Here is a 115,343-nt window from a genome sequence, read left to right as displayed (position 1 = left end):
ACAACTGCGATACCGTCGCGAGCAACAACTACTTCTTTTAATGCTGGCTCTTTTTCAGAATCTTTCAGGTTACGAGAAGACATGCCCAGGTCTGCACTGCCGTTCTTCGCCGCTTTAACGCCAGCAGAAGAACCAGGACCTTGAACTTCAATGAAGACGTTTCCGTTCGTTTTCATGTAAGTTTCAGAGAAGACTTCCATCAGTGGAGTAACGCTGCTAGAACCAACAGCAGAGATAGTTTCTTTAGCTAGAACTGGGTTTACTGTTAGTGTGCCTAGTAGAGCCAATGCACCGATTACTGTTTTTTTCATCACAATTTCCTTAAGTGGCATTCATCGCCGTTGTGTTTCACTTGAACGCTGCTCACTTTAGGAAGAATATGTGACAGTTGTGTTTCACTAGTTTGAACCCTACATGACAAAGTGTAATATTTGAGAATAACGACATTGTTAGCTTCTGATGAAACAAGAGATTTGTGACTTAACCTACTGATTTAAATATTAATTAACCCTTTAACTTACTAATTAAGTTATTGCATCAATACCTTTTATATCCATATATAGCCAAGTAACCCAAAGGAGCTTGGTTCAATGACCTATTTACAAAAAAGAGAGAAATTGGCTTTCAGGCAAGACATCGATTTGAAGATCCAGTAGTTCTAAATCGCCTTTGAATTTTTCATTGTTTAAACGAACACTGTATGTAAAAAAGAAAAACTGAAGGGGCTAGTCAACCTTTATTTTAATTACAATCCGTTTGAATAGGATAATAATTCATCAATATTATTCAGGAAAATATATTTTAGATTAGTCTAAATAAGTTATTTCCAAATAATCACGATGAGCTAATCTGGAATCATTTTTAGAATGGGAATCACAAACTGCATTCAGTAATAAAGATATAATTCTAACCCTCGTCCAAATAGTGACAAATATTGTTCTCCACATAATTCATCAGTTTATTCAATCTTAAGTGACTCAATAAAAATAGACTTAATATACTCAAACCACCTCAAGATGCAGGATTCAGAGCGTTATCTCCTGTTTCAGTTCAAGGAAAAGAACGCAGTGGAATGACGAGTCCTTTCCAAGTTCTTTGACGATGAAATGAGGCAGGAGATACGCTCCCAAGGGCGAGTTTGCTTGGCTTCCATACTGCGTTATCGATTCTAGATTTAGAGCCACTAGATCTTCAAATCGATGTCTTGTCTGAAAACCAAGCAACTCTCGCTGAAACTAGCACCTTGAGGCGGTTTGAGTATAACTACGTGTTTCGTTAAGTTGGTAAAATGGATAGATTTTTAAAAATTAAGGCATTCGTTACCGTTGTCAATGCCAACAGTTTCTCCCTCGCTGCTGAGCAACTTTCAGTATCGATATCAACGGTGAGTAAACGCGTACAGTATCTTGAAAAGGAAGTGGGATACCAACTGCTCAATCGAAAAGGAAATAAAATTTCGCTCACCAATAAGGGCGTCGACTTCTACCAGAAAGCCAGAGATCTTCTCCATGGTTATCATGAATTGATGACCCCCAGCCAGGACAGCGTAATGAAAGGCAATGTCCGTTTAGGCTTGCCGCGTCGCTTTGGTGAAGACGTTGTGTTCCCGGTATTGCTGAAATTTATTAACTTGTACCCCGACATTCAGTTGGACGTCAGTTTAAACGACACACGCGAGTCCATTTCTCGTATGGGCTACGACTTAGTACTGCGTATTGGAAAAGTCACCGAGCAGGACGTGGTGTCTGTGAAACTTGGCAGCATACCAAGAATGCTGGTTGCGCCCAGTACTTTGGTTCCGGAAGAACAAAAAAACAACCTCGATTACATCAGTAAAATACCGATCGTTTTAAACGTTGCGTCTAAATTTTCTCTATATAAAAACTTCATGGAAAATAACGTCTGTTCAGATCAGGTGATATTAAAAGTGAACTCCGACAGGTGCGCAATTAACGCCATATCTTCATTGAATGCTATGACAATTCTTCCTTATTTTAATATTCGTGAGAAAGTAAACAACGGCGAATTAACCGTATTATTGCCGCATAAAAAATTACCCTCACTGGATGTCAGTTTAATATTTCCCAGCAGACAGTTACTCACTACACCGACCCGAACCATTATTGATTTTTTAAAAAGTCACGTAGAAGAAATATTTCCAAAACAAGAAACAGGCGATAAACCAATTGCTGATAAGCTTGTGACAGAAGACATGTAGATAGAAGCAAAAATGACCTGAGGTGAAGTCACTTCAGGTCATTTGGGATTCAAATTATTTCAATTTTACATAGTCAAAGGCGCTGCCAGCGACATGGTAATATTTGAAACCGTGTTATCGTCGGAATGCTTATCGATAGACTCGACTTTCAGCCCCAACTGAGAACCAGCAGTACGCAATCGAGCCATACGGCTATTCACCGGCTGACTGCAATTCGCAAGTGTAGCAATCTCTTCTGGAGTCAAACGAATAGAAGCTCCGGCAGTTATGTTGTACTGGCTGCCATCCACGGTCGTAAACTTGCCCGACATCGGCGCGCCATATTTACGTTTTGCCACGTTACCAATTGCCCAGTTCAAGTTCGACTGACCAAATTCATCTCGCATCCAGTGCCAGTCCCAACCACTGTAGCCTCCAATGTAAGAGAACTTATACTCATCTGCGATTTGTTGTGGACCGTTAAGACCATTGGTGTGACCAAACGTGTGAGTAATATACGGGCGATCGGTTGGGTGATCAGATCGTGCATTACCGCCCCAGCGAAGGAAACCTTCGTAGTCAATGTTATAGCTGAGATAAGCAAATGAGTTATATGGAATGTCTGCTTTCTGCTTAAACAGGGTCAGAGTAATGTAGCGCTTACTCATTTCAGGAACCTGAGCTCGGTACTGCGCTTTTTGGTCAATGGAAGTCGAATCGCCATTGGTTTCATTCCACCCCTGGCTAGCATTAAACTCCACTTTTACCTCTGATGATGCTCCACCAATCAATGGCACGCCTACTTCATACTTGTTGGTCACACTTAAAGACTGACCAAAAGAGAAGTTGTCGGTTTTTGACCAACTGGTCGTTTCACTGTAACCAATATCGACAGGGGCGGTATCTTCGGTGTTCCCGCAGTTATAGACCATCGCATTGACCGTGGCGAGCGCTTCCCTGTCGTACACTTCTGGCTCACCCAGAATCAGATCTGCAGGGTTTGTAACCAGTTTGACGTCTTTCACTTTCATTTTTAAGCGTTTATGCGCCCAGTATCCATCGGCGTGCGGGTCATTGCTGTTGTAGCGAGCGTTAATGGAATACGTTTTCGAATCAATTCGCTTCACTTCCATATCTTCGCCAATGAAACCAGAATTGGTGCCGCCAGCCCATCCAAATCCCATGTAGTGCCCAAGATAGGCAAGAGGTTTGTAAAAATCTGGGTCATTAAAGACTTGGTACTGAAGCGCTTCCGCGTTTCCGCCATCCGCGTATTCTTTGTTGGTGTAGTTAGGCAGGCTTGGTAGCTGGCTATTATTGGCAGTCGTGGTGACGCTGTTCGCTGCTGCGTCTGCAGACGCTCCCGCTACCGCAAGAGTTGGCACCAGAACGATTGCGATGCTTGCAGCCAAGGTACGTAGAGCAAAAGGTGTTTTTTCCATTGTTATCTCCTTCATGTTTGCAAATTCATTCTTATGCATCACATCAGGGGATTGAATATCTATGGAATAAAACCGGGTTTTCGTAAATAGAAATTGCCTTTTGATATTAAAATCAATATCAGACCAAAACGTAACCTATTGTTTATCCGACTCTCCTTTCCCAAAGTTCAGATATTCGATACACAAATCATGAAAACCCTTGGCCTGCGGTGAAATCGTGCGTTCAGACAGCCGGAAAATACCAATCTCACGCTGCAAAGGAGGGTCTATAAGAGGGATCCACACCAGCCGCGTTTCATTGGTAGGAAATGCAAGCTTTGGAAGCGTTGTCACGCCAATGCCTAACTCTAAGACGGAAAACAGAGACGTGATGTTTTCTACTGAATACAGCGCTTTTTGGCTGAGCACCCTTGCTGGGGTCGATTCAAGCAAAGTACAGGTGCCATTACGGATAAAGGGTTGCTGCAACAAAGTTTCCCAGGCAATACCATCCATATTGGAGGCAATTGGATTGTCTTTCAGACACACCACGCCAATAGGGTCTGAAATCAGAGGGGTGAAATCCATAGATTCATCATCCAGATGCATGCAGTTACCCAGCGCCAGATCCACTTCTCCTGACATCAGTCTGGCTTCCACTCCAGTCGCGTTATCGTCGATTAAGCTGACTTCCACATCGGGAAAACGTTCGCAGAACGCTGCTAGCACACTCGGGATCAATTTGGCGGCTACCGACGGCACACTGGCGATACGAACCCGACCTTGCTGCCCAGCCGCTGCGGCACGCAAGTCATTGTCCAATGCGTGGTAAACGTTGAGAAATTGCGTGATCTTTGGAACACAAATTTCACCAAACGGGGTCAGTGTCGACTTGTTCCCGCTTTCAAACAAAGGTTGACCAAGTGTTCGCTCCAGTTCTTTGATTGACGTGGACAGTGCAGCCTGAGATCGGTTGGCACGCTGAGAAGCAGCCCTGAAACCACCCTCTTCCACCACGTACGAAAAATGCATCAATTGTTGCAGTTTAATGTTCATCTTTGCCCTCTAACGCCTTTCCCTGTCTGGTTTTTTCTCTATTGATAAATTTTATTTATCAAATGTAAAAAATTTACCGTTAGATTTATCACTTGTCAAAGTGCAATATTTAACCAAAGAGAAACATTTCTATTACATCTTGGATTCGAAACGTGAATACACAAACTGCAAAACACCCAGTAAAAACCGAGCTATTTGCTTCTAAAGCCCCATTGGAATGGGCAGTTGTCGGCAACGGCACTTTATACACAGCTCAGATCCCCATCGACAACACAGGTACTGTGGTTGAAGGAGGCATAGAGGCACAGACTCGCCAAACCTTCGCCAACCTTGCACACACACTCGAATGCGCTGGGGAATCACTCGATTCGGTATTTCAGGTACTGATTTACGTGACTGACAGGGACTATTTACCAACGGTCAACCGCGTGTATGCCGAACAGTTCAATGCCCCATTTCCAAATCGAGCGGCGATGGTGGTTGCCGGACTGGCTCGTGAAGAAATGCTGGTGGAATTTGTGGTGTACGCGTCTGCCACCCACGGTCAATAACTCGAATGACAACAAGGATTCAACATGACAACTTCATTGCCCTACGAAAAAGCCCTGTACATTGGTGGAGAATGGCAATCGGGTGAAAGTACCATTGCCAACATCAACCCATCGGACATCAGCGAAACCATCGGAACATTCGCACAAGCCAGTGAGCAACAAACTCAACAATCGATTGCCGCTGCCAAGACTGCCCAGAAAGAGTGGGAAAAAACACCCATGGAGCGCAAGCAATCGGTGCTGCAAGCCATTGGTGATGAACTTATCGCTCGCTGCGACGAACTGGGTACGTTGCTCTCTCGTGAAGAAGGAAAGCCGTTTGCAGAAGGTCGAGGAGAAATTTACCGCGCTGGTCAGTTTTTCCAGTATTTCGCGGCAGAAGTGCTGCGTCAGATGGGCGACACAGCCGATTCAGTGCGCCCAGGGGTTTCGGTTGAAGTTACACGTGAAGCCGTGGGTGTGGTTGCCATTATCTCCCCATGGAACTTCCCTACCGCAACGGCAGCCTGGAAAATCGCGCCTGCACTGGCGTTCGGGAATAGCGTCATCTGGAAACCGGCCAACCTTACTCCTGCCAGTGCCGTTGCCCTAACCGAAATCATTCACCGTCAGGGTTTGCCAGCGGGAACCTTCAACTTAGTCCTAGGCAGCGGTTCAAAGGTGGGGAACACCCTAATTAATTCGAAAGAAATTAATGCGGTCAGCTTTACTGGTTCAGTGGAAACCGGTCGCAAAGTTGCTGCGGCTACAGCACCTAATTTTGTGCGATGCCAGTTAGAAATGGGCAGCAAAAATGCGCTGGTCATTGCTGACGATGCCGATATTCAGACAGCCGTTGACGCGACTATTGCGGGTTCGTTCTCGGGAGCGGGTCAAAAGTGCACCGCATCCTCTCGCTTGGTGGTGATGGACAGCATTCACGATCAGTATGTTGAAGCATTGATTAAACGCATGAGCGAATTAAAAGTCGGTCATGCCCTTGATGACGGGATCTTCATGGGTCCGGTGGTCGATGGAAACCAGCTTGAAGCCAACTTCGCATGGTTAGAAAAAGCGCGTGCAAGCGGTGCGGAACTCGCTTTTGGTGGCGAGCGTTTAAGCCTGAAACACGAAGGCTACTACATGTCCCCAACTCTATTCTTAGACACAAAAAACCAGTGGGAAGTGAACCAGGAAGAAGTATTCGCACCGATGGCTAGCGTGATTCGAGCATCGGGCTTGGATGAAGCCATAGCCATCACCAACGATACTCGCTTTGGTCTGACTGGCGGCATCATTACCCAAAGCCTTCGCACCAGCGCGCTGTTCAAACAACAGGCGCAAACGGGTTGCGTGATGGTGAACTTGCCAACAGCAGGAACCGATTACCACGTGCCGTTTGGCGGACGTAAAGAGTCCAGCTTTGGTCCTCGTGAGCAGGGTCAGTACGCCAAAGAGTTTTATACCGTCGTTAAGACGGCTTACCAGCGTGCTTACTGATTCTCGCACGCGCAGCCAAATAGGAAACCACGGTATGTATCAGGAAAGGATAGTGATTGACGGCTTGCAGTACTGCAACTGGGACAGAGAGTATTTTCAGACTCTCAAAGCCAGCGGCATCACCGCCGTCCACGCCACTTTGGTGTACCACGAGAATACGCGTGAGACCCTCACACGATTTGCGGAATGGAATCGATTGTTCGAGCTTAACGCCGATCTCATCATGCCCGTTCACACTATGGCAGATGTCGAAAAAGCCAAATCCTCCGGGAAAGTGGGGGTGCTTTTCGGCGCTCAGAATTGCTCGCCGATTGAAGACGAAATCGGCTTAATCGAAGTGATGAAGCGTCAGGGTTTGCTGATCATGCAGCTCACCTATAACAATCAAAGCCTGCTCGCCACAGGGTGCTATGAACAGCACGACCCGGGGATTACCCGATTTGGCAAGCAAGCCATCAAAGAAATGAACCGTGTAGGGATGATCATTGATATGTCGCACAGTGCCGAGCGTTCAACGCTGGAAGCCATCGACCTGTCTGAACGCCCTATCTGCATCAGCCACGCCAACCCAAGCTTTGCGCACAAAGCACTGCGTAATAAATCCGATCACGTGATTCAGTCGCTGACTGAACGTGGTGGATTGCTGGGTTTCAGCCTGTACCCATTCCACTTACCCAATGGCAGTGACTGCACGCTGGACGATTTTTGCCAGATGATCGCCAAAACCGCTGACTTAGCAGGTGTTGATCACCTGGCTATCGGCTCAGATTTGTGCCTTAACCAGCCTCAATCGGTACTGGAGTGGATGCGAAACGGACGTTGGTCAAAAGCCATGGATTATGGCGAAGGCTCGGCGAGTAATGCAGGCTGGCCAGATGCACTGCCCTGGTTTGCGGGCAGTGAAGGTATGGAAAACATTTATAACGGATTAATGCGCCACGGGTTCACAGAACCCGAGGCAGGGAAAATACTCGGAGACAACTGGTTTCAGTTTCTGAAAGAAGGGCTAGAGCCAATGACGTAACCGGCTTCGTGTCAGCCAGTGTCTATCTAACAAGGAACAGCCTGCCTAATAACAATAATCATAATGGCAGGTGTTAAATACACCTTTGCTGCGGCAAAGAAAACTTCTGGAGTCAGCATCATGTCTGATCTAACCAATAGCTTGAAAAACTCTGGGGCGGCTACCGCACCTAAAGCTTCCAACCAAACCAGCCAAAACGCAACGGACGCGTTAGGTTTAAGCAATCCGGCACTCTGGTACAGCGGTGGTTTCATCGCACTTTTCGTTACGCTTGCGCTTTTCGATGGCGAGCTCTTGTCTTCGGTGGTCAACGCTGGATTTGCCTGGTCGGTGAAAGTGTTCGGTCCCTACTGGCAGCTCCTGCTCTTACTCACCTTTTTGATTGGTCTTGGCTTAGCAGCGGGTCGAACGGGCAAAGTGATTCTGGGTAACATCGCGAAGCCTGAAATGAACAGTTTCCGCTGGATGGCCATCATCTTCTGTACCCTGCTTGCCGGAGGCGGCGTATTTTGGGCAGCAGCAGAACCGATCGCGCACTTTGTCAGCCCTCCACCACTTTATGGTGCGCAGGAGAGCGTTCAGCAGACTGCGATTAACGCATTATCTCAATCCTTTATGCACTGGGGCTTCTTGGCTTGGGCAATTGTCGGTAGCCTGACGTCCATTGTGGTGATGCATCTGCATTACGACAAAGGTCTGCCGCTGAAGCCTCGCATTCTCCTCTACCCTGTGCTTGGGGAGCGGGCACTCAAGGGGCAAACTGGCGCTTTGATTGATGCTTGCTGCATCGTCGCTGTAGCAGCGGGCACCATTGGCCCTATCGGCTTTCTGGGATTGCAGGTCAGCTATGCCCTTAACGTTTTGTTCGAAATTCCTGATGGTTTCACAACCCAGTTGATCATCGTAATGTTTGCCATTGCACTGTATACCCTGTCTGCTATCAGTGGCTTGAATCGCGGCATGCAGATGCTCAGCCGTTTCAACGTGATCCTTGCTTGTGCCTTGATGGTTTACATCCTGCTGTTTGGTCCCACCAACTTTATTTTTAACGGTTACATTCAAGGCGTTGGCACCATGCTGGACAACTTCATTCCGATGGCAACTTACCGCGGTGATGAGGGCTGGCTAAGCTGGTGGACGGTATTCTTCTGGGGCTGGTTCCTGGGGTACGGTCCGATGATGGCGATATTCATTGCACGCATTTCTCGTGGCAGAAGCATTCGCCAGATCATTTCCACTATCAGCATCGTAGCGCCACTGGTCACCTTCTTCTGGTTCACCATCGTCGGTGGTTCAGGACTGGCTTTTGAAATTGCTAATCCCGACAGTGTCAGTAAAGCATTTGAAGGGTTCAACTTGCCTGGAGCATTGCTCGCGGTAACACAGCAGTTGCCTTTGCCACTGTTTATATCAATTCTGTTTTTGGTTTTAACCACCATTTTCATCGTCACTACTGGCGACTCGATGACTTATACCATTAGCGTGGTGATCAGCGGTGAAACGGAACCAAATGCCATTATTCGCAGCTTTTGGGGAATCATGATGGGGGTGACGGCTTTAATCCTCATTTCACTGGGGTCTGGTGGGATATCCGCTTTGCAATCCTTCATTGTGATCACTGCGGTGCCTGTGTCCTTGATCTTGCTGCCTTCCTTATGGAATGCCCCTCATATCGCGATGAAGCTCGCGAAAGAGCAAGGTCTGAATTAATCCAATAACTGGTGGGCTTCGCGCCCACCCAAATACTCTTATAACAATATGGTGGTGAGCAAAATGGATGCACATCGTTCTACACACCTTTCTGCCCTATATCGTAATCCGGATGTCGTCATGGCGCCTGACCGTTTAGGTGCCATGCATCAAACGCGGATCAGTTTTGCCAGGACATTGATCCGAAAAATGGCAAAACAGAAATGGCGCATAAAGAGGCACTTATGGGAGCTTTGCCCACAAGGTTTTGGTCACGTCGTTTACCAGCTCAGGACGCCAGAAAATGTCTATCATTTAGTGGTTTTCTGTACCGAAATTAAAAACGACGAGCGCAACGACCGGGTGATCGCCGAGAAATGGGATGTCACTTTTGCTTTAGTGCATGGAGACGTTTCACAAGTACTGTTAAAAAGGCTTAGGGAAAACGTACCTTTGCAGGAAGCAGGTCGTAACCCTAACAACGTGTTGGTCTTAGCACGCGCCAATAAAAGCATGCGAGTGTTCGAACACGTTGTTTCACAGCTGGCAAATGGCTTGCAGCCAGAGCTAACTGAGTTGGCAGAAGTTGGCTACATTTTACGAACCACCGCGGTTTACGGGAACGGAAAATTCGGCATTGCTGATTTCAAACGGCTCGAAAATAACCCGGATTTTAAGCAGTCTTTCAGCGCTCAGATGTGTGCGGTTTACATGTTGCGAGAATTCAGCATCGACTGGGTACACTATCTGGCTAAATTGCAGGGTGGAGATAAGTTCGTAGAGCTTGAGCGCTCTCTTCAACGCTACCTCGGGGTTGGAAATGCAACAGGTCTGGGCATGGCTCCATACCTGATTAACCACCCATGTATTGTCGACCAATGGCTAACCGCGCGAGAATCGGCGCTGGCGGAAGTATTGTGTCAGACACCTGATTCTAAAAGTAAGAAACAGCTTATTCGGTTACTGAACAAAGCCATTTGCCACTTAGAGCAAGTTGTCACGATTGATGTGCTTCAGCACGACATGAACACCACAGCAGCTCAGGAACTCAGAAAGCTTATCTTCAGTATCGATTCCCCCTCTGTCAGCAATCAAAGCTGGGGACAATTTCTTGAAGACAGCAGTCATCTGAGTCTGGAAGCTCAAGAGTGCTTAATTAGCTGCCTGATGGAGGTTTACCCAGAAAAAGTCGATGTATTTCAAGACCAAATGAATTGCGATGAGTCTTTGAATCTGGAGGGAGGAAAAACCGTTCAGCAGTTTATTGACCTTCTGAAAACACGCTATCGATGGGCGATTGCCCCTGATTACTCGCAACGCAATAACAATTACTGGTTTTGGTATCGGTCGCAAGACAAGGAAGAGCCGAGGCTCGGTATTCGAGGTGAAGAACCAGGTCAGGAAAAAGAACTGCCGCTTGATATAGGACGGCAAGTAAACAAACTCTACTACGCCTTAGGGTCGGAAAACCCAACCATCTCGATGGCGGAGTTTTCACTTAAGCACCCCGAGCACCGCATGATTGCCCGCCGAGTTTGCACGTTAGGGAAAAAAGTGATGGGTGACATTCAAATGAATGTGTTGCACAAGGACGCATTACCGATGCACTTACTTCGCTGTAAATTGGCCATATTTGGCGCTACCAAGTTTGACCCGAGGTCTGATCGCTGGGTAAGAGTCACTTTTTTTCAAGGCGCACCACTTACTGATGAAATTAGCGAAGATGAATGGATTTTCCCGACTTTGCCGTCGCTAAGCTTAAGTACTGGAGGCGAAGACTTATGATCGTTTCTCATAATGAGCTGTCTACGACCGTCACCAAAGCATTTCTGGGAATGCGGAAAAACTGTGGCGAAGCCGATATCATTGCCAACATGGTCGTGGATCTGCAAATGGCTGGGTTGAATGGTATTAAGCATTTCAACAACGGCAGCCGATTCATGCACAAAGAGAAAGACAGCCCTGTTGATGTATGTGAGGCTGGCAACAATAACCTTAGTTTTGATCTTCACGGTTCAAGCCTTGCCTGTCACTTACCTGCGGTGCTGGATTTTGCACTACAGAAAATGGTCAAACATCGACAAATTACGCTGAGGTTAACCCGATGCCACAATCGCTGGCTCGCCTACAGCGAGTTGGTCAAGCTGTCTTCCAAAGGCATTGCATGCAAAGCGTATTGGGAAAATGGCTCTGACCCCAAAAAGGTGTTGCTGATTTTGAATAAAGGACGAATTTCGCCGGAACTGTTTTTCTCTAAGCAGGTGTCAGCGGATTCGAGTCTGATTCATGATATGACTGTTGTGCTCTCTATTGATGACTTCGACTTTTCGGATATAGCTGAAGAGTACGATATTCATATCTCAGCAAGGCAACTGTCTCGCTCACAAAAAACGGCTTGGGAACAAGGCATAGAAGTTGACGAGCAAGAGTGGCAAATGCTGAAACAATCGGCGAAAGAGATTTTGGTCGAAAATAGTGAACAGTCGAAGCTCGGCGCTGGAGAACCCGTCACTTAGCTCTGCAATACCATCTATGCATCAAGGTCTAAGACCAGCAATCTGGCTGGTCTTTATTGATAGAAATCACAAAAAACCGCCCAATTCCACTTTTGATGAAAAGTGATGTGACTCACTCTCCACCTTCTTCATAATTGCGCCAGACCTAAATAATTACTTTATTTTTTCAAACAGTTACCAAAATTTTTCATATCTATAATCGCGCATCAATTAGATTGTGATCGACTTCTAATCCCAGTATCTAACTATGATCGAGATCTTACGAAACATAAATAAAACACCATTTCTATTTTAAAATAACAGCGTTTTTATATCATATCCCTGTGACTCATTCACAAAAAAATCAATAACTGATGGATATGGTTATGAACACACAGAACAAAACTCCCCTTTCCCTACTCAGTGCCTCTATTTTGGTTGCAATGGCGGCATTCCCTGTACACGCAGACGATAACGATCCTAACGACGTCCTTAATCAAAGTGCCGCGGCACTCGATCTGGCAGACGAAGCGAAGCAGGCTTTCTATGAAGAGTCGACATCCAAACTTCATTCTTTCCTGTACATTCGAGATCGTCAGCAAAAAAATGCCTCTGATGAATACGTCCCTAATATTGAAAACCAGACGCTACAACTAGCGTGGGATTACCGCTCTGGTTACTTCAAAGACACCATTGGTTTTGATATTTGGGCAAACACCAACTTGCAAGTTGGCGACACAACTGGCATGTCCGAGATTCTGTACTATGACCACACCTGTGAAGGCAATCCGTCGTATGACGGAAAAGCGTGCGAAAAATCTTATGTCGCAGTGCCCGTTGCTTCACTAAAAGCAAAATTTGGTGATGACGAAACCGGTGTCGCGTTGCGTGGTGGTTACACCCGAATCAACATTGGTACCATTCGTTCTAGCTGGGGGCTTAACCCTCATGCCTACCGTGGTGTCGAAGCCAAAGCGCATTTTGGTGATTTTGTCGTAGGCTATGCCATTGCCGATAAATTCAAAAATGACTGGCGTAAAAACTTTCACGACATGACAACCACCTGGCACCAGAATCAAGACCCGACTGGCAAGCAAGGTAAGATCATCGACTACATTCATACCGTTGGTGGTATCTACAAGTTTGATGGCGGTCAGATCGACTTAGGCTACGGTGAAGGTAAAGATTACCGCACCAACTGGCAGGTTCTGGGTAAATACGGCTTTGATTTGGGCAACGCTAAAGTCAACCTGACCGGTTTCTACCACGGCAGTATCCGCGCCGAAACTGAGCTGACAGGTCTTAAAGATCAGGAAGCACAAAGCTACGTCGGTGTTGGCGCTAATATTAAAAGCGGCAACTTCACCTGGATCGCAGGCTTAAGTGCAACGGATACAAAAGGTCAGGAAGGCACTTATAACTTCCGTCTGACACCTTGGGCGAACTCCGACAACCGTAATTTCCAGCAGACCACTTCTCAGCTTGAAGACTACAACGTAGATGGCACACGAGCAGTGAAGCTTGCGATGAACTATAACTTCGCAGACTTTGGTGTACCGGGGCTAACCGCTGGTGTAGGCGCTAACTACGGTACGAATGTCATGTCTGATTTCGCTAAGAAAGAATACGACGCGACGATGAAATCACTGGACTGGAACATTGGCTACAAGTTCCTGGAAGGTGGGCTTAAGGGCTTGAACGTTCGTATGTTCCACGGTTACTACGATCACGGAGACTCCATTTCTCGTGGTCCGAAAAACAATGACCGCACAGACGTGAAACTGCTTATCTCGTACAGTGTGAACCTGAAATAATATCTATAGCTGCCTTTTATGCCCTGCATGGTTTCCCGCATGCAGGGTATTTTTGGTTTCTTATTGTTGCTCTATTCGTTCTTTTCCAACAGCTCCTTCAGTTCTGTCATCAACCAGGTTCTTACTTCACTGTCTGGGCTGTCGGTGCGTTTAACCAACCCAATTTCTACCATCACTTCAGAGAAAGAATCTCTGCACTCCAGCACTTTAACCTGACCTGTAAACCAAGATGTATCCGCAATGTGTTTAGGAACAATTGCCCACCCCTGATTGTGTGCGACCAAATCGCAAATCAGGTAATAGCTGTCGATATACCAATGGTTTGGCGTTAACGCTTTATCTCCCCCTTCGCCCGCCCGATCACAGATAACAAGCTGGCGATCTCCGTGAAGTTCCGCCAATGACACTTCTTTTCGATTGGCGAGCGGGTGCGCTTCTCCAACAACCAGCACTTTTTCAAAGTACCCAATGGATTGAAAATCGACACCTCTGGGCAGCTCGGCATGTCGGAACATGAGCCCGATATCGGCTTTCTCTTCGGCAATAGCCGCTGAAATATCGTCTCGAGAACCATTGGTAATCGTGAGTTTGAGATCCGGAAAGCGTTCGCCAAGTGTTGTAAATATGGAATGCGCAGCATCCAGCGGAATGGCTTCGTCTACTGACAATTTGAGCGAAATCGGTTCCCCTGATGAGGCGGTTAATGCCCGGCTGTTCAGCCTGTGGCACTGGTGCAGCAAAGCTTCGGCATCCACCAACATCTGCTTACCAAGTGGCGTAATCACAGGAAATCGGGAAGAACGATCAAATAAATCGAACCCAAGATCCGCTTCCAGGTTTGCTATCGCACTGCTAATACGCGACTGAGCTTTTCCTAACTTTCTTGCAGCAGCGGAAAATGACCCGCTTTGCGCCGACACTACAAAAGCTTCAATTTGATCCAGAGTCCAGTTCATTGCATTTATCCATCCGAAAAACGGATAGATAATAACTTTTATCTATCCAATCAAACAATACAATGGTCAGAATAAATTGAATAATCGAGCACGTGATCATGTCTGAAGTCACCATTTCCAACACCAGCCAATCGGTAAGCAAAACCTTCTGGCGCTATGCTATTCCATCTATTCTGGCCATGGTGGTGAACGGTCTTTACCTGGTCATTGACGGCATCTTTGTCGGTCACTACGTGGGATCAGATGGGCTCGCCGGCATCAATATGGTGATTCCAGTGGTTGCCATTATCACCGGTATTGGGGTGCTTATCGGCATGGGAGGCGGGAGTATAGTTTCGCAATTTCGGGGAGAAGGTAAGCTCGCCGATGCGGATCATACTCTAAAGACTGGTTTATGGATGATTCTGGTGACAGGAACACTGGGCTCATTATTTCTTTATTCTGTTTCTGGATGGGCACTGGAGATTCAGGGCGCTTATGGGGACCCCAAACAGTTCGCAATTGAATGCCTGAATATATTTACAATCGGAGCATCGCTCACTATCGCTTCCAGCGCGCTTCCAATGTTAGTCCGAAACGACGACAGCCCGAACATTTCCACGGCGTTTATTTTAATCGGAGCACTCACGAATATCGCGCTGGACTACCTGTTTCTGGCGCATCTTGGTCTGGGGCTGAAAGGGGCCGCCATTGCCACATTAATAGCTCAGGCTGTCACAACACTATTAAGCCTTGGGTACTTTCTGAGTAAGTATTCTGAAGCCAATGTATTTGGTGGTCAGTTTAAGTGGAAGTTGGTCTGGCGCACCACCGAGCTTGGCGCATCAACCTTAGTCATGTTCGTTTACTTTGGTTTTGTCATGGCTCTGCATAACAAGTTGTTCATGTACTATGGCGATTCAACCCACGTTGCTGCTTTTGCCATCGTCGGGTACATCGCCAGTATTTACTATTACTTTACTGAAGGCATTGCCAACGGCATGCAGCCCCCAGTGAGTTTTTACTTTGGCGCGAAGCAGTTTAGTAAAATTAAAGATACCGTTAAGCTTGCACTCTCGGTTTCGGTTGGTTTGGGTATTGTCGTCACTATCCTGCTGAACATCTTCCCCGAAGCTGCGATTTCGCTATTCACTACTGAAAACCCAGCATTGACCTCTGCCACCAAGCAAGGTGTGCAATTGCATTTATTGGGGATATGTCTGGATGGTTTCCTATTTGCCGCTTCTGTTTACTTTATGGCAATAGGTATGGGAGGAAAGGCACTATTCGTCTCAGCGGGAAATATGATTGTACAGCTCCCGTTTCTGCTGGTTTTGCCCCAGCACTTTGGAGTAGAAGGAATATGGCTTTCTGTGCCATTGTCCAATTTAACTCTCACACTCGTAGTGTTGCCCATGGTCATCAGCAGTTTGCGCAAACTCCGAAGTGCTGAAATCGAAGGAGCTGATTCATTTCAGACCGTCTAAACAGAGCGGCGTTTGCCGCTCTGTTTTATTCGATGGGTAAGTAAACGTCTGTAACTAGTTCATGTTCATCCACTTCAGGAAAGAAATTCTGATAATGGAAAAAGCACGGGAAACCTCGCAGTGTTTCACCGCTTTCAGGTAGCCAAGTTCCGTAAAGGTAGATAACCTTTTTATCGAGCTCATCATGAGAACCAATATGGCGAACAACAGCTACTCTTCCTTCCGGAATTTCTTTGTTCACAACACCATGAGAATTTGCAGGAACGGCTTGATGAACTTCGCCACAAATATCAAATCGAAACTTACTCGGCTCGGTTTCTGCAGGGTCATCGTAAATCAAACCAAAAGTCCGGCGACTGCTTACTGGCGATAAACCTGTCGACTTCCGCCAATCGATAAATTTCATAGCTGAGTGATTAACTTGTGGAGCGGGACCGCGATGCTCAAATACCGCAATTAAGGTTCTCTCAAATTTTTGAATGTCTACTTTCATTTTCTCCTCCTGTCGCCTTGTTGGCTTCAAGAATGTCTGGTGCAACTTCTGCCAATCCGGTTGTTTGCGAAAATCACGAGGGGATTGACCGAATTCCTTTTTGAAAGCACGAGAAAACGACTCAGAAAATTCAAACTGTGCGTCTAAGGCAATGTCTGTCACACTCTTTTCGGGATGAAAGCCAAGCTGATACGCCGCTCTTTTTAGTCTGAGCTGCGTGATGTAACGTGCGACATTGACTCCAACATAAGCCCGAAACTGACGATGAAAATGAAATTCAGAAAAATGCGCTACCTGACTAAGTTCAGAAACCGTTAGTATCTGATCCAGATGTTGATGTATGTAATCGCATGTCGCCTGCATTCGCGCATCGTATTGTGTGCTCAAAGTGTTCTCCTGTCCTTTCTCCGAAGAGTTTCACCGTTTTTTCAGAGCGATACCTGACCAATCTTGCTAAATAATAGCTAAACAACTTAACGTTTAATTGGTCAGATGGTAAAGAAAAGAACAAAAGATATTCAGAATGGATTACAGTCCCAAAACATACTCAATTTTTTTAATTTTGCCTTTTTCATCCGTTACTACCTTGTAACCAGATAAGTCATCAAAGAACTCACCCGTAATCAGCTTCCAGCTATCTTTGTCCTTGATTGCCTTCTTTTCTACGCCTTGATCAAAATGGCTGCCTGACGCAAATAAAGTGTCCAAAGCCTCAAGTAGGTATTCGGCATCCTCTTGGGTATTCAGGCGAAAATCAGATTTCAGGCACCCAGAAACATCTGGCATAACCTGAGTTGAAGTTGGAGTAATCAGCTCTTCTAGCTGTCCGTTGAGAGAGAAGAATTTATGATCACCGAACGAAGATTCTCCATCTCGGTGCTTTAGTACTGGGGTAGCAGAATAGAAAGAGCAGGAAAACACGTGACGAACGGCAATACCCTTCACTGTTTTCACTTCTACATGCATCCAATCCATCACTTTTTTCTCGATAATGTTTTTTTCATTATCTGCCGCAAATGTAGAAAAACTGCCTATTGTAAAAATCAGTGGAAGTAATGAGAATTTCAGTTTCATCGCTGGAATTTCCTTGTGTAATGAGCGCAAACTGAAAGCATAGCTACCCGCAATACATGAATCACTAAAGATAAAGAATACGATATACATCTCTATCGATTTTGTAAGGACAAGTAACACCAATCCCATCGAAACGTAATTTATGTCATTTCGTAAATTTCACTAGAAAACACTGACAAGAAATCGATTGCATCTTTTTTACAGCATGAAATATAGTCAAATGTATAATTGGGTTCTTGAATGTAAGACAGTGTAAGAGATTTCGAGTTTACAACGAGAAAAATATTTTCCTTCTCACTATTGCGATACAATTCACATTCTATATACTTGCCCCGGAATGCATAACAACGCCATATCAAGATGCCAAATTGTAGAATTTTATTGGTTGAAGATGATAAGGAAATATCTCGCCTGACTAAGATGTACCTTGAAGCTGAAGGCTACGAGGTTGACGCTATCTGCGACGGTTCGGACGCTGTCGACGCGGTAAAAAATACTCATCCCGATCTTGTTATTCTAGACCTGATGCTTCCTGGAAAAGATGGTGCCACCATTTGTCAGGAAGTCCGAGAGTTTTATGATGGAATGATCGTTGTTCTCACCGCTTCTGAAGATGAGCTCACCGAAGTAAGTCTATTTAAGTTTGGAGCAGACGACTATTTAACCAAACCCGTCCGGGGTCATATTCTGGTTGCTCGAATCGAGGCGCTGCTTCGTCGTTATAAGAAATCGCAACCTACCACTGATCCTCTGTCTCTTTCTAAATATGGCATTACCCTTTGCCTTACTCGAAAAATCGCCTGTTACCACGAAAATAAACTCAATCTTACGGCATCAGAGTTCGATATCCTGCACCTGTTGATGGAAAACTCAGACAAGCCAGTTTCCCGAGAAATATTTTGCCAGTCTGCACGTGGCATCGAGTACAACTTTAATGACCGCTCCATCGACATGCGGGTGTCAGGGCTCAGGAAAAAGTTCTCTCAGGCGAATGTTTCGTCAGCATTTATCAAAACCGTACGAAATCAAGGCTATATGCTGACTCATGTTTAAGGTTCTCAATTCGATGTTTACCCGGCTTTATTTAGGCATCATTGCCGGGCTGGGTTTAACAATTATGGTCTTCATGCATCTGGGTGAAGGGTATATGCATCGAACGGATGTAGAGATATTTCTCAACGATGCTAATTTCTTTCTCAATCAGTACATCGAAGAAAAAGGCGACCCAAACTCGCTGTATAAAGAGCTGGAACGCACGGGAGAACAACGTTTTTACATCTTTGACTTAGCCTTAATCAAAGACTGGGATGAAAGTGCTCCCTGCGCTGAATGTGAATTCATGTTCTACATGAAAGGACTCCCCGTTTACCTCATCAATGGCTGTCACTTTGCCGTTGTCATGCCTATTCCCAATTCAAATTACAGTTTCTTCTTTGGCGAGCATGGTGAGTTCTTCGAACCCCAATTTGAATGGTATGAGGATTCGGAAATCCATTTTGTTCTGGCTTTATTGGCAACGCTAGTCGTGAGTTTAGCTGCTCTGATTTACGTGCCAGTGAGAAAGATTCAGATACAAATCAACCAACTACTGGCTGACCAGAGAAAGTTTGGACAAGGCAGCCTTTCCACCAGAACAACTGCCCATTATTCTCAGCCTATTCGCGAGCTGGCGAATGGTTTTAACGGTATGGCGGAAGACATTGAAAGCCGGGTGAAACAAAGCCAGATCTTCACTCAGGCAATCCCACATGAAATTCGAACACCTCTGAGCCGAATTCAGATGGCGTCAGACCTCGCAAGAATCCAGACTCCGGTTCAGGATCGGGCAATATTCAACAACATTGATCACTACGTCGAAGACATCAAAGATCTGTCGACACACATCGTTCAGTTATCCAAGCTGAATGTTTCCGGCTATGCCGAAATACAGCAGAAATCTTCCAGCATCTACATTTCTGATTTTTGTCAGGAACGTCTGAACAAAATCACCCAGCGCAATGGGGAGTTTGTCGTTAACTGTATTTCAGAAAACACCATCTTGCATGCCGATGAAACACTCTGCCAACTGGTAATCGACAACTTCATTACCAATGCAAATCGTTATGGCAACGGAAAAGTAAGGCTTAGCCTAACTTGCTTTAAAACCCATTGGGCAATTGATGTGGAAGACAATGGACCCGGAATTCCAGAAGACAAGCGCAAAGAGATATTCATGGCGTTTGCCCGACTGGATAAAAGCCGCAATTCTGCCAGTGGCGGTTTCGGCTTAGGTCTGGCGATTGCAGCCAGCGCTGCGAAATCACTTAAATGGACAATTTCTGTTGATGATAGTGAATTGGGTGGTGCCAGATTCACTGTACTGATTCCCGTTTCCCCCGAGAAGCCATTGCCCAAAGAAATTGAAACCTATCAATTTGACACAGAAACAATCTGATTTTACGAATTGAAAAGAAAGCGTACCGCACCGGTACGCTTTTTTTATGCAAGTTTCACCAACCACTTGTGCTGACGAATTCTAAACATCGCTGGGAACAGTTTGGCAAACTCTTCCATCTGCACAAACAAATAGACCCAGTGCACTGGTAAAGCCAACCACAATCCTAAAGCAACAGCGGTTGGAATTGCGATGATCCACTGACAAACAAAATCGAGCTTCACTACAAATTTGGTTTCTCCACCACTCACGAGAATACCTGCCATCTGAACACTATTAATGGCTTTCAGCATCACAGTGATCGCGGTTAGCGGATACATGATCGACAGCATACCGACCACAGACTCACTCAGATGTTCATAGTATTGAATGACCCAGAATGAAGAACCAACAATGATGAAAGCTGCCAGTCCGCCAGACATAACCCCAAATGTCAGACCCAATTTGGCGACGTGCTTGGCGCGTTCAAACCTCTGTGCACCTAACTCTTTACCTACGAGAATACTGGTTGCCTGACCTACGCCAGAAACAAACGACAATGCGAGGAGTTCAAACGGAGTGATAATGGACATAACCACCAAAACGTCGGTACCCATATTGGCGTATATCACTTGAAACGCAAATACACCACCTACCCAAGCAAGCGATCCCAGCACCACGGGCCAGCATAAGCTGTAGATCTTCTTATAAGCTTCAAGGTTAAAGGAGGAATAAACTTCCCTAAGCCCTACTTTTAGCCTTGGCTCGAACCCGTACATTGCCAACAGAAGCAGCAGAAAACGTAGCCCCCTAGCGATGATCGAGCCAATGGCGGCACCTTCTATTCCTAATTTAGGTGCACCGTAAGCCCCAAATATCAGCAGATAGTTCAAGAGAATATTCAGTGCCACTTCAAAGCAGTAGCTGTAGAGAACTAGATTCACTCTTCCTAAAGAACGAAAGGCAAAATCTTGAATGGTGGTCAGACCCGTCAGGATGATGACAACTGCCATCAGGGAAATGTAACCACTCGATAGTTCCAATATGCTTTCGTCCTTGGAAAACAACCTCGCCAGCATCTCAGGTATGGTAAAGAAAAGGCAGGCAAAGCTTAAAGCACAACCAAGAATGATCAGCGACCCTCGAACAATGTTACGACGATACTCAGTATCGGCTCGCTCAGACTGCTGATTCCAAATAATGGCAACACCAGTCGATGAAGCCGACACAAAGAAAGCACTGAACCACAGCCACCTGGCTCCGATTCCCGCAGCTGCTGCTTCTGTTTCACCAAGCTGACTGATCATAAATGAATCGACAAAGCCCAATGATGACATAACAACGTTGTACAGCGAGATCGGTATCGCGCACATTAAAAACGTTTTTTTACTAAATTGAGTCATGTAAATAAACTGGATTACAAACCAAATATTAAATTTTCTGAATGGAGAGAAATAAATGGAATATCAACATCTATACCAAACGTTACTCTCGGTTCTTTCATTTTAATCTGACTTTCCAAATTAATAAGGCAAACCGGTGTATCAGCCAAACTAATAACACAGTGCTCTGACTTGTCATGTTCTTTAATTAACTTAGAAATAGCAGGGATATGGCTTACAAAAAGATCTTCATGACCAAAGTAAACAATTTCACTGCATAGTTTGTCTTCCAACTTCACTTTTCTAGTTATTAAGAAGCAAACCTCTTCTTCGGACTTAATTAGAAACTGATTACACTCAAGATCCTCATGTGAAAAGTAGAGCGACTTTTCATAGTCACTGAGATGGCTTAAATCAAACTCATCAACATGCGCTTCAACTTGGGAAACGTCGTCTAAAACACCATCGACAATTTGAAACCCACCGGACTGCTCTCTTGCTTTGCACACTTTGCGGTATATAACATCGGCGACATCACTGGCAGACAAAGCCGTGAAAAGGACGTCGTCAAACTTGTTTAACTGTCTGAACAGCTTTAGTCCATATCCTCGATAGTCTGGGTGAGATACAGCGCAGGTGAGATTCACAGTCTGTACGGTATTACCTTCGCGTGTCACCCTCTCCTGAGGAATAAACCCCATGCATCCTACCAGCTTGCCGCCTGCACGGAGAGCCAGACCAGTGACCACGTCAGGTCCTTCCGGTTTGAACACCTTTTTCAAAAACTTTTCATCCACGTACCCCAAGTGAGGTGGACTGATCAATGGATATAATTCCTCGTAATCAGAAGAACGCAGATCATTAATTACAACTTCTTCAGAAACCAACTGAGTGTTTTCAGATTTCATAAAGCTTTCCCTATTTTAAAAGTAAACGAATCCCTTCAAAGCTCTTTATAAGCTTCAAACAAAAAATAAAAACAATAAGTTAATAAAAAGTTAATTCAGACTAATTTCAATATATTGGTTATTTACAGAATGAACATTGAAAATAAAAGAGCAGTGATAATAAACACAGGATTTGAAACAATGAACGGGTTTTAAATTATATATACTTTAAAGGGTTACCAAATGTGAGTGTTGTCACTCATACACTTTATAGAAATGAAATTGATATTTTTATTTTATTGACTGTTATGCAACTTTATAAATGACAATTGCATCAAAATAATATGTTTAAAAATAACAAGTTAGAAACACTTTAGGGACATAGGATAAATATTGGAAAAGAAAACAAAAAAAGTGGCTGTAAAAACAGCCACTTCTCTATGCTTGATTAAGTGAGAAATTTTAGGTTCTTTTTAAAAAGAAGTTTCCGCACTGAATGCAAGTTGGTTCTTTAGTGTTTCAAAATCACCAACAGGTTGCCCGTTTACACGAAATTGTGGGTAGCTTCTTGCCATTGGAAACAGTTCAAACAAGGTTTCTCTGTCGAAGTCGATGTCTAATTTAAGCTGACTCAGTTTTAACCCTTGCTGTGCAACCCAGCTGGCTGCAGTCACACATTGCGGGCAGTTGTCCTTGCTAAACATTTCAATTTGCATGTTCCACTCCTGTTAGAAATCGGCATCGAAAGCCAGTTGACGATCTTGCGGACGCTTGTATTCCGTCACGCGTTTTTCGAAGAAGTTTGTTTTGCCTTCCATGTCCAGAAGACGCATGTAATCAAATGGGTTCTCAGAGCCGAACACTTTGTCGAAACCAAACAGGCCAGCGATAACGTCTGCTGTGTGTTCGATGTACTGACACATCAGGTCAGCGTTCATTCCAATCAGGTCTACTGGCAGAGCTTCGGTTACGAACTCTTTCTCAATAGATACCGCTTCGCGACAGATTTCTTCAAATTCTGCTTGAGTCACTTTGCCCTGGCCTAGTGTTTTGAACAGCAAAGCAGAGAAGCTAAAGTGCAAACCTTCATCACGAGCAATCAAGTCATTACTTGCTGCCAGACCCGCCAGCAGACCACGTTTACGGAAGTAGTAAATCGCACAGAAGCTGCCCGCGAAGAACAACCCTTCTACCAGACCAAAAGCAATTAAACGCATTGGTAGCGGTTTGTCTGAAGAGATCCACTTCATCACCCACTGTGCTTTGCGTTTTACTGTAGGCACGTTGTCAATCGCATTGAACAGACGCTCACGTTCTTCCACATCAGGGATGTAGGTTTCAAGCTGAAGTGCATAAGTTTCTGCATGAATCACTTCGTTGAACGCTTGCAGTGCAAGGAAGCAGCGAGCTTCTGCAATTTCAATTTCACCGTAGAAACGCGTCAGCAGGTTTTCGTTGATCATGCCTTCACTCTGAGCAAAGAAAGCCAGAACGTGGCGAATGAAGTGTTGCTCACCTTCAGTCAGCTTTTGCAGATCAGGCAAATCTTGCGCAAAGTCGAGCTCTTCGGTTGTCCAGAATGCCGCTTCGTGGGTTTTGTATGCTTGCCAAATCTCTTCGTACTGAATTGGGAACAGGCTGAATTTGTTTTTTACGATCATGGGGTTGTCCTAATTTGCAGGCGGAGCATCGTCTCCGCCTAAATATCAATGTGCTGGAGCGTCAGTTATGCGCCGCAGCCTACGCACTCTTCATCTTCGTTGTTGCCAACGGTTACTTTCACCGCATTAGCAGAAGGCTTGGTACGCAAGTAGTACATGCCCGTCTTCAAACCGCGCTTCCAGGCATAGAAGTGCATGGCGTTGATTTGAGCAAAGGTAGGCGATGCCAGCCACAGGTTGAGGCTTTGTGACTGACAAACGTAAGGACCACGGTCAGCGGACATATCGATAATGACTTTCTGAGAAAGCTCCCAGATGGTGCGGTATACCGATTTCACATCTTCTGGAATCGCTTCAATCTCTTGCAGAGAACCGTTGTTCAAGATAATGGAATCACGAATTGCTGGCGTCCATAGCCCGCGCTCTTCCAACGCTGCTACTAGATGGCGATTCACAATGATGAACTCACCCGACAAAGTCTGACGCTTGTAGATGTTGCTGGTTTGCGCTTCGAACGCTTCGGTATTGCCCAGAATCTGAGCCGTGGAAGCCGTTGGCATTTGAGCAATCAATAGGGAGTTACGCAGACCGTGCTGTGAGACTTGCTCGCGAAGCGCGTTCCAGTCCCAGCGATCGCTTGGCTGCACATCCCAAAGGTCAAACTGGAAAGTCCCCTGACTTGCTGGCGAACCATCGTAGCTGCTGTAAGCACCAAGATCTCTTGCCAGCTCGCTAGAAGCTTCAAGGGACGCATGGTACATGGTTTCTGCGATTGCACGGTTAAGCTCGCGAGCTTCTTCGCTGTCGTAAGCAAGGTGCAGTTTGAAGAACACGTCTGCCAAGCCCTGAATACCCAATCCGACTGGACGGTGAGCGTGGTTAGAGACTTCAATCTTATCGGTTGGATGGTAGTTCACGTCGATAACACGATCTAAGTTCTTAATCGCGATCTTAGTAATCTCGTGCAGCTTATCGAAATCAAACTGACCATCGATAACACACTTAGGCAATGCCAGAGAAGCCAGGTTACACGCTGCAGTTTCTTCAGGAGTGGATACCTCCATGATTTCCGCACACAGGTTACTCGACTTAATCGTACCCAAGTTCTTCTGGTTCGATTTAATATTGCACGAATCTTTGTACAGCATGTACGGAGTACCCGTCTCTGCCTGAGATTCGATAATCTGAGTCATCAGGTTACGTGCTTTGATGGTCTTAATGCCCAGACCTTCGCGCTCGTACTTCTCGTACAGTGCAACGAAGTCATCACCGTATACATCAGACAATCCTTTCGCATTGTGCTCACTGAACAGCGTCCATTCGCCGTCCTGCTCTACACGCTCCATAAACAGATCAGGAACCCACAGTGACAGGAAGAGATCACGTGCACGGAATTCTTCTTTACCGTGGTTCTTACGCAGATCCAGGAAAGATTCAATGTCGGCATGCCAAGGTTCCAGATAGATGGCGAAAGAACCTTTACGTTTACCGCCACCCTGGTCAACGTAACGTGCGGTTTCGTTGAACACTTTCAGCATTGGAATGATGCCGTTAGAAATACCGTTGGTGCCGATGATAGGTGCGCCTGACGCGCGAATATTGTGAATGTGAAGACCGATACCACCAGCGGATTTAGAAATCAGTGCACAGTCTTTCAGCGTGTCGTAGATGCCGGAAATGGAGTCATCTTGCATCGCCAGTAGGAAACAAGAAGAAAGTTGCTGCATCTTACAACCCGCGTTAAACAGGGTTGGAGTCGCGTGGGTGTAGTAACCCAGGCTGAGCATGTCATACAGTTCTTTGATTTGTGCGACGTCTTCACCTGCAACAGCAATCGCTACACGCATGTACATGTCTTGCGGACGTTCTACGATGTTGCCATCAACTTTAAGCAGGTATGAACGTTCAAGAGTTTTGTAACCGAAGTAATCAAATTGGTAGTCACGACGATAGTCAATAAGTTCCGCGATTTCAGGACCTTGTCGGCGCACTTGTGCAACGTAGTCCTCGGAAAGAATGCCAATTTCAGAAAGCTGCTCTGTCGCCCATTGGAAGCCCTGTGTCTCCTTTTGCAAAGAACTGACCAAAACACGTGCTGCCAGCTTGGCGTAGTCAGGGTGCTCGGCGGCTAAACTTGCGGAGGTTTCCGCTAGGAAGACATCAATTTCTGTTACTTTGATGCCATCATACAAACCACTTACGACTTTCTGAGCCACTGCGATTGGCTCAACTTTTAGCCCGTCTGCCAGTGCTTCTGCTCTACGAGTCACTTTATCTAGGCTGGTCTTCTCTCTTCGACCGTCGCGTTTTATTACGTCCATAAACTCTATCTTGTACTCGGTTAAAAACTATATCTTGTATGCAGTTCAAAAAATAACCACTACATCTTGGCATATAGTTCTAGTTGATAACGATTATCAATTCAAGTTGTGTTACATAATTTTCTCCCCCAAAAGAAAAATTTTTAAAGGGTTTATTGACAGCGCGCGAGGCTAGATCAGAGCAAGGAATCTTGCTTTGAAGCACGTAAAATTACGCATTTTTTCAATTCATCAGCAACTGAACTATCTTGATGAAATGTTTAAACTTTTTGTGAAATTGGTGCAGAAATGAAGTTTCGTGACGTACCGCTTAATTTTTAAAACAAAAATTGGGAGTAGATTTATCAATTGATAATGATTATCATTTAAAAAATATTTCACTCATTTGGGATGTTACTGAAATGGATTCTCTTCACAACCTCATCTTCCGCAATATCGACGACTACCGCCTGAAGGCACAAGATATGAAAACAGAAATGTATCTGTGTGAAGCGGTATTGAGCAAAAGCAATGGTTGTGAACGTGCTCTGCATGCCTACAACGATGCATGCCAGAAGCTAGTGAGGAGTTCTCAGGAAATTGGCGATGATTATTGTGCAATTCGCGTTCTGAAAAAGCTTCATTATGCATTGGTGAATGAGATGAATAACCCGGAACGCGGTCAGGCATTTCGCCACAAAAGCTATCTTCTAGCCTGCGACACGCTTGTGGAAATGTGCCGCCTGTATCGACTGTACGAAAACGAACCTCGCGCCCAAATGTGTCAAGAAGAGTTTTCTCGCTCCATCACGTGTAATCACCCACCAAAATCACACTAAAATTCGAGAATCTCATATTAACTTCGCCTATCTTGATCGTATCTAGCTCAGTTTCAACAAGCTGGGCTTTTCTCTTTTTTTCTTCTCATCTTACCGTTCTCTAAAGAAGCATCCGGAATAAGTAGATTCACTTTTTTTCAAAAAAAGCATAAAAACGTGAAATGAACTCACCAGAAGCTGGGTCTTTTAAAACAGATTCCAAAAACGGGTTATCCTCACATGCATTAACCTGTTTTTATTTACTAGTTTCACTACACTTATATCCAGACCGCAATTTTGAGATAAGTGGTTGATAATTTTGCCAACAACCTAATGAAGGACATGTGATGAGCAAAAAAAAGATATTTCTTGCACTCGGGATAATCGGGTTCATCGTTTTATGGTTTAGCCTCGACTTGGGGCGCTTCCTGACTCTGGAAACCGCGAAGCAACAGCAAGAGCAGTTGTCTTCACTAATTCAAGACAACCCGCTGCTATCTAGCGTGAGTTACTTCGTTATCTACGTCATCGTAACGGCGCTGTCATTACCAGGCGCTGCCATTATGACGTTATTGGGCGGTGCACTGTTTGGCTTTGGCTGGGGTTTGTTACTGGTGTCATTCGCCAGCTCCGTTGGTGCGACACTCGCTTTCCTGTTCAGCCGATTCTTATTGCGTGACTGGGTACAGAGTAAATTTGGCGATCGTCTTTCTGCCATTAATGAAGGCGTTGAGAAACAGGGTAAGTTTTACCTGTTCACCCTTCGCTTAATTCCGGTTTTCCCTTTCTTTGTTGTCAACCTGTTGATGGGTCTGACGCCAATCAAAGCGCGCGATTTCTACTGGGTGAGCCAGTTAGGTATGCTTGCAGGCACAGCCGTTTATGTGAATGCTGGTACTCAGCTTGCTGAAATTGATTCGCTAGCAGGCATCATCTCTCCTCCAATTCTGCTTTCGTTTGTACTGCTGGGCTTGTTCCCTCTAATTGCGAAGAAACTAGTAGATATCATCGCTGCGCGTAAAGTTTACGAAGGCTATAAAAAACCATCAAAATTCGACACTAACATGGTTGTGATTGGTGCAGGTTCTGGTGGTTTGGTATCGGCTTACATTGCCGCAGCAGTGAAAGCTAAAGTGACACTGATTGAGCGTCACAAGATGGGGGGTGACTGTTTGAACACAGGTTGTGTACCTTCCAAAGCTTTAATTCGTGCTGCTCACACCATGAAAGAGATTTCTCAGGCTAAGCGCTTCGGTATCGAAGCCGGTGAAGCCAAAGCGGACTTTTCTGCTGTAATGGAGCGCGTGCAAGATGTGATTGCAGGTATCGAACCTCACGATTCTGTTGAGCGTTACACATCATTGGGTGTGGATTGCGTCACTGGTGAAGCCAAAGTCCTTTCACCATGGGAAGTAGAAGTTAACGGTGAGCGCATCACCACCAAAAATATCGTTATCGCCACTGGCGCTCGCCCGCTCGTACCGGGTATTCCTGGGCTTGACGAAGTGGAATACCTGACATCCGACAACGTATGGGAATTACGTGAACAGCCTGAAAAGTTGCTTGTATTAGGTGGTGGACCAATCGGCTGTGAATTGGCACAAAGCTTTAGCCTTCTGGGATCAGATGTAACTCTGGTTGAAATGGCAGAGCAAATCCTGATTCGTGAAGACAGAGAAGCTTCTGAGCTCGTTGCTAGCCACCTGACAGAGGATGGAGTGAACCTGCTCACGGGTCACAAAGCGGCGCAGTTTGGTCGTGATGACCAAGGTCAGTTTGCTGAGCTTGAGCATAATGGCGAAACCAAACGCGTTTACTTCGATAAAGTGCTGCTTGCTCTTGGTCGTGTTGCCAACGTGAAAGGCTTCGGTCTGGAAGATTTGGGAATTGAAGTCACTAACCGTGGTACGGTTGAAGTGAACGACTTCCTACAAACCAAGTATCCGAATATCTTTGCTGTGGGTGATGTATGTGGTCCATTCCAGCTGACACACGCCGCTGCTCATCAGGCATGGTATGCCGCTGTGAACGGCTTGTTTGGTCAGTTTAAGAAGTTCAAAGCAGATTACCGCGTAATGCCTGCTGCGACTTACACTACACCAGAAGTCGCACGAGTGGGGATTAACGAGAGCGAAGCCAAACAAAAAGGCATCGATTACGAAGTGGCGACTTATGGCATCGACGATCTGGACCGCGCTATCACGGATGGTGCAGACATCGGTTTTATCAAGGTCATTACGCCTAAAGGCAAAGATACGATACTGGGCGTTACCATTGTCGGACATGGTGCTGGAGAGTTGCTGGCTGAATTTACGCTCGCGATGAAATACAACCTTGGTCTGAACAAGATTCTGGGTACGGTTCACCCTTACCCAACCATGAGTGAAGCGGCTAAATACACCGCTGGGGTTTGGAAGAAAGCCAATGCCCCAGAGAAATTGCTGGAGTGGGTTCAGAAATTCCACGGCTGGCAACGCGGTAAGTAAGCCAGAGCAGTTAGAGTCTAATAACAAAATGCCTCGTTTAACGAGGCATTTTTAGTTGGTAAGCGCCAAAACCAATCCAGCAACAATACAAATGACACCAACACCACGCGTATAGAGCCATTTCTCTTTCAAGAAAACGATGCCAAGCAACAAACCAAAAATAATGCTGGTCTGGCGCAGTGCCACGACCAAGCTCACGTTCTCAGTCAGAGTCATGGCATAAAGAACGAGCGTATACGTCACACCCATCATAATGCCCGCGACCGTTGCTGACTTCTTCATCGCCCAGCCTGCTGCAAACACATCCCATTTTTTCCTGACAGCAAACACAAGGCTCAGGGTCATCGCCATAAAACCAAACTGAATACCGAGATAAAAAATCGCCACCTGCTGAGCGTTGTGAATGCCCGCGACGCTGTGAGAAACAATGTCTATCGCAACTTTATCCAGAATCGAATACCCAGTGGTGCCTATTGCTGCGACCAACGCCCAAGCAACACCGGCATTCATGTAATCTGCCAGCTTAAATTGACGAAATGAGACTAATGGGACACACAAGCACCCCAAAGTAATCAGACCAAACCCTATCCATTGAGGCAGGGAAAGTACCTGCCCCAGAACGGCGGTTCCTACACCCACCATTAGCACCGGCAATGCTCGCGCAATGGGATATATCACCCCAACATCGGCACGTTGGTAAGCATACGCTAACCCCAGAATATAAAGCGCTTGGAAAACTGCACTGATCATCACCCACAACCAGAATTCAACTGGCAGTGATACCTCTGGGTAGGTTAGAAACCACAAAGTAAAAGGCAACAACAAAAGGGTCGGAGCAAAAGATGAGGCCAGAAAAAATGCGCCTCCTGACCCCTGTTTCGACTTACCAATGATGTTCCAGCTTGCATGCAGCAATGCGGAAAAAATCACCAGCACTATGGCAAATGTCGACATCGATTTAGGTTTTCAACTCCACGGTAGATTCAATGCTGATGGCGTCATGGCGCCAGTATTCCACCCTGCAATCAATGATGGCACCCGTTGCATCCATACAGGTTCTTTCTATCACCATCGCCGGTGCTCCGGGTGTAGCCCGCAATGCCTGAGCGATTTCTCCAAGCAGGGAAGTGGTCCTCAGCCTGATCTGCGTTGAGGCGGGATGAACACCAAATTCAGACGAACAAATACCACTTAAGGACTGAGTCAGATCGTGGTCAAGCAGCGTTGGTGCAAAGTCTGGCTGCACGTAATGTGTCACATAAACCACGGGTCTCTCGTCCAGAAAACGTAAGCGCTCAATTTGGTGTACGTCGGAAAAAGGCTGAAGATCGAGTATCTGCGACGCGTATTTGGTCGCCAGCACTGTCTTTGCCTTTAACACTTCAGTTCTTGGATTGCGCTCATTGGCCTTTGCAAGTGCGGTAAAGCTAAAGTCCTTACCCGGGTCATATCGCATAGCAGAAGGGGAAATAAACCATCCCCGGCGATCTTCTCTGAATATTTTGCCTTCAGTTTCCAGAAGCGACAGCGCCTCTCGCAGTGTTACCCGCGTCGTATTAAATGACTCTGCAAGTTTCCGCTCCGGCGGTAGTTTTTGCCCTGCGGGTAACAAACCCGACTCTATCTGTTCTTCAATAACGGTTTTTATATCGACGTATTGCACTGATCAGTCACCATTTCCAGCCAGAAATTCATCTTCTTCCTCTTCTATTTTGGCTAATGCATTGGCTGCGCGCTGCAAAGCCGGAAGAAAATGCAAAGCCTGTTCTGGTTTTAGACGAATAATAGGCGCCTGAATAGCGATACCAAGGTTAGAGCGACCACGTTTTGAAGGCACCAGTACCGCCACGCAGAACAGACCGGGAAGAAACTCTTCGTTATCGATGGCATAACCGTTGTTTTTCACGATATCCAGTTCTTCTTCAAGCTCTTCGATGCTGGTTTTGGTGTGTTGAGTATAGCGTTCAAGCTCTGTGGTGGTCAGCACTCGACGGCGCTGTTTCGCATTCATGTTGGCGAGGAACAATTTACCAGTGGCGCTACAATGAACCGGAACTCGCGAACCAGGGTGCAGGTAGAATCTCAGCGGTGCTTCTGTCTCTACCCTGTCCACATAAACAATCTCGCCTCCCGAGAGGGCCGTTAAATTACAGCTTTCTCCGACTTCTTTTTGCAGTTGCAACAATACCGCATGCCTTGCGCTGTGGATTGTGCTGTTCAGCAAAAGCTTTTCTGCAAACCGACGAAGCCGAATTCCAGTGCTGTAATGCCTGTCATCATGGTCACGCTGGACAATACCTGCGCTCTCCAGTTGCTGAAGCATCCGGTGCAGGGTTGGTTTCGGCAAACCGGTTTCTTCAACCAAACTCTGTAAAGAAAAAAATTCGTCCTTTTCGGCAATCACTTCTAACAACGCAAAAAGACGCAAAGTGGGCGTGTCTCCTTCCACTTTGGGAAGATGAGGGGATGACTGGCTATCCATAACTCTCCGGGCTTTATTTGAAACAAGGTCTTCTGACGCCATCACTTATAGCAAGAAAGCAAAATGATTTATACCACATAGCGGATTTTACATTGATCTATGGGGTGTCAGTCGTTAGCATCACTATAATAAATCATTTTACGGAACAAAATGTATCAATAAATGGAATTTAAACATGAAAGCAATAGAACGCATCATTCTTAGTGCCAAGGAAAACCCAAAAACCATTGCTCTTTGTGAAGGTCAGGATCCGCGGGTCATCAAAGCCGCTCTGCGAGCCCAAAATGAAAATATTGCCAAAGTCATTTTAGTAGGCAGTAATCGGGATCTCGAAACTCAGGCAAAAGCACAAGGGTTAGATCTGCATGAACTGACGCTGGTCGAAACCCATAATTCAGAATGGAAGCCAGATCTGGCTCAGGCAATGTATGAAGCAAGGAAGCATAAGGGAATGACTCTGGAAGATGCCAATCAGCTCATCGATCAGCCGCTGGTTTTCGCTAACATGCTGGTCAGGCAGGGTTATGCCGATGGTCTCGTCGCAGGCGCAGTTCACACCACGGCAGAAGTGGTTCGGCATGCCATTCAACTCATTGGTACTAATCGCGACTTTCCGCTGGTATCGAGCTTTTTCATCATGATGCTTTGCGAGCCTTTTCACCAGCACAAAGGTTCGCTTATCTTTACGGATTGTGGATTGGTCGTAGACCCAAATGAAGAGCAACTGGCAAACATAGCTATCACCGCCTCTAAAAGCGCCACACAACTTCTTAATGTGGAGCCAAGGATTGCCATGCTCTCGTTCTCAACAAACGGTAGCGCACAACACTCTGCTGTTGATAAAGTAATAAACGCAGCCAAGCTGGTAAAAAATAAGCACCCCGATCTTACAATTGATGAGGATGTTCAGTTTGATGCCGCTATTGTTAAAGAGATAGCTTCAAAAAAATCCCCTAACTCTGCGGTGCAGGGGGATGCGAATATTCTGGTTTTTCCCAACCTGGAAGCGGGCAACATAGGCTATAAACTGGCTGAAAGGCTGAGTGGAGCAAAAGCCATTGGTCCTCTTCTACAAGGATTAGCCAAACCCGCAAATGATTTATCCAGAGGATGCAGTGAAGACGATATCTTTCACGTTATCGCGACAACTGTTGTTCAAGCACAACATACCTGAGGTAGCCAATCACGAATGGAACTGACCCTGTTGCTCGTCATTATTGCCTTTGGCACCTATTTCCAGACCGTAACGGGGTTTGGGCTTGCCATCATCATTGTTGGGCTCACCAGTGCTTTTAAGCTGTATAGTTTGCCAGTTGTCGCTGCAATCATCAGTTTGATCACGGTCGCCAACTGCGTAACCGCGTTAAAAGCAGTGGGAAGGCGCACACCCTGGCGTAAGTGGGCATTCACTGTTGTTGGTTCAATTCCCGGTGTGTATATCGGCGTTTGGGGTCTCAACCACCTGAGTGGCGATGCTTTGAGCGTATTGGAATTCTTGCTGGGCGGGATGATTCTGTACAGTGCCATTAGCCTGTTCCGACGCACCGCAGCAAAACAAGAACTGTCGAGTTTTGCCAGTTTCTCTGTTGCAGGTTTCGCATCAGGGCTGAGCGGTGGTTTGTTTGGTTTGGGTGGTCCCCCACTGATTTATCACTTTTACCGTCAACCAATGGCAATCGAACATATTCGCGCATTGCTACTTTCGACCTTTCTGTGCAGTTCTCTGTCCCGAACCATCATTTTGGCTTGGGAAAACCAACTCACTCCAGAGATCCTGACCATATCTGCCATTGCCATTCCTTTAGTTATGGTGGTTACATATCTCACCCAGAAATACCCAAGCAATATCGAACCTAATACCATGAGAAAAGGTATCGCACTGGTTTTATTCCTGATAGCCATAAGACTTATGGCACCTTTCTTTATAGATTTAATTGTCTAGTTAACTCTGCAAAGAATCAGCTTATCGAAAATCCATCATCTATCCTTACTTTTGATTTAGACAGAAGAGTATACTCTACGCATATCCTGCTGAATCGAGTCGAATTTTGAATATCCTGATCATTGAAGATGAGCCTGCTATCGCTGAAAACCTTATCCACGTTCTGGAAATGGATGGCTACCAGGTGGACTGGTTTTCTACTGCCGGAGAGGGGCTGGCGCATTTGAAGTCCCACCATCCCGATCTGCTGGTTCTGGATGTCGGGTTACCCGACGGCAATGGATTTGAACTCTGCAAAACCATTCGGGACTTTTCTGCCATTCCGATTATTTTCCTAACCGCACGTAACGATGAAATTGATCGGGTGGTCGGTCTGGAAATCGGTGCAGACGACTATGTCACCAAACCCTTTAGCCCACGTGAAATGCTTGCCCGTATTAAGCTACGTATCAAATCCCGCCCGGTCAGCCCGACTTCAGAACCAGAAATACAAACAAGATCTTCATCAGATTTGTATGCAGAAAACTTCGACTACAGTGTCAATGGGGAGCACCTTGGTCTCACCGCCGTAGAATTCAAAATTCTTCATAAGCTGATTGAGGTTTCTGCCAACGTATTAAGCCGGGAGCAACTCATGGTTGCAGCGGACATGACACCTGATGCCGTTTACGAACGTAACATTGATTCCCATATCAAAGCCATTCGCAACAAACTGAAGCCTTATGGGATGGTGGATCGCATCTGCACCAAACGAGGCTTCGGCTACTACTATCTGAAGGAGCAGGAATGACCGGGAAAACATCACACTGGCCCAGAATTCCACTCGGAATCCGCCTGTTCTTTCTCTATTTCGTACTGGTTGGGATGACGGCTTACATCGTGAGCCAGACTGTGATTCAGGAACTCAAACCAACGGTGCGTCAGGCGACAGAAGAAACCTTGGTGGATATGGCGAACCTATTGGCTGTGCTAGCAGAGGAAGACGTCGCCAATGGAGAGATGACGGAAAGCCGCTTTGCCCGTCTTTTGGCGGCGTATGGCAAGCGGGAACCTGAAGCCAGAATCTGGGAAATTGGTAAGAAGGTCATCAACCACCGAATTTACATCACTGACAAAAACGGCATCGTCATCGCAGACTCGTGGCAGCAAGATGTGGGCGCAGATTACTCCCAGTGGAACGACGTTTACCTTACTTTGCGCGGTCAATATGGTGCCAGAAGCACGATTGAGGACCCGAAAGATCCGCTCTCTACCGTGATGCACGTTGCGGCTCCCATTTATCATCAGGGCGAAATCATAGGCAGCGTCACCGTAGCAAAAGCCAACCGCAGTGTTCAGCCGTTCATCGACCTGTCCAAGCGTAATGTGCTGTTCTGGATGATGTGGATGACGGGATTAGTTCTGCTGGCGGGGGCGTTGATAGCCTGGCGTATCCATTCCGCTTTACACAAATTGGAAAACTACGCCGACAAAATGGGTCGGGGAGAGAAAGTCACCAAGCCCAAATTCCGGATCTTTTACGAATACAGCACCCTGAGCGATGCACTTGAGAAAATGCGTAACCAGCTTGATGGCAAGCAATACGTCGAAGATTACGTTCAGACACTGACTCATGAGCTGAAAAGCCCGCTTTCTGCCATTAAAGGAGCCAGCGAAATTTTACAGATGCCGTTACCGGAAGAAAAAATCACCCGGTTTGCGGGCAATATTGAGCGGGAAAGCGACCGAATGCAGTCGCTGGTCGATAAACTGCTTGATCTGACCCGGCTAGAAAAAATGCCGGAACTGGAAAAGACCGAACGCCTTAACCCTAAATCCATGCTGGAAGAGATCATACAAGCATCCGATTCACGTTTGAGCAGAAAGCAACTCACATGCGAATTGAACACGGACTCACCAATCGAGTTAGTGGGAGATGGGTTCCTACTAAAACAAGCCTTGTTTAACTTAATGGATAACGCCTTAGACTTCGCCTTTGAGCATGGTGAAATTCACTGGCGAGCAACCAAATTGGATGAACATGTGGCGTTGGTGATTGAAAATCAGGGACCAGCCATTCCTGAGTATGCACTTGAAAGAGTGACAGAACGCTTTTATTCCCTTCCCCGAGAAAACGGCGCCAAGAGCACAGGGCTGGGGTTGAACTTCGTTGAGCAGGTTGCAAAGTTGCACAACGGCAGTCTGATTGTCGAAAACATTGAAAAGGGTGTCAGGGTCACACTCGAGCTGCCTTCTCCATAAAAACTCCACATTGACTCCATTCACTCTCCAAGTTGCTGTTTTAGAGTGGACTTACCAGCAACTCAAGGAGAGTGATAATGAGAAAAATCTTAAATAATCAGTTAGGCATAAAGTTCGGCTTTGTGCTGTTTCTGTTTTTGCTACTGCAAGTCCCAGTTTCTATGATTGACGGGCTGATTTCAGAGCGATCTTACCGCCAAGACGAGGTAAGAGCCGACATTGCCAGAAGCAGTAGTGGTGAACAACGTGTTATTGGTCCTTTCATTAACATCAACTACACCGAAACCATCACTAATAACGAAAAAGAGTACACCATTGATCGTCAGGCATTCATCTTGCCCGAATCCTTTAACCTGACGTCTCATCTGGAAAGTTTCGAAAAATACAGAGGCATCTACAAAGCCAGACTTTATCAGGCACAAACCTCTGTCCATGGTCACTTTGATATGTCCTTAATAGACGAGCTCAGTGACTATGACATTGACAGCGTTAGTTTGGTGGTTGGTATTCGCGACAGCCGTGGACTTATCAATCTCGGCGATTTGTCGCTCAACGGTCAGGCAATTGAAGTGGTTCCGGGGACTGGGATGAACCAGATGGCTCAGGGTTTTCACAACAAGCTGGATATCCGTACTCTCGATACGTCAGAACCATTAAACTTCGATTTGAACTTCTTATTGCAGGGGATGGGTACACTGCAAATTTCGCCAATTGGAAAGAACACTCAAGTGGCTTTATCGTCCAGTTGGCCACATCCGAGCTTTATTGGCGATTACCTGCCGACTTCTTCCGACATCAATGAATCCGGATTCGAAGCCAAATGGTCCACCAACAACTTTTCTACCAACATTACCCAACTGTTTGATCAATGCCTGTCGGACAACACCCAATGCTACGAACTGGAAAGCCGACAAATGGGCGTGGACCTAATCGACCCGGTAGATCACTATCTAAAATCTCACCGGGCGGTCAATTACTCGCTATTGGTCATTACCCTGATCTTCGCTAGCTTCTTCTTATTGGAACTGTTCCAGGCAAGACCAATCCACCCGATCCAATATGGTTTCGTCGGGCTTGCGTTAGCGGTATTTTACTTGTTGTTGATTTCGCTGAGTGAGCACACCGGCTTTAACTGGGCATACCTTTTTTCGGCTGTCGCTTCAACGGGATTACTCGGAGTGTACGTTGCAGGCATGTTATCCAATACCAAACACGGTGCCATTTTTGGAGCCAGTTTACTTATCCTTTATGGATTGCTGTTCGGTCTTCTACAAGCAGAAAGCTACGCATTGCTGATGGGCACATTACTCTGCTTTGTCGTTCTGAGCTTTGTTATGGTACTGACACGTAATGTGAACTGGTATGAACGCAGCGCCAAAGCCGCCAGTCAGAATGAAGACGTCTATGACATTGATTCTGATGACGTCCCAGAACCTGAAACCAAAAGCAAAGACCCCTCATAAACCAGAACAGAGCCGCGAAAGCGGCTCTGTTCATTTCTCTACCACAGGTATTGCCTTCAAGGGTTGCTGCTCCTCAAGCTGAAGTAGGTCTTTGGCATCTGAGGGTGAGGCAAACAGCCAACGGCTAACGTCAGAACGCGGAATCAGCAACGGCATTCTATGATGGTATTGGGCATAACCCTGATCTGGCTTAGTGGTGAGCGTGACAACCTTATTCATCGACTCCAGTGCGATTGCTGCCATATAAAGTGGTTCATCCGATGGTGACTGAAAAAGGTATTTCTGCTTTCCATTGTCCTGAGGGGTCCATTCATACCAGCCACCGCATGGGACGACGACTCTTGAAGTTTCAAAGGCATGTTTAAAGGTGGGTTTGGATGCAACTGTTTCTGCCTGAGCATTAATAATGACTCGCTTAGCCCAATGAGGTTTGATCCCCCACCGCAAATCAAACTGCTGCATTCCCATGGCTCCAGCGCCTACAGTCGCCAACGTTTCTGTGGGTCTGAGGTCTGGGTTAGATTTTGCGGAAAACTGAATCCCTAATTGTTCGCACACTTGCTGGACAAATGGGTCGTCCATTATGTTTAATCTGCCGCAGATAACGATTCTCCACTCGCTACAACTGTGAGTAGAAAAAGTATAGTGTCTTATTTTTAAGATTCCCAATTCCCCAAAAAAGAGTCATTGAAAATCGTCATAAGTGCTGAAAATCAGGGAATAAAAAAAGCAGGTCTTTCGACCTGCTAAGTAGGTGATCTTTAAAATCTGCGCGGTTTTTATTAAGAAGCGCGATTGCCTATGATCATTTGATAGTCAGCATCCAACCTGCGCTTTTCCTCTTCAGGAAGCACTGTCCAATGTTGACCTGTCCTCGCTCCTTCAATTTCATAAAGAAGCTTTGGAGAGACATCAAGATCAAGCCCCAGATTGACGATTTTGCTGACAATATTGGCGGTTGTATCTTGTTGAAGATCGGTCATCGAGCCGATTCCGATCCGACGAAATAGTTTCAAATGCAATCGCCGCACGTTAGGTAACAACCTAAGCGGCTGATTGGCTCGATGATCGTGATTCGCTGCTTCAATAGAAAGATCCACCGCTTTCACAAAACTGTTTTCGTCCAGTTCTGAGTGCAGTGAAAAGTAGTGAGCAGCAATTTTGAAATCGCCTTTCATCTGAGCTTCGGGCTGGCATTCACCACACCCTAAATCGACGAGCTGGTCTTTAAGTTTGTCTCCAGCTCTTAAGAAAACATGCTCATCGCGAGCAACCGCAAAGATTATGTCGTCACAGAAAATACCTGTGCCACCAAACATTGCGCGAGAGCTTACGCGTCCAAATCGCTGCGCGATGAGTATGGTTGAATCTACATTTACATTCATACCCTTTCCCCCCTATGGTACATCCTTGGCTTTGTGCTTCAGGAATGCCAGCACCCTCATACTGGCAACACACATTTATTGCGTTCCTTCCGCCAAACTGCTTTAGAGTTTGGATATCAGTGCCATCGTTTCAGTTACGAACATATGATGGTCACTGTCGACAATCAGTTTGACTGTCATGAGTAACGTAACGGTGATAAATACAGGACGAACCACTTTATCGCCGTTGTGAATTACGATCTTACTTCCTAGTACCGAACCTAAAATCTGTCCGGCACCCATTACTAAACCCAGTTTGTAATCAACGGTTCCTAGCCCGATAAAGAACAATAAAGAGACTAAGTTACCAATCAGGTTCAATGGTTTCGTGGCGATAGTGGCTTGCTTGATCGTAAAACCTAGCAGAATTACGAAAGCCACCATCCAAATTGAACCTGTACCCGGACCGAAAAAGCCGTTGTAAAAACCGATGGCTAAACCACACATCATCATGAAGCGTCGGTTAGACATCTTGGCTTCGGTCGCCACGTTATTTTTAATTCTTTTCGATAAAATTGAATAAAAGGTGATACACACCATTAAGATGGGTAGCAAAAGCTGCAACACATCTTTTGGAAACAGACTGACGGAATAGGAACCCAACACAGCCCCTATTCCTGTCATAAAAATCCCAAATGCAAATCCTTTCAGTTTTATTTCATTGTTTAGCCAGTAGGTGATCAATGCCGTAGTTTCACCTATTACTGCCTGCAACCTATTTGTACCCAGTACTACGAGAGGTGGTACACCTGCTAGCATCATGCTTGGCACGGTGATCAGCCCGCCGCCACCAGCAATCGCGTCGACGATGCCAGCGATTAACGCCGCGCAAAACAACCAAATCAAAACACTTTCAGAAACTTCAAAAAGCGACAGCTCCATTTGTCAAACTCCGTACAGGGCAAAAAAAGCCGAGCCTTGTACCATTGACCAAGGCTCGGTAAAACATGGATTTAGGACGTTCTGCGGTTCACAATTACACGATGCATTACTCGTAATGAACCGTGATAATCGTTTACCGCGTGGTGTTGCACCGACCGGTTGTCCCACATAACAACCGTGCCATTTTCCCACTTAATGCGGGTGGTGAACTCGGGCTTGGCAACATGATCAAAGAGGTACTCCAAAATTGGCGTACTTTCCTCTAAGGTCAGGTTGGCAAATCTCTCTGTATGCTCCTTATTGACGTAGATGGCATGATGCCCCGTCTCTTCGTGAGTCATAATTGACGGATGAATCGCTTCAAACGTCGCGTTTGCTGTTGCAATTTGACTAAAGTTAGTCAGATGCGGAATTTTTTGCTTAGCCGACTGATGCTTATTTGAAATGTAAACCGCGTCGTTATTCAGCAAGAATTCTTTCATTCCCGAAGACAGCTTTTGAAAAGCCTTTTGGCTGTCTGAGAAAATTGTGTCGCCACCCACTGTAGGGGTAGCCCTTGCCGTTAACATTGTAAAATCAGGTGGATTATCTAAATACGTGGAATCCACATGCCACATACCACTGAAGTTTTCTGCCTGATCGGGTTCTTTGCGTATTTCCACAATATTCGGGAAACCCTCTATTCCGCTAGAAAACGGATATTTTTGAACCACGCCAAGTTTTTCAGCAAAGTCCATTAATTCCTGAGAACTCATATCCTGTTTACGGAATACAAGTAGTTTGTTTTCAATGAGTAGCTTATAAAGCTCCTTAAAGCCTGAGCTGTCTATTTCCGACAGTTTTAAACCCTTTATTTCCAACCCCATACTGCGTGCAATGGGTTGAGCCTCGATATCTATCTCAAAATGTGTAGAAGCAACCTTATCCATGAGTTAAGTCCGTTTTTTAAATTAATTATGCGACGCCGATATTAGTATCAATTTTCATCATGTAGTTAAATTAATCATATCTAACTCCAATATTAAGGCTGGACTTAATGCTGACTTCACAGGACCTCGAATTTTTCGACACTATTGCTAATAGCCAATCGCTGGCTGCAGCGGCCCGTACACTTAACGTAACACCCCCGAGTATCTCGCAGAGGCTGCAAGCATTAGAGAAGAAGCTGAATGTAAAATTAGTCGAACGCAGCGTCCGTTCAACGACCTTGACAGAGGAAGGTGAAAAGCTGGCCAAACGGGGGCGCAAGCTGCTTGTCGACATAGAGTCATTACAGAATGAGATACTTGCTGATAAGCAAGTAATTGAAGGTGAACTACGGGTACTATCCCCTTTAGGATTCGGCATCGACTACATCGCTCCTCTTGTCACAGAGTTTCAGGAACGCTACCCAAATATTGATATCGACCTGACTCTTTCCGACATACCACGCTGGACCGACAGACAACATCCAGATGTAATGGTTTACATTGGTGAATTAAAGAACTCTTCACTCAAATGCATACATCTTGCGGAAAATCGTCGTCTTTTGTTGGCATCTCCTCATTACTTGCGAAATTCAGCACCTTTGCTTTGTCCGCAGGATTTGCACAAGCACCAATGTATCGCTTTAAGGGAAAATGATGAAGATGTAACCATGTGGAAGTTTGAAGCTGCCGACAATCAGCCACCCACCGGTGTCAGGATCCATCCTAAATTGTCGAGTAATGTCGGGCAGGTCATCAAAGACTGGGCAATCGATGGTCGGGGAATCATTCAGCGCTCAGAGTGGGACGTGACCAAAGAGCTCAAGTCTGGCGAACTGGTCTCTTTGCTTACGGATTTCCCTTTACCCAGAGCAGATGTGGTAGCACTGGTTTCCGACGACAGGCAACAGAGACCATTAAAGGTCAACCTGTTTCTGGACTTCATCAAAGCACGTTTGGCAAACAGACCTTGGTTTAATAAGGCGTAATTTACTCCAGCAGGAAGACGATGTTTCCCATTGCCATAGTCAGCCAGACTGGGGCATAGGGAATGTCTTCCGCATCCATTTTGGTGATGTCTTCCCCAAGCACAACCAGATCCGCATATTTGCCGACTTCCAGTGTTCCGGTGATATGATCGATGCCCAGGCTTCGTGCGGGGTTAATGGTGTATGCGGCAATAGCCGTGTCTATGTCTGGTAACCCATATTTTCCAAGCCGCAGGCTATTGGCAATACTCGCCAGAGGGCTGATTGGGTTAACGTTCCAGTCGCTACTGAGTGTTACATTCGCACCCGACTGGTAGAGCAAATGCAGTGGCATCAAATCGTGGGAACGTTTCTTACCCAGAAACTTCTTTGCCCAGCTATGGTCACGTTGCGCGGCATATTCCGAGCCAACCTGCATGTCGGCACTGACGCCCAAGCGTGAAAACCTTAGTACGTCTTTCACATCCACCATTTCAACATGAGTCAGGGTGTATGGCACTTCTAGTGCGTCTTCATCCAGGCTTTCTATCGCATTCAACGACGCTCGAACCGCCTTATCTCCAATGGCATGAATGTGAGCACCGTACCCAATACCATTGAGCTGATGCAGCCACTCCTGCATTTTTCCCGGTGGGATGTAATAAAGCCCATCTTTGCTTTTGGGCATGTAAGTGAACAGATAAGGAGCCAGGGTTTTGGCCGTGCCGTTAATAAGGATACCGTCGCTGTACATTTTCACCTGATCAATGCGGAGCCAGCCAGAATCATCGTTGCGATAGATACGTTCAAAATATTTCAGCTGTTCCAGCATGTCATCTTGCGGGTAAACCCAAGGGCGGAGAGACACCCGCGCCGTCAGCGCATTGTTGATTTCAGCTTGTTGCCACACTTCCAACCAGCCGCGTTTCCAGTACATCCTGCCATCGCCAATGGTGGTAATACCGTGTTGTGAAGCCTCACTCAGACCATTGAGCAAACCTCTGTAGCTCGCTTCAAACAGGTTGTCAGTACTTTTCCACGCCAGCTCCATGACGATGTCACCCGCGTTGTCGAGCAGTATGCCGTTAAGCTTTCCTTTTTTATCTTTAAGGATACGACCACCAGCCGGGTGCGGTGTTTTGGCTGTTATACCCGCTTCTTTCAAAGCCGCGCTGTTGACCCACATAGAATGCGACGTCTGCTCCATCAAAATAACGGGCTTATCTGGAAATACGCTGTCTAATACTTGAAGAGGAGTACGCCTGTTCGATTTGTGGAGGATATGGTCAAGCTGAAAGCCGTAGCCAATAATCCATTTGTGGTCTTTTCCGTATTGTTTGCAATACCTTAGATAGGGAATTTGCTCTTCCAACGTCACATCAGGGTCAACATAACAATCGCCCCCGACTTCCGATGCGGCTTCAAATACATGATTATGGTTGTCGATAAATCCGGGCAATACCAAAGCACCATTTGCATTGACTACTTTAGTTTCAACATCGATATATTCTTCGACGCCATTCGCGTCACCTAAATATTCAATTTTTCCTTCCCGGATAGCCATTGAAGAAACACGGTAGCCTTTGCCAACGTATATTTTTGCGTTGGTAATAACGGAGTCAGCCTTAATTACTGCGAAGGTAGGAGAAATAAAAAAAGCCAGCGCGCACCCAAGTAACAGACGCTTCATAGTGTGACTCCGTAGATAAACCCGAGATGGATTATTGAGAATGAATTTAAAATGACCAATAGAGGAAGACAGACAATTTCATTTAGAAACAAAAAGTTCAATCGGATATCTGAATCTAACTCTTTGAATAATGATAGGTCATATTTTTCGTGAATGTAACAGACCGCTCAGTAATTTAAATCCTGTCTCGAATATTAGAGTTTATTTATTTTATAGCTCAAAATTAAATCGAAGCGCGGGTTTTATGAGCTACTGATCATAGAAATATGTAAATATGAATTTTTATTTTGAATTCCTCGTATTTATTGTGCTTATATGTGCCCCTCAAAAGGCTCAGATGGAATAGATATCACATGAATTCATCACTTTCAAAATCAGCTCAAGAAGTTTTGGTCGGAGAAAATGAACAACTGGTTTCCACTACCGATCTTAAGGGCGTGATTACCTATTGTAATCCTGCTTTCTGTCGAGTAGCTGGCTTCGAAGAACAAGAGTTGCTCGGTCAGAATCATAATATTGTCCGACACGCTGACATGCCTAAAGCGGCATTTGGCGACATGTGGTCTCATTTGAAGAAAGGCAATGCGTGGCGTGGAATCGTAAAGAACCGCACCAAAAATGGAGGGTTCTATTGGGTAGACGCCTACGTTACCCCCATTTACGAACACGGCAGCATTGTGGGTTATCAGTCTGTTCGCGTTAAACCGAAATCCAATTGGGTAGACGTGGCATCCACAGCATACAAAAAACTGCTTGCCGCAGAAAAAAGTGGCCGCAGCGCGGCATTTGCCCTGCCAGCAGCGTTTAAATACACCGCGCTCGCTGCGGCATGTGCCGTTCCTGTTATTGGAAGCCTGATCGAATCTGGCGTGTCCTGGCAGTTCATGATGAGTGCCCTTCCTGCGGCAACACTGGCCGTGTTCTTCAGGCAGGAATTGATCAACACACCTCAGTACATGAAAAAACTGCAGTCGGAATACGACAGCGTCAGTCGCCTTGTGTATTCGGGGAATCAGTTGGTGTCTGCGGCAGATTTCCACATCAAATTGCTGCAAGCCCGTATTCGTACGGTTCTCGGTCGAATGACCGATTCTGCTGCGCCACTACACCAACTTTCGGACGATTTAAGCGATACAGCCATTCGCGCAATGAGTGCAATTCGCCAGCAGAACACAGACATTCACCATGTCGCCAGTGCCGTAAACGATATGGCGGACTCTGCGGGTCAGGTCTTTGAGCACGCTTCACAAACTCAGTTACTGATCAACGACACTCAAGACCAGTGTAAGGTGACTCGCTCTAAAATTGATGCGACAGAAAATCAGTTAAATGAACTGGCGTCTCAGGCTGAGCAGGCGACACAAACCACGTACCAGCTGAGCGAGCAGGCACAAAAAGTCAGTTCCGTAATGTCAGAAATCAGTGGCATTGCAGAACAGACCAACCTGCTGGCACTGAACGCCGCGATAGAAGCGGCGCGTGCGGGAGAGCAGGGACGTGGGTTTGCCGTGGTAGCGGATGAAGTACGCGCACTTTCTTCACGTACTCAGAATGCAACGGAAACCATTCAGGCGAGTTTAAGTCAGATGCTCAGCACCATTACAACATGGCAGAAAGACATCGAAAGCAGCCGCGATCAGACGGGAGACTGTGTCACCATCGCTCAGGAAGGCGCGCAGTGTTTGCAACAGATAGAGCAAATGATGACCGATATACACGGTCTGATTGATCAGGTTTCTAATTCTGCCAACGAGCAGACCCAGCTTTCTCAGCAAGTAAGTAATCGAATACACTCCATCGCCCAGACATCTGAAAATAACTTAGCTGAAACCGATCTGGTAGAACGCAATAGTCAGGTGCTAAAGCAAGGGGTAGATAAACTTTATCAACTGGCTAAACAATTCGAGCAAAAGTAAAAGAAAAACGGTGGGGTACGGGCGTACCCCACCAAAAAGACTTGCCAAATCAGTCCGTTCCACTGCCTCTGTAATTGGAACATCCTGAGTCCTAAACGTCAGGAATGGCAAGCCAGGCTGGAAGTCATTATTCTTATCTGCTCCTTATCTTATCGCTATTCATTTACCGCACTCTGCAGCCAAACCTCTTGCCCTTTCAGTTCTACCGACCAGGTTTTTAAGCACTGCTCCGGCTCCTCAAGGCACTCGCCTGTTTCCAGGCTGAAGTGTTGTTTGTACATGGGGGAAGCAACGCACACGGTATCCCCTTGGGTGCCAACAATCCCGCGGCTCATCACATAAGCTTTGCTAATCGGGTCCCAGTTACCCACAGCGAACACTCTGGCTTCTTTACCGGGAACCAGAAATAGCGCCACCTGTTGCTCGTCAAAAACGCACCCCACGCCTTGATAAGGCGCAAGCTGGTCGATGTCACAGACTTTCTTCCACATCACTTCATCTCCTGAACATCACTGACAAAGGTGCTGGGGATCCGCTGCCCGCGAACACGTTGATATGGCAATGGCACACTGTCGCCTTCCTGATTGATAAAAGGTCGGAATCGTGCGCGTTTCTCTTTCGAATCAACGGTCGATTTCCACTCGCACTGGTAGGTGTCCACGATGTGTTGCATCTGAGATTCGAGCTGCTCGTTAAGCCCCAGAGAGTCGTCCAGAACCACGCTTTTCAGGTAATCCAACCCGCCTTCAAGGTTCTCCATCCAGACTGAAGTACGCTGGAGTTTGTCGGCGGTTCGGACGTAAAACATCAGCACTCGGTCGATCAAAGTGATCAACGCATCTTTGGAAAGATCGGACGCAAACAGGTCGGCATGTCGAGGTCGCATTCCACCATTTCCACACACGTACAAGTTCCAGCCATTTTCGGTAGCGATAACGCCAATATCTTTGCTTTGCGCTTCAGCACATTCACGGGTGCAGCCAGATACCGCCATTTTCAGTTTGTGTGGAGACCGTAGTCCCTTGTAGCGATTCTCTAGCTCTATCGCCAGCCCGACTGAATCATCGACTCCGTATCGGCACCAGGTAGAACCCACACATGACTTAACGGTTCGCAGCGATTTGCCATACGCATGACCGGTTTCAAACCCTGCCTGAATCAGTTGTTCCCATATGTCCGGAAGCTGTTCCATTTTGGCTCCAAACAAATCGACTCTCTGACCACCGGTGATCTTGGTGTACAGATCGTACTGCTTGGCGACTTCGCCTAAGCGAATCAGTTTGTCTGGGGTAATCTCTCCACCGGGCACCCGCGGAACCACGGAATAGGAACCGTCTTTTTGCAGATTCGCCATAAAGGCATCGTTGGAATCTTGAAGTGGCTGATGTTTGAGTTCAAGAATGTGCTCATTCCACAAGGAAGCAAAAATCGATGCAGCGGTCGGTTTGCACAAATCACACCCCATACCTTTGCCGTGCTTAGCGAGCAATTCATCGAAGTCGCGAATATTTTCGACCTGACACAGGTGGAATAACTCCTGCCGTGAATACGCGAAGTGCTCACAGATGTGATTGTTCACTTCCATACCCATAGCCGCAAGCTCGGCGTCCAGCACGGTTTTCACCATATTGGTACACCCCCCACATCCGGTACCCGCCTTGGTTTCGGCTTTCAGGGTATTTAAATCGTGCGCCCCAGCCTGAATCGCGACCACCAAATCACTTTTTGTCACGTTATGACAAGAGCAGATTAAGGTGTTATCTCCAATTTCCCCAGAAAGAGGCGACGCATCAAAAAGAAGCTCGGCGGGGTATTCTGGCAACGGGGTTTGATTGAGATAGCATTGAAGCAGAACATCGTAGTCGGTGTTGTCTCCCACCAAAATTGCCCCAAGTAACTGTGTGCCAGACGCGTCGGTGATGAGCTTTTTGTAGATCCCGGTATTGGCATCCTGAAGCACCATTTCCTGAGCCCCTTCGGTTTGCATTTGTGCATCCCCAATAGAGGCAACATCCACACCCAGCAGCTTCAGTTTGGTGCTCATGTCTGCACCAGTGAAATTACTGTCTGTGCCTGTAAGCTGGTCAGCTACCGCACGGGCCATTTGGTAACCCGGCGCGACCAGCCCAAAGATTTTGTTTTGCCACAGGGCGCATTCGCCAATCGCAAATATATTGGGATCGCTGGTGCGACATGCGTCATCGATCACAATCCCGCCTCGTTCACCAATATCCAGTCCCGCTTGCCTTGCTAAGGCATCCTGCGGTCGAATACCAGCAGAGAAAACTATCACATCCACTTCCAGTGGCGCTTGATCTTTCAGTACCATTCGGTGATAAGCGTTTTCCCCATCAATGATGTTTTCGGTGGCGGTAGATGTGTGAACTTTTAAGCCCAAGGCTTCAATTTTCTTTTGCAGAACATTGCCTGCCCCAGCGTCGAGCTGAACTGGCATTAACCGCGGCGCAAATTCGATAACATGGGTTTCTAAACCCAGTAATCGCAAAGCATTCGCCGCTTCCAAGCCCAGCAGTCCACCACCAATCACCGCACCCGTTTTCGCCCCTTCACACGCAGTGCGAATTTCAGATAAATCATCCAGAGTCCGATAGACAAAGCTATTGGGTCGATCGTGCCCCGGAATAGGTGGCACAAAAGGGTATGAGCCAGTCGCCAGCACCAGTTGGTCGTATCCTAAGACCACCTCGTCATCCATGGTGATGCGTCTTTGTTCGGTTTGAATTGACGTGACCTGACTGCCTAATATCAGTTCAATCCCGTGTTTTTGATACCACTCTTCACTACCCAGCATCAGATCTTCATGAGATCGCCCTGAAAACAACGAAGAAAGCTGAACCCTGTCGTACGCAATGAAACGTTCTTCACCAATCACAGTAATCCGGTAATTCAGGTGTGCATGCTTTTCCACCAGAGAGACCACCAGTTGGTGCCCCACCATGCCATTTCCGACAATGACCAAATGTTCCATAGTGCTTCCTCCCTAGGCGCTTTTGGTCGCTTGAACGAGCGACTCTTCAATAGGTGTGGCGGATGTTTTAACGGTCTGAGGTTTGGCTTGTTTCTCATAGAGGAAACGCAGCACCGACTGACGGTATTTCTGATAACGCGTATCGTCGGCTAATTCGACTCGGTTCCTTGGTCTGTCTAGTTCCACGCTCAATACTTCTCCGATGGTCGCTGCCGGACCGTTGGTCATCATTACGATTCGATCCGACAGCAACACAGCCTCGTCCACATCGTGCGTAATCATGATCACCGTGGTATTCAAATCTGCATGAATCGCCATCAGCGCATCCTGAAGGTGTGCCCTAGTCAAGGCATCCAAAGCGCCAAAGGGTTCATCCATCAGCAGCACTTTGGGTTTGAGTGCCAACGCACGTGCTATACCGACACGTTGCTTCATGCCACCAGATATCTCACTCGGTTTTTTATCGCTGGCGTGGGTCATCTGCACCAAATCGAGATAGTGCGATACCTGTTCTCTCACCCAGGTTTTGCTTTTTCCGGCTGCTATCTGTTTGATCGCCAGTTCGACGTTCTGATAGACCGACAGCCAGGGCAGCAAAGAGTGGTTTTGAAACACCACTGCCCGCTCTGGTCCCGGTCCATCCACTTCGCGTCCATCCAATATCACGCCGCCATCTGTAGGGTCGTATAACCCAGCGACCAAATTCAATACGGTGGATTTACCGCAGCCAGAATGCCCAATCAGAGAAATAAACTCCCCTTCCTTAATGGTTAAATCGACGTTTTTTAACGCCACGAACTCACCCTTGGGTGTTGGAAATCGCATGCCTAACTGCGTCAGGTTTAAAAAAGTTTTCGTCATAAGGTTTTCTTCCTATCGCAGTGTCTGGTTTTTATCCCAAGAGACCCACTTCTGCAGTGCGAGCATGCCTCGGTCGAGCAGTAATCCAATGAATCCGATGGTGATCACCGCCACCATAATGCGCCCCAGAGAGGCAGAGCTGCCATTCTGGAATTCATCCCAGACGAATTTCCCTAAGCCGGGGTTTTGCGCCAGCATCTCTGCCGCGATCAGCACCATCCATGCAATACCCAGCGACAACCGAAGACCAGTAAAAATCATCGGAATGGAAGAAGGGAGCACAATGGTCCAGATGTGTCGCCACCAAGAAAGTCGCAATACTCGGCTGACGTTCACCAGATCTTTATCGACGCTGGTCACTCCGACAGCGGTGTTGATCAACGTGGGCCAAAGGCTACACAGCGCAACGGTCAGCAAAGAGTTAACAAATGATTTCGCCACCAGCGGATCCGTACTCACATAGGTCGCGCTTACCACCATGGTGACAATTGGCAGCCAAGCCAGAGGAGAGACGGGCTTGAGCAATTGGATCACCGGATTGAACGCCTGATACAAGCCATGATTCAGCCCCAAAACAATCCCGGCAGGAATAGCGATTAATGACGCCAGCAAAAAACCACACGCCACGGTAAACAAGCTGGTCAGGATCTGATCAAAGAAGGTTGGCTTACCTGTGTAAGGTCGAATTTTTACTTTGGCGTTCGGATCTTTAGCCAGCTTGGCTGCGTTGCGTTTTTCCTGACGCTCAATAAACGCCACTTCTTTATCTCGCTCTTCAAAGTGTTCAGAAACCAGATTTCCGAACTGCTGAGCGGTTTGAACGGGACCCGGCAACACACCCAAAGAGGTCTGAACCTGACGCGCTGACAGGTGCCACATCATCAGGAACAGCAGAATCCCCAGCAAGGGCAGCACAAGTGCCCTGCTGTGGTTGGCGACTTTTGCCCTATCAGGAAAAAGGGCAAAGACATTATTTCTCGCCAATTTGGTGTCCATATCAGATCTCCTCTGATCCTTTCAGACCAATGCTGAATTTTTTCAGATATGCGTTGGGCTGCTTGCCGTCATACACCACGTCGTCGATAAAGTGTGTCTGCGGATCGCGATACCCATCTTCCGTGTTGAAATCTGGAAAATCGCTGGCTTTGAGTATCCCGTCTTCAATTAAGGATTCTGCCGCCTGCTGATAGATATCAGGTCGATAGACTTTTTTGGCAATATTGGCGTACCAGTCGTCCGGTTTTTCTGATGGAATCTGTCCCCAACGGCGCATCTGAGTCAGATACCAGATGGCATCGCTGTAGTAGGGGTAGGTGGCGTTATAACGGAAGAATACGTTGAAATCGGGCACAGAACGTTTGTCTCCTTTTTCGTATTCAAACGTGCCCGTCATGCTATTGGCAATCACGTCCGCATCCGCACCTACGTAGTGGCTTTTCGCCAGTATTTTCACGGCTTCCATACGGTTGGCGTTTTGTTTTTCATCCAGCCAGTGCGCAGCGCGAATCATGGCTTTCACCACACGGATATGGGTGTTCGGGTATTTCTTTGCCCAGGCAGCCGACACACCGAAAACTTTTTCTGGGTTGTTTTTCCATATCTCGTAATCGGTCACCACCGGCACCCCAATTCCTTTGAATACGGCTTGCTGGTTCCACGGTTCACCAACGCAGTACCCTTTGATGGTTCCGGCTTCCATAGTGGCGGGCATTTGCGGTGGAGGGGTTACGCTGAGCAACACATCCGCCTCCACCTGCCCACTGTTATCACCGGTTTTCGGCGCGTAATAGCCAGGATGAATGCCTCCCGCCGCTAACCAGTAACGTAGTTCGTAGTTGTGTGTCGAAACCGGGAATACCATGCCCATGTTGAAAGGCTTGCCTTTGTCGAGATAACTTTCGACCACAGGTTTGAGTGCGTCTGCCTTGATTGGATGAACAGGTTTTCCGTCGGCTTGTTTTTCCAGATTGGGCTTCATCTGCGCCCAGATGTCGTTGGATACCGTGATGGCGTTACCGTTGAGGTCCATGCTGAATGCAGTGATTACGTCCGCTTGTGTTCCAATCCCTATGGTGGCACCCAGTGGTTGACCTGCCAGCATGTGTGCGCCGTCTAATTCACCGTCAATCACCCGGTCGAGCAGAACCTTCCAGTTCGCTTGTGCCTCCAGCGTGACGTACAGCCCTTCATCCTCAAAAAAACCTTTTTCATAGGCGACCGCCAGCGGTGCCATATCGGTAAGTTTGATGAACCCAAATTTCAGGTCTTCAACTTCAGGCTCTCCAACTTCGGCTAATACCGAGTTCGACCCCAGCAGTACAAACAGCGCAAGGCTTTTGAGGGCGCGGCTTTTAAGAGAAAGGCTTGCCATGCGATTTCTCACGGCATTCCATTTTTCTCTTGTCTTATTGGCAATGGTTTTCCGACATTTCATTGAACACTCCTGTTCCATATCTTCCTAAGTTTCAAATTCCAAATTTCAAAAAAAAAGGCGCGGCTGCACAGAAAGTGCAGTCGCGCCGTTGCTTAGCAGAAACCACCGCCATTGATGGTTATTGGAGCTGAGCTCCTTTATCGTTGTTATTAATACTTCAAGTTGTGTGCCAGTTTTTCAGTTATTAAAAATCAATAAGTTATCTTTAATTGAATCCAACACTCTTAGCTGGATGCCGCCTTATTGTGCACAGTGCACCAATTCAATCCTTAGCTGATCGAATCGAAGGTGAGCATCAGGTTTTTGGCGACCTGCCCAATGGGCTGGCTGGATTTCATCGCGGAATTTCGCAGTGCCTTGTACGCCTCTTCTTCATCAATATGATGCATTTTCATCAGCGTACCTTTGGCTTTTTCGATCCACTTTCTGTCGTCGAGTTTCTGCGTCAACGCCTGTACTTCTTTCTCAATTGCCAACATGTTGTCGCGAAGTCTGGTGGCATGTTCCAGCCAGATGTTGAGATCGTAATCTCCCCGAAAAGGAAGAATCACGTACTGATTTGCGTGAGGAAAATCCTTGATGCTGCCTTTGTGAAGGTCACCGACCATAACCACCAGCGGGCATTTGCAGCCCACGGCAAAGTCGATCAGCAGCTTAAGCTCTGCCGTCGGTTGCGACCAGGAGACCACCATCACTGAAGATTGAGGATCCGTCAGCATGCCTTCCACCTGAATAAGCTGGCAGCCTATGATGTTGTCATAGTGCAACGCCAGTTGCCCACTCAGTTGAGCTTGCTGTTCCAGACTGTCGCTGCATACGATAACCATTTGATCCTTCATAGTTTCTCCTTTTCATCACTTCGGTATTCTTCCAACCGATGTGATTCTCTTATCCCAATTCAGGTTAAGTATTCTTTCCAGTAACGGATTGCGTTGGCTTCAGCCTGCTCTTTATTTCCTAGAATGGTGTATAACGCGGCCATCATAGTCCCCACCACACCGTAAGACATGGCTTCCAGATCGGCTTCTTGTGTACCGACCACACAAGACTTAGCGACAGGGATGTCGCATGAGGTCATTTCCTCCCAATACTGGGATTCCAGATTCTCATTTGCTTCCCAAACGGTTTGGCTCACTTTGGGATTGAACTCGGTTTCACCTGCCACGCCTTTAAAAGACAAAACTCTAAGCGAGTCCGCCGAGGCAATTTTCTCTATTCTGGCGTGCAGTTCGGAATAACTGGGATGGAAGCTGCCACGCAAACCATAGGGCAGTAACCCGGGGTTTAGCCCGCGTACCATGGTGTTGATTGGCGTTCTGACTCCGTATCGTTTACTCCAGCTCAGCAATTTCACAATTTCCGGGCAATGAGCTTCCAAAGGGAGGTAGGCGATGCCTTCAGCATCAATGACTTGTTGTGCCTGATCATAGCTGCTTACGCACTCGATACCGACGGCCGAAAGAAAGGTTTCAGCGTGGGTTTTGTTGGCAAGATGACGTTGGGCATGTCCATGCAGCAGTATCTTGTAGCCATTGCTGGCTAGAATTTTAGCTGCCACCAGATGCCAGGGTCTGTCGGTACTTTTATTCTCATAAATCCGCTTTCCTGCGTACAAAGGCCAGTCCAGATCAGCATTGATGCCACTAAACCGAGCCCTGAACGCGCGCACAAAACCCCCAACCTCTTCTGCGGTTTCATTGTTCACCCGCATTAGCACCAAAATCATCGCTAACTGATCGTCCCCGACGTTGCCAGCTAACCACTCTGTCATTAACTCGAACGCTTCATCCTCCGTAAGAGATCTTTTTCCACGTTCGCCTTTTCCAAGAGCCCTGATACATTGCACCGCGATAGACATAACTGCTTCCTTCGAATACGCCACTTGATGAATATCTCACTATACAGAAAACACAGCCGTCTGCGAGAGCAAGGCATGAATCTTCGACCTGATTGTCACCACTTCCCCTAAAATCATCAGTGCCGGGCTCATTCCTTTTAGCTCACTGGCTTTTTCCATCATGTCTTTAAGCTCAAATGTATGGATCTGTTCTTCATCGCTACAGCCTTTGATCACGATGGCAACGGGCGTGTTGCCACTTAGTCCGTTTTCCATCAGCCCTTGTTGGATGTCCTGTGCTTTTTCCAGTCCCATGTAAAACACCAGAGTCTGCCCGCTTTGAACCAGACCACTCCACGAAGGAAGCGCACCCGTGACCACATTCCCTGTGACCAGGGTGACACTTCGAGACACCCCACGGTGAGTGAGTGGGATAAGGGAACGGGATGCACAGCCGATGGCGGCGGTGATCCCAGGAATCACTTCGAAAGGAATTTGGTATTTTGCTAATTCAAGGGCTTCTTCACCACCCCGACCAAAAATAAACGGATCGCCCCCTTTTAATCTCACGACCTGTTTGCCTTCCCTGGCTAACCGGACGAGCAACCCGTTTATCGCTTCTTGCTTCATGCTTGGCTGACCACAACGTTTTCCAACGTAGATGGTTTCCACCTCGCTATCCGCAATGCTCAATATGTCTTGATTAATTAACCGGTCATACACCAGTACCTGCGCATCCCGAATGGCTTTAAACGCCTTGATGGTCAATAATTCTGGATCGTTGGGACCGCAGCCAATGAGTTTCACCTCACCTAAACTGCGCCCGCCTTCTGAATATCGGCGAGAGCCAGACTCCCCTTTGCGAACAAGGGTAATGGTGCCTTTGTTGCCTGCGCTGGAAGACGGGCTTCGAAAGTGTGTCGCGTTCTGTTTTGTCATCCTTGAATACTCTCTCGAATTACTTGATATAAATGATGTTCTGTTCAAGTGTTTTATTGAGTTCAGGAATACAGGAACCGCAGTTGGTTCCGCATTTCAGTAACGCTTGAAGCTGATTCAGGCTATGAATATCGTGCTGCTCGATCGCCTGTTTGATTTGAGTGTCGGTGACTCGAAAGCAACTGCAAATCAGGTTGCCCTGCTTCGTTCCTGACAGTGCCTGAGAGATTTTCCGAATATCGAGCGCTTCACCGAGCATGCTGCTCAGTTCGTTTGTGTCCAGTGACCACGGCTTGTCGCTCACCACCGTCAGAGTCCCCACCACAAACTGTTTTTCAGAGGCTTCAAATCCGCCGGATATTGCGCACCAGCCGTTAGGAAGATCTAAAATCAAATATCCCTGATGGGTGTCTGGTTCCGTTGGTTTAAGGCAAGGTGATGGAGTGCAATACCGCCATACCGTACTTTTGCTTAATCGCTGACAAGATGCATACAGCGGACGAATGCCCAAACTCGACAGTAAAGTAGGTTCGCGGCTACTGCGTTGAAGGTGGGTGACATAGCTGCCTACTTTGACCGGGCTTAGTTCAATAGGCTGCGATTTAAACGCAGGCTGACCCGAAAGCGGATCCACCACCGAATCCACCACTCGGTTTATCTGGCTTTGGCTGTCTTGTAGACCACTGTATTCACCCGCCCAGTGCATACTCATAAAGACCTGTTTATTGCTCAGCCCCTTATCCCATTTCGTTTTGGCATACACGGTAGCTGGCTGAGAGAGCGCAGGCTGCTGGATTTGAATGAGTTCCCCTTCGCTCATTCCCAGCATTTGCCCGCTTAATGGATTGAGATATAAAGTCGGTTCCGGATCTAACTCAGACAGGTGCTCAATGTGACCAGTACGGGTCATGGTGTGCCATTGATCGCGATGTCTGCCAGTATTCAGCCACCAGATGACTTCCTGCTCTTTGGCTGTTTTTTCCTTGGTAACCTTAACTTCGGTAACAAGGAAGTTCGCCCTGCCATCTGCCGTGCTAAAGCGACCATCTCGATAGGGTGCTTCACTTTCTCCTAACGGCCATCGGGCTGGCGCCCATGACTGATATTCTTCATCGGTCATGTCCATTAGCTCTGATAAGTTCAAAAGCAATGAAGTGTCTCGATTGATGCCAGTCATCCGAGCGTACTCACGAAACACATCGGCTTCGGTTTCAAAATCGAATCCGCTGTCTACGCCCATTTTCTCGCAAAGCGCTCTGCCAACAGCGGATACGGTTTCCCAATCTGGTTTGGCTTCACCCGGTGGCGAAATGAAACGTCTTTGCCTTGAAATGCAGCGCTCAGAATTGGTCACCATACCTTGCTTCTCACCCCAACCTGCTGCGGGCAGTAAGACATTGGCATAGTGGGCAATGTCGCTGTCGGCGGTAATGTCTGACACGATCACCATGTCGCATTGAGTGAGTGCCCGACGCACTTTGTCGGCATCTGGCATCGACACTACAGGGTTGGTCGCCATAATCCAGATGACTTTGACGTTCCCTTTTTCAACCGCATCGAACAAGTCGACCGCTTTCAATCCCGGTTTGGTTGCCATATTGGGCGCTTGCCAAAACGCTTCCACGGCGTTTACCGCGGCTTCATCGAACCCTCTGTGCACCGCCAGCATGTTTGCCAGACCTCCTACTTCTCTTCCCCCCATGGCATTTGGCTGACCCGTGATTGAAAACGGTCCACTGCCCGTTTTTCCGATTTTTCCCGTGAGCAAATGGGCGTTGATGATGCTGTTGGCTTTATCGACGCCTTGCTCTGACTGGTTGATGCCCTGACAAAACACCGTAATCGCAGTCGGTGACAAGGCAAACCATTGATAAAAAGTACGAAGCGGTCCGACATCCAGACACAGTGTCTGTGCGACATTTAGAAGCTCGTATTCTGGCTGCATCAGGTGTTCAGACAACCCATCAAACCCGTTGGTACTGGACTCGATAAACTCTGAGTCGATATGACCGTTGTCTAAACAGAATCGCATCAACCCGTTATACAGCGTGATGTCGCCATCGTTATCTAACGCTAAGTGAAGATCCGCTTGTTCTGCGGTCACGGTTTTTCTTGGATCGAGCACCACCAGCCTCAAGTGGGGGTTTTGCTCTCTGGCTTGCTGGATTTGACGAAAAATAACGGGGTGCGTCCAGGCGGTATTCGCTCCAGTTATCACGATTAAATCGGTTTTCAGCAAGTCGTCGTAATTGACGGGCACGACATCTTCCCCGAAAGCTCGAATGTGCGCCGCCACCGCTGAAGACATACAAAGTCTGGAGTTGGTATCTATGTTGGCGCTGCCCACGTACCCTTTCATGAGTTTGTTGGCAACGTAATAATCTTCTGTAAGTATCTGACCGGACACGTACATCGCAACCGAATCTGGTCCGTATTTATTTATGGTTTCAAATAGCTTTTGAGAAATGGAATCAACCGCCTCATGCCAGGAAACAGTTTCCCCGCCAACCCTCGGGTATAAAAGCCGTGAAGGCATATTCAGGCTTTCTTTCAGGGCTGCGCCTTTTACGCACAACGCCCCTTTATTTGCTAGGTGTGACTCGTCGCCTTTAATCTCGCTTTGAGTCACTTTGACACCACACCCAACCCCGCAATATGGGCAGGTAGACTGAATTTCACATTTCGACATGCTGCTTCCCTTGGTTACTTCTTTAGTTTCTTCTTATCTGGCAAAAAAATGCGCCCAACCAGCCGAAGCTGGAAAGGCGCCATTGCCTGTGACGTTGCGTAATATTTGAAACCCAAGTACCTCACATCGGGTCGCTTCCATACGGTGATGCGAGGCATACAGATAACAGCAAAGTTCAAGCCAACATTTAAATCTCTTATTATTTAATGAGTTAACAAATTGGCACTTGAAGCAGGTGCACTATCTCTGAGCAAATAACCCCAAATTAGTGCGCAATCCCCGTGTGCGGATACGGTTCACATTGCGATTCATAAGGTGGCGGAGAACATACCGAAACAAAACCCGTTTGATGCCAGTCAGGTTACTGCCGTATTCGGCATAGAAGGTATCAGGATGCGTATAAACCCCAAAGTCGTCCGCGATGCCCTCTTTCTGGATATAGGTGTTGTTGCCATTCCATTCGATTGCCGGATTTTTCAGACACGGCGTTGCTATTCCATAAGCGCTGAACTCATCGCACTGGTCTTTAAAGCGTATTTGCACCTGAGAGAGATAGGCTTGATCAATGATGTATCCCTCAACTTCCAGCCATTGATTATCAAACCAGACTTCGACCCAGCTATGTATGATTCGCTCAGGAGCAATGGGGAAAATGTAACTTGGGATCGCACCTTTTTGCAGTTGGTTGTAGATGGTAAATCCGTGAAACCGAGCATGGACGCCAACCCCTCTTAGTAACGCCATCAGTAGCGTTCCTTTGGTATTGCATTGTCCGTAACCGTCTTTAAGTACTTGGCTGGCGGGAAGAGTGTCGTCCAGGTTGTATCCAAAGGTGATATCGTCGCGCACAAAATTGTAGATAGACTTGATGGCGTTGAAGGGAGAAAGAGTTCGCCAGCCTTTTTCTTCAATCAGTTTTTGAATAGTAGGGTGGTTAAAATCCACCATGGTGGTGGGTTCAAGATATTGGGTGAAATCGTTATTCATATTGCCTCCTGCGATTTGATGGCTTCAGGTTACGAAATCATCGACAGAAGAAATTGAATAAACTGGCTATGACGGTTCTAAAAGTTTGATCGCTTCGCGAATGGTAAGCCCAAAATGCTGTTTGAACGTTCGGCTTAGATGAGCACTGTCGGCGAACCCCGACATATACGCCGATTCTGTGGCACTCTTACCTGATTTCAACATCCCAATGGCACAAAGCAGACGACGCCAGAGCAAATAAGGACGCCACGCTATGCCCATATTCTCTTTGAACAAATGAAGGAAGCGGCTTTCGGAAATCGTCAGGTCTTGTGCAATATCACTCGCTCGCCAGTGATCCGGCTTAACGCATACTTGCCCAAAACACTGATTCAGCCTCTCCAGTAACTTGAGTATTCGGTTATCAAGCTGAACATATTCTGCTTTCGTATTCAGGTGAGACATATCGAATGGCAATGATTGCCGCTCAAGCCAGTCGGATACCAAGACAAATTGTTGGTCTATGTTGGTATGGCAGGGCAAGTCACCGAGCGAAATGCAGGTTTCGCTATCAAGAAGGCGAAGTAAGACTTCCCCTAACGTGGACTCCGGTTCGATCAGCCAGACCCATCCGGCTTCCAGTTCTAATTGATGAGGAACATTAGGCGCTAATAAAGAAGCGCCACGGATAGTAGCACTTTCAGTGATAAGTTCAGCATCACCGTCTGGGATAGTGAGCTGAATTGCGTGGTGGCGATGGTTGTTTGCTTCTAACGCCTGACTGTAGCTCGCAAACAACCCTGGTTGCAGCCTTAAGTTAGCTGGCATTCGACGTGAGCATCAACTTAATACCAAAGTACCCAAATAAGGTGCCAGCGGCGCGTTTTGTCCAGCGAACAATGGTTTCACTCTGTTGAACCTTGGTGCTGACTTTGGCAGAAGTCCAGGATAAAAACAGCAGCCACAACATGCCATTGAAATTAAACACTACGCCTAGAATTAAGAATGCCAGAGCCTTGCTGTCACTTTCCGCCGAAATAAACTGAGGAACAAAAGCGAGGAAGAAAAGGGCAACTTTCGGGTTGAGTACGTTGGTGAGAAAACCTTGAAGAAAAATGCTTTTTAACGGTGCTTTTTTAAGTTCTACTTTTTCGCCAGATTCGGAAGAAGATGACTTGGAGAGCAGCATAGTGGCTGCCATGTAAAGCAAGTACAACCCACCAATAATTTTGACCACGGTAAACGCCATGGCAGAGGTTGCCAGCAGAGCCGAAAGCCCAAACGCCGCCGCAAATATGTGGAACAGCGTACCCGTCCCGATACCTGCGCCAGCTACCACCCCGGCTTTCATTCCTTGAGTAGCACTTCTGCCCATGACATATAACGAATCCGGACCGGGAATCAGGTTAAGCGCAATCCCTGAAACAACAAATAGCCAAAAGTTTTCGATGCCGAACATTCAAATTCCTTATTCTGAGTGGGTAAAGCGGGATTGTACTCCTGTGTGAATTAACTGAACATAAGAAAGAAGTCTAATTCACCTAGGGTCTGTTGACCTTTCGCGGTTAAATTTTGTTCGAGTTCTATGTATTTTAATCGCGGCGCAAGGTCTTTAGCTTAGTCGTTCTAAGCAAATACCTTGCAACAAAGAGTAAAGGGTATAGACCGGGGACGCCTAGTTGAACCCTTCGGGCAGCATTTGTGGCTCCTTTCTACTGTGTTACCGCTTATTGATGTAGAGCGACTACACCGAATAAGCGCTGCCTTGTATAAAGAACCCACAAATGGCTGCAAAAATCATCTCGAAAGGTCAACAGACCCTAATACATAGGATTTTTTTCAAGACTCTTTCGAAGATCTTCTTTGTATTCTTCGTCAGACTGGTATCCAAACATTCGCCAATTTTGCTCGCTTTTAATGTGATAGCCATACACAAGAAGACCCAACCAATCACGACGAGTTCTTGCTATCATATTTTTCAATTCTGCTCTGAAAGACGCCATAGTACTGCTCCTTATAAAACGCTCTTTCAGTATATTTTTCGAGCTTTTTCAAAAGAGTACTCATCTACCGACTAGCAATACTTTCTGCTCAGTTTCACTCGAAATTTACAAATTTCGAATCGGTTTTCATTAATATAAAACGTGACTACAGATGAACTTCATTGGATGCGGTATGAAAGGTCACCTTGAACGCGTACCTCAAAGAATAGGCTTGTCATGGCGATACAAGAAAATTGTCGAGCCTTGCAAAAGTTATGGCTGGCACCGACATGAGGAATATGAAATCGCCATCCATCGGCACTTTTCGGGTCAGTGTTTTGTGGATCACCACAACAGCGAGGTGTATCACAATCACATGATAATGCTGGCCCCTAACATTCCTCATGCTGTTTATTCTTCCGATGAGAGCGGAAATGATCGATGTGAAACTCATGCGATTTGGTTCAAGAAAGAGTGGGTAGATCACCTTATTGCCAATTGTCATGAGTTCATGCCCTTGAAGCACTTGCTTGCTGCCTCACAGAAGGGAATTGTGTTTTCACCAGATACGGCAGAACAAGCCACGCTTATATTGACTGAACTAGAAAGTAAGAAACCGATCAATCAGTTGATTGCGTTGATAAAAGTGTTTGAAGCTTTACTGGCAGATAAGAACATACAACTTTTATTGCCCACCCCAGAAAATGAACCCGATCAGGATGATAAATTTGCAGACAAGCTAAGAAAGACCGAATCTTACCTGCTGGCAAACTATCATCACCCCATTACGCTCAAGGCTCTCGCAGATCACCTCTACACCAGCGAAAGCAGCGTGAGGCGGCTGTTCCAGAAACATTACAATGAAAGCTTTTCTCAGCACCTGAAAAAGATTCGCTTAAATGTCGCCTGTGGATTATTGATGAATACTGACTTACCCATACGGATCGTGATGGAGAAAGTAGGCTATGAGAATCAAGCCAACTTCAATCGGCAATTTAAGCAGTACAAGCAAGTCACGCCACTTGAATACCGGAAGAAGGTGAAACCCTGGTCTAGGGGAGTGTAAGACTTTGACGCAAAGCATCTAATTCAATAAGTAAAGTTCAACATAACAGCAATGCTGCCGACCTTCACTTCCAATGTAACCTTTGAAAGGTGGCTAAAAATGTAATTTACAGTTGAATTACTTACATTTAAATGATGGCTATATTCAATTAGAAAGATGTGATTTTAGAAAAGAAAAGACACTTGGTGCATATCTAAACATAATTACTGGTTTCAAATTAGTACAGTTAGGATTGTCATGTCAAAATCTACTTTTGGAGGCAAGAATCCAATTGCCAAATTACCAAGCAGACCAAGTAACCCAACTCCTTTAGAGCTCGCCATTCACAGATTTCAGAAAGATGCTTTGAGAGTCAAAAATAAGCTAGATGCTAACCCAAATGCTAAAGGTAAAGACCTTGATCAGATTAAGGAAGATATCGCTCACTTAGACCGGGAAATGATTCGAATCTCCACCCAAAGCTCACTTCAATCTCAACTGGAGAAATACAGAACAGATAATAAGGATAAAAGTACTGTAGAACTATCCAAAGAAGCACATCACCCGACAGACAATCTTTCGAACTTTCTATATGCAGTAGGAGAACCAAAACCTAGCAATAATCACCACCCCCACCACATTATTATGGGTAACGGCAAATCTAGGATGATGCGTGTGAGATTACAAATGCATCGCTATGGGATAGGAATCAATGATCCAATTAATGGGGTCTGGCTTCCAAGGTCTAGTGCGTTCAAAGGTCATTTTACAACACCTAAAGCTCCGCCACACTCAAGGATTCACACTTACAATTATGAAACTTGGATTTCTGAAAATCTAGCGCATGTAAGAAGGAATGAAGCTGTTTTTATTGGTAAACTGAAAACCATAAAAAGAGAAATAAAATCAGGTAGTCACCCTGACAAGATACTTGAGAAAAAAGATAAAAACTGGAGTCCTAACGCATGAGTGTTTATCAGCTAAAAGCCGATCATGAAAACTACAATTTGTTCGAGTTGGATATGATGCAGCTTGCCAGTCAGCTTGGGGACGAGAACCTTGTTGATTTCCTTCTGGATCTGCCTGATACCCAAGAAAGCTTAAAGACTGTTTGGAAAAATGTGAGTTCTGAATTTGAGAGTGATCTATCGAAGCCTTTCCCCGATATCACGACCTGGGACATCAATTTCTTACTGCTGAACGAAAAAGCTTATGACGTCACAAAAGAGTTACTAGAAAATGTTGGCGAATTTCTCCCTATCCTAGTCAATGGCTCATCGCATTTTGTTTTTCATTGCCAAAGTTTTGGACTGGAAGACCCGAGTAAAACCGAAATGAAATATGAAGACGGCTATCCGTCAGGTCTTAAAACGCTGGAGTTTCATGAACCAGATGTTAGGTTCAAAGCAGTATTTAAGTCTAAATTGCAGGGTGCCAGTAAACTGTTTGCCAATGAGCACTTAAAACAGCTCTGTGATAACAATGAGTTGAAAGGTTTGCGATTTGATAGCGACCTTATCAACCCCTTCTGATAAACCCGGACGGGCGAGCGGATCAACGCCACTCGCCCTTAAACCATCAAGCTGCCGCAACAGCTTCAATTTCAAACATCAATGGCGGCAATGCCAAACGAGTCACTCCCAGTAAAGTCATTGGTGGCATGGCATTCGCGGGTCCCATTTTCGCGCCTAACACGTCAAAGTGCTTCATGGCTTCATCCACGTCCGTGGTGTAAATTCGCAATTGAGTAATGTTGGAAAGCTGCATATCAGCCGCATTCAGAATGGCTTCCAGATTGCTCAATGCCAGCGTGATCTGACCTCGCATATCCCCCACATGCTGAGGATTACCTTCACCGTCCACAGACGTTTGACCTGCACAGGTCAATTGCCTTGTCGCCCCTTCAATCACCTCTCCCTGGTTGTAGCCAAGTGGTAGCGACCATGTCCACGGGTTTACTTGTGTGCGTTTCATCTCTTATATTCCCTTTCCATTAAGTGAATAATGAGCATACCGACACCCTACTGACAACATGGTGTCAGCAGTCTTGAATTAAGATGCAATTATTGAGCAGAGCAAGGAAGTAAAAATGAGGCGAGCAGACCGATTAATCAAGATTGTGCACTTTTTACGTAGCCGGAGAAGAGCAGTCACAGCAAAACAGATTGCCGAGGAATTTCAGATTTGCACCCGTACTGTGTATCGGGACATACAGGATCTCGTCGATTCTGGTGCGCCGATATCAGGAGAAGCGGGCGTGGGCTATATCATCGATAAAAAATACTACCTTCCACCTGTCACCTTCGATTCCGAAGAATTAGAAGCGCTAGGCTTAGGCATAAGCATGGTCAGACAATGGACAGACGACCCTTTTGCGCTCAAAGCCATTAATGCACTAGAAAAAATTCAAGCAGTGCTGCCTGCTGACATGCAAGGCGAGTTTCAGCAAATCACCACCTACTCGATGCCAAGCGAAAACATGATTCCGTGGACAGTGAGCTTTTCTGATATTCGTGAATCCATTCGTGTACGACGTAAACTTGAAATCGAATACGTCGATGACAAGAAACAAGCTTCAACCCGAGCGATTCGTCCGTTAGCGCTAATATTCTTTAGCCCGGTCTGGCTACTCGCGAGCTGGTGCGAGAAACGTGAAGATTTTCGTCATTTTCGCCTCGATCGCATTCAAGAAATGACATTGACAGAGCATTTTTTCGAAGACGACAAAGACAAAAATCTGGATGCTTACCGAGCGCAGGATAAGCGTTGCTAACACTTTGAATATCCTAGGGGGAAACATGAATACTGCGGAGTTTTGCCAATCGAATATTCTGGTGATTCCCGATGCCTTAGCCGGCATGGAAGATATTCGCTGTATTTGTCGGTATCAAGACGCGCAGATTTTCTATAAACAACTGGCGGATGATCTGTTGAACGTTGAGTTTTACACCAACATCCCTTGCCTTATTTGTATTCAGAGTGGTCGTGAAACCCTAACCAACAGCGACAACAGAACGACAGATTTGCAGGCTGGCTCGGCTATTTTTCTGCCAAGAGGCATCAACCTGCATTCCGATTACGTCAAAGAAACGGAAGATTTGAAAGCGTATCTGGTGTTTTTCTCTGACACCATCATTCGCCAATTCTTGAGCCAATCAAAACCGAGCCAAGCTTCTTTACCATCGCAAGACTCTTTAATACTGCCGAATGTGCCTGAGCTAGAGACGTTCTTCACTTCCTTTCAGAAAGACATCGATAACCCTGCCTATATTCAGCTAAAGCTTCTGGAACTGTTGCACCTTATTGAGTGGAAAGACGGAAGTGGCTCATTAACGTCACTGCTGTCTGCGAGCAACACGGACTCGCCTAAACGTAATCTGCATCGGCTGCTCGACAATCAAGACGTTCTCAAACTGAAGGTTGCAGACTTAGCTAATCTCTCTGGCAGAAGCCTGTCTACTTTTAATCGCGATTTCAAGATGGCGTATGGCACGTCCCCTCAAAAATGGCTACGTGATAAAAGGCTCTCTCTCGCCAAAACCTTGCTGGAAACTCAACGCCTGAGTGTTACCGATGTGGCAGTGGATGTCGGGTATTTGAATGTGTCTAACTTTATCAAAGCCTTTAAAAATCGCTACGGGATCACACCCAAGCAAATAGATAGCGAGCAGTGACCGACTTTCGGTATTTTTGACAGTTTGTAAGTAGTGACCACCAGCGAAACCCATAAAATTTTTCTCAAGATACCAACCATGAGGAAAACACTATGAGTATTCGTGTCACTTTGAACTGCAAGGTAAAAGCCAATCAATTTGCGGAACTACGCCCATTTTTAGAAGCGAACTTACCCAATGTTCGTGGGTTTAAAGGCAACAGAAAAGTCACCGTGTTGTTCGATGACGCATCTGGCGAAATGCTGCTAGATGAAGAGTGGGCAAGTGTGGAACATCATCAATCCTACATCGCCTTTATTTCAGAGAATGGGGTGTTAGCTCAGCTTCAATCTTTTCTAGCCTGTGCACCAGACATTAAGTATTTCAAAACGCTAGATATTTGAGGGCGCCTTCCATAGCCACTCTGAAATGGAGTGGCTGACTTAGTTACAATCAACGCTATTCAATATCTCCATTGTTGACATATAGGTTACAAACGAAGGGAAAATCGCTCTAGAATTTGGAGTAGCCTTTTCTTTGAGACATTTTTAATGCCATACCGCTATTTGCTTTTCACTGCTGCGCTTTGCCTATCGGCTTCTTCGTGGGCTGAAGGTATTCAAGACAAATGGCAGAACTTCTATCAGCAAGCCTGGCAAAATGCGTCTTTGGTGGTGTCTCAGCAGTCTTTAAATCAGTATCCCAATGAATTGCTATTAGAAGCGGCGCAATATCCGGATTTTGATGCGTTTAGTTGGCAGGAATTGGCGCTGGTCTCGTCTGTACGTAAGCACTGCCAGCCTGCTGAGTCGGATAACCCTGTGATTGCCGATGCCATCGAATTTGAACTGGCATTGTGTCGGGAAACGATACTCGATGTTGAGTGGTTTCAGTCGCACACTCTTCTTCACCCGGCGGGTGGTAGTTTTGCCGATCGATATGCAGAGCTTTACCCGCAGTCCAAAACTGAGCTTACGCCTTTCTTTACCCTTGCCAATCCTGATCATCCGCTCTTTGACGTTTTGGCTCCTCTTTCGCAATCCGGTCGGGAAGCTTTGTTGTCTGGGTACCGCGCATGGCAGGAAGGCGATACATTGTGGCTCAATAGCGAACAAGGGTGGAAAGCGGTCTCACCTGTGGTTTGGCAGCCCATTGCCAGACAGCTAAAACTGACATTAGAGACAAAAGGCAATCAATGCGCGCTTCGTTACAGCAACCTTTGCATTAACGACAGCCCCTCGGTGTTTCAGTCTGCGATAAAAGTGGTCGCTATCGGTACGCTTATCATTCTGAGCCTATTGATGCTAAGAAGTGGCTATATCATTCGTCAGCAAAACCGAGAGAAACGCTTTGTGATGCAACTGCTGACCCACGAGCTTCGCACGCCTATCACCAGCCTTGGGCTCACGGTAGAAATGTTCCGAGACGACTACGACAACCTTTCCCAGCATGCGCAATCTGCGGTTTGGCGACTGATGTCTGATTTTCAGCGTTTGTCCCAGCTGACCGAAAATAGCCGCGCGTATCTCAGCCAGGAAACCGCCAGCTCGACACAATCCGCTTCAGTTGAAGAATGGCTAAGCCATATCTGCGAAAAGCACGACGTGCCGTTCCAACTTGAACAAGACACCGAGCTCACTTTGCCCTTTTATTGGCTATCCATCTGTTTAGATAACCTGATTAAAAATGCCAAACAACACGGCAAAGGAAAAGTTCAGGTGCTCGCCCAAATCAGGAGCACACTCATTATTGAAGTACGCGATGAGGGGACATTCCCTTTACTAATACAAAGCCTGTTCGCGAAATTCAAACATCGTAAAACCAAGGAAAACATGGGCATTGGTTTAAGCATTGTTGAACAATTAATGAAAAAGCACGGTGGAACACTCACCATTCTTCGCCGCCCTACTCGTTGTATTTTGGAAATACCTTATGAACACCCTACTGCTGATTGAAGACGACAAACTATTAGGGGAAGGGTTGGTCTCCTTTTTTCAATCCCATGGTTATCACTGCTTGTGGGCGCAAAACTCAGCCGAAGCGAAAAAACAGTGGTTTCAGGCGGTTCTGGTCATCCTTGATCGTCAGCTTAGCGATGGAGACAGCTTGCAGCACTTACCTCACTGGCTGATGCTCAAAGCCGTTCCTGTCATAGTTCTGACTGCGAAAATAGAGGTAGACCAAAAAATTGAAGGGCTAATGGCGGGCGCAAAAGACTACATGACCAAGCCATTTTCGAATGAAGAATTGCTGGCACGAGTGGTGACTCAACTGCGCCCAATTGGAGGCAGTGTTTTGACGTATTCAGGTGTTCGAATTCAACTTGCCGAACGACTCGCTTTCTTTAATGAGCAGGAAATCATCCTTAAGCCCAAAGAGTTCCAGTTACTTGTGCTGTTGGTGCAAAATCAGGGGAGAGTGTTTCACCGTGATGAACTGCTCAACAAAATCTGGGGGTATCAAGCCTTTCCAAGTACCCGCACTGTCGACAACCATATTTTGCGATTGAGGCAGAAACTGCCAGTGCTAAACGTCGAAACTCACCGAGGTGTCGGTTATCGGCTGATAAAGGAGGCAGAATGAAAGCCCATTTAATACTGCTGGCTGCATTAACGTCCTCTGCCTGCAACGCTGAGTGGTTTGCCAATACGCCTCTACAAGATACCTATCAGGCACTCATCGAAGGTCATCCCGAGCGGGCATGGCAAGAATTGCATCTGGCATTGGGTGATAAGGCGCTAGAAAGCCAGTATTGGCTGCCAGTCAAACAGGAAATCTTAAATCAGACCCGATGCGGCTTAGATCTTTCCGAAAGACCTGTCCTCGAACCGATTAAGATTCATTTTATTCGCCGACTGGGGCAGACCTCTGCAGGCTTCCAAATCAAAGTATCAGCAGAACAGATCAAGACAAGTATCCCTTTTTCTGTCATTTCTCCTAATGGAAAACGATTGATAGAGGGCAAACTGCTCACAAAGGAAGGGTATCAAGAACGGGAATCGCAAGAGATGCTCATCACGCCTCCGTCAGGTGTCTATCAGCTAGTGCTTGGGAGTGTGTCTTACCCCTTAATCATCTCATTGAGTAACGACAATCCATGGCTGGCATTGAGCAATAAAGCTAAGCCAAAGTTAGCGCTCACCATGCCTGAAACGCCGAGTAATTGCGCCAATGCTTTTGCCAGTTGGCAGTGGTTTGATAGCCAATACCAGCAGCTTGGTCGAGCCATCCCCATCAGTGATAAGATTGCTGACATTCCAAGTCCTCACCATGAAAGTGAAGGGGCTGAATATTTGAGTGCGTCGGTCAAAGTGCGTGAATACCAAAATGATATTGCGATCGATTATGTCCACCGAATGTCGATTCCATACACACCAGAACCTGCCAAGTGAAAATAGAGACAAATAGGTGACAATCGGAGCTTAGACGTTCGATGAAATAGAGGCTCATTCAATTTGGAGAGACCTTTATGTTCATCTCACTCCCTCGCCTTTTGGTTGTTTCGCCTTTGGCATTGCTTGCGTCCGCTGTTTTGGCAAACCCGATCACCCTTAAAGAACAGAGCAACCACATCACTATTCACCCAGAAAATCTGAACATTGACTGGAATGGGCTGGAGGTAAATTCGTCAGCGATTAAAGTTAACAAGCAACAGCAGACCGCTTCAGATGTTCAAGTGAATGTTAACCAAACCGCCAGTTGGGTATTGCAACCCAGCGGTATTAAAGTCACTGCTCAGCTCAACAATGGCGTGTTAACTTTCGCGTTTTCGGCATCGCACCTCAAGCCCATTAAGCGTAATCAACCCACTTCACTGGAATGGTTCAACCTGCCTGAAAAGCAAAGCGATACCTTGTTTCTGCCTTTCAGCGAAGGAATGAGAGTGCCTATTCAAAATAAGACTTGGGCAAAGTTTCTGACCAACAGCTATTCGGGCTCGAACACCACACAAGACCTCAAAATGCCATTTTGGACATTGCAGCAGGGCAGGCAATTTGTGAGCTATCAACTCGTCACGCCAACCAACAATCGGCTGGAGTTTTCCAATGCCACCCCACGTTTGGACATGAGTGCTTCGCACCAGTTTACCGTTCTCAGCCAGCCTGCCTCGTTCAAAATCCAAATCACTTTGGGCGACAATCCGTTGGATGGCGCTAAACAATACAGACAATGGCGCCTAGATAATGGCATGGCAGAGCCTTTAATTGAAAAGCAAAAGCGTAACCCAGACATCGCGAAATTGATTGGTGCAAGCCATGTCTATCTGTTTGGGACTGGATTATTGAGTGTGGGAGACGTAACCGACTGGTGGGGCTTGAAAAAGTGGTATTTAACGCAATCTGGGCTTGAGATTTCCAAAGATGATGTCAAAGCCCTGTCCTCGCTCAAGCAAGGTAAAGACTGGTTCAGCCAATACCACAAACAGTTACTTTTGGATGCCTTGGAATCGTCCTTAAAAAAGAGATTTGATACGCCTTTCCCGACACTGGCAGACAACACCATTGAGCGCCAATATCAGGCTGCTCAACAGAGGAAGGTTTGGCTGAAGACCAACGCTGCGCGTTACCTAATTTCACCTGAAAAATGGGGGCAAGCTTTGTCGGACGATATGCTGAAAACTTTCAGGAAAGCTGGGCTCAATAAACTTTGGTTAGGTTTTGATAACTGGATGCCTGCCTTTTATCAGTCACAGATTGTTGAGCAAGCCAAACACGCTGGCTATTTGGTCGGAACCTATGATTCCTACAACACGGCGATTCCTGCTGGGGTAAACGACGGCTGGCTAACCGCTTTGCTTCCTAATGAGATGAGAAAAGAATGCGCGATTGAACTGGCAAACGGTGACAAGAAAAAAGGCTTCCGAGACAACGGGTATTACCTAAACCCCAATTGCCATCTGGAGTATGTTCAAAAACGTATCGCCGACATCATCAAGTTTGGACGCTTCAATAGCCTGTTTCTGGATGTGGATGCCACCGCAATGGCGCGAGAAGACTACCGAGACAACACCAGCGAAACTCACATGCTAAGCAGCTTTAACCGGAGAATGGCTTGGATTTCTGACCAGAATATTGTGCTGGGTTCTGAGAGCGGCAACAGCTTAACCACTCAAGGTGTCGCCTTTGCTCATGGGTTGGAATCCATTGGTTTTGGCTGGCGCGACCAAGACATGCACAAAAACCGACAGTCTCCGTATTATCTGGGTCGATGGTATCCTGATCATAAGCCCGAGTTTTTCTTTAAAACTGCTAAGGTGAAAGCGCCGTTCAAATCGCTGTTGTTTGACCCTCAATATCGAGTGCCGCTCTACCAAACTGTGTTTCATGATGAAGTGATCAACAATCACCACTGGCACACGGGCAGCCTGAAATTTTCTGATGTGCAGGCGAATCGGGATCTGACTGCCATGCTCTATAACACGCCGCCGATGGTGCACCTGACCCGAGACGAAGCTTCATCGGTATCAGGCAAACGAATCCAAGCGCTAAAGCATTATCAAAGCGCCTTCCAACCGATTCACGAACAGGTTTGGGATCAACCCTTGGTGGATTTCACATGGCTAAATACCCAAGGGGACGTGCAAAAAACCACCTTTGGTGATGGCAGTACCATCATTGCAAACTTTTCCGGTCAACCATTTCAATCTGATGGAGCCACTGTTAAGCCGCGGTCGATTCTGGCAAAACTGAGTAATGGAAAGATCATTCACTGGCAATCCACTAAACCGTAGGTTGATTTGTAAGAGCCGCATACGCGGCTCTTAACCTATTCATTCAATTATGGTTTGTAGGATTTCTGCTGTACGGCTGTTGCTCAATCTACACCAAGCCGCACTTGTCTTGGCGTTTGCGGCTGTTCCACTTCATCAATGAGTGACTGATACAGCTCTGGTCGCCGTCCCTCAATCCATCTTTTTCCTGTACTGGTTTCTCGTTGTTCTGCTTTGAGGTCGGCAACAATCATGGCATCGTTAATGCTGTCTGTTTCCATAAGCACCTCACCGTAAGGGTCGAGGATCATAGCGTTACCTGTGCGCACTTCACCGGAATCCAGCCCGACTCCATTACTGAAAATCAAAAACATACCATTGTCGTGCGCTCGGGAAGGTAACCACCGCATAAGCCATTTTCGCCCTTTCTTTCCCTGCATTTCAGAGCGAAGTGCTTCCGGTTCTTGTTTTCGGTTGTGCCAGAGCGCAGGGTCAATCAACCCCATAGCTTCCGGGCTTCGCGAGTTGCATCCGCCAGTCTGATGAGGGGCAATAAGAATGTCCGCGCCTTTCAGTGCCGTGATACGAGCATTCTCAACCAGGTTATTGTCCCAGCAAATCAAAATCCCGACCCGACAGCCATGTGGCGTATCAAAAACCGTGTAGCGGTCGCCGCTACTCAAATATTGGCTGACAAAAGTATGCAGTTTTCGATGTTTCTTTATTCTTCCATCGGGCATGGCAAGCACATAAGAATTGTACAACTTGCCATCTTCTGCCAGCTCAATCAAACCCGCCCCAATACTCATATTGTATTTTTTCGCCTGTTTAATCAGGTGCTGACTTGACGCTCCATTTGGAACAGGCTCTGCCAGTGCTCTAATTTCTTCCTCCGACAGTTTAGACACATGCCAGTACCCGGTAATACACGTTTCAGGAAAAACAATAAGTTCGACACCCGCCTCTGCCGCTTTACACACAAATGAATCCATGACCGATAAATTGTAATGCTTGTCACTGGCTTGATGATGAAACTGAACCGACGCCACTCGAACATCTTTCATAGAAACCTCTTTCTCTGATTGGATTTTCACCAGTTTAGAAATTCTAATTCATTCCGTATAATGAAGAATAATCTCAGTTCAATGAGCGTTTGGAATGGATATCGATCTACTGCGCGCATTTTGTCAGCTCGCTAAAGACAGCAATTACACTCTGGCTGCCGAGCACCTTTTTATTACTCAGTCGGCTTTAACTAAAAAGATAAAGCGGCTGGAGAGCCAAATAGGGGTTGAGCTGTTTGAAAGAGGGCGAAACGGCGCACAACTTACCCAAGCAGGAAGCACGCTTCTGAGCGAGGCTCAGCAACTCACGGAAAGGTCCAGCGATTTTGAGCGATTGGCAAAGTGTGTGGCTGAAGGCGAACAGGGACATCTGAACATTGGTTTTGGTATTTCAACCTACCGCCAAGCACCCGACTGGATATCTCAATTTAAGCAAATGTACCCTAAGGTACACATCACATTAGACGATACGCCATCTTCAAAACAGATCGACGCTTTGCTAAGCGGAGAACTCCACCTGAGTTTCAATCGAATACAAAATCTACCTTCACCACTTAACGGTCTGAGGCTCTACTCTGATCAACTGGCCGTCGCGGTAAATACCAATCAGAAGATTGATAGAAAAGATATTTTAGGCTCTTTGTCAGGTGTAAATTACCTGCAACTGAGACCATCCCGAGGGCAGGGATTATTCAATCAGATCCAACGTTATTTGGTGGCTAGCAAGCACCCGTTAACAGTGACTCAAGAGGCTAGTGATATTCTCACTTTACTGGCTCTTATCTCCGCAAACCAAGGCTTTGCCATCATCCCATTAAGCGCTCAGACGATCTGCCCAGACAATGTTCAGTTGATTGAAATAAAACAGCAAGACACAAGCTGGGACGTAGGTTTAATTTGGAATGATGACAAAGAAGATCGAATACGCGACAGGTTTATCGACATGGTTAAGCAAAAACGCTGAATCAAGCCAAATTCGCGCACTGGTAACGCCAACTTGGCAACATTAAGTAAAACCGTCATTACAAATAGATCTGGGGTGCTAAATTTGTGGCTTCGCGTGTTGTGCAAACATCTGCTTGTATGACTGAGTTTGCAGTGCTGAGTCATCTAAACCAAATTTGCTGGCAAGCGCTTCCAGTTCAGCCTTATAAGATGAGAGCTTGGATTCATCATCGGTCATGATTGCAAATTCAGCAAAATCACCCAGCCCTTCCAACGAGTCAACTGTGATATGGAATTCACCAACAAAATAGATGCTGCGGATTTTTGTAGCCTTCAATACCACCTCATAACCCATAGTTTCCAACATGCTCCGAGCATTAGACGCATTGTTGATATCTGTGGCCTCACACCTATCTGGTTCTGGTCCTTTCACTATCCATAACTTGATGCCCGAAGGTTCCATGGTACGAATACAGACGCTCTTATTGTCGGCTTCTAACGCTCTGTCGGGGCTGTCAAAATACCAATCACGTTCAATATTATCCTGAAGCATAACTTCATGTGGAATGGAACCAAGAGTATTCAAAAAATCTGATTTTGAAGGTAGGCGGTACTTTAACTCGACTTCGTATTTTCCCTGAAAGTGCTGATTACTCATTTCTTACTTCTATGCAAAAGAGAGAATATTACCATGGTGTATCCACACAGAAATTGAGCAGAATCATAACGCTTTAATAAGTGGAGAACATGTAGCATCAGCTTTTATCAGACAGAGGGCACTCACTGTTATACAGCGAAACTAGATATTTTCTGGTGGCGCGCCTTTGTACTGAGGGACACCATCTGCGATTAGCTCCCACGAGGCTTTTGAATCCACATAAATATGGCGGCTGAGCTGGATTTGAGGATCGCCGTTAACGCAGCCCAATGTGACGCCATGGACTTGACCTTGAAAGACACCAACGAGGGTTGAGCCACATACAGAGCAAAATTGAAGCCCAAAACCGTGCTCCCCGACATATGAGGTCAATTTTTCCTGACCACACACCCACTCAAACTCTCCTTCTTTGACAAGAGCATAAGCTGAAGCCTGAGCGCTAAACGCTTTGCGGCATCGTGAACAATGACAGGATCGGGCATCATGAAGTCTGCCTTCTACTTTGTATTTAATCGCACCACAAAAGCACTCACCTGTTATTTTCATACGCCCCCCAGCGTAACTCTTTTATTTAGAATACGGGTTTGAAGCCAAAACTTCAGCTCATATTAGGCGATTGTTCCCACTTTGAGATTGTTACTCTCTAGCTTCGACCACTGCATTGAAATTGCGACTAACGGATAACACGGCTCAGTATAGAAGCCATAAACTGATCCTAAACAGCACAATCCATCGTATTGATAATTCGACTAAATGTATTTTTGCGCATTATCATATAGTGGTCACGCGCCCTGACTGAGAGTGTTCATGTCTTCGAGAGAAAGAAACCTACCTTCACACCGTATTTCCAGATTTGGCAAGTTTGCATCCCTGACCGCCCGTGTGGCGGGCAATGTGTTGGCGGAAGGCACTAAGCAGCTTGCCCAAGGAAATAAGCCCAAAGCCAAGGACTTGTTGTTAACGCCGCAAAATATTGGTCGCCTGACCGATCAGCTTGCGCACCTGCGTGGTGCGGCGATGAAGTTAGGTCAGATGCTTTCGATGGATGCCGGGGACTTGCTTGAACCGGAGTTGGCGAACATTTTGGCGCGGCTTCGCTCCAGTGCCGATCCTTTGCCTTCCAAACAACTCAATCAGGTATTGGAAAACAGCCTTGGAAAAGAGTGGAAAACCCAATTTCTGGCTTTCAACTTCAAACCGATTGCCAGTGCGTCCATCGGTCAGGTGCATCAAGTATACAGCGACGATGGCGACAAATTAGCGGTTAAAGTGCAGTACCCGGGCGTGCGCAAAAGCATAGACAGTGATGTCGATAACGTTGGCACACTGTTGAAGGTTGTTGGCTTGTTTCCTGAATCGGTGGATTACAAAGGGCTATTGGAAGAAGCCAAAAAGCAGCTTCACGATGAAGTGGATTACCAACGTGAAGCGGAATTCGCTACTCGCTATTATCAAGCTCTGCAAGAACATCCGTTTTTTGTGGTGCCAAAGATTTACCAAGAAATGTCTTCCGATTCTGTGCTCACAATGGCGTTTATTGAGGGTGTTTCCATCGATCAGATTGAAAGCTTTGATCAAGAGACACGCAATAAGGTTCTGCATAACCTCATCGATTTGATGTTTAGAGAACTCTTTGAACTGCGTATGGTTCAAACCGACCCTAACTTCGCAAACTACCTTTACCTTGAGCAGTCTGACCAAATCGGGTTGTTGGATTTCGGAGCCACGCGGGAATACAGCACTGAATTCAGCGAGGGATATCGTCAGGCATTTGTTTCTGTAACTAACAATGACGAGCAAGGATTAAATCAGGCATTGGAGCAAATCGGCTTTTTCAGCCAGACGATTTTGCCGCATCAACGTCAGGCAATTTTGGGGTTAGTGAAATTGGCGTGCGAACCCATGCTTGTCGATGAAGAATACGATTTCAAAGCCAGCGGATTGGCTCAGAGAATTCGGGAGGCGGGAACTGTGTTAAGCATGGAACAGGACTATTGGCATACTCCTCCTGCTGATGCGCTGTTTCTTCACAGAAAGATTGGTGGGATCTATATGCTGGCGTCCAGGCTTGGAGCAAAAGTCAACATTCACCAACTCATCAAGCCGTATCTGACTCCTTCTATGTCACTCACTTGAAAGCCAGTCCCTTGGCGATCAAGAAGCCGATTAAAACAGATCGAGGTGAAGCCTTTCTGCCTCGGTTAAAGTCTGGAGCCTGTTATCTGAAGATTGCTCACTCAAGCGATTCATCATAGGCTCAATTTCGGTCGCGAGATTTTGCTTTCGCCCGCAAACATACACATGAGCACCTTGGTCAATAAAATCATTCACCAGATCCTGATGCTCGTTTACGGAATCTTGCACGTACACTTTCGAGTCGTTATCTCGGGAAAACGCCACAAAACTGTTTTGTAATGTACCGGACTTGAGCCAACGACCAATCTCGTCTTTATAAGCAAAGTCTTTGTCCTGATACTTTTCACCAAAAAACAGAATGCACGGCGAATTTGGCTGGGTGCGTTCTCTGGCTTGAAGGTATCCGATAAAGGGGGCGATGCCTGCGCCGGTCGCGATAAGTACGCTCGGGACATTCATATCGAAATGGAAGCTTGGGTTAGATCTCACAAAAAGTGGCACCTGATCTCCCACTTCCAGTGAGTGAAGGTAAGCCGTAGCACAACCCGGCCTCGGCTCAGCATTTTCCGGATCGCTCCACACCTCTCGCACACAAATATCCAGAGTATTGGTATCTGCCAACTGGCTGGATGCAATGGAATAGGTCCTCGGTTCAATGCCAGAAAGACACAAAGACAACTCTTCGAGCGTTACAGCTTCTGGAGGGTAGAAATCTCGCAGGAGATCGATAATTTGATGACGTTTCAAATACTCTGTTAACGCCGCTTTATTGCGGTGTTTTAACAGTGCTTTCAAGTCGTTGTTCGGGTATTTCTGGGTCAGTTTTCGCAGCGTCGCTTTGCTGATTCTGGCGATTTCCTTACTTGCCAAAGCGGCTTGCACTTCTGAAAGAGGAACTGAGAAAAATTCAGCAAAGGGGGTGAGCAATGGTGCCTGATTGGTTGGAACCAGATGAACAATATCTCCTGGCTGATACTGGATCCCACTGCCTTCAATGTTCAATGTGAACCGATACAAACACGGAAATGTGGCTGTCAGTTGTGAAACCGAAAGCAAACGGGCTTGATAGGCAGAATCTTCCCCGTAAGACGTTACCGAAATATCCAATGACAGCCCGGCGTCGGTGTTGTTCTCAAGCAGAACGGATTTTAGCGTGCTTTTCCAGGTTTTAAATAGTGGGGGATAGTTGAGATCGGCATCGACCCGGTTGATTAATCGCTTAGCTCCCAAAGCAGTCAAGGCGTTATCTAACCCCTTACTGAATCCGCAGAAATTAGGGTAAGCCGTATCACCCAGCCCAAAGACACCAAATGAGAAAGTCAGTGGTGATGTGATTTCCTGAAATTTCTGCCAGAAAAGCTCGGCATTACCTGGTGGTTCTCCGTCACCAAAAGAACTGGTAATAAAAGCGACGAAGGTATTTTCATTGATGGAAGAAGGATCAAATTCATCCAGTTCTTTTAAGGTGATATCGAAGCGCTGCGCAAGTTCGCTGTCGGAAAAGAGCTGGCTCGCCAGCTCTTTGGCATTTCCGGAGACAGAACCATACACAACATACATGCTCTGAATGGCTGACTGCATAGGCTTACGCTCCCTCGTAGTACTCGTCGTACACTTCTTTGGAAAATTCAACGGCGTCGAAATCTGCCATTAGATCGTTAATCACACGTCTTACGCTGATGTACTCTGTGATCTCTCCTTCTTCGTTAAAAATTGGCTGTACAGAAGTATCTACGACGTAGATTCCGCCATTTTTCCCTTTGTTAGGCACAATGCCCGTCCAGATTTTTCCAGCTTTGATTGTGTCCCACATGTCTTTGTAAACCGCCTTCGGCACCTGCTCGACACGTACGATGTTGTGGGGTTGACCAACAAGTTCGTGCTCCTCATACCCCGTCAATTCGCAGAATAGAGAGTTCACGTAAGTGATGTTGCCTTCAAGATCGGTTTTAGAGATAACCATGGCGTTCTGAACCGCTGTCATGATCTGATCGTTTAGTGTTTGTTGAGTCATGTTTTATACCTTTTATGATAATGGTTATTATTCAGACTAATATAAGTTGCATTTGAAATGCAACTTATATTACACAAATAAGATCATCAAGATAATCTCATGATTTTATTAACAATAAATCAACATTTTCATGCGAAGCTCAGCAGGAGGATAACGGTAATGAGACGGTAAATTTTGCGAATATTAGACTGTTTAAGATCGTTTTTTCAGAGCTATTCGGCTCCAGATAACGTCGGTTTTATTCGGTATCTTGCTGGGCTGATTCCGCAAATGGAGAACCACTTGAAGGTCGAATTCTTCAGCGTATTGAAGCAACTCTTCATCTGAGGTTGGGAAGACATGTTTCCCCATTCCCGCAGGTCCATTTCTTAGTGAAATGGCACACACGCCTCCCTTGCTCAGGAGGTCGGAAAGTCTTTGGATACACGTTCTGCGTTCATCTCGATTCAGGTGATGCCAGACTCCATCCAACAGAATAAAATCAAAGGATTGATAGGCATTTTGCAACTCTTTAAGGCGAGGCAGGCTTCCTTCAATCCAGATTATGTTGTGTTCATTATGGGCGGCTTTAGCAATATTCAGAAATTCTTTTAATGGCTCAACAGCCACCACCTGATACCCTAATTTCGCTAAAGCCGCAGCGTTTTGCCCAACTCCGCAACCCGCATCTAACACGCAGCTACCTGCAGAGGGTAAAAAGTGCAGAAAATCACGGTTAATCACCTCAAACTCCAGATTCAGGCTCGCGTGAGTAAACAAGTCAACACCCGACTCATACCCTTTTGTTCCTTTTACTGCATTCATTCCATTCACCCCTTCAAATTCCGACAATTATTTTCCTCTTTTAGCGGTCAATGTTAAACAGATAAATAGAAAGCCAGTGATCGTCTTCTAAAGTGGGGATATAAACGATCACTCTGAACACATTCTGTGTTATTTCAGTATGAATATCAGTGTTTCTGACCCTGATCTTTCGCCTAAACGCATTCGGAGTACACCATGGAAAGCAAAATAATTGTTGATTCTAAAGGCAGGAAATCTGTTACTAACCGTTGTACCGGACCTTGCCCGATAGAAAGAGGGATGCGTTTACTCAGCGGGAAATGGAAGGCATCGATCATCTATCAGTTGAAAGATGAACCGGTACGTTTTAACGATCTGGCTCGACTGCTGAGCGGTGCCAGCAAAAAGATCATTGATCAGCGCCTGAAAGAACTGGAAAGCGAAGGAGTGATAGTTCGTAAAGTCATCAGTGAACGCCCCATTGCTGTGACCTATGAGCTTACAGAGTTTGGCAGAACCGCGCTCAGAATTCTTGAAGAGCTGAAGAACTGGGCTGAAAACCACCCTGTTCCTGTCACAGAGTGATCCTAAAAGAAAAGCGACTTATACCCAAGTGACCTCAAGGTGCAGGATTCAGAGCCTCATATTCTGTTTCAGTTCAAGGAAAAGAACGCAGCGGAATGACGAGTCCTTTCCAAGTTCTTTGACGATGAAATGGAACAGAATATGGGCTCCCAAGGGCGAGTTTAACGGGCTTTCATACTGCGTTACTGATTCTTGATTTAGAACCACTAGATCTTCAAATCAGTGCCTTGTCTGAAAGCCCGTTAATTCTCGCTGAACCAAGCATTTTGAGGTGACTTGGGTATATATGAGTCACATAAGTCGCCTTTGTTATTCAATGTTAGGTTAGTAATCCACTGTGCCGCGAATAGGGTAATTGTTTTCTGGGTTACGAATCCAGGCAAGTCCGCGAGTCAATGCTCCCAGTTCTGGTCGTACAAATGGGCTATTGGCAATATCGACCACCTGAAGCCCGCCATTCTCGTTAACAACAAACAAACCCGGCTCGGCAAAGTTATGGTCTGTTTCCTGCTCAGAACGTGGCTTAGAGATATACAAACCCAAAGCCTTCATCTGTTCTTCTGTTAACCCGTAAGCAATTGGGAAACTGACATCTAACTGCTCCAGATGCGCTTCTAACTGATGTCTGGCATCGCCTGACACAGCGAGAATATCAATGCCAAGTTCCTCAAACGCTTTTTTGTGGCTTTCAATTTCATTCAAATATTTGGTACAGAGTGGGCAATGCTTTCCACGATAAACAATTACCGCCTGCCAGGTTGCGTCTCCTTGTGGCTGACCAAGAACAACGTCTGATCCGTCTAGCAAAGTTGCAGAAATCTCGGGGAATTTATCCCCCGCTTTAAGTTTCACTGAGTGTCCCATATTTTCTCCTGGTTGAAGTCAAAGTTCGTACTGATTACGAAGTAACTTAGAGAAGAAATATCAATAAAACAACCAGTTAACTTTTAGTAACCTAGTTACTTATTTGCCACCATGTGCGTCTGAATCAAAGGGTTATCGTTTTGCCCCAAACACCTGAGTCCAGTAAAAACGGTAAGTCGCATCGCTGTTTTCAACCATGGCAGCACCGACGTCTTTGTATCCGGCTCCCATGATGTTTTCACAATGCCCTTTACTGGACATCCAACCCGCCATGACATCGTGAATATTGATTCTTCCAGCAGAAATATTCTCGCCAATAAAGCCACCTGGGTAACCCGCATCGTTCGCTCTGTTTTCAGGTTCTTTGCCATCCAGACCGGTGTGATCAAAGAAGTTGTAGTTCGCCATATTGGAGGAATGGATCTGAGCTGCCATTTCAAGCTCGCTGCTCCAGGTTAAAGGCTCAACTGCTGGCATTTTAATACCACCACAGGTTTGAGGAGAAGATCGGAAATGGTTAATCGCAACAAGCATTTCCTTAGCAAATTCAGTTTGGTCGACGGGAGGTAACGTCGGGTCCGTGGGCTTAGTAACTGGGGGAATTTGACCACCCGTCTGACTCGCACCATTCGTGCTTTCACCACCACATCCAGCCAAAAAAGCCATCGCCATTACTGTCAAGGTGCCAGATTTCAAAGTACTTAACATGAGTTTCCCTCGCTCAATTCAAATCGATGGCACCGACGCTAAAGATAATTTTATAAAAGTTAAACAGGCAAACTGAAATACTGATAAACAGTTTTCAGGGTACTGACATTGCCCTGTAATTTGAAACAAGAGAGAAATAAGCTGACTTGAGAATGGAAGTAATGCCTCAGACTAATTGTTCTGAGGCAAAAGAATTTACATTGTAAATTTTAAAGAGTTCGAAGCCTCACTTTGATATGTTCGGGTCAGGCAAATTTTTCACGCTATTACGAGTAATAAGCGAAGGTTCAAGCTGAACCACCTGATGCTCTGAGGTTTCTTTTTCCAGTTTCTTCAGCAGCGCATCCACTGCTGCTTTACCTAATTCATGTTTTGGCTGATGAATTGTCGTTAAAGAAGGGGTCATGAACTTTGCGATATGGACATCATCGTAGCCAATCAGAGAGACGTCTTCTGGAACGGAAATGTCCTTTTCGCTGGCGGCATTGATCACTCCCATTGCCATCATGTCGTTACAGACAAAAATTGCACTCGGCAGAGCTCCCCTCTCATACATAGTATTAAAGGCTTGGTAGCCACCATCACATTCAAAATCCGATTCTACAATCCATTTGGATGAAACCGTCAGCCCTGCTTCATTCATCGCACGTTTGTAGCCTTCGTAACGCATTTGTGCCTGATGTTTGCTAAGCGGTCCTGTAATGCAGCCAATATTGTGGTGACCTTGCTCAATCAGGTATTTCACTGCCAGATAACCACCGTGTAATGAGTTGTCCTGTATCTTATCGCTGGTAAACAGCATAGGTCCCCAATCCATAACTACCACAGGCACGTCTGGGTGTCGGTCGAACACTTCGATTCGTTCACCCTCGACCGTCGAGCACATCAAAATCAACCCATCGACTCGTTTTTGCAGCAGGGTGTCGATGGAGGTTTTCATTCGCTCGTTATCCCCTTCGGTATTGCAAAGAATGAGGTGATACCCATTTTGGTAGCAACTCTCCTCTACTCCTCGCACTATCTCGCTAAAAAACGGGTTCGTTGAGGTGGTCACCAACATGCCAATGGTTTGAGTGCGATTGAGCTTCAAACTGCGGGCAATGGCTGAAGGTGCGTAATAGTTAAGTTCTTTGGCGGCGTTATTTACCCGTTCCGAAATCTCTTCGCTAACGAATCGGGTCTTGTTGATCACGTGACTGACCGTGGAAGTAGAAACGCCAGCAAGTCTGGCAATGTCTTTCATTGTCGCCATGTTATGCATTCAACTGTTTTTCAAGAAAATCATCGACTTCTTTTCTTGTTGGAATGGAGGTTTGCGCGCCGAAACGAGTAACGGACAGGGCTGCCGCAGCGTTTGCGAATTGGATGGCCGATTCCAGTGGCTTGTTTTCCAGTAGCCCAGTCACCAACGCACCGTTAAAAGTATCCCCTGCTGCTGTGGTATCTACCGCTTCTACGCGATAACTGGATATTCCCTTTCCGACACCGTTTTGGCTAAGCCAGACGCCTTTTGCACCTAAAGTTATCAATACGGTTTCGATGCCTTTCTCATGCAGTGCATTTGATGCCTGCTGAGCAGACTCCTCATCCGTTACTTTAATGCCCGTTAACACTTCTGCTTCGGTCTCATTCGGGGTGATCACATCGACACAGCGCAATAGACTATCGGGCAAAGAGCAGGCAGGTGCGGGATTCAGTACCACGCAAGTTTTGCTTTCTTTTGCTGCAACGGCAGCGCTTTCTACCCCATCCAAAGGTGTTTCGAGTTGCATTAACAGGTAATTCGCAGTGCGAATCTTATCCAGTTCAGGTTGTATTGCTTCTGAAGACAACTTGGCGTTGGCTTCCGCCGATAAGCAAATCGTGTTCTCGCCATCATCAGATACCTGAATCATGGCGATACCTGTCGGGCAATCGGGCTGCACTTTTACACCGCGAATATCAATACCATCCCTCTGAAAGCTCTCTCGGATATTGAGCCCAAAAGCGTCGTCCCCGACACAGGCAATAAAGCCGATATCCGCGTTCAGGCGAGCGGCTGCGACTGCCTGATTGGCGCCTTTACCTCCCGGAATAACCTGATAGTTTCGCCCGTGTAATGTCTCGCCCGGGCGGGGGAAAGAGGGAACCTGCAACACATGATCTGCATTGACACTGCCTAACACCACTAACTTGCTCATACGATTATCCTTTGTTTTCTATCTAATGTGGCTAAAAAACGACACCAGCCTGAAAAATCACATTCGCATACGGAGTGCATTCACCCGTGCGAACCGCTGCTCTGCTTCGTTCTGTTCTGACTTTAAAGGCTTCATGAGACACGTAATTCACCGCAATACTCTTACCGGAACTGCCCTCTTCTTTTTTCAGTTCTGCCAGCAAGGCTTGGTGGTGTTCTGGGCTGACATCGGCAAACTCCTTGGCGATCACCACACCTTCAATCTGCAATTCCGACAACACTACCCGCACGGTTTCAAGAAACTCGGGAACGCCGTGAGTCAGCGCTAAATCGATTCGTCTGACCGAGGGAGGAATGGGCAATCCCGTATCACAAATAGTGATTTCATCGGTGTGACCAAGCATCGCCACCAGATGTGACAATTCTGAATGGATCAGGGTACCTTTCTTCATTTTCTCACCTCATTTGCCAAAGTTTTAAGAAACAGACTTCTAACGTTTCAAAACCATCGAAACGTTTCGATATACTCCTCCGCTCAGATTTTTTTGCACGACAAGAACGGCAGAGATGTGAGTTTGATCTTTGAAGATAAGGAATGAAAAAGAGAGAAAGTGAGAGTGATCACTAGATCATACAATGATTCTATTGTGACCACTCATACGTCAAAATTATCGAGTATTTCATCAAGTCAGTACCCGGTTAACTATTGCTAAGTTCAAAGGTTACAACGAATTGCGGTAAGCAAACGTACAGATCTTGCTCTATTATTCGAAAAAGGACGGGAATAGACCAGAAAATAAAAAAGATGCCTCTCATCTTGGATCTGAGGCATCCCAATTTGAATACGAATGAGGCTATTGAGGTGGGTTTAAGAAAATATCTGGACGTGAAGTGCGGTCATAAAGATCACTAATGTACCCCCAGTATACAACCTCCCCATTTGATTTGATCGCATAAAAAGCTCGGGTGGTGGGAATGATTTTAGAAACATCACTTCGCAGTTTGTCCGACACTTCGCTTGATTCTAGTTCTCCCCAAGAAAATGCACTGCCATCATTCTTAATTGCAGCAAATGAGTTTTTATTTGCAAATATATCTTTAATACCGTCATTTGGAATCGTATCGTAATATTTATTGTAGTAAGTTCCTACGTAGGTTCGCTCCCAGGATATTAAGGTTCCGTCTTCTTTTAACACCGCAAAACCAGCATCTGATGAGATAGCCTTTTTCACTTTACTCCCAGAGATGCTGATAGTTTCAACGGGCATATCACTAGCCCAAGAATAAACACTTCCGTCACCTTTGTAGGCAAGATATTGCACATTGTCATATATGACATTAGTTATACCACTTGGGAACACGACATTGTATTGTTCATCATCCCACTCCACGACTTTTCCAGAATTAGTAATGGCAACCATACTGTCATACCCACTAACAACCTTACTCACATCATTGTTTAGCTCGCCTTCAACTTCAGTATTGTTGGCGCCATTCGATACTCCCCACAAAACTATGGAACCGTCATTCTTTAATGCCAAGTTAGCATGAAAATTGGAGACAAAATCAACAACACCTGAAGCTAGCTGTGCTTCGACATTGCTATAATCCAACCAATCCCAAGTCACAAGCTCACCATTATCTTTTAAAGCGGCAATTGAAGAACTAATAAAAAGTACTTTTTCGATGCCTGACTGCAGCTTAGATAAAACTGATGAAGGATCCATGCCATGGCAACAATGGCTCCATGTGATCAATTCTCCTCCTTCTTTTATAATCGCTAACCCCTGCCCTCCAAAATGTAACTCTTTTACACCACTTGCAAACCTGCTTTCGTCTAGATTGTCGGCAACTAGCCTTCCCCAACGAACAACACTTCCGTCCTCTTTCAAAGCGGCAAAATCTTCTAGGCTGTTTCCTATAGTAACCACTCCTTGTGTCAGCTTTTCTTTTACGGACGAAATATCGCTACTAACGTCTTCTCCCCAAGTTATCACTGAGCCATCCTCTCGAAGAACAGCCCCTGCTGTTGTGGTATTTAAAATTTCTTTTACAGGGGAATAAGTTAAAGCGTGAGCTTCTCTGTGACCTTTGGTCGCTGCCTGCATCAGCCAGGCCTTGGAAGCCGTTTCGTTCGTTTGAGTACCCAGACCGTCTCTATACAACAAACCGATACGGTATTGTGCTTCAGCTTCATTTTTGTCTGCCGCTTCGGAGTAATAACGAAAGGCCTTATTGTAATCTTGAGCAACACCTAGACCGAATTCGTGTATTTTTCCAATTTCCGTCGTCGCTGAATCCACTCCTTGAAGCTGAGCTTTCTCAAACCAATAAAGGGAAAGTGCGTGATCGACATCAACACCAAATCCAGACTGATAAAGTTGCCCCATTTTGAACTGCGCCTCTGAGTCGCCAAACCGCGCCGCTTTTAAGTAATAATGAGAAGCACTCTCTGAATTTTGGACAACACCAATCCCATGGGTATACAAATACGCAATTTTCATCATTGCTTGAATATGATTTCGTTTAGCTGCTTTTTCGTACCAAAGTGCTGCTTCTTCATATAACTCTTTGTACTTGTAACTGTTTTCATCGTAAAAGCTAGCAACCGTTTCCGCTCTGTATCCCAATCCGTGATAAGCATCCACATTGCCAGCATTGGCTGCAAGCATGAGCCAATCTTTCCATTTATTTTCCTCGTTCATGAGATAGGTATAGTTAGAAATGTAATATAGAGCTTGAGGATCGTAGTCATACCTGAAGACAGCTGATGAATATAGCTGATATCTTCCACCGTCAGGTCCTGCTAAGATAGCCATATTAGTAAAGGCTGGGGCATAATCCTGCTCCATTGCCTTCTTGTAATATTCCTTAGCTAGAGTGACGTTTTCTTCTACTCCTAATCCATGCTGATACATATACCCCAAATAATTCTGGGCGCCAGCATCAGGAGAACCAGAATTGATTGCTTTATCAAACCACTCTTTAGCTAAGTCATAATTTTTCTCAAATGCAAAACCATCTAGATACAATTTTCCTAATTGGGTAAATGCTGGAGGATATGACACACTGGAAGCTTTCTGGAAGTAATGTAAAGCTTTGTCGTAATCTATTTCATCCAAAACGCCGCGTTCATGGAGCATCCCAATTCGAACATAAACTTCAGCACAGCTTTTTGAAATACTTGTGAGCTTCTCACAAAGTAGCTCGGCTTTTTGATACCACTGATATGCTTTATTGAAGTCATTAGTTCCAAGATGACCCAGTTCATAAAACTCAGCCAAATTAACTTGACCAGTTACGTAACCTTCTTCAGAAATTTCTTTTAGCAAATTGTAGGCAGAAACGTAATCAACGTCTCCTCCTTCTCCCATAGCTAACATCAAAGCAAGATTATTTTTCGCACCAATATGACCGTTTAAAGCAGCTTTTTCATACCATTGCCTGGCATAATCAAAGTATTGCCAGTGAGAAATTTCATCAAATAACTTTCCTGTATAGTAAGCTCTCGCAAGCGAGAACTGGGCTTGGCTATAACCCAACGAGGCAGACCGCTCGATGTAGTAGTTGATCGTGCTTTCATCCTCTCTTTGTTCTTTGAAATACATTAAACTCAGCTGGTAATAGGCACCACCGTGATTTCTGGATCCAGATAGTTCATACCACTTTTTAGCCTCTGAGAAACTTTTCTGGACATATATCCCGTACTGGTACATTCGTCCTAAATTGAACATTCCACTGGCATTATCCAAGTTAGCCGCTTTTTGATATAACTGGAAAGCTTGAATAAGATTTTTTGAAACCCCCTTACCTTCCTCATGAAGCATACCCAGAAGGTTTATCGCACCAGAATGATCCTTGGCACGGCTTGCCCAATTAAAAGCCTGAGAGTAGTTTTTTCCGATACCCCAGCCATAGAAATACGAACGTGCAAGATTATACTGACCATATTTGTTCCCTTGATTGGCTGATTTACTAAACCATTTCAAGGACTCTACTTCATTTTGCTCAGTACCTTCGCCGTAAAGGTACATCAAACCCAGGTTGTTTTGTGCACCACTGTGCCCTAACTCTGCCGATTTTTTGTATAGTGCGAATGCCGCACTTACATTTCCAACTTCTTCATGATTAAGCGCTTGTACAAATGCTTCTTCAGCTGCCTGACCTCCTCCTGAATCAGAGCCGCCGCCACAACCAACTAACAAACCAAGGCTAATAGCTGTAGCCAATACAATTTTTTTCATAACAACCTAGCTAAATTAATTGTTTTTCCTCTGACAGTTATATCCACAAATTCTTATAAATTGATTGGAATTCTAATTTAGAAATGGTTAACAAAATAGAGTTGAAGCTTTTCGAAATGTATTAATTGAGATATTTATCGTGCTTTTCATATAGATAGACATGAAAGACCCTAATACCTCATATTCTCAAGCCTTGTACGCATGGAATCTGAAAGCTCAGGATCATTCATTAGTTGCTCGGCGACATCGCGGTTGTTTGCCGTATCGTCTGACCCCGACATTAGGTATTCAAACAGCATTTCTTTTGTTGGTGTAGGAACGTCGCTATCGGTGATGCGATTGCGTAACTGGTTTTGGTAGCCAGTATCAAAATGTAAGGAGCTGGATTTAGCCAGGTGCGCGTCGACGATCTCTTTAACCACGTTAGGGTTGCTGTCGTTCAGTGCCAGATTGCGCAGTCTGCTTTCCATTTCCGGGTTTCTTGCCAGAACTTTCACCGCGACCACGCGCTCATCGAAGTATTCACTTTTCAGGTATTTCACTACATCGTTATCCAAATCGCGATTGTTAAGATTATCTATGGATACCAATGTCACGTAGGGTGAGTTTTCCGATTTTAGGGTATACGCCAGATAGTCCGACACCTCTCCTTTTAACGCTTCGGACTGATTACCCAAAATACCGATGTTGAGCAAGGCGGTTTCTGCGATTACCTGATTATCACTGCCTGAAACGGCTTCTAAAGTATGCAGTGCCTGAACTGAGTTGACCTCCCCCATCTTGGCTATCGACATTATGGCGCGCAGACGATTTTCCTCATCCAGAGTATTGTCTTCAATTAACTGCGAAAGAATGTATTCTCCTTCTGGGCTTTGGGAACGCTCCAGTGCAAAGATCATCAGGGATTGCTGATCGTCTGATAAGTTCTGATTTGTTAACCAGTCTTTGATGGTGCTGAAACCCTGATCCGCTAGATAGGCTCCGATAAGGTGCGCGCTGTCTAAATCGGGTGACTGAGTGTATTCCGCAAAGCGATCTTGAAAATTCTGATCATCCACCTTGCTCATATTTTTTGCCGTCGCGGAGTCCAACCCTTTCCATTTCTGATTAAACATTGCCACGAACTGATCCATCTTCCAGTCTAACTGAGCGAGCTTCCCAACAGGCTTAATTTCGGTTTGCTGTACCACCGTCAGCATTCTGCTTTCGTACTCTACTGTTCTGGTGTGTGTATGGTTCAGCGACTGAGGAAAACCTATGTCATTGTGAATCAAACGCCATTCGTCACTTTGCTCGGTCACCTGATATGTCTGGGCGTTCGAAGCTGCGCCTAGCCATTCGCGATCAATCTGCTCTGCATTTTCTCTGGCGTAAAAGAAACGATGTTTGCCATCCGCCAGCGTGAGAGTCTGGTTTCCGGAGAAGTAGGAAAACTGGGTGAGCGTGGTTTCGATAATCGTCAGTGGGTGTGACGGGTTTAGACCCAGCAGGTCGGTATTGGTAAAGGCGCCGTTATCAATTCGGGTTGTAAAGGTGAGCTTTGCCGGGCGATCTTCTCCTTGAGGATCCGTTGACCACTGGATGTTGTAAACCTGTCCCATAAGCTGCTCTGAACCTGCACTCACTGGCTTGAGCGCCATGTTAAATCGGTAATTCACTTCACCAAGAGACATGGTCTGATTACGCATTTTAGTCGAGATAGAAACGACAAATTGGTATTCATTCGGCAACGGCTTTTCTGAATATTCTGAAGGGGTTTGTTCAATGTTTGGTTGAGCGATTTTGCTTTCTAACTGATTGTTATGCCCGTCTAATGAAGCCTTGGTTATGACTTTCTCTTTCGATTCAAAGAAGAGTATCGAAGCCCCGGCAATCGTAGCCAGACATATGGTCAGAAGTAAGAGAGTCCGTTTCATTGTTGCTTTCAACCTTTATTGGGAGAGTTAGGCGGGCTGCTTAACCCGCCTATATTGGATCAGTGTTCTGGTGAGTTAAATATACGTTTTCTTATCGTAAATAGTGTGGTTGAACTCCCAGATTGGCGACCAGCTAATCAGAGACGTTTCAGCGTTCAGAATATTCCAGATTCCAAACAGCTTCACCTGACAATACAAACCGATGCTGCCGTTTCCGCCTGATGCACTGGCATCCCATTTCAGACGAGTGTAGTACTGAAAATCTGACGAACTCCCCTCTTTGTAAGTCACGCCAGCTTCAGCGTGAGCTTTGGTGCCTACGTTGATCAGGTTAATGTTGCCTTTGACTCCTTTTTCAACAGTTTTCACGCCCAGATTGAGCATGGCATAGCCTTTGGCAGTGGCATCTCCAGCGACAAAAGGACGCACAGAGGCATAAACAAAGTCTGGACGTCGCTGGCCATTAATCTCAATTGGGGTATTAGGCTTGTCGAAACCACCTATCTCTAAACCAGCGGCAAAGTCAGCGCCTGTTTTTAGCACCGCGCCAATTTTCACACCCAGTTTGAACACGCCAGCAGGGTCAATTGGGACTTCTGGAATAGGCACTTCAGGCGATGCAATGGTATGAGAAAACGTGCGCTTAATATCGGCTTTAAGTAATGCATTACACGTTGGGCTTATAGAAATTGGTGTACTGGCATTAACGGTTAAAGCCAGATGAAGCCCCCGAACACAATCAAGTTCCTGAGGATTAAAAGAGAGGTTTGTATTTCCGAGTACTGTTCCTATTTTGGTATTGTGAGGTCCCACATTCACTGTGAATTTATTATTCGTATTCCCCAGTATTTTCCCACCAGTGTAAGTTACATATCCGGATGAGTTTCGCGTTTGCTGAAAACGTCCAACCACATTATGAACGTTTGCAGAGTGTGTTTTATTTAACACCGTTCCGGCATTCACTGTTCCCGCATTTACGGAGGAAGAAATAATTCCTACCGCCATGACAGAACAAATGGAAAATACCATTTTAGAGATTTTATCCATAATCTTTTCCTAATTTAATATTCCTGTAAGCGATCGTTTGAATGTCCATTAAGGTGCGTAAAACTCCTCATTCACCACATACAAATTCAAACAGTTAAATACGCTATATAGATTTATAAATCAGTCAACAACATCATAAATAATTGTATTTACTAAAAAATAAATTTCACCATAAAATAAAAGAGGAAATTAAAGTTAATAAAATCAATAGTTAAATTAAATATAAGTTTTCACTTAATATACTGAGTGCTATTTTTTAAATGTGAGTAAAGTCAAATTTATTTTTCTTTATTTCACAAATAAATAACACATTGTTATTATTTAAATTAATTTAATCTTACATTAACTTTGAAGTGAACATCATATATCGCACAGCACTCCAATTAATTTAAACATCAATTACTAATTAAATGATGTTTAAATAATATTAAGCTAATTTCTTTTGTGATATTTATCTGAAAAATAAAGCAACATAATGATAATAATGGATCAATTATTTGAACCGTTATTCTGCAAGCTGCCGCAAACCTTGCCAAATTTGCTCACCCGCTTTGTGTAACCGTGCCTGATAGCGATACGCATAGAACGAAATAGGCAGAGCCAGTGATTCGGAATCGAGCACTGTTAGCTTGTTCTCTTTTATCTCTTGCTGAATGGCATAGTCTGGTAGCCAGGCGATTCCCGCTCCGTCCAGTACGTGAATTTTCAGTAGATCCGTCATGGAAGAAGTGAATACAACGTGTAAGTTGATGTTCGCACGAACCTTTTCCACTTGCCTTCCCATATAGGAATTGATGCTATAGGCAAGATAAGGCGTCGGTTCCTCATCAGAAAGACTGAATATCGGGTTGCCTTGTTCATCACAAGCTGAAACAGGCAATAGTTTGGTATCCCCTACTTTCAGCGACATGTAAGGTGGCAGTCGCAATCGCTCATCGTCAAACGCCAGCAATACATCACATTCTCCTTGCTGCAGCGCCTCAATTGCCCGGTCAACATCTATGGATTCTACACTGAGCACTGGCTTTGCATTTCTGCCACTCTCTAACCTATGAATTTGGGGAATTAAGCTGCTTGCGAGCGAATGCGCACCCGCAATTTTAACGACGTTACCCTCCAGTCGGGATATGCCTTTCAACTGGTCAACCGAGTCTGTCATCTGGCTAAGCAGGTTGCGGGCAGACGTACGGAAAACACTGCCACTTGGCGTGAGATCAATGGGGACTTTACTTCTGTCAATCAGTTGGACACCCAGAGCATCTTCTAACGACTGAATTCTTCTGCTGAACGCTGGTTGTGTCATGTTTCGCTGCTGCGCAGCCTTAGAAAAACTCCGGCATTCAGCCAGTGTCAGGAAGTCTTCCAGCCATTTACTTTCGATGTTCATAAGTCTCATCACATTATGCATTTCTTGCATGATGTTAAGGATATTAGCATTTATCAAACGCATTTCCATACCTTAAATTAACAACATGCTCACTGATGAAGTACACCCTAAATGGAAAAGATAATTGGAGTTCTGGGCGGTATGGGACCACTAGCCACCGCCGAGTTTATGAAAAAGGTGATTATGAAAACACCTGCCCAATTCGATCAGGAACACATACCTATGCTTATTAGGAATGTGCCACAAGTCCCTGATCGCACAAATTATCTGATGGGTTTAGGCTCCGATCCTTTTGCTGCGTTAAACCATGGTTTTGGAGAACTTCTTAAAGCAGGGGCGACTTGCATCGTGATTCCCTGTAATACCGCTCACCACTGGTATGAGAGGCTGACTCGCGGCAAGCGAGTTCACACCATCAGCATTATTGAAAGCGTTGTGGAACAGGCTGTCTCTCGCGAGTATCAGTGCGTTGGCATACTTGCCACAGACGCCACCATTCAAACCAACTTGTATCAGTCTGCATTAGAGCAACATGGCATCAAAGCGATCGTGCCGGGTCAATTGCAGCAAGCCTCTGTCATGGAGGGAATTAAAGCCGTAAAGGCCGGCGATCTTAATATCGCGACCAACATCATTGAACCTGTTTTTGATGACATGGTGAAGCACGGTGCAGACGCCGTTATTTTTGGGTGCACCGAGATCCCAGTTGCCTTAGAAAAGATTGAACAAAAAGCACCGGAGAGATGCTTGGACTCTTTAGGAATTTTAGCCCAGAAGTGTGTTTTATGGGCTAAGTCACCGGCATAGCGCCACTGTTAACCGAATTGGAATCAACTATGGATAGATTAAATAAAATGGACGTTTCGTCCCCGGAAAACGGGATTTCACTCTGGAAGAAAATCTTTATTGGGATGCTCATTGGTATTGTTGTTGGTGTCTTCGCCGGACCCGATGCCGTGCTGCTCAAGCCCATTGGTGATCTCTTTCTGAATGCCATTAAAATGCTCATCATCCCTTTGGTGTTTTGCTCCCTCGTCGTTGGCGTTACAGCTATAAGCGATACCCAGAAAATGGGGAGGATTGCTGCAAAATCGGTAGGCATTTATCTGCTGACCACCGCTCTTGCCATCAGTATCGGGCTTGTGGCTTCTTTGCTGGTTTCCCCGGGAACAGGTCTGGAGATGAGCCTTTCCGCTGCTCAGGAAACGGCAAAGTCACAACCTTCTTTCATTGATACCTTAATCAATCTGGTACCCAAAAACCCAATCAGCGCACTGGCGTCAGGCAACATTTTACAAACCATCTTTTTTGCTATTGGTCTGGGTATTGCGCTCTCTTTAAGCGGTGAAAAAGCTAAGCCAGCTATTCGGGTATTTGAAGGGCTGGCAGAAGCCATGTACAAGCTCACAACCATAGTGATGAGCTTTGCTCCCTACGGGATTTTCGCGCTTATCGCTGTGGTTGCCGGGCAATACGGTTTAGACATCTTGCTTCCACTGATTAAGGTGATTTTCCTGGTGTATTTGTGCTGCATCATTCAGGTATTGGTGGTGTATTCAGGCATTTTGAAATTGGCGGGCAGGCTGAGCCCAATTCAGTATCTGAAAGCTCTGGCTAACCCTGCGGCAGTCGCGTTTACCACCACCAGCAGCTCAGGCACCTTACCTGTCACCATTCGCACAGCGCATGAGGAATTGGGTGTTTCCCGAGAAATATCAAGCTTCGTTTTACCCCTTGGTGCAACCATCAATATGGACGGAACCGCTATCTACCAAGGCGTCGCGGCGATATTCATTGCGCAGGTGTTTGGCGTTAATCTCGAGATGCAGGATTACCTAATGATCATCATGACTTCTACACTGGCGTCGATAGGAACCGCGGGCGTTCCGGGTGCAGGGTTAATCATGCTTTCACTGGTGCTATCCACGGTAGGGTTGCCACTGGAAGGGCTGGCGATTGTCGCGGGTATCGACAGAATTCTGGATATGGCGAGAACCAGTGTAAACGTGTGTGGCGACCTTATGGTATCGGTTCTCATAAGTCGCAGCGAAAAAGGGTTGGATACGTCTGTCTACAATAACTAAACCTTTCCCTTAACCTTTAGGTTTCGTAACCTGAAGTTTGCCAACCGCTCCCCGGTTGGCTTTTTTGATTAGTCGAACAATTAAACCTGTTTGACGTCGATTATCTACAAAAACTAAAAACTCATTCAATTTATTGCCATCTTATCTTATTCACTGTGAAACCTATACTGGCTGTGTTTTTACACATTCAACCAAAGGCGACAGTTATGAAAGCGATGATAATAAATGAGTTTGGCGCTAGCGACGTATTTCAAGAAGCTGAAATTGACAAACCTGAAGTGAAATCCGGTCAGGTACTGGTACGTATCGCTGCATCCAGCGTCAATACTGTCGATATGATGATTCGAGAAATGGGTGAAGCATTGCCTTTTTCACCAAAAACACCTGCCGTTTTAGGGATGGATTTCGCAGGCACCGTTGAGGCCGTAGGTGAAGGGGTCAGTCAGTTTAATGTGGGTGATGAGATCTACGGTTGTGCAGGTGGCTTGGGAGATCTACAGGGTAGTCTTGCGGAATTCATGCTGGCAGATGCCAACCTTATCGCTCACAAGCCAAAGAACCTTTCAATGAAGCAGGCTGCCGCATTGCCACTGGTCGGCATCACAGCATACGAAGGCTTAAAACGTGCTGGGACGACAAAAGGACAGAAAGTACTGGTTCATGGCGGTGCGGGTGGTGTTGGTCATATCGCTATTCAACTGGCAAAACACCTCGGTGCAGAGGTATACGCGACATGTTCTGGTGGTAAGCAAGTCGATTTAATAGAGCAGTTAGGCGCAACACCTATTAATTACAAAACCGAATCCGTTGCCGATTACGTGACCCAATATACCGACGGAGAAGGCTTCGATGTGGTCTATGATTCCGTTGGAGGCGAAAACATTGCACCTTCTATGGATGCCGCGAAGCTCAATGGTCAAATAGCTACAACGGTTTCTTTAGTGGAACAGGATTTGTCTGTCGCGCATATGAAAGGTTTATCTTTGCATGTGGTGTTTATGCTTATCCCTATGATCCACAACGTTGGTCGTCAGGTTCATGGGGAAGTTCTTACAGAACTTGCCAACATTGCAGAAGCCGGAGAACTGACGCCAGTGCTGGATGAAATCAACTTTACTCTCTCACAAATCGGTCAGGCGCATGATCGTCTGGCAAGTCGTCAGGCGATGGGAAAAGTGGTCGTTGAAATATAACGGGAAACCTATTATCCGAATTCGACTGCCCTTTTGGGCAGTCGATTGATTAGGTTCCGTTAACCAAACTACATTCTGGCGTTAGTTAATGAAGCACCAAAGCCAATAAACAGACTGCCGCTTACATAATTTAACCAACGTGAAGTAGTGGGTGCTGACAACCAGCTTTTTAACCGAGTGGCAAAGAAAATCACCAAAACAAACCAACTTCCCACGACTAACGCCTGCACCATTCCAAGCAACAAGCTTTGCTGCATAAGATGCTGAGGATCGACAAACTGAGGAAAAATAGACAGATAAAACATCACTATTTTCGGGTTCAGCATATTGGTGAGAAATCCTCTGATAAAGCTGCCGCCAATGGTGGTTTTTTGGTGGACTTCGGCAGTATTAACATTGATTTTAGCCATTCGAATACCGTTTCTGATGTTCGAAATACCAAGCCAAATCAGATAAATCACCCCTACCCATTTAAAGATACTGAATGCCATGGCGGATTGAGAAAGCAAAAGGCTAAGCCCTTTTGCCGACACATAAGCATGAATAAGAAACGCAACGGCAAAACCAAGAATATTGGTGAGCGCAAATCGCCGCCCGAACGAAACAGAGGTGTAAAGAATCAATAAAGCATTGGGACCGGGTACTATCGCCAGCAAAAATACAATGCCAGCAAACACCATTAAAGTATCAATCGTCATATTTTGCTCCTGAGGAACGCTACCCGCGAATCAGAAGATCAGCGGGCACAAACACACACGTGCTCAAATACAATTTGAGACACAGATAAAATCAGAGGTGTTTAAGAGCGAGGTGGGCAGCGATTACAGCCGATGTGACATAACGTATTCATGGCTAATTCCATTTAAATTGATGAATTTATCATCACACCAATTGCCGTTTTGGGCAAAGAATTTCAGAGCCTCTTTGCCTATTTCCTGATGTTGATACAAAATGCTGTTACCTCCGTTTCTGAACCCTGACACACAGTTATGCCTCCTACGTTTTCTCAAGCAGAACAAATGACACAGTGGTTATTGCAGGATAATATTCGCAAGCAGGCGCTGGAAACGGTTGCCAGGCTTAACCTTCCCCAATGTTATCTGGCTGCGGGTTTCTTGAGGAATTTAGTCTGGGACCAACTGCATAGCCGGGAAGAGAGCACACCGCTTAACGATGTAGATGTGATTTATTTTGCTCCAGAAGAAGCCGAAGAGCGATATTTGGAGTATGAGCGCATACTAAAAGAGACCATACCCTATCTTAACTGGCAGGTACGAAATCAGGCTTACATGCACGTGAGAAATGGCGACCAGCCCTATTCCAACACCATAGATGCCATGGGTTATTGGCCAGAAAAAGAAACAGCAGTAGGCGTTCGTTTAGCGTCGGATGATAGCTTCGAATTTACCTCTGCTTTTGGGTTCGAATCTCTGTTTAACCTCCATATCACTCACAACCCTAAGCGATGTCAGACTGTTTTTGAACAACGTGTCGCCAGCAAACATTGGTTAAAAAACTGGTCAAAGCTGAGTGTTATCCAAAAACAAAAAGGTCGGGACTGATCCCGACCTCTTGCTCATTTCATATCAATGATTATCGCTGAATTTTTACCGCATCATGCGCCAGCAAATTGATCATCGGATTGGCTTCCAGCACTTTCTCTTTCATCCAGTATGCCACCAGCAACCCGGCAAAGAACCCACCCAGATGCGCAGCGTAATCGACGCCCTGATTTGCCATGATCATGCCGAACAAGTTGAAACCTAACCAGATGATAAAGAACAACACGGGCGAAATCTTCTTCTGGAAAACCACAATCATAAACGTCAGGCTCGCATGACGGAACCACAGCAGATAAATCGCGAAGAACCCGGCAATCGCGCCACTTGCGCCAACAGAAGGGATCAAACCGTGCATATTGCTGAAGAAACTGACAAGAGACGCAGCAATACCACAGAAGAAGTACAATGCCAGATACTTCTTATGCCCGACGGCATCTTCAATGTTGTCGCCAACTACATACAGGAAGTACATGTTACCCGCCAGATGCATAAGATCCCCATGCAGGAAGGTAGCAGTAACCAGCGTCCAAAGCTCCCGACCTGCCAGAATGTCCGCTGGTGTCATGGCGAGATGCTCAATCACCCAGTCGGTCGTTTCATAGCTGAAGGCATAAAGCGAAAAGATGATGCAGTTAAGCGCTATGATTATCCAGTTACACCACGGTGTGGTCTTAGGCTTGAGGTTATATTCCACAGGCATTTGGGTTAAAAACTGGAACAGGTAAGTTTTCCAGCTGATTTTCTGATTGAGGTCGCCAAGCACCTTTCTAAGCTCTGGGCTACGCTCAACCGCTTCCAGCTCATCTTTGTCTATCCAGCTTCCGTCACAGTGTCGACAGACATCAATTTCATGTTGGTAGCTTTTTAGAAGGTGATGACGTTCCATCGGCTTTTCACAATCTGGGCACTGATACTCTGAAACGCCGAGCTCTTCTCCAAAGTGCTCGGTATAGCATTCGCCAACAGGACCATCATTTACTTCTTCAATAAGCCGGTTAACTTCATTTTTCTCGAACCAAAGACCACCACACTCTAAGCAAACATCAATTTCTTCACCTTCGTATTGCGTGGCTTTCAGGTAGGCGTTATCACACGCTGGACACTTCTTACTCATGATTTATCTCCCTTAATCGCACCAATTTCTACACCATTTTTTGACAGCTCTTTCTTGAGCTGATCAGCACTGGCGGCGATGTAAGGCAACGTATTTTGCTGCATATCATCGACAATGATTTGCAACTGCTGCCCCGCGTAATTCGCACCCAGCCGACGGGCTAAAGCGCGGTTAAGAAGATCGTCCGTTTGAGAATAAAAGCGGCGTGCAGAAGTGAGGATCTCATTCGGCGTTTCTAATGTGGTTGGGTTGTATTTCATGGTTTCCCAGATGTATTTACTCATATCCGGGCGGTTGTCTTTCAGTTCCTGCGCGGGCGCATTACGCATCAGATAGTCTTTTATGTATGCCTGCAAATCACGAGTGTTGTCCGACAACTCGTCGTGTAATGACATTCTGAGATAATAATTGTCTTCCATTTTACTGTAGGTATCGAAGGTCAGCGCCTGTTGTAGACCACTTTGCGCGGCCAGGTATACACCCACTATGGTCGACACAATCATAAACACCTGATTGAGCCAAAAGCCTGAGCTTTTTAGCTCTTTGTTATCCAACTGCTCTTTAAGTTTCAAAACAACGTCCTTTACTCTTTTTCTTTCTAATGAGGAAATCTCCCCATGCTCAGAAACGCAACTGAGCGCATAAATTCTATTGTTAAGTGACGTATCTAATAAAAATTGAAATAAAACGAGGAATTTTCAAAAGAAATGGAGCGGTCTCGCAGAAGTGAAACAATGCGATAAAAATCACGGAAAGATTTGGTTGATTTGGTTTAAGAAAGAAAACGTGTGGCACGAGCTTCGTGCCACTAAGAGTATCTTATTTTTCAGCTTCGCTACGAACTGCTTTGAGCAGCACAGAGGTATCCATTCGCCCTTCGCCTGATGCCGACAAGGCTTTGTAAGCATTGATAGTTTTCTCTGTCATCGGCAATGCCAACCCTTTTGCCGTTGCTTCGTCCAGACAGAAGCCTAAATCTTTGATCATCCAGTCGATGGCAAATCCGAAATCGTATTTGTCCTGCGCCATGGTTTCTGCGCGGTTTTCCATCTGCCAGGAGCCAGCTGCACCATTTTTCAGGCAGTTCACCAAAGTAGGTACATCTAACCCCGATTTCTCTGCCAAAAGCAGACCTTCTGAAAGACCATTCAGTACACCAGCAATACAGATCTGATTCACCATTTTCGCTCGCTGACCCTGACCGACGTTCCCCATCAGAACTGACGATTTTCCATACGCTTCAAAAACAGGCTGGAGTTTATCGAACAGGGATTGTTCGCCGCCGCACATGATAGTCAGCACGCCATTTTCAGCGCCAGCCTGACCACCAGAAACAGGCGCATCCATAAACTCTATCCCAGCCTCTTTGGCGGCCAGTTCAAGTTCTTCAGCAAGCTGAGCCGACGTAGTGGTGTGATCCACCAGAATCGCACCTTTTTTCATAAACGCCAACGCACCCGATTCGCTAGTCGTCATGCTTCGAACATCGTCATCATTCCCTACACAAGTAAGAACAACGTCAGCATCTTTCACACAATCAGCCACCGTTTCAGCAATGTTGCCTTTGTATGTTTCCTGCCAGAGCTGCGCTTTACTAAAAGTGCGATTAAAAACGGTAACGTCAAACCCCGCCTTGACCAAGTGACCTGCCATTGGGAACCCCATGACGCCTAATCCGATAAAACTCACTTTCATTGTTATTCTCCTTGCTTAGCGTATGTCACTTATAATGCACGTAAATACTGATGTAACCAATGAACAGATATAAAAAAACCGAGCACTTTGGCTCGGCTTTTCTGTCAATGTAAAGCTTACAGCTCAGCGTTGTGGTAAACCTGCTGAACGTCATCGCAATCGTCTAGCATGTCCAGGAACTTCTGGAACTTCTCGGCATCTTCGCCTGCAACTGGCGTATGAGTTTGAGGAACGAAAGTGATTTCTTCCACATCCAGAGTCAGATCTGGGAATGCACCGCTCAATGCCGTTTTCGTTTTGAAGAACTCAGTATGTGGAGCAAAAACTGTAATCACACCGTCTTCCAGCTCAACGTCTGTCACATCTACATCATCCATCATCAGCGTTTCCAAGATGATTTCATCGTCTTCGCCTTTGAACTGGAATACTGCCTGATGTTCGAACATGTGAGAAACAGAACCTTCTACACCGATTTTTGCACCCGTTTTAACAAAGCACTGGCGAACGTCCTGGAAAGTACGGTTGCCATTATCTGTCAGGCAGTCCACGATGACGCTTGTGCCGCCAGGACCAAAGCCTTCGTAACGTGCTGGCTGGTAATCTTCACCGCCGCCGCCATTTGCTTTGTCTAGTGCTTTATCGATAACGTGCGCTGGAACCTGGTCTTTTTTCGCTTTAGCAATCAGGTGCTTAAGCGACAGGTTCATATCCGGGTCTGAACCACCGTTCTTCGCACACATGTAAATTTCTTTACCGTACTTGGAATAAACTTTAATTTTTGCGCCTGCAGTTTTCGCCATTGAGGCTTTACGCACTTCAAAACTTCTTCCCATCGGGGTGTTCTCTCTAGTTCAATTTGGTACAAGTTGGTATTACTTGGGTGTTTAATTAAGCCACACCCATGACTCTTTTATACTTTTCTACCGACTGCTCGAATAATTCAATTTCCGACTCTAGCCTCAGTGTGGCTTTGTGCTCGGTCAGTACTTCTGGTCCCGCCTGAGCTTGTTTGATCTTCCACACTAAAAACGAAGCTTGCTTGTCGATTTCTACGGCATTTTTTTCTTCAGATGGAAGAAGTGAAAGGTTAAACGACATCACTGTGCCCTGCATCGATAGTTAGAAAGAGCAAGAATATAACACAGCCAGCCCATGAGGGTAGAGAGTTACAGGCGAAATCAAAAAGAAAAGTGACAGGAATCAAGTATGGCTTGGAATGAAATCCGCTTATTTTTCTACCCACTCTTTCCATCCACTCTGATTCGCGTGAGCTTGCTCCAGAAGGATACGAGGTAAAAAGTGAAGCAAAGTGCAATTAAAATCACAGGCAGAGCATGCGGGGCTTTGTGTGAAGTTACATAAAAAACCTGACCTAATTGGAGAGTTGCAGCCAAAGGCATTGCGACTAGCATCAGTCGTATTGAAAGCGAATACTGAAGAGGGTAACCAGTATGCTTCTGTCCCACGACAAGCATGATAACGAGAACCGCAATTGCAGCGGTTTCTGCAAACAGGATAAGAAGCGCCGACCCGTTATTTGATACACCCCAGATATTGCTAATGCCTGTGATTCCAAACCCTGTGGCAACCAAAAAGTAAAATGCGTAACCCGCCTGATAATAGGGATCGCGCCACGCTTTGGGGAGATGCCAGTCGTTCAGAATATTTAGAACCGCACAAGTGCAGGCAAGTGCTAACCAACCAGAGACGGAACTTTCCGGCATCCATAAATCGACAGCAAGAAAGAGAACAATGGTTCCGATGGCAAAGTTTCTTCTCGGCGGTCTTGCCAGATGACGCTGATCCGTCATGTCAAACCTTTCCAGCGCGTGATTAACAACAACCATAGACATGCGGCTGAACACAATCATCATCAATATGACAAAAACACCGCCCGATGCGATGAGCCATTGTCTTGTCAGGTCCAGATTGTCTTCAATCCAGAAGAAATAGCTGACAGGTGCACCTGAAAAATACAAAGCCAGATAATAGTAAAATATACGATGGCGAGCCTGCCTGTTATCGAGAATCGGACGAATCAGAACGGACAGCAACAGCAAAGAGAAGGCAACATTCATCAGTTGCATTGGAAGCACACCTATCATTGGTGATATCCAGCCGAGCACTCTTGCTGACACCCACAAAGCCACCAGTATAATCAAACGCCTTCCTGTAACACGTTCGGTGTCGGTCCAAGCTGGAAAAGCCGTTAAAAGAAAGCCAGCTATTACGGCAGTTCCGATACCAAAAATCAGTTCATGCATATACCAGACATTGGGCGATGGTGAAGCACCCACAACCGCATGCAACATCAGCAGAAGTGTGTAGCTGGTTGCCAGTAGAAAGAAAGGGCGAAAGCCACATGCATACAGCGGAACTCTGCTGTTAAAAAGATTTCTCATCTTCTCTCCCAGTCTGGAACGCCAACTTAACTTCCTCTGTTTTCATCAGATTCATGGCATTTGCATAGAGGTAATCCTGATCACGCTCTGTGCGGGGAAGGTGGCATTCGTAGGTATAAACCTGACGACCGGGGTTATCACTGAGCACCAAAATACGGTCTGCCAGTTTTATCGCTTCCATGAGATCATGAGTAATGAACAGCACGGTTAGCTTCCTTTGTTCGATTTCGGAAATTAAGAGTGAATACAGATCCTCTTTCAAACCAATATCCAGAGCACTAAAGGGCTCATCAAGAAGAAGCAGTTCTGGTCTTACAGCAAAGGAGCGAGCCATAGCGACTCTTTGCCTCATACCTCCGCTGAGCTCATGAGGGTATTTGTTTAGGTCCTCCTGCTTCAGCCCCACTTCCAGTGCCAGTTTGAGAGCTGCCTGATTGCGTAGACTCTTTCTCATCCCTTTGGCTTTCAAACCCCAGCCAATATTGTCTCTGGTGTTTTTCCAGGGCAGTAAACGGGTGTCCTGAAACAGAATGGAAGTGGTTTGGAAGCTGTTATCGATTTTGCCTTGGTCTGGCTGTAAAAGGCCGGATATCAGATTAAGCAGAGTCGACTTGCCACAGCCTGAACGACCCACAATCGCCATGACCTGTCCCTTTTCAAGATCGAAACTGATTTCCTCAAGCACTTGCCTGTTATCGAAGGAATGACTGAGGTTACGAATAGAAAGCCGTTTGTCTTTATTCACGCCACCTCTCCATGCGTCGTTTACAAGGTTCAAACACCGCGTATTCTGCAATCAGTAAGACCGTCACAATCGCGACTATCCATGCCATTGTCGCGGGCGTATCAATGTTCACCCGAGCTGCCGCAAGACCTGCCCCTACACCTGTATTGCTGGATAATAGCTCTGCCATGACGACCACTTTCCATGAAGTGCCTAATGCAGTTACCCACGACGGAAACAGATAAGAGAGTATGTGAGGAAGGTGAACATCGTAGAAAATCATCCAGCGTGATGCGCCAAAGCTTTGAGCCATTTCATTCAGCCTGGGATCCAGCGTTCTTGCCCCCTGAACGCCAGCGGCAAATGTGATGGGCAAAGTGGTGACGGTAACGGTAAATATAGGCGTGCTGTCACCTGCACCGAACCACAAAAGCGCCAGTACTATCCAGGCTATGGGGGGAATGCCAATCAGAATGGTGGCTAAAGGTCTCACCGCCATGGAGAGTGTGGCAGACAGCCCTGACAGTGTACCCAGCAGGCTTCCGACAACAATAGAAATACCAAACCCTATCAAGGCTCGGTAAGTCGTCACCCATAGATATTCTGTCGCCATTTCTTGCTGAAACAATTCAAACAGCTTTTCCAGAGAAGCCTGTGGTGAGGGCAGAATAAAATCGCCGTACACCTGATTTCCAAAATCCCACAGAGCAAAAAAGACCAGTATGCTGGCCAGAGCGCCAAACCCACTCCAGAGATAATGACAGGCTTGTCTCAGCCATTGCATTGGGAACGACACCTCTTACTGTATGAACGAACTAACAAACCAACGACTTAACCCAAATAGAAGTCATCAGGAGGCAACTTTCCACCAATGATTGCAGGATTAGACTCTGCGAGAATGGAGTAGAAACTCTCAATTTCCTGCTGAATGTCTTTTGCTTTATCCAGACCGAAATTACAGAATGGAATAGAGCGCTCAATGATTGGGGCTTTTAGTGTCATATAACTTTCGCCCAATCGACCGGCGCTGGTAGGGTTGTTTACCACCCAGTCAGTTGATCGGGTTAGAGCGGCGTTCAGGCGATCAGGTAGATCCGGCATTTCATCTAGAAGCGTGTCTGAAACCATCATCCCTGCCTGAGGAATTCGCGTGGGTCCGCCAGTCACTTCTCCCCATGCGCTTTGCAGATCAATAACACGGGTTGTTTTCGTTCCGGATTTCAGCCCTTTAAGTAGAGCTGCTGTGGCAGCAGGCTCGGGTAGAACGGCATGTTTAGCCCGACCAGACAGTAAGAGTTGCAGACCTTCAAAGGGAGAACCAACGTAGTTAAGGCGATAGTCTTTGCCCGCCTTCATGCCTTTTTCTTTCGCAATATGCTGGAATACCAGATCCGGCATATCAGCTTTAAATGGCATGACAATGTCCTGTCCTTTCAGTGCCTCAATAGACTTGATGTTCTCATCAACCGAAATCACATAGAGAAGTCCCCAGGTCATGATGTTCATAAGGCGAACTTTCACGCCTTTGTTGTATAGGTTGGCAGCGACGTAACTTGGCGTTCCCGCAAGCTCCCAGCGACCCGCAACAAAATTGGTTCTGAGTACATCGGGGTTTCTGTAGGTTTCAAAATTCAGTTGCTCTATCAGACCAGAAACCGCATTCGTTTCTGCGGAATGCGCTAATGTGACCGAAGGACCAACAGGAGGACCGTACATGGTGAGCTGCTTTCGCTTTTGACTTTCCTTCGCAAATGCCATTGCCGGAATCAGGCTGGTTCCCACCGCCGCCGCGCCCGCCAGGCCACAATGGCGTAAAAACGCTCGTCTTGTTGTATTCATTGATTTTTTCTCCTTAAAAATTGGCAGCAACAGCCATATAGACACTCCGTTTTGGCGCTTCAACAAACACCTTGTTGCCTTCCAGTGAAAGCTTCGCCATTGAGTCGTAAAAGCCTTGGGTTTGCCAATACACATCAAATGAGAATAATTCTCATCCTAATTTATGAGTTACGAAGGAGTACTTGATAATAATCAATCTGAGTTCTGGGTAAGGGATTGAGGTTGAAAACGCCTGACAGGTACTTACGGCATTTAGAAATTTTATTTGATGTTTGATACGTTATTTCATAACAACTTTTCATTCATGAAAAGTATGTAATGGATAAATTTATTTCCATTATATATAAAACTAAAAAATAATAGTTACTATATAACATAACAAAAATATCAATTACTTAAAAACCAATCGATTGCTTAAGGTTTTTCTTATTTTAAAATCAAAATAACATTAATTTATTTCTTGATATTAATTGAAGTGCGATCACATTGAAAAATGCCAATTTTAGGAAAATTAAGACCTCTGCCATGTTTTCTCTCTTTATCTGGAACCAAATGAAATTAGAGTCAAAGCTCTAAAAAACGCTCGAAACGAATCCTACTAGACTTAAAAATTAAATCTTTATTTACAATAAGTTAAAGATAAACAGGAGTTTATTACGTTTGGTATGTAAGAGAAGACAACGACTTATATGCTACCGAACTCGGGTATTTCGTCAAACCGCTAATGTCAAAAATATCAATTAAAGTCACAAGTAATGTATATCAATGGATGTAGGGAAATAAGAGCTAAGATTCTAACCTACGCACATAAAAATAGATTATATGCAAGTATCAGATACGAGATATAAATCCTTCTATTGTGAGTAAAAAGCATCTTTTATAAAATATTCCGCATTCCAGTAGGGGACATTTTTTTGTTGGGATTAATATTTCACTATTTTCAAAATTCACTAATTAATCTATATCAATGGATAAAGATAGAGATGCTATAGGTGCACAAGCCTATCTATCCGTGAATATATTCTACTTTAGTAAAATATAATACTTAATGTATTCAATATATATATATCAAAATATGCCTGTAAATAACTTATGGGTAGGGAGATCTTTATGAAAATAAAACCCATAGTTATTGCAACAGGGTTAGTTATTCCATTGTCTTTATTTCTTTTCAACAATATTGATAAAGAGAATTCATTAGCTGATGAACACACCAGTAAACCCCAAGAAACACATGCGGTAATAATCAAAGACGTGGCAACAAAAGAAGTCAACCTGCAACAAAAAGTTGCTGTGCCTGTTCATCGTTCACCCAACCCTGAAGTTGATGAACTGGCTCTATATACCGACGAAAAAGAGAAGAAATGGCGAGAACCCAGGCATGTGGAAGAAGTTTGGGTAGACATTAACCCAAGTGACACTCTGGATAAAATCAAGCCTAAAAGCTCTGCAATTGAAGCCATAAAAGCCATTGAATTTTCTAATGTTCCTGAGTTTAAAGCACTAAATCTCGGCGACAAGCTAACACTGAATTTACCCGACGATTCAAATATCGATATAGAGGTGGAGTCCAATGAATTTCAAAATGAGGGCATCCGGACTTGGTCAGGCAATTTCACTATTGACGATCAAAGCTATCCTGTGACCTTCACTTTTGGAAGCTCTTCAATTTTAGGTTTTATTGGTCACCCTAGTGGCTCAATTAAAATTGAAGGAAGAGGGAGAACTGCATGGATATATGAAGTACCCGACAGCCACGGTTACGATTATTAATAATGCAGATCAAATAAAAATAAATACGATTAAATATTAGGATAAAAAATGAATAAAACGTTATTAGCGGCGGTTATTACGTCGAGCCTTGTTGCGCCTTCTGTATACGCAACAACGAATATCGACATTCTGGGCGTTTATACAAAAGCCACTTCAGACTGGTTCGCAACGGAACAAAACAAAACCGAGCATATCACCCAGATCCAACACCGTTTCAATGTTGGTAACCAAATCCTTAAAAAGAGTGGGTTGGATGTCAAAGTAAACCTTGTTGGCACCAAAGAATACAACTACGACTCGGCTCCAGGCAGAAGACTTAATCAGGAAGCAGCACTAGACGCCATCACTCCAAGCTACAAACAAGATGCCATTTTCAGTGATATCGAGCAGGTTAGGAAAGAGAAAGGCGCCGACATGGTCGCGCTCTTCCGTAACCTGGATGTCAAAAACTCACCGGATTACGTAAGAGAAGGCAACACCATCAGCTTAAGCTGTGGTCTGGCTTGGGTAGTTCCTGCATTTCGATGGGATGCAAGCAATACGTCTTGGGTGAAAAGCCAGATGTACAGCCATTCTTATCTGAACGAATGTGGAGACGATACCTTTATCCACGAGCTGGGTCATAACTTTGGTATTAATCACGCTCGTGAACAATACACGGTTCCACCACATACACAAAATGGTACGGAAAAAGACGCGTACGGTTATGGTGTGAACGGTAAGTTCGCAACAACCATGGCTTATGGCTTCTTATTCAATGTTTACAACCGCTCTTACACGTTCTCTAACCCAGAGACACAGTGTGGCGATCAGGCTTGTGGTGTTAAAGATAAGTCCAACGCCACACGTGCCATTGGTCTGACAGCGCCGAAAATTGCCAACATCTACCAGAGCAAAGACGGTGGCACAGACACGACCGACCCTGTTGAACCAAAAGAACCACAGGAAACGAAGAATGTATTCAGTCTTGAATCGCCTGTTGCCGTTCCGGATCACACGCAAATAGAGATACCGCTTGAGGTTTCTTACACTGGTGAAGTCACGGAACCTACGATTGCGCTTGATATTGAACACGAGTTCATCGGTGATATTTCAGTAAGATTGATTGCTCCAGACAATGCCTACTGGGTGCTTAAGAAAGCAAACCGAAGTGACCGTGGCAAAAAATTCAATGTGACCTTCACTTTGCAAGATATGCAGGGCGTAGATGTTACTGGTCAGTGGAAACTTCAGGTTACCGATCACTTCCGTAATGATGTAGGTGTTGTTAAAAACGCTACTCTGACTTTGAAGTAACCAATAGAAACAGACAAGGCAGCCTATTAGTGCTGCCTTTTTAATCAGCTCTGACTATTGATAATATAATTATAATCGATTTTACCTTTCAAAAGGCAGATATTAATCTGTAAAAACAATCTAGCTACCACAGTTGTCCAGTTAGGTTGTCGCAATGTTTGCTGTTTTGTCTGGAAGGAATTTGATTATGAGTAAAAAATTAACGACTGCTGCAGGTTGCCCTGTCGCCCATAACCAAAATGTAATGACTGCGGGACCTCGTGGTCCACAACTGCTGCAAGATGTCTGGTTCTTGGAAAAGCTTGCCCATTTTGACCGTGAAGTCATCCCGGAAAGGCGAATGCACGCCAAGGGTTCTGGGGCTTACGGCACTTTCACCGTTACGCACGATATTACCCAATATACCCGAGCGAAACTGTTCTCTGAAATTGGTAAAAAGACCGAGCTATTTACCCGGTTTACAACGGTAGCAGGTGAACGAGGCGCTGCCGATGCAGAACGTGATATTCGCGGTTTTGCGATAAAGTTCTACACCGAAGAAGGCAACTGGGATCTGGTGGGTAACAACACCCCTGTTTTCTTCCTACGCGATCCTCTGAAATTCCCCGATCTTAACCATGCTGTAAAAAGAGACCCACGCACAAATATGCGAAGTGCGGTTAATAACTGGGATTTTTGGACCTCACTGCCTGAAGCCTTTCACCAAGTCACTATCGTGATGAGTGATAGAGGTATTCCAGTTAGTTATCGCCATATGAACGGGTACGGCAGCCATACGTTTAGCATGATCAATGCAGATAACGAGCGTTTCTGGGTGAAGTTCCACTTCAAAACTCAGCAAGGCATCAAAAACCTGACTGACGGGGAAGCCGGAAAGCTGATTGCTGACGACAGGGAAAGTCATCATCGTGACCTTTATGACAACATCGAAGATCAGAATTTCCCAAAATGGACCCTGTACATTCAGGTCATGCCAGAAATGGAAGCCGACGAGGTGAACTTCAACCCGTTCGACTTAACGCGAGTCTGGTCTCACAAAGACTATCCACTTATTGAAGTGGGAGAACTGGAGCTGAACCGTAATCCGGACAATTACTTTGCAGAAGTAGAACAGTCGGCATTTAACCCAGCTGCAATCGTCCCTGGTATTGGATTCTCACCAGATAAGATGCTGCAAGGCAGACTGTTTTCTTACGGCGATGCTCAACGCTACCGTTTAGGGGTCAATCACCACCAGATACCCGTGAATGCACCGCGCTGCCCAGTACACAGTTACCACCGAGACGGCGCAATGAGAGTCGACGGCAACTTTGGATCAACCATTGGTTATGAACCCAACTACAAACGTGAGTGGGAAGAACAGCCGGACTTTTCTGAGCCACCGTTGCGTATTTCTGGCGATGCTGATCACTATGACCACCGCGTCGATCAGGATTACTTTAGCCAGGCAGGTAACCTGTTCCGCATCATGAGTAAAGATGAACAGCAGCGTTTGTTTGAAAACACCGCGCGCTCTATCAAAGGAGTTCCGGAATTTATCCAGCAACGCCATATCGACCACGCGTATCAAGCCGACCAGGACTACGGAAGAGGGCTAGAAGCCGCCATACATAAAGCAAACCAGTCCTGATCTTAAAACCAAAACCGGCATTCAGAGCACCATACTCTTAATGCCGGATATTAAGGAGAAGAACCATGAACGAACGTGAATTTTTCAGCCTTTTCAGTCAAGAAGATTTTTTTATCTTTTTCTAAACAAAAACAGCCTGACATAGTCAGGCTGTTTGGGTTCTACTCACACCAAATCAGAACTTCATTCCCAAGGTCGCGCTAAACTGAGTCAGGTTGACGTCGTCCATCTTGCTTCTGTCGGCACCAAAGTCGACGTAAAATCCGTAGTTCGTGGAAAAGCGAATCCCGGCACCATAATAAGCGGCGGACTCGCTCACTTTTTCATTAGCGCCATGAGCTTGAATACGGTGATTCGCGTAGCCAGCTTCAAGATAAGGTTTAATGAAGGATCCGTCAGAGAAAACATACGAATAACCAAGCTCACCGCCCAGCTTCAAAGTATGCCCTTTTAAATCCTCTTCTCTGTTCGATTCATACGATGCTTTTAAGCCAGCAAAACCGTTAAAGTTGTAGGTTGTTTCCAGGCGAAAGCCTGTTCCACCCTCTGAAGCGGTATCAAAGCCGCCCAACGATTTATCATAATCTGTTTCTGAATAGCCTGCGCCTAGGCTCCAACCTTCTAAGCGGTTGAAATCCTGCGCGCTCGCAAGCCCAGACAGCAAAGCTGTCACCAAAAATAAACCAACACGCGATTTTTTCATTTTCTTACTTCCGTTTTCCTAGCCGAGTCCAATGCTGCGCTGTCACCATACTAAAATCCTGACTCAGCCTCACAATTTTTGCGTTAAAACTGGGTGGATTGCGATCTAGGTCTAGCCTCCGATCTCCATCTCTGCAACCCATCTTTCTCAACCTAGCACTTAGTCAAAGTGTCAGCGCTTTCGATTACAGACAATACTCTCGATTCAGAATCAGTACCTCAGCAAATCTGAGACCCGAATTCAGAATATTTGATTGGAATTTCTGTAACTTGAGTTGATAACATAATTGCATAATGACTCTAAGACATGATGATCTTAAACCCAAAATCGAGGTGACCGCTCAATGACTCAGCCCAGCTCCTCCGCTTTAAAGCCCAATGATTCACCCAAAAATGGATCCGCCAGCCAACCCGACAAGAAGCGCCGGGTTGCCCTTCTCATTACGATACTGAGCATCTTCACTGGCGTACTGGTTGCTCAATTTCAAAGTGTTCATTTAGCCTCGGTGGCGGCCCTTACCGTTCTGTGCATTGGTATGTGGGCAACAGTGGTTGTACCTGAATACTGGACAGCGCTGGCTTTCTTCCTGATTGCAATTGTTGCGGATCTTGCTCCTGCTTCCGCTGTTTTATCAGGTTTTCAGTCGTCTACGTTCTGGCTACTTTTCGCTGGGTTGGTTCTGGGAGCATCATTCAAACACACAGGGCTTGGTAAACGGATCGCGAAAATACTGGCATCAGCGCTGGGCAACCAATACTCCACCATGATTTGGCGAATCGTTGCGTTCGGCATTGCCCTGTCTTTCATTATGCCCTCTTCCATGGGGCGTATCGCGCTACTGCTTCCCATCATGATGGCACTGACGGATAAAATGGGTTACGCCGCCGACTCAAAAGGTCAAATCGGTATTATTACTGCCACCGCTTTTGGTACCTGGCTCCCTGCATTTACTATTCTGCCGGCCAATGCGCCCAATATGATTCTGGCGGGTATGACGGAAAACTTGCTTGATATCCAGCTCTCCTACTGGGATTACCTCATCATTCACTTCCCGGTTTTAGGTGCTTTAAAAGGGGTTGTATTGGTTTGGCTAATTCTCAAAATTTTCCCGTCAGATGATCCCAAATACATCCAGCAGGAGCAGGAAGAAAGAGAGCCCGTATCCGGAAATGAAAAGCTGTTGGCTGCCATTATCTTTGGATGCCTTGCCTTTTGGTTAACCGATAGTATTCACCACATTTCTCCGGGATGGATTGGTCTTGCAGGCGCCATTCTGTGTCTTTGCCCATTCTTTAATCTGACGGCGAAAAACAGCTTTCAGGCTGATCTCAACTACAACTCGCTGTTTTTTGTCGCTGGCATCATAGGACTTGGGGCGGTGATTTCTCAGTCCGGGCTGGGCGAAACCTTAATTCAGTCATTGGGAGAAAGCGTTTCGTTTTCTCCGGATGAGCAGTTAAAGAGTGTTGTCTCGCTTACGTTTATTTCATCTGTGGTCGCCATTACCACCAGCTTGCCAGGTGTGCCAGCGGTGATGACGCCTATTGCGGGTGACCTGGCGACATCGACGGGTCTGCCTGTGATGACAGTTTTAATGACTCAGGTTTTTGCCTATTCCAATATCCTGTTGCCGTATCAGGCTCCGCCCATTGTGACCGCAATGCAGATGGGTAAACTGCCGGTTTCTTCCATCAGTAAACTGTGCGTTTCATTATTTGTTATTACATTGGTGCTACTGTTGCCCTTAGATTTGCTGTGGTGGCAGGTTATTGGTCTACTCTGATAAGAGTGGATTACAGGGAGAAATCAGGTGGACAATCATCAACTCAGAACCTTTGTCGCCGTGGCTCAGGAAGGCAGCATTACCCGCGCTTCAGAACGTTTGTTTTTAAGCCAGCCAGCGGTGAGCGCACATATTAAGGCTCTGGAGTCCTCACTCAGCCTGACTTTGTTTGAACGTACGCCTCAGGGCATGCGGCTAACGTTGGATGGGCAGCGTATCCTGATCAAGGCAGAACAAACCTTGAAAGCCCATCAGGATCTGCTGGAAGAAGCGCGCAAAATTCAGGGACAAATTGCAGGTATCGTCAATGTCGGAGCCAGTAGCCACACTCCCCCAGATACTCTTGGCAAACTCATCATGTATGTTGCAGAGCGTTTTCCAGACGTTGAAATCAAACTCCAGCAACTCCCTAATGCCGATATCGTTCGCGGTATCAAAAATGGCAGCCTGGATGCTGGCATATACAACGATATAGGGCAGACGCCAGAAGAATTCTATTCAGTCACTTTAACCAAAACTCGCCTGCTGCTCGCGACATCACCACACCTGCCGGACATTCCCGTTCCGGTCGACTGGTCGTCACTGCAACACTTGCCTTGGATTTACCCCGGAGCTGAAACCTGTTGTGGCAAAGCTGCCGAAGCCCTGTTTGAAGAACACGGTTTTCGCCCCAGTAAACTAATCAGTGTCGACAGAGAAAAAGTGACCCGCACACTTATTGCGGGAGGGTTAGGTATCGGTCTGATTCATCAGGAAAAAGGGACAGCAGAACCCGACGACGACAATCTGAAAGTCATTTGTGATATTCCTCTCCGATTGCGCACCATGTTTGTATGTTTAAATACTCGTCAAAACGACCCTCTTATCCAGTCTCTGATAGGTGCAATCACCTGAATCCTCGCTCCTGAATGACTCCAATTGAGAGCTTCTGCACAGGCTCTAGCGCTATTTTCTCAACAATGGGAAGAACTTACGCATATGGTCTAGCCTATACTTCAGAGGTTTTTTAAAAGGAGTCATATTTATGATGGAAAATATCTCGTTGGAGCAAATCTACGAAAAAGGGTTAGAGCTGGTTCTGACTTTTGGACCTAAGCTGGTACTGGCATTTCTGGTCCTGGTTATCGGCTGGTGGCTGATTGGTAAAGTCACGAAAGGGATTGATGTTGCTCTTGAACGTGTTCGCTTAGAGCAAGGCCTTCGCAGCTTCTTATGCTCTCTCGCTTCAGTCATTCTTAAAATACTGCTGATCATTTCAGTGGCATCGATGATTGGTGTGGAAACCACGTCCTTCATTGCGATGCTGGGTGCTGCTGGTCTTGCTGTGGGTATGGCTCTTCAGGGCAGCTTATCTAACTTTGCTGGCGGTGTGCTCATCCTGTTCTTCAAGCCTTTCAAGATCGGTGACGTTATCGAAGCGCAGGGGCACATGGGTAAAGTGGTTGATATTCAAATCTTTGTGACGGTTTTAGTCACTTACGACAACCAGAAAATCATCATTCCAAACGGGATGCTTTCCAATGGCACAGTGAAAAACCTGTTCTGCGAAGAAAACCGTCGTGTCGATATCGAATTTGGTATCAGCTACGGTGATGATGTTCGTAAAGCGCGTGAAGTTCTGATGAAAGTACTGGATGACTATGATTTGGTTCTTAGCGATCCAGAACCACTGGTTCACGTTAGCCAACACGGCGACAGCCATGTCGGCATGTTGGTTTGGGCGTGGGTAAAATCTGACGACTACTGGCCGGTGTATTTCAGCCTGTACGAGCGCGTTAAGATTGCCTTCGACGAGCAAGGCATTACCATTCCGTTCCCTCAGCGCGATGTTCATATCCATCAATTCCCGGGCAAGCAAGCGTCTTAAATCGCTTTTATCCCGTTCTCTATACGCCAGCATTTTGCTGGCGTTGTTGTATGTCAAGTAACTCGTATACCCAAGTAACCTCAAAATGCCCAGTTCAGCGAGAATTAAATGGCTTTCAGACAAGACACCAATTTGAAGATCTAGTGTGTCTAAATCGAGAATTGGTAACGCAGTATGAAAGCCAGTTAAACTCGCCCTTGGGAGCTCATATATTGTCCCATTTCATCGTCAAAGAATTTGGAAAGGACGTATCATTCCACTGCATTCTTTTCCTTGAACTGAAACAATATATGAAGCTCTGAATCCTGCATTTTGAGGTCACTTGGGTATACAATACTTCCACCAATTCAATCAGGTAGAAAGTTATGAATCCGGGCTTAGGTTGTGAAGACGCATTTATCGAATTTATCAAACAAGAGATGGTGACCGACGCTGCCCACGACTTAAACCATATTTTTCGGGTCGTGAACACAGCCAAAGCGCTGGCAGAAAGTGAGGGTGCCGATTTAAATGTGGTGCTTCCCGCGGCTTACCTTCATGATTGTTTTACCTACCCAAAAGATCATCCAGAACGCCATTTAAGCGCGCAGATCGCAGCCGATAAAGCCTGCCAATTTCTTGGTACAATCAATTATCCCGACCAGTACCTACCCGCCATTCACCATGCCATTATGGCGCACAGCTTTAGTGCCGGAGTAAAACCTGAAACGCTCGAAGCAAAGGTTGTACAAGATGCTGATCGGCTGGATTCTCTGGGCGCGATAGGCGTCACGCGCACAATTCAGGTTAGCGCTACATTCAACGCCGACCTTTATGATCCAAATGATATGTTTGCAGAACATCGACCTTTGGATGACAAGCGATTCACCATCGATCACTTTCAAACCAAGCTTTTCAAAATTGCAGACACCATGAACACCCCAGCAGCGATAAAAGAAGCCAAACATCGGGTGGAATTTATGAAAGCCTATCTTGAACAACTGGCAACCGAAGCATAAAGCGAGAAACCATGTCTGAAACCAGCAAAGTTGTCGACGAACTCAAACGTCAGCTCAAATTGTCCGGTATCAAATACGTTGATATCGCCAGAGAACTGAACCTGACGGAAGGGTCGGTGAAACGTCTCCTTGCCAGCGGAAATCAAATTAGCCTTGAGCGTTTAAACGTTATCTGCGAACTGATGGGGATGGAGATGGCGGAACTGTTTAAGCTCGCTTCCCCCACTCAGGAAATCACGGCGCTAACGTTCGAACAGGAAAAACAGTTGGTTGAAAACAAAGGGTTGCTGCTGGTTGCTGTGTGTGTGGTCAACGGTTATCGATTTGAAGAAATCATGGCGCAGTATGCGTTTTCTGAACCCGAGCTGATCCAAAAGCTGGCACAGTTAGACAAACTGAACATCATCGAGTTACTGCCTCAAAACCGAGTAAAATTAAAGCTGTCCCCTACCTTTTCATGGATAGCTGGCGGTCCAATGCAACGCTTCTTCCAGCAACAGGTGCAAAGCGAATTTTTCCGCAGTCACTTTTCTGGCGAAGACGAAAAACTGGTCATGGCGACCGGGCTTATGTCTTTACCGACCAATAAGAAGCTCCAGAAGCGCATCGAAAAATTGATCGCAGATTTCTATTCAGCCTGCCGAGACGATGGTGATCTGGCGATTTCTGATCGTCACGGTACATCGATGATCGTGGCACTTCGCCAATGGAGTTTGCCTGAGTTTAAAGAATACGAAAGAAGCTAAGTCGCGTTTCATGCATACAAAAGTTACATAATATGTAACTTTAGTCTTTTTTATTTATCAAAAAGTATCGCCATGGCAATTTAACCTCATCGAAACACAGTTTCTAATGAGGTTCACATGCACGCCCATCTTCGAGTCATCAGTTATTTCATCAGCCGCATACTTTACCGTATTCGCGTAACGGGTAAACAGCACATTCCACAAAGCGGTGCCGCGCTTCTGATTGCTAACCATGTGAGTTATATCGATGCCTTAATTCTGATGGGGCTGGCGAATCGCCCGGTTCGCTTTGTAATGGATAAGAGCTTGAGCGAACTTCCAATTCTTAAACATTTTTTCCGTCATGCTGGCGTCATCCCTATCTGCTCTCCTAAGCAGTGTGAAAAAACCTATAACCAAGCGTTTGTCGAGATCGATAACGCCCTCAAACAGGGTCAGCTAGTGTGCATTTTTCCTGAAGGTCGCATCACTAAAAACGGAGCAATCAATGAGTTTCGCCCTGGTATCGAACAGATTCTTTCAACCAACCCAGTACCCGTTGTACCTATTGCATTAAAGGGGCTTTGGGGTTCGTTCTTTTCACATAAAGGTGGTCACGCATTTACTCATTTGCCAAAACGTTTCTGGTCAAAACTGGAAATTAAAATCGGTAACATCGTCGATG

Annotated in this window: 104 protein-coding genes and 1 pseudogene (2 of these 105 cut by a window edge); 46 read left to right on the top strand and 59 right to left on the bottom strand. The window is 45.9% G+C overall.

The window, feature by feature from the left end:
* A protein-coding gene (locus QMG91_RS19360) for a phosphate ABC transporter substrate-binding protein (RefSeq protein WP_022560697.1) crosses the window boundary here: on the bottom strand, positions 1-311 show its 5' portion. It extends 511 nt beyond the left edge of the window; 311 of the gene's 822 nt are visible here — the first part of the coding sequence; its start codon is at positions 309-311; its stop codon lies off the left edge, out of view.
* A 977-nt stretch (positions 312-1,288) separates the two neighbouring features.
* Here QMG91_RS19360 and QMG91_RS19355 point away from each other — a divergent pair.
* Positions 1,289-2,218 carry a LysR family transcriptional regulator gene (locus QMG91_RS19355; RefSeq protein WP_281831542.1) on the top strand — a complete coding sequence of 310 codons (930 nt, stop codon included), beginning with the start codon at positions 1,289-1,291 and terminating at the stop codon, positions 2,216-2,218.
* Between the two features lie 65 nt (positions 2,219-2,283).
* On the opposite strand, the gene QMG91_RS19350 is transcribed toward QMG91_RS19355, so the two are convergent.
* Positions 2,284-3,639: an aerolysin family beta-barrel pore-forming toxin gene (locus tag QMG91_RS19350; protein WP_281831541.1), complete on the bottom strand. Its 1,356-nt coding sequence runs from the start codon at positions 3,637-3,639 to the stop codon at positions 2,284-2,286.
* A 135-nt stretch (positions 3,640-3,774) separates the two neighbouring features.
* Complete coding sequence (locus QMG91_RS19345) at positions 3,775-4,674, bottom strand: LysR family transcriptional regulator (protein WP_223099306.1); 900 nt, start codon at positions 4,672-4,674, stop codon at positions 3,775-3,777.
* Positions 4,675-4,826: 152 nt separating this feature from the next.
* Between QMG91_RS19345 and QMG91_RS19340 the strand changes: the two genes are divergently transcribed.
* The 7 genes from QMG91_RS19340 (at position 4,827) to QMG91_RS19310 (ending at position 13,726) form a co-directional block, all read left to right on the top strand.
* Positions 4,827-5,225: a RidA family protein gene (locus QMG91_RS19340; protein ID WP_281831540.1), complete on the top strand. Its 399-nt coding sequence runs from the start codon at positions 4,827-4,829 to the stop codon at positions 5,223-5,225.
* 24 nt (positions 5,226-5,249) lie between these two features.
* Positions 5,250-6,704, top strand: a complete 1,455-nt coding sequence (locus tag QMG91_RS19335) for an aldehyde dehydrogenase family protein (protein WP_281831539.1) — start codon at positions 5,250-5,252, stop codon at positions 6,702-6,704.
* Between the two features lie 34 nt (positions 6,705-6,738).
* The gene (locus tag QMG91_RS19330) at positions 6,739-7,728 is read left to right on the top strand and encodes a membrane dipeptidase (RefSeq protein WP_022595796.1); all 990 of its coding nucleotides are present in this window, start codon (positions 6,739-6,741) and stop codon (positions 7,726-7,728) included.
* Between the two features lie 120 nt (positions 7,729-7,848).
* The gene (locus QMG91_RS19325; RefSeq protein ID WP_038142778.1) at positions 7,849-9,438 is read left to right on the top strand and encodes a BCCT family transporter; all 1,590 of its coding nucleotides are present in this window, start codon (positions 7,849-7,851) and stop codon (positions 9,436-9,438) included.
* Between the two features lie 63 nt (positions 9,439-9,501).
* Positions 9,502-11,202, top strand: coding sequence for a hypothetical protein (locus QMG91_RS19320; protein WP_281831538.1), 1,701 nt, complete (start codon positions 9,502-9,504; stop codon positions 11,200-11,202).
* A complete protein-coding gene (locus QMG91_RS19315; protein ID WP_281831537.1) occupies positions 11,199-11,933 on the top strand; it encodes a DUF3726 domain-containing protein in 735 nt (244 codons plus the stop codon). Before QMG91_RS19320 ends, QMG91_RS19315 begins: the two co-directional genes overlap by 4 nt.
* A gap of 365 nt (positions 11,934-12,298) precedes the next feature.
* On the top strand, positions 12,299-13,726 hold the full coding sequence (locus tag QMG91_RS19310; protein ID WP_281831536.1) for an OprD family outer membrane porin: 1,428 nt from the start codon (positions 12,299-12,301) through the stop codon (positions 13,724-13,726).
* A 71-nt stretch (positions 13,727-13,797) separates the two neighbouring features.
* Here the strand turns inward: QMG91_RS19310 and QMG91_RS19305 are convergent, their stop codons facing one another.
* Positions 13,798-14,682, bottom strand: coding sequence for a LysR family transcriptional regulator (locus QMG91_RS19305; RefSeq protein WP_281831535.1), 885 nt, complete (start codon positions 14,680-14,682; stop codon positions 13,798-13,800).
* 98 nt (positions 14,683-14,780) lie between these two features.
* Here QMG91_RS19305 and QMG91_RS19300 point away from each other — a divergent pair, with 98 nt between their 5' ends.
* Positions 14,781-16,148, top strand: coding sequence for an MATE family efflux transporter (locus QMG91_RS19300; protein ID WP_281831534.1), 1,368 nt, complete (start codon positions 14,781-14,783; stop codon positions 16,146-16,148).
* Between the two features lie 25 nt (positions 16,149-16,173).
* On the opposite strand, the gene QMG91_RS19295 is transcribed toward QMG91_RS19300, so the two are convergent.
* Both QMG91_RS19295 and QMG91_RS19290 read right to left on the bottom strand, forming a co-directional pair.
* Positions 16,174-17,028, bottom strand: coding sequence for an AraC family transcriptional regulator (locus tag QMG91_RS19295; protein ID WP_281831533.1), 855 nt, complete (start codon positions 17,026-17,028; stop codon positions 16,174-16,176).
* 141 nt (positions 17,029-17,169) lie between these two features.
* Positions 17,170-17,715, bottom strand: coding sequence for a hypothetical protein (locus tag QMG91_RS19290; protein ID WP_281831532.1), 546 nt, complete (start codon positions 17,713-17,715; stop codon positions 17,170-17,172).
* Between the two features lie 360 nt (positions 17,716-18,075).
* Between QMG91_RS19290 and QMG91_RS19285 the strand changes: the two genes are divergently transcribed.
* Together QMG91_RS19285 and QMG91_RS19280 are read left to right on the top strand one after the other, a co-directional pair.
* The gene (locus tag QMG91_RS19285) at positions 18,076-18,768 is read left to right on the top strand and encodes a response regulator transcription factor (protein ID WP_281831531.1); all 693 of its coding nucleotides are present in this window, start codon (positions 18,076-18,078) and stop codon (positions 18,766-18,768) included.
* A 13-nt stretch (positions 18,769-18,781) separates the two neighbouring features.
* Complete coding sequence (locus tag QMG91_RS19280) at positions 18,782-20,149, top strand: ATP-binding protein (RefSeq protein ID WP_281831530.1); 1,368 nt, start codon at positions 18,782-18,784, stop codon at positions 20,147-20,149.
* Positions 20,150-20,193: 44 nt separating this feature from the next.
* Here the strand turns inward: QMG91_RS19280 and QMG91_RS19275 are convergent, their stop codons facing one another.
* From QMG91_RS19275 to QMG91_RS19255, 5 genes are all read right to left on the bottom strand, one after another.
* Entirely contained in the window at positions 20,194-21,531 is a 1,338-nt protein-coding gene (locus QMG91_RS19275) for an MATE family efflux transporter (protein ID WP_281870316.1), read from the bottom strand.
* A 14-nt stretch (positions 21,532-21,545) separates the two neighbouring features.
* Positions 21,546-22,418 carry a GNAT family protein gene (locus tag QMG91_RS19270; protein ID WP_045965494.1) on the bottom strand — a complete coding sequence of 291 codons (873 nt, stop codon included), beginning with the start codon at positions 22,416-22,418 and terminating at the stop codon, positions 21,546-21,548.
* A gap of 452 nt (positions 22,419-22,870) precedes the next feature.
* The gene (locus tag QMG91_RS19265; RefSeq protein ID WP_004403296.1) at positions 22,871-23,113 is read right to left on the bottom strand and encodes a glutaredoxin family protein; all 243 of its coding nucleotides are present in this window, start codon (positions 23,111-23,113) and stop codon (positions 22,871-22,873) included.
* A gap of 12 nt (positions 23,114-23,125) precedes the next feature.
* On the bottom strand, positions 23,126-24,058 hold the full coding sequence (locus tag QMG91_RS19260; protein ID WP_004403294.1) for a ribonucleotide-diphosphate reductase subunit beta: 933 nt from the start codon (positions 24,056-24,058) through the stop codon (positions 23,126-23,128).
* A gap of 65 nt (positions 24,059-24,123) precedes the next feature.
* A complete protein-coding gene (locus tag QMG91_RS19255; RefSeq protein WP_045965492.1) occupies positions 24,124-26,379 on the bottom strand; it encodes a ribonucleoside-diphosphate reductase subunit alpha in 2,256 nt (751 codons plus the stop codon).
* A gap of 401 nt (positions 26,380-26,780) precedes the next feature.
* Here QMG91_RS19255 and QMG91_RS19250 point away from each other — a divergent pair, with 401 nt between their 5' ends.
* Complete coding sequence (locus tag QMG91_RS19250; protein WP_004403286.1) at positions 26,781-27,197, top strand: hypothetical protein; 417 nt, start codon at positions 26,781-26,783, stop codon at positions 27,195-27,197.
* A gap of 326 nt (positions 27,198-27,523) precedes the next feature.
* Entirely contained in the window at positions 27,524-29,662 is a 2,139-nt protein-coding gene (lpdA, locus tag QMG91_RS19245; protein WP_281831528.1) for a dihydrolipoyl dehydrogenase, read from the top strand.
* Between the two features lie 51 nt (positions 29,663-29,713).
* Here lpdA and QMG91_RS19240 read toward each other — a convergent pair whose 3' ends face one another.
* The 3 genes from QMG91_RS19240 to QMG91_RS19230 are packed head-to-tail and all read right to left on the bottom strand — an operon-like array spanning position 29,714 to position 32,144.
* Complete coding sequence (locus QMG91_RS19240; RefSeq protein WP_281831527.1) at positions 29,714-30,616, bottom strand: EamA family transporter; 903 nt, start codon at positions 30,614-30,616, stop codon at positions 29,714-29,716.
* 4 nt (positions 30,617-30,620) lie between these two features.
* The gene (locus tag QMG91_RS19235) at positions 30,621-31,325 is read right to left on the bottom strand and encodes a UTRA domain-containing protein (protein ID WP_022610659.1); all 705 of its coding nucleotides are present in this window, start codon (positions 31,323-31,325) and stop codon (positions 30,621-30,623) included.
* Positions 31,326-31,328: 3 nt separating this feature from the next.
* Complete coding sequence (locus tag QMG91_RS19230) at positions 31,329-32,144, bottom strand: IclR family transcriptional regulator (protein ID WP_004403279.1); 816 nt, start codon at positions 32,142-32,144, stop codon at positions 31,329-31,331.
* A 175-nt stretch (positions 32,145-32,319) separates the two neighbouring features.
* On the opposite strand from QMG91_RS19230, the gene pta reads away from it, so the two are divergent.
* From pta to creD, 5 genes are all read left to right on the top strand, one after another.
* Positions 32,320-33,318: a phosphate acetyltransferase gene (pta, locus tag QMG91_RS19225; RefSeq protein ID WP_281831526.1), complete on the top strand. Its 999-nt coding sequence runs from the start codon at positions 32,320-32,322 to the stop codon at positions 33,316-33,318.
* A gap of 15 nt (positions 33,319-33,333) precedes the next feature.
* Positions 33,334-34,086: a sulfite exporter TauE/SafE family protein gene (locus tag QMG91_RS19220; RefSeq protein WP_281870314.1), complete on the top strand. Its 753-nt coding sequence runs from the start codon at positions 33,334-33,336 to the stop codon at positions 34,084-34,086.
* Positions 34,087-34,192: 106 nt separating this feature from the next.
* Entirely contained in the window at positions 34,193-34,876 is a 684-nt protein-coding gene (locus tag QMG91_RS19215; protein ID WP_281831524.1) for a response regulator, read from the top strand.
* Complete coding sequence (gene creC, locus QMG91_RS19210; RefSeq protein ID WP_281831523.1) at positions 34,873-36,327, top strand: two-component system sensor histidine kinase CreC; 1,455 nt, start codon at positions 34,873-34,875, stop codon at positions 36,325-36,327. The genes QMG91_RS19215 and creC overlap by 4 nt, the downstream gene beginning before the upstream one ends.
* Before the next feature lie 77 nt (positions 36,328-36,404).
* Entirely contained in the window at positions 36,405-37,790 is a 1,386-nt protein-coding gene (gene creD / locus QMG91_RS19205) for a cell envelope integrity protein CreD (protein WP_281831522.1), read from the top strand.
* 30 nt (positions 37,791-37,820) lie between these two features.
* Here the strand turns inward: creD and QMG91_RS19200 are convergent, their stop codons facing one another.
* The 4 genes from QMG91_RS19200 to QMG91_RS19185 form a co-directional block, all read right to left on the bottom strand.
* Positions 37,821-38,393 (bottom strand): SOS response-associated peptidase, encoded by a 573-nt coding sequence (locus tag QMG91_RS19200; protein ID WP_345739851.1) that lies wholly within the window; start codon positions 38,391-38,393, stop codon positions 37,821-37,823.
* Positions 38,394-38,572: 179 nt separating this feature from the next.
* The gene (locus tag QMG91_RS19195) at positions 38,573-39,175 is read right to left on the bottom strand and encodes a TfoX/Sxy family protein (protein WP_004403257.1); all 603 of its coding nucleotides are present in this window, start codon (positions 39,173-39,175) and stop codon (positions 38,573-38,575) included.
* A 102-nt stretch (positions 39,176-39,277) separates the two neighbouring features.
* The gene (locus QMG91_RS19190; RefSeq protein WP_004403253.1) at positions 39,278-40,096 is read right to left on the bottom strand and encodes a TSUP family transporter; all 819 of its coding nucleotides are present in this window, start codon (positions 40,094-40,096) and stop codon (positions 39,278-39,280) included.
* A gap of 71 nt (positions 40,097-40,167) precedes the next feature.
* On the bottom strand, positions 40,168-41,025 hold the full coding sequence (locus QMG91_RS19185; protein WP_004403249.1) for a TauD/TfdA dioxygenase family protein: 858 nt from the start codon (positions 41,023-41,025) through the stop codon (positions 40,168-40,170).
* 107 nt (positions 41,026-41,132) lie between these two features.
* Here QMG91_RS19185 and QMG91_RS19180 point away from each other — a divergent pair, with 107 nt between their 5' ends.
* Positions 41,133-42,050 (top strand): LysR family transcriptional regulator, encoded by a 918-nt coding sequence (locus QMG91_RS19180; RefSeq protein ID WP_004403246.1) that lies wholly within the window; start codon positions 41,133-41,135, stop codon positions 42,048-42,050.
* Position 42,051: 1 nt separating this feature from the next.
* On the opposite strand, the gene QMG91_RS19175 is transcribed toward QMG91_RS19180, so the two are convergent.
* Positions 42,052-43,719, bottom strand: coding sequence for an amidohydrolase (locus tag QMG91_RS19175; RefSeq protein WP_281831520.1), 1,668 nt, complete (start codon positions 43,717-43,719; stop codon positions 42,052-42,054).
* A gap of 353 nt (positions 43,720-44,072) precedes the next feature.
* Between QMG91_RS19175 and QMG91_RS19170 the strand changes: the two genes are divergently transcribed.
* Positions 44,073-45,635 (top strand): methyl-accepting chemotaxis protein, encoded by a 1,563-nt coding sequence (locus QMG91_RS19170; protein WP_022590239.1) that lies wholly within the window; start codon positions 44,073-44,075, stop codon positions 45,633-45,635.
* A 155-nt stretch (positions 45,636-45,790) separates the two neighbouring features.
* Here QMG91_RS19170 and nirD read toward each other — a convergent pair whose 3' ends face one another.
* The 13 genes from nirD to QMG91_RS19105 all read right to left on the bottom strand — a co-directional run bounded on the left by nirD (position 45,791) and on the right by QMG91_RS19105 (position 60,353).
* Complete coding sequence (nirD, locus tag QMG91_RS19165) at positions 45,791-46,126, bottom strand: nitrite reductase small subunit NirD (RefSeq protein ID WP_022590240.1); 336 nt, start codon at positions 46,124-46,126, stop codon at positions 45,791-45,793.
* The gene (nirB, locus tag QMG91_RS19160; RefSeq protein ID WP_281831519.1) at positions 46,126-48,624 is read right to left on the bottom strand and encodes a nitrite reductase large subunit NirB; all 2,499 of its coding nucleotides are present in this window, start codon (positions 48,622-48,624) and stop codon (positions 46,126-46,128) included. Before nirB ends, nirD begins: the two co-directional genes overlap by 1 nt.
* A gap of 12 nt (positions 48,625-48,636) precedes the next feature.
* Positions 48,637-49,485, bottom strand: coding sequence for an ABC transporter ATP-binding protein (locus QMG91_RS19155; protein WP_281831518.1), 849 nt, complete (start codon positions 49,483-49,485; stop codon positions 48,637-48,639).
* A gap of 12 nt (positions 49,486-49,497) precedes the next feature.
* A complete protein-coding gene (locus tag QMG91_RS19150) occupies positions 49,498-50,481 on the bottom strand; it encodes an ABC transporter permease (RefSeq protein WP_281831517.1) in 984 nt (327 codons plus the stop codon).
* Between the two features lies 1 nt (position 50,482).
* The gene (locus QMG91_RS19145; protein ID WP_281832671.1) at positions 50,483-51,856 is read right to left on the bottom strand and encodes a CmpA/NrtA family ABC transporter substrate-binding protein; all 1,374 of its coding nucleotides are present in this window, start codon (positions 51,854-51,856) and stop codon (positions 50,483-50,485) included.
* 332 nt (positions 51,857-52,188) lie between these two features.
* A complete protein-coding gene (locus tag QMG91_RS19140) occupies positions 52,189-52,758 on the bottom strand; it encodes an ANTAR domain-containing response regulator (protein WP_022594173.1) in 570 nt (189 codons plus the stop codon).
* 59 nt (positions 52,759-52,817) lie between these two features.
* On the bottom strand, positions 52,818-53,777 hold the full coding sequence (locus QMG91_RS19135; protein WP_281831516.1) for a glycosyl transferase family protein: 960 nt from the start codon (positions 53,775-53,777) through the stop codon (positions 52,818-52,820).
* A 39-nt stretch (positions 53,778-53,816) separates the two neighbouring features.
* Entirely contained in the window at positions 53,817-54,695 is an 879-nt protein-coding gene (gene cobA / locus QMG91_RS19130; RefSeq protein WP_281831515.1) for a uroporphyrinogen-III C-methyltransferase, read from the bottom strand.
* Between the two features lie 19 nt (positions 54,696-54,714).
* Positions 54,715-57,384, bottom strand: coding sequence for a nitrate reductase (locus QMG91_RS19125; protein ID WP_281831514.1), 2,670 nt, complete (start codon positions 57,382-57,384; stop codon positions 54,715-54,717).
* 240 nt (positions 57,385-57,624) lie between these two features.
* The gene (locus QMG91_RS19120; RefSeq protein ID WP_281831513.1) at positions 57,625-58,371 is read right to left on the bottom strand and encodes a transglutaminase-like domain-containing protein; all 747 of its coding nucleotides are present in this window, start codon (positions 58,369-58,371) and stop codon (positions 57,625-57,627) included.
* Positions 58,372-58,437: 66 nt separating this feature from the next.
* Positions 58,438-59,178: a helix-turn-helix transcriptional regulator gene (locus QMG91_RS19115; RefSeq protein WP_281831512.1), complete on the bottom strand. Its 741-nt coding sequence runs from the start codon at positions 59,176-59,178 to the stop codon at positions 58,438-58,440.
* A complete protein-coding gene (locus QMG91_RS19110; protein ID WP_281831511.1) occupies positions 59,168-59,809 on the bottom strand; it encodes a LysE family translocator in 642 nt (213 codons plus the stop codon). The genes QMG91_RS19115 and QMG91_RS19110 overlap by 11 nt, the downstream gene beginning before the upstream one ends.
* Positions 59,810-60,170: 361 nt before the next feature.
* Positions 60,171-60,353 carry a hypothetical protein gene (locus QMG91_RS19105; protein WP_281831510.1) on the bottom strand — a complete coding sequence of 61 codons (183 nt, stop codon included), beginning with the start codon at positions 60,351-60,353 and terminating at the stop codon, positions 60,171-60,173.
* Between the two features lie 172 nt (positions 60,354-60,525).
* Here QMG91_RS19105 and QMG91_RS19100 point away from each other — a divergent pair, with 172 nt between their 5' ends.
* The 3 genes from QMG91_RS19100 to QMG91_RS19090 all read left to right on the top strand — a co-directional run bounded on the left by QMG91_RS19100 (position 60,526) and on the right by QMG91_RS19090 (position 62,909).
* Complete coding sequence (locus tag QMG91_RS19100; RefSeq protein ID WP_022560652.1) at positions 60,526-61,398, top strand: helix-turn-helix transcriptional regulator; 873 nt, start codon at positions 60,526-60,528, stop codon at positions 61,396-61,398.
* A gap of 237 nt (positions 61,399-61,635) precedes the next feature.
* Positions 61,636-62,346, top strand: coding sequence for an AHH domain-containing protein (locus QMG91_RS19095; RefSeq protein WP_200768210.1), 711 nt, complete (start codon positions 61,636-61,638; stop codon positions 62,344-62,346).
* Positions 62,343-62,909 (top strand): hypothetical protein, encoded by a 567-nt coding sequence (locus tag QMG91_RS19090; RefSeq protein ID WP_022605311.1) that lies wholly within the window; start codon positions 62,343-62,345, stop codon positions 62,907-62,909. Before QMG91_RS19095 ends, QMG91_RS19090 begins: the two co-directional genes overlap by 4 nt.
* A gap of 46 nt (positions 62,910-62,955) precedes the next feature.
* Here the strand turns inward: QMG91_RS19090 and QMG91_RS19085 are convergent, their stop codons facing one another.
* On the bottom strand, positions 62,956-63,351 hold the full coding sequence (locus QMG91_RS19085; protein WP_281831509.1) for a RidA family protein: 396 nt from the start codon (positions 63,349-63,351) through the stop codon (positions 62,956-62,958).
* A gap of 115 nt (positions 63,352-63,466) precedes the next feature.
* On the opposite strand from QMG91_RS19085, the gene QMG91_RS19080 reads away from it, so the two are divergent.
* From QMG91_RS19080 to QMG91_RS19050, 7 genes are all read left to right on the top strand, one after another.
* Positions 63,467-64,150: a helix-turn-helix transcriptional regulator gene (locus QMG91_RS19080; RefSeq protein WP_004398278.1), complete on the top strand. Its 684-nt coding sequence runs from the start codon at positions 63,467-63,469 to the stop codon at positions 64,148-64,150.
* A gap of 25 nt (positions 64,151-64,175) precedes the next feature.
* Positions 64,176-65,051 (top strand): helix-turn-helix domain-containing protein, encoded by an 876-nt coding sequence (locus QMG91_RS19075; protein ID WP_281831508.1) that lies wholly within the window; start codon positions 64,176-64,178, stop codon positions 65,049-65,051.
* A gap of 92 nt (positions 65,052-65,143) precedes the next feature.
* On the top strand, positions 65,144-65,434 hold the full coding sequence (locus QMG91_RS19070; RefSeq protein WP_281831507.1) for a putative quinol monooxygenase: 291 nt from the start codon (positions 65,144-65,146) through the stop codon (positions 65,432-65,434).
* A gap of 147 nt (positions 65,435-65,581) precedes the next feature.
* On the top strand, positions 65,582-66,985 hold the full coding sequence (locus QMG91_RS19065) for an ATP-binding protein (RefSeq protein ID WP_281831506.1): 1,404 nt from the start codon (positions 65,582-65,584) through the stop codon (positions 66,983-66,985).
* Entirely contained in the window at positions 66,963-67,613 is a 651-nt protein-coding gene (locus QMG91_RS19060) for a response regulator transcription factor (RefSeq protein WP_281831504.1), read from the top strand. Before QMG91_RS19065 ends, QMG91_RS19060 begins: the two co-directional genes overlap by 23 nt.
* Positions 67,610-68,422, top strand: a complete 813-nt coding sequence (locus tag QMG91_RS19055; RefSeq protein WP_281831502.1) for a DUF2861 family protein — start codon at positions 67,610-67,612, stop codon at positions 68,420-68,422. Before QMG91_RS19060 ends, QMG91_RS19055 begins: the two co-directional genes overlap by 4 nt.
* Before the next feature lie 77 nt (positions 68,423-68,499).
* On the top strand, positions 68,500-70,761 hold the full coding sequence (locus QMG91_RS19050) for a glycoside hydrolase (protein ID WP_281831500.1): 2,262 nt from the start codon (positions 68,500-68,502) through the stop codon (positions 70,759-70,761).
* 83 nt (positions 70,762-70,844) lie between these two features.
* Here QMG91_RS19050 and QMG91_RS19045 read toward each other — a convergent pair whose 3' ends face one another.
* Complete coding sequence (locus QMG91_RS19045; protein ID WP_281831499.1) at positions 70,845-71,804, bottom strand: nitrilase family protein; 960 nt, start codon at positions 71,802-71,804, stop codon at positions 70,845-70,847.
* Between the two features lie 94 nt (positions 71,805-71,898).
* Here QMG91_RS19045 and QMG91_RS19040 point away from each other — a divergent pair, with 94 nt between their 5' ends.
* Positions 71,899-72,768 carry a LysR family transcriptional regulator gene (locus QMG91_RS19040; RefSeq protein WP_281831498.1) on the top strand — a complete coding sequence of 290 codons (870 nt, stop codon included), beginning with the start codon at positions 71,899-71,901 and terminating at the stop codon, positions 72,766-72,768.
* Between the two features lie 78 nt (positions 72,769-72,846).
* Here the strand turns inward: QMG91_RS19040 and cyaB are convergent, their stop codons facing one another.
* Both cyaB and QMG91_RS19030 read right to left on the bottom strand, forming a co-directional pair.
* Positions 72,847-73,407 carry a class IV adenylate cyclase gene (gene cyaB / locus QMG91_RS19035; protein WP_281831497.1) on the bottom strand — a complete coding sequence of 187 codons (561 nt, stop codon included), beginning with the start codon at positions 73,405-73,407 and terminating at the stop codon, positions 72,847-72,849.
* A 141-nt stretch (positions 73,408-73,548) separates the two neighbouring features.
* Complete coding sequence (locus tag QMG91_RS19030) at positions 73,549-73,953, bottom strand: GFA family protein (protein ID WP_281831495.1); 405 nt, start codon at positions 73,951-73,953, stop codon at positions 73,549-73,551.
* Between the two features lie 261 nt (positions 73,954-74,214).
* Here QMG91_RS19030 and QMG91_RS19025 point away from each other — a divergent pair, with 261 nt between their 5' ends.
* Positions 74,215-75,543 (top strand): ABC1 kinase family protein, encoded by a 1,329-nt coding sequence (locus QMG91_RS19025; RefSeq protein WP_281831493.1) that lies wholly within the window; start codon positions 74,215-74,217, stop codon positions 75,541-75,543.
* 30 nt (positions 75,544-75,573) lie between these two features.
* Here the strand turns inward: QMG91_RS19025 and QMG91_RS19020 are convergent, their stop codons facing one another.
* The 3 genes from QMG91_RS19020 to QMG91_RS19010 form a co-directional block, all read right to left on the bottom strand.
* Positions 75,574-77,124: a sulfite reductase flavoprotein subunit alpha gene (locus QMG91_RS19020; RefSeq protein ID WP_281831492.1), complete on the bottom strand. Its 1,551-nt coding sequence runs from the start codon at positions 77,122-77,124 to the stop codon at positions 75,574-75,576.
* 4 nt (positions 77,125-77,128) lie between these two features.
* Positions 77,129-77,557 carry a PAS domain-containing protein gene (locus QMG91_RS19015; RefSeq protein ID WP_022560636.1) on the bottom strand — a complete coding sequence of 143 codons (429 nt, stop codon included), beginning with the start codon at positions 77,555-77,557 and terminating at the stop codon, positions 77,129-77,131.
* A 192-nt stretch (positions 77,558-77,749) separates the two neighbouring features.
* Positions 77,750-78,388 carry a class I SAM-dependent methyltransferase gene (locus QMG91_RS19010; RefSeq protein ID WP_281831491.1) on the bottom strand — a complete coding sequence of 213 codons (639 nt, stop codon included), beginning with the start codon at positions 78,386-78,388 and terminating at the stop codon, positions 77,750-77,752.
* A 168-nt stretch (positions 78,389-78,556) separates the two neighbouring features.
* Between QMG91_RS19010 and QMG91_RS19005 the strand changes: the two genes are divergently transcribed.
* Positions 78,557-78,925, top strand: a complete 369-nt coding sequence (locus QMG91_RS19005) for a winged helix-turn-helix transcriptional regulator (RefSeq protein ID WP_281831490.1) — start codon at positions 78,557-78,559, stop codon at positions 78,923-78,925.
* Positions 78,926-79,249: 324 nt separating this feature from the next.
* Here the strand turns inward: QMG91_RS19005 and QMG91_RS19000 are convergent, their stop codons facing one another.
* From QMG91_RS19000 to QMG91_RS18960, 9 genes are all read right to left on the bottom strand, one after another.
* Positions 79,250-79,789 (bottom strand): redoxin domain-containing protein, encoded by a 540-nt coding sequence (locus QMG91_RS19000; RefSeq protein ID WP_281831489.1) that lies wholly within the window; start codon positions 79,787-79,789, stop codon positions 79,250-79,252.
* A gap of 132 nt (positions 79,790-79,921) precedes the next feature.
* The gene (locus tag QMG91_RS18995) at positions 79,922-80,497 is read right to left on the bottom strand and encodes a CAP domain-containing protein (RefSeq protein ID WP_281831488.1); all 576 of its coding nucleotides are present in this window, start codon (positions 80,495-80,497) and stop codon (positions 79,922-79,924) included.
* A 226-nt stretch (positions 80,498-80,723) separates the two neighbouring features.
* Positions 80,724-81,749 carry a substrate-binding domain-containing protein gene (locus tag QMG91_RS18990; RefSeq protein ID WP_281831486.1) on the bottom strand — a complete coding sequence of 342 codons (1,026 nt, stop codon included), beginning with the start codon at positions 81,747-81,749 and terminating at the stop codon, positions 80,724-80,726.
* Between the two features lies 1 nt (position 81,750).
* Positions 81,751-82,677 carry a ribokinase gene (rbsK, locus tag QMG91_RS18985; RefSeq protein ID WP_281831485.1) on the bottom strand — a complete coding sequence of 309 codons (927 nt, stop codon included), beginning with the start codon at positions 82,675-82,677 and terminating at the stop codon, positions 81,751-81,753.
* A gap of 31 nt (positions 82,678-82,708) precedes the next feature.
* Positions 82,709-83,128 carry a D-ribose pyranase gene (gene rbsD / locus QMG91_RS18980; protein ID WP_281870310.1) on the bottom strand — a complete coding sequence of 140 codons (420 nt, stop codon included), beginning with the start codon at positions 83,126-83,128 and terminating at the stop codon, positions 82,709-82,711.
* A 402-nt stretch (positions 83,129-83,530) separates the two neighbouring features.
* A complete protein-coding gene (locus tag QMG91_RS18975) occupies positions 83,531-86,920 on the bottom strand; it encodes a hypothetical protein (protein ID WP_281831484.1) in 3,390 nt (1,129 codons plus the stop codon).
* Between the two features lie 170 nt (positions 86,921-87,090).
* Complete coding sequence (locus QMG91_RS18970; protein WP_281831482.1) at positions 87,091-88,836, bottom strand: HEAT repeat domain-containing protein; 1,746 nt, start codon at positions 88,834-88,836, stop codon at positions 87,091-87,093.
* 75 nt (positions 88,837-88,911) lie between these two features.
* Positions 88,912-89,883 carry a hypothetical protein gene (locus QMG91_RS18965; RefSeq protein WP_409351278.1) on the bottom strand — a complete coding sequence of 324 codons (972 nt, stop codon included), beginning with the start codon at positions 89,881-89,883 and terminating at the stop codon, positions 88,912-88,914.
* Between the two features lie 505 nt (positions 89,884-90,388).
* On the bottom strand, positions 90,389-91,270 hold the full coding sequence (locus tag QMG91_RS18960) for a LysR family transcriptional regulator (RefSeq protein ID WP_281832665.1): 882 nt from the start codon (positions 91,268-91,270) through the stop codon (positions 90,389-90,391).
* A gap of 111 nt (positions 91,271-91,381) precedes the next feature.
* Here QMG91_RS18960 and cuyB point away from each other — a divergent pair, with 111 nt between their 5' ends.
* The 3 genes from cuyB to QMG91_RS18945 all read left to right on the top strand — a co-directional run bounded on the left by cuyB (position 91,382) and on the right by QMG91_RS18945 (position 94,547).
* Entirely contained in the window at positions 91,382-92,077 is a 696-nt protein-coding gene (cuyB, locus tag QMG91_RS18955; protein ID WP_022560625.1) for a cysteate racemase, read from the top strand.
* 29 nt (positions 92,078-92,106) lie between these two features.
* Positions 92,107-93,354, top strand: a complete 1,248-nt coding sequence (locus tag QMG91_RS18950) for a dicarboxylate/amino acid:cation symporter (RefSeq protein ID WP_281831481.1) — start codon at positions 92,107-92,109, stop codon at positions 93,352-93,354.
* Positions 93,355-93,560: 206 nt separating this feature from the next.
* Positions 93,561-94,547, top strand: coding sequence for a zinc-dependent alcohol dehydrogenase family protein (locus tag QMG91_RS18945; RefSeq protein ID WP_281831479.1), 987 nt, complete (start codon positions 93,561-93,563; stop codon positions 94,545-94,547).
* A 68-nt stretch (positions 94,548-94,615) separates the two neighbouring features.
* On the opposite strand, the gene QMG91_RS18940 is transcribed toward QMG91_RS18945, so the two are convergent.
* Positions 94,616-95,245 carry a LysE family translocator gene (locus tag QMG91_RS18940; protein ID WP_281831477.1) on the bottom strand — a complete coding sequence of 210 codons (630 nt, stop codon included), beginning with the start codon at positions 95,243-95,245 and terminating at the stop codon, positions 94,616-94,618.
* 321 nt (positions 95,246-95,566) lie between these two features.
* On the opposite strand from QMG91_RS18940, the gene QMG91_RS18935 reads away from it, so the two are divergent.
* Positions 95,567-96,109 (top strand): nucleotidyltransferase family protein, encoded by a 543-nt coding sequence (locus tag QMG91_RS18935; protein ID WP_281831476.1) that lies wholly within the window; start codon positions 95,567-95,569, stop codon positions 96,107-96,109.
* A gap of 31 nt (positions 96,110-96,140) precedes the next feature.
* Here QMG91_RS18935 and QMG91_RS18930 read toward each other — a convergent pair whose 3' ends face one another.
* The 9 genes from QMG91_RS18930 to QMG91_RS18890 form a co-directional block, all read right to left on the bottom strand.
* Positions 96,141-97,223 (bottom strand): rhomboid family intramembrane serine protease, encoded by a 1,083-nt coding sequence (locus QMG91_RS18930; protein WP_004405681.1) that lies wholly within the window; start codon positions 97,221-97,223, stop codon positions 96,141-96,143.
* Positions 97,220-97,795 carry a hypothetical protein gene (locus QMG91_RS18925; protein WP_004405679.1) on the bottom strand — a complete coding sequence of 192 codons (576 nt, stop codon included), beginning with the start codon at positions 97,793-97,795 and terminating at the stop codon, positions 97,220-97,222. The genes QMG91_RS18930 and QMG91_RS18925 overlap by 4 nt, the downstream gene beginning before the upstream one ends.
* 247 nt (positions 97,796-98,042) lie before the next feature.
* Positions 98,043-98,918 carry an NAD(P)-dependent oxidoreductase gene (locus QMG91_RS18920; protein ID WP_281831475.1) on the bottom strand — a complete coding sequence of 292 codons (876 nt, stop codon included), beginning with the start codon at positions 98,916-98,918 and terminating at the stop codon, positions 98,043-98,045.
* 116 nt (positions 98,919-99,034) lie between these two features.
* The gene (locus QMG91_RS18915; protein ID WP_022560619.1) at positions 99,035-99,751 is read right to left on the bottom strand and encodes a YebC/PmpR family DNA-binding transcriptional regulator; all 717 of its coding nucleotides are present in this window, start codon (positions 99,749-99,751) and stop codon (positions 99,035-99,037) included.
* A 55-nt stretch (positions 99,752-99,806) separates the two neighbouring features.
* Positions 99,807-100,016 carry a DUF3283 family protein gene (locus tag QMG91_RS18910; protein WP_004405674.1) on the bottom strand — a complete coding sequence of 70 codons (210 nt, stop codon included), beginning with the start codon at positions 100,014-100,016 and terminating at the stop codon, positions 99,807-99,809.
* A gap of 137 nt (positions 100,017-100,153) precedes the next feature.
* Entirely contained in the window at positions 100,154-101,320 is a 1,167-nt protein-coding gene (locus QMG91_RS18905) for an NnrS family protein (protein WP_281831474.1), read from the bottom strand.
* Complete coding sequence (locus tag QMG91_RS18900; RefSeq protein WP_281831473.1) at positions 101,304-102,065, bottom strand: ABC transporter ATP-binding protein; 762 nt, start codon at positions 102,063-102,065, stop codon at positions 101,304-101,306. The genes QMG91_RS18905 and QMG91_RS18900 overlap by 17 nt, the downstream gene beginning before the upstream one ends.
* A complete protein-coding gene (locus tag QMG91_RS18895) occupies positions 102,058-102,828 on the bottom strand; it encodes an ABC transporter permease (protein WP_281831471.1) in 771 nt (256 codons plus the stop codon). Before QMG91_RS18895 ends, QMG91_RS18900 begins: the two co-directional genes overlap by 8 nt.
* A gap of 47 nt (positions 102,829-102,875) precedes the next feature.
* Positions 102,876-103,883, bottom strand: a complete 1,008-nt coding sequence (locus QMG91_RS18890) for an ABC transporter substrate-binding protein (RefSeq protein ID WP_281831469.1) — start codon at positions 103,881-103,883, stop codon at positions 102,876-102,878.
* A 1,110-nt stretch (positions 103,884-104,993) separates the two neighbouring features.
* On the opposite strand from QMG91_RS18890, the gene QMG91_RS18885 reads away from it, so the two are divergent.
* The 3 genes from QMG91_RS18885 (at position 104,994) to QMG91_RS18875 (ending at position 108,582) form a co-directional block, all read left to right on the top strand.
* Entirely contained in the window at positions 104,994-105,656 is a 663-nt protein-coding gene (locus QMG91_RS18885; protein ID WP_281831467.1) for a hypothetical protein, read from the top strand.
* A gap of 48 nt (positions 105,657-105,704) precedes the next feature.
* Positions 105,705-106,952 (top strand): zinc-dependent metalloprotease family protein, encoded by a 1,248-nt coding sequence (locus QMG91_RS18880; protein WP_022560612.1) that lies wholly within the window; start codon positions 105,705-105,707, stop codon positions 106,950-106,952.
* 187 nt (positions 106,953-107,139) lie between these two features.
* Entirely contained in the window at positions 107,140-108,582 is a 1,443-nt protein-coding gene (locus QMG91_RS18875) for a catalase (protein ID WP_004405661.1), read from the top strand.
* A gap of 175 nt (positions 108,583-108,757) precedes the next feature.
* On the opposite strand, the gene QMG91_RS18870 is transcribed toward QMG91_RS18875, so the two are convergent.
* Positions 108,758-109,285, bottom strand: coding sequence for an outer membrane beta-barrel protein (locus QMG91_RS18870; RefSeq protein ID WP_004405659.1), 528 nt, complete (start codon positions 109,283-109,285; stop codon positions 108,758-108,760).
* Positions 109,286-109,628: 343 nt separating this feature from the next.
* Here QMG91_RS18870 and QMG91_RS18865 point away from each other — a divergent pair, with 343 nt between their 5' ends.
* From QMG91_RS18865 to QMG91_RS18840, 6 genes and pseudogenes are all read left to right on the top strand, one after another.
* Entirely contained in the window at positions 109,629-111,068 is a 1,440-nt protein-coding gene (locus QMG91_RS18865) for an SLC13 family permease (protein WP_281831464.1), read from the top strand.
* Positions 111,069-111,095: 27 nt separating this feature from the next.
* On the top strand, positions 111,096-111,962 hold the full coding sequence (locus QMG91_RS18860; protein ID WP_281831462.1) for a LysR family transcriptional regulator: 867 nt from the start codon (positions 111,096-111,098) through the stop codon (positions 111,960-111,962).
* 130 nt (positions 111,963-112,092) lie between these two features.
* Complete coding sequence (locus QMG91_RS18855) at positions 112,093-112,935, top strand: mechanosensitive ion channel family protein (protein WP_004408096.1); 843 nt, start codon at positions 112,093-112,095, stop codon at positions 112,933-112,935.
* 365 nt (positions 112,936-113,300) lie between these two features.
* Positions 113,301-113,933, top strand: a complete 633-nt coding sequence (locus tag QMG91_RS18850; protein WP_281831461.1) for an HD domain-containing protein — start codon at positions 113,301-113,303, stop codon at positions 113,931-113,933.
* Between the two features lie 11 nt (positions 113,934-113,944).
* Complete coding sequence (locus tag QMG91_RS18845; RefSeq protein WP_004408087.1) at positions 113,945-114,679, top strand: helix-turn-helix domain-containing protein; 735 nt, start codon at positions 113,945-113,947, stop codon at positions 114,677-114,679.
* 132 nt (positions 114,680-114,811) lie between these two features.
* Positions 114,812-115,343 (top strand): annotated as a pseudogene (locus QMG91_RS18840) (1-acyl-sn-glycerol-3-phosphate acyltransferase); its annotated part runs 59 nt beyond the window's last position; the annotation flags it as partial.

It is taken from the genome of Vibrio nigripulchritudo, assembly GCF_027924785.1.
Lineage (GTDB): Bacteria > Pseudomonadota > Gammaproteobacteria > Enterobacterales > Vibrionaceae > Vibrio > Vibrio nigripulchritudo.
The sequence above is the reverse complement of the archived record's forward strand: the minus strand, read 5'-3'. Positions and strand labels throughout refer to the sequence as shown.

Bases quoted from the DNA above. Each gene is read 5' to 3' on its own strand.
- QMG91_RS19355 (WP_281831542.1), top strand. From the start codon at position 1,289: ATGGATAGATTTTTAAAAATTAAGGCATTCGTTACCGTTGTCAATGCC.
- QMG91_RS19310 (WP_281831536.1), top strand. From the start codon at position 12,299: ATGAACACACAGAACAAAACTCCCCTTTCCCTACTCAGTGCCTCTATT.
- QMG91_RS18845 (WP_004408087.1), top strand. From the start codon at position 113,945: ATGTCTGAAACCAGCAAAGTTGTCGACGAACTCAAACGTCAGCTCAAA.
- QMG91_RS19325 (WP_038142778.1), top strand. From the start codon at position 7,849: ATGTCTGATCTAACCAATAGCTTGAAAAACTCTGGGGCGGCTACCGCA.
- QMG91_RS18895 (WP_281831471.1), bottom strand. From the start codon at position 102,828: ATGCAATGGCTGAGACAAGCCTGTCATTATCTCTGGAGTGGGTTTGGC.
- QMG91_RS18990 (WP_281831486.1), bottom strand. From the start codon at position 81,749: ATGGCGACAATGAAAGACATTGCCAGACTTGCTGGCGTTTCTACTTCC.
- QMG91_RS18855 (WP_004408096.1), top strand. From the start codon at position 112,093: ATGATGGAAAATATCTCGTTGGAGCAAATCTACGAAAAAGGGTTAGAG.
- QMG91_RS19275 (WP_281870316.1), bottom strand. From the start codon at position 21,531: ATGACTCAATTTAGTAAAAAAACGTTTTTAATGTGCGCGATACCGATC.
- QMG91_RS18850 (WP_281831461.1), top strand. From the start codon at position 113,301: ATGAATCCGGGCTTAGGTTGTGAAGACGCATTTATCGAATTTATCAAA.
- QMG91_RS18975 (WP_281831484.1), bottom strand. From the start codon at position 86,920: ATGAAAAAAATTGTATTGGCTACAGCTATTAGCCTTGGTTTGTTAGTT.
- QMG91_RS18875 (WP_004405661.1), top strand. From the start codon at position 107,140: ATGAGTAAAAAATTAACGACTGCTGCAGGTTGCCCTGTCGCCCATAAC.
- QMG91_RS19315 (WP_281831537.1), top strand. From the start codon at position 11,199: ATGATCGTTTCTCATAATGAGCTGTCTACGACCGTCACCAAAGCATTT.
- QMG91_RS19270 (WP_045965494.1), bottom strand. From the start codon at position 22,418: ATGAAATCTGAAAACACTCAGTTGGTTTCTGAAGAAGTTGTAATTAAT.
- QMG91_RS19350 (WP_281831541.1), bottom strand. From the start codon at position 3,639: ATGGAAAAAACACCTTTTGCTCTACGTACCTTGGCTGCAAGCATCGCA.
- QMG91_RS19115 (WP_281831512.1), bottom strand. From the start codon at position 59,178: ATGCCAGCTAACTTAAGGCTGCAACCAGGGTTGTTTGCGAGCTACAGT.
- QMG91_RS19240 (WP_281831527.1), bottom strand. From the start codon at position 30,616: ATGTCGACATTTGCCATAGTGCTGGTGATTTTTTCCGCATTGCTGCAT.
- QMG91_RS18865 (WP_281831464.1), top strand. From the start codon at position 109,629: ATGACTCAGCCCAGCTCCTCCGCTTTAAAGCCCAATGATTCACCCAAA.
- QMG91_RS19110 (WP_281831511.1), bottom strand. From the start codon at position 59,809: ATGTTCGGCATCGAAAACTTTTGGCTATTTGTTGTTTCAGGGATTGCG.
- QMG91_RS18945 (WP_281831479.1), top strand. From the start codon at position 93,561: ATGAAAGCGATGATAATAAATGAGTTTGGCGCTAGCGACGTATTTCAA.
- QMG91_RS19145 (WP_281832671.1), bottom strand. From the start codon at position 51,856: ATGGCAAGCCTTTCTCTTAAAAGCCGCGCCCTCAAAAGCCTTGCGCTG.
- cyaB (WP_281831497.1), bottom strand. From the start codon at position 73,407: ATGAGTAATCAGCACTTTCAGGGAAAATACGAAGTCGAGTTAAAGTAC.
- QMG91_RS19095 (WP_200768210.1), top strand. From the start codon at position 61,636: ATGTCAAAATCTACTTTTGGAGGCAAGAATCCAATTGCCAAATTACCA.
- QMG91_RS18960 (WP_281832665.1), bottom strand. From the start codon at position 91,270: ATGAACATCGAAAGTAAATGGCTGGAAGACTTCCTGACACTGGCTGAA.
- QMG91_RS19190 (WP_004403253.1), bottom strand. From the start codon at position 40,096: ATGGAGCTGTCGCTTTTTGAAGTTTCTGAAAGTGTTTTGATTTGGTTG.
- QMG91_RS19140 (WP_022594173.1), bottom strand. From the start codon at position 52,758: ATGAAGGATCAAATGGTTATCGTATGCAGCGACAGTCTGGAACAGCAA.
- QMG91_RS18905 (WP_281831474.1), bottom strand. From the start codon at position 101,320: ATGAGAAATCTTTTTAACAGCAGAGTTCCGCTGTATGCATGTGGCTTT.
- rbsK (WP_281831485.1), bottom strand. From the start codon at position 82,677: ATGAGCAAGTTAGTGGTGTTAGGCAGTGTCAATGCAGATCATGTGTTG.
- QMG91_RS18930 (WP_004405681.1), bottom strand. From the start codon at position 97,223: ATGAGTAAGAAGTGTCCAGCGTGTGATAACGCCTACCTGAAAGCCACG.
- nirD (WP_022590240.1), bottom strand. From the start codon at position 46,126: ATGTGGAAGAAAGTCTGTGACATCGACCAGCTTGCGCCTTATCAAGGC.
- QMG91_RS18870 (WP_004405659.1), bottom strand. From the start codon at position 109,285: ATGAAAAAATCGCGTGTTGGTTTATTTTTGGTGACAGCTTTGCTGTCT.
- QMG91_RS19030 (WP_281831495.1), bottom strand. From the start codon at position 73,953: ATGAAAATAACAGGTGAGTGCTTTTGTGGTGCGATTAAATACAAAGTA.
- creC (WP_281831523.1), top strand. From the start codon at position 34,873: ATGACCGGGAAAACATCACACTGGCCCAGAATTCCACTCGGAATCCGC.
- QMG91_RS19025 (WP_281831493.1), top strand. From the start codon at position 74,215: ATGTCTTCGAGAGAAAGAAACCTACCTTCACACCGTATTTCCAGATTT.
- QMG91_RS18880 (WP_022560612.1), top strand. From the start codon at position 105,705: ATGAATAAAACGTTATTAGCGGCGGTTATTACGTCGAGCCTTGTTGCG.
- cuyB (WP_022560625.1), top strand. From the start codon at position 91,382: ATGGAAAAGATAATTGGAGTTCTGGGCGGTATGGGACCACTAGCCACC.
- cobA (WP_281831515.1), bottom strand. From the start codon at position 54,695: ATGACAAAACAGAACGCGACACACTTTCGAAGCCCGTCTTCCAGCGCA.
- QMG91_RS19220 (WP_281870314.1), top strand. From the start codon at position 33,334: ATGGAACTGACCCTGTTGCTCGTCATTATTGCCTTTGGCACCTATTTC.
- QMG91_RS18940 (WP_281831477.1), bottom strand. From the start codon at position 95,245: ATGACGATTGATACTTTAATGGTGTTTGCTGGCATTGTATTTTTGCTG.
- nirB (WP_281831519.1), bottom strand. From the start codon at position 48,624: ATGGAACATTTGGTCATTGTCGGAAATGGCATGGTGGGGCACCAACTG.
- QMG91_RS18935 (WP_281831476.1), top strand. From the start codon at position 95,567: ATGACACAGTGGTTATTGCAGGATAATATTCGCAAGCAGGCGCTGGAA.
- QMG91_RS18920 (WP_281831475.1), bottom strand. From the start codon at position 98,918: ATGAAAGTGAGTTTTATCGGATTAGGCGTCATGGGGTTCCCAATGGCA.
- QMG91_RS19135 (WP_281831516.1), bottom strand. From the start codon at position 53,777: ATGTCTATCGCGGTGCAATGTATCAGGGCTCTTGGAAAAGGCGAACGT.
- QMG91_RS19285 (WP_281831531.1), top strand. From the start codon at position 18,076: ATGCCAAATTGTAGAATTTTATTGGTTGAAGATGATAAGGAAATATCT.
- QMG91_RS19060 (WP_281831504.1), top strand. From the start codon at position 66,963: ATGAACACCCTACTGCTGATTGAAGACGACAAACTATTAGGGGAAGGG.
- QMG91_RS19080 (WP_004398278.1), top strand. From the start codon at position 63,467: ATGAGGCGAGCAGACCGATTAATCAAGATTGTGCACTTTTTACGTAGC.
- QMG91_RS19175 (WP_281831520.1), bottom strand. From the start codon at position 43,719: ATGAAGCGTCTGTTACTTGGGTGCGCGCTGGCTTTTTTTATTTCTCCT.
- QMG91_RS19305 (WP_281831535.1), bottom strand. From the start codon at position 14,682: ATGAACTGGACTCTGGATCAAATTGAAGCTTTTGTAGTGTCGGCGCAA.
- QMG91_RS19015 (WP_022560636.1), bottom strand. From the start codon at position 77,557: ATGACTCAACAAACACTAAACGATCAGATCATGACAGCGGTTCAGAAC.
- QMG91_RS19185 (WP_004403249.1), bottom strand. From the start codon at position 41,025: ATGGATAAGGTTGCTTCTACACATTTTGAGATAGATATCGAGGCTCAA.
- QMG91_RS19150 (WP_281831517.1), bottom strand. From the start codon at position 50,481: ATGGACACCAAATTGGCGAGAAATAATGTCTTTGCCCTTTTTCCTGAT.
- QMG91_RS18885 (WP_281831467.1), top strand. From the start codon at position 104,994: ATGAAAATAAAACCCATAGTTATTGCAACAGGGTTAGTTATTCCATTG.
- QMG91_RS19260 (WP_004403294.1), bottom strand. From the start codon at position 24,058: ATGATCGTAAAAAACAAATTCAGCCTGTTCCCAATTCAGTACGAAGAG.
- QMG91_RS19265 (WP_004403296.1), bottom strand. From the start codon at position 23,113: ATGCAAATTGAAATGTTTAGCAAGGACAACTGCCCGCAATGTGTGACT.
- QMG91_RS18910 (WP_004405674.1), bottom strand. From the start codon at position 100,016: ATGTCGTTTAACCTTTCACTTCTTCCATCTGAAGAAAAAAATGCCGTA.
- QMG91_RS19075 (WP_281831508.1), top strand. From the start codon at position 64,176: ATGAATACTGCGGAGTTTTGCCAATCGAATATTCTGGTGATTCCCGAT.
- QMG91_RS18965 (WP_409351278.1), bottom strand. From the start codon at position 89,883: ATGGATAAAATCTCTAAAATGGTATTTTCCATTTGTTCTGTCATGGCG.
- QMG91_RS19085 (WP_281831509.1), bottom strand. From the start codon at position 63,351: ATGAAACGCACACAAGTAAACCCGTGGACATGGTCGCTACCACTTGGC.
- QMG91_RS19335 (WP_281831539.1), top strand. From the start codon at position 5,250: ATGACAACTTCATTGCCCTACGAAAAAGCCCTGTACATTGGTGGAGAA.
- QMG91_RS19170 (WP_022590239.1), top strand. From the start codon at position 44,073: ATGAATTCATCACTTTCAAAATCAGCTCAAGAAGTTTTGGTCGGAGAA.
- QMG91_RS19105 (WP_281831510.1), bottom strand. From the start codon at position 60,353: ATGGCGTCTTTCAGAGCAGAATTGAAAAATATGATAGCAAGAACTCGT.
- QMG91_RS19125 (WP_281831514.1), bottom strand. From the start codon at position 57,384: ATGTCGAAATGTGAAATTCAGTCTACCTGCCCATATTGCGGGGTTGGG.
- QMG91_RS19320 (WP_281831538.1), top strand. From the start codon at position 9,502: ATGGATGCACATCGTTCTACACACCTTTCTGCCCTATATCGTAATCCG.
- QMG91_RS19155 (WP_281831518.1), bottom strand. From the start codon at position 49,485: ATGACGAAAACTTTTTTAAACCTGACGCAGTTAGGCATGCGATTTCCA.
- creD (WP_281831522.1), top strand. From the start codon at position 36,405: ATGAGAAAAATCTTAAATAATCAGTTAGGCATAAAGTTCGGCTTTGTG.
- QMG91_RS19250 (WP_004403286.1), top strand. From the start codon at position 26,781: ATGGATTCTCTTCACAACCTCATCTTCCGCAATATCGACGACTACCGC.
- QMG91_RS18950 (WP_281831481.1), top strand. From the start codon at position 92,107: ATGGATAGATTAAATAAAATGGACGTTTCGTCCCCGGAAAACGGGATT.
- QMG91_RS19100 (WP_022560652.1), top strand. From the start codon at position 60,526: ATGAAAGGTCACCTTGAACGCGTACCTCAAAGAATAGGCTTGTCATGG.
- QMG91_RS19020 (WP_281831492.1), bottom strand. From the start codon at position 77,124: ATGCAGTCAGCCATTCAGAGCATGTATGTTGTGTATGGTTCTGTCTCC.
- QMG91_RS19005 (WP_281831490.1), top strand. From the start codon at position 78,557: ATGGAAAGCAAAATAATTGTTGATTCTAAAGGCAGGAAATCTGTTACT.
- QMG91_RS19065 (WP_281831506.1), top strand. From the start codon at position 65,582: ATGCCATACCGCTATTTGCTTTTCACTGCTGCGCTTTGCCTATCGGCT.
- QMG91_RS19280 (WP_281831530.1), top strand. From the start codon at position 18,782: ATGTTTACCCGGCTTTATTTAGGCATCATTGCCGGGCTGGGTTTAACA.
- QMG91_RS18890 (WP_281831469.1), bottom strand. From the start codon at position 103,883: ATGAATACAACAAGACGAGCGTTTTTACGCCATTGTGGCCTGGCGGGC.
- QMG91_RS18915 (WP_022560619.1), bottom strand. From the start codon at position 99,751: ATGGGAAGAAGTTTTGAAGTGCGTAAAGCCTCAATGGCGAAAACTGCA.
- QMG91_RS19300 (WP_281831534.1), top strand. From the start codon at position 14,781: ATGTCTGAAGTCACCATTTCCAACACCAGCCAATCGGTAAGCAAAACC.
- QMG91_RS19120 (WP_281831513.1), bottom strand. From the start codon at position 58,371: ATGAATAACGATTTCACCCAATATCTTGAACCCACCACCATGGTGGAT.
- QMG91_RS19000 (WP_281831489.1), bottom strand. From the start codon at position 79,789: ATGGGACACTCAGTGAAACTTAAAGCGGGGGATAAATTCCCCGAGATT.
- pta (WP_281831526.1), top strand. From the start codon at position 32,320: ATGAAAGCAATAGAACGCATCATTCTTAGTGCCAAGGAAAACCCAAAA.
- QMG91_RS19070 (WP_281831507.1), top strand. From the start codon at position 65,144: ATGAGTATTCGTGTCACTTTGAACTGCAAGGTAAAAGCCAATCAATTT.
- QMG91_RS19290 (WP_281831532.1), bottom strand. From the start codon at position 17,715: ATGAAACTGAAATTCTCATTACTTCCACTGATTTTTACAATAGGCAGT.
- QMG91_RS19180 (WP_004403246.1), top strand. From the start codon at position 41,133: ATGCTGACTTCACAGGACCTCGAATTTTTCGACACTATTGCTAATAGC.
- QMG91_RS19045 (WP_281831499.1), bottom strand. From the start codon at position 71,804: ATGAAAGATGTTCGAGTGGCGTCGGTTCAGTTTCATCATCAAGCCAGT.
- QMG91_RS19345 (WP_223099306.1), bottom strand. From the start codon at position 4,674: ATGAACATTAAACTGCAACAATTGATGCATTTTTCGTACGTGGTGGAA.
- QMG91_RS19050 (WP_281831500.1), top strand. From the start codon at position 68,500: ATGTTCATCTCACTCCCTCGCCTTTTGGTTGTTTCGCCTTTGGCATTG.
- rbsD (WP_281870310.1), bottom strand. From the start codon at position 83,128: ATGAAGAAAGGTACCCTGATCCATTCAGAATTGTCACATCTGGTGGCG.
- QMG91_RS19230 (WP_004403279.1), bottom strand. From the start codon at position 32,144: ATGGATAGCCAGTCATCCCCTCATCTTCCCAAAGTGGAAGGAGACACG.
- QMG91_RS19330 (WP_022595796.1), top strand. From the start codon at position 6,739: ATGTATCAGGAAAGGATAGTGATTGACGGCTTGCAGTACTGCAACTGG.
- lpdA (WP_281831528.1), top strand. From the start codon at position 27,524: ATGAGCAAAAAAAAGATATTTCTTGCACTCGGGATAATCGGGTTCATC.
- QMG91_RS18995 (WP_281831488.1), bottom strand. From the start codon at position 80,497: ATGTTAAGTACTTTGAAATCTGGCACCTTGACAGTAATGGCGATGGCT.
- QMG91_RS19090 (WP_022605311.1), top strand. From the start codon at position 62,343: ATGAGTGTTTATCAGCTAAAAGCCGATCATGAAAACTACAATTTGTTC.
- QMG91_RS19055 (WP_281831502.1), top strand. From the start codon at position 67,610: ATGAAAGCCCATTTAATACTGCTGGCTGCATTAACGTCCTCTGCCTGC.
- QMG91_RS19255 (WP_045965492.1), bottom strand. From the start codon at position 26,379: ATGGACGTAATAAAACGCGACGGTCGAAGAGAGAAGACCAGCCTAGAT.
- QMG91_RS18970 (WP_281831482.1), bottom strand. From the start codon at position 88,836: ATGAAACGGACTCTCTTACTTCTGACCATATGTCTGGCTACGATTGCC.
- QMG91_RS19195 (WP_004403257.1), bottom strand. From the start codon at position 39,175: ATGAATGTAAATGTAGATTCAACCATACTCATCGCGCAGCGATTTGGA.
- QMG91_RS19040 (WP_281831498.1), top strand. From the start codon at position 71,899: ATGGATATCGATCTACTGCGCGCATTTTGTCAGCTCGCTAAAGACAGC.